Source organism: Streptomyces sp. NBC_00986, assembly GCF_045162565.1.
Taxonomy (GTDB): domain Bacteria; phylum Actinomycetota; class Actinomycetes; order Streptomycetales; family Streptomycetaceae; genus Streptomyces.
This window is the reverse complement of the sequence record NZ_CP108733.1, coordinates 10,457,417-10,569,736: the sequence shown is the minus strand read 5'-3', so window position 1 is coordinate 10,569,736 and position 112,320 is coordinate 10,457,417. Positions and strand designations below refer to the sequence as shown.

Sequence of the window (112,320 nt, the reverse complement as noted above, 5' to 3'; positions counted from 1 at the left end):
ACTTCACCCGCTTCTACACGGTGCTGTCCTTCCTCTCGCACCTCCCGGACATCGCCGAACAGCACGCGGTACTGCGTCGACGCCTGGCGTTCCTGGAGGAGCCGGCAAGCTTCTTCTACGACGGTGACCGGCCCCTGCGCGCCGAGGAGGTCGCCGACCCCTACCGGCGTGGCCTGCTCCTCACCGCCCGCGCGACCAGCCGCGCCGAACGCGCCTGGCTCCGCGAGGTCCTGGGCGAACAACCGCCTGAGAACCCCTGAAAGACCCCGGAGGTACATCCATGCTCGCGTCCTGGTACGACCAGCAGGGCTCCGCCGCCGATGTCCTGCACGTCGGTGAACTGCCCGACCCCCACCCCGGCCCCGGCGAGGTGCGGATCCGTGTGACCGTTTCGGGCGTCAATCCCGGCGACACCAAGAAGCGCCGTGGCTGGCTGGGCTCCTCGATGCCGTATCCGAGGGTCGTCCCGCACAGCGATGCCGCCGGCGTCATCGACGCGGTGGGCGACGGCATCGACGCCCACCGCGTGGGAGAGCGGGTGTGGGTGTACGGCGCCCAGTCCTACCGGCCCTTCGGCACCGCCGCCCAGTACACCGTCGTACCGGATCAGCAGGCTGTACGTCTCCCCGACCACCTCGCCGACGAGCTCGGCGCAAGTCTGGGCATCCCGGGAATCACCGCCCACCGCGCCGTTTTCGCGGACGGCCCGGTCGACGGCCGTATCGTCCTCGTCCACGGTGTGCTCGGCGGCGTCGGTTCCCTGGCCGCCCAGCTCGCCCGCTGGGGCGGCGCCACCGTCATCGGCACCGTCCGCCGCGGCGACGACCTCGCCCACGTCGACGCGACCGCCGTCTCCCACGCCGTCGCCCTGGATTCGGCCGACCCGGCGGCAGCGATCCGCTCGTACGCGCCGGGCGGTGTCCAGCGCGTCGTCGAGGTGTCCCTGTCGGCCAACGCCGACCTCGACAACGCGGTCACCGCGCTCGACGCCGTCATCGCCGCCTACGGCACCCACGCCGACCGTACTGAACTCCCTTTCTGGCCCCTGCTGTTCAACAACGTCACCCTGCGGTTGCTCGGCAGTGACGACTTCCCCGCCATGGCGAAGCGGCAGGCCGCCCGTGATCTGACCGCGGCCGCCGCGGTCGGCGCCCTCACCGTCGACGTCGCGGACCGCTACCCGCTGGAGGACATCGCCAAGGCCCACGAACGGGTCGACGCGGGCGGGCGGGGCAGGGTGGTGGTCACCGTTCCCGGGTGACGGGAGCACGGCCGGTCGCCGCGTTGTCAGGAGAAGGGCATTAGTCCTGCGGTACTAATCGGGGCCTGTCGATTCGATGCCACAGGGGGCAGGAAGCGTGGAAACCCGCACCTAGCTTGAGATCAAGGGTCGATCGGGCCCTGCTCACGTAATGATCTCTTCTCCTGGTGGGAGTACCCCGTGGCCACCTTCCTCTATCGACTGGGACGGCTCGCCTTCCGGCGACGACGCCTGTTCCTGATGTTGTGGATCGCCGTCCTGGCCGCCGTAGGCATCGGCGCCATGAGTTCCACCGGCTCCACCTCGGACAGCTTCACGCTGCCCGGCACGCAGTCCCAGAAGGCCATCGACCTGCTGCAGAAGGAGTTCCCGCAGGCCTCCGCCTCCGGCGCCACCGCCCGGGTCGTCTTCGAGGCCCCTTCCGGCAAGAAGCTCACCTCCGCCGCCAACAAGGCGGAAATCACCTCGCTGGTGGCCGAGTTGAAGGCGTCGCCCCAGGTGGCGAGCGTCTCCGACCCGTTCACCAGTGGTCTGGTCAGCAAGTCGGGCTCCATCGCCTACACCCAGGTGTCCTACAAGGTCGCCAAGTCCGACGTCAGCAGCGCCGCGCACGAGGTCCTGAACAAGGTCGCCGCGGAGGGTGAGAAGGCCGGGCTGACGGTCAGCATGGGTGGTGACGCGGTCGAGGACAAGGCGGCCAGCAAGGCTGCCGAACTGATCGGTCTCGCGGTCGCCGCGGTCGTTCTGGTGATCACCTTCGGCTCGCTGATCGCGGCCGGACTCCCGCTGCTGACCGCGATCCTCGGCGTGGGCGTGGCCGTCATGTGCATCACCATCGCCACCTCGTTCGTGGACATGGCCTCGGCCGCCTCGACGCTTGCTCTGATGCTGGGTCTGGCAGTCGCCATCGACTACGCCCTGTTCATCGTCTCCCGCTACCGCAACGAGATCCGCGACGGCCATGATCCCGAGGAAGCCGCCGGGCGGGCCCTGGGCACCGCCGGATCCGCCGTCGTCTTCGCCGGCCTCACCGTGATCATCGCGCTGGCGGGTCTGAGTGTCATCGGCATCAAGATGCTCACCTCGATGGGCCTGGCCTCCGCCTTCGCGGTCGCTGTCGCCGTGGTCATCGCGCTGACCCTGCTGCCCGCGATGCTGGGCTTCGCCGGGACCCGGATCATGAAGGGCAAGCTCCTCAGCCGCCGCATGCACGCCCTGGAAGAACGCGGCGAGGGCGAGGCCATGGGCGTGCGCTGGGCCAAGTTCGTCACCCGCAACCCGGTCAAGGTCCTGGCCGTCGCGGTGATCGGCCTGGGCCTGCTGACCATCCCTGCCATGTCCCTGCGGCTGGCACTGCCCGACGACTCCATGAAGTCCCCCGACAGCACCCAGCGCGTCGCCTACGACACCCTCAGCAAGGGCTTCGGTCCCGGCTTCAACGGTCCTCTGACCGTGGTGGTCGACGCCCGTGACAGCAAGGACCCGAAGGCAGCCGCCGCGGACGCGGTGGCGCGGATCAAGAAGCTGCCCGACGTGGCCGCGGTGCGCGACGCCGCGTTCAACGAGGCCGGCGACGTGGCCCTGATCGGGGCCATCCCGAAGAGCGCGCCGAGCAGCCAGGCCACCAAGGACCTGGTCAAGGACATCCGCGCCCAGAGCAGCACCTTGCACAAGGACACGGGTGCCGACCTGATGGTGACTGGCACCACCGCCGTCAACATCGACGTCTCCAGCAAGCTCGGCCAGGCCCTCATCCCCTACCTGGCGATCGTGGTCGGCCTCGCGCTGATCCTGCTCCTGCTGGTCTTCCGCTCGATCCTGGTCCCCCTCAAGGCAGCCCTCGGCTTCCTCCTCAGCGTGGGCGCCACGCTCGGTGTCGTGGTCGCCGTCTTCCAGTGGGGCTGGCTGAAGGGCCTCTTCGGCATCCAGGAAACCGCGCCGATCGTGAGCGTCCTGCCCATTCTGCTGATCGGCGTGGTCTTCGGACTCGCCATGGACTACGAGGTCTTCCTCGTCACCCGGATGCGAGAGGAGTACGTCCACGGAGCCGAACCCACGCAGGCGATCGTCCAGGGCTTCAAGCACAGTGCCCGCGTGGTCACCGCGGCGGCGATCATCATGATCTCGGTGTTCTCCGGCTTCCTCCTGGACGACGTGGCACTCATCAAGTCCATCGGCCTCGGCCTCGGCTCCGCAGTGTTCTTCGATGCCTTCGTGGTCCGTATGACCATCGTCCCGGCGGTCATGACCCTGCTCGGACGCCGCGCCTGGGCCCTGCCCAAGTGGCTGGACCGGGTCATGCCCGACGTGGACGTCGAGGGTGAGAAGCTCCGCCGGGCCCTGGCCGCCGAGGAGACGAGCACCGCGCCCGAACCCGTATTCGCCGGCGTACCCGCGGGGGGCCGCCAAGGCTCGGACAACCACACCGCCCAGTCGGTCCTCAGTAACGGCTCCGGCTCCGACGCCTCGGACACGACGGGCTACGCGTCTCCGCTTCCCCGGCACCACCGTGGAAGGATCCCGGGACTGCCCGAGCTCGGACAGCACCGCGCGAACGAAGGCGACGCCGCCCCGTCTGCCGACACGGCCGAGCCAAAAGCAACGCCGACGAGGGGGCTGCGGAACAAACTGTTCCGTAAGAGCTAAGAGCTAAGAGCTGACGGAGACGCGTCGCAGCAGCGACCAATACCGACCGCTGTTCGACCACTGACCGGATCGGCCACCTCCCACCGGCCGATTCCCCAGCCCCGCCCGCCGGTCCAATCCCCCGGGACCGGCGGGCGGCCTCCCGACCCGTGAAGGACCCCCGTGACCACACCGAGCGCCCCCGCGGCCCCCGGCCCGGACAACCGCCGGCTCCTGGAGACCCTGACCAGCGATTCCGAACAACGCGTGATCGCCTCGGTCATCTTCCGGCTGGCCGCGCTGCGCCGGGCCGACCGGGCCCATCCCAAGGTCCGGCACTGGGGGGTACCGGCCTTCTGCGCGGCGCTCGGCGTCAACTCCTACCTCAACCCGTACAACACCGGCGACGTCCCGGCGCAGCTGGCGCTCATCGTCGCGTTCACCGTCCCCCTCCTGTGGCGGGAACGCCGGCCCATGCTGGTCTTCGCCCTGACCACGGCCGCCTCCATGGTCGCCCTGCCCCTGGGGGTACTGACCGGGGCCGAGTCCGCACGGGTCGTGGCCCTGTTCAACGTCGGCCGCTACAGCACCCCCCGGCAACTCGCTCTCGCCGTCGGCATCACCACCGTGCAACTCGGAGTGTGGGCCGCCGTCTTCTGGCGGGGCGGCCAGCTGGAACACGCCACACGCCCCGAGGTCGTGACCCTGTTGGCGATGACCGCGATGGCGGCGTTCGCCGCGCTGGGCCTGCTCAGCCGGCTGGCCAGTGCTTATATCGACGCCCTGAGGAAGGAACGCGACCAGCAGGCCCGCCTGGCCACAGCGCAGGAACGTGCCCGGGTCTCCCGGGAGATGCACGACATCCTCGGCCACACCCTCGCCGTGATCGTCGGTCTCGCCGACGGCGCCGCCGCCCTCGCCGAGAAGAAGCCGGAACGCGGGGCCCAGACTCTCCGCATCATCAGCACCAGCGGCCGTGACGCACTGGCCGAACTGCGACGCCTGCTCTCGGTCATCGGCGAGGAGGACGACCGGCCGGGCGACATCCCGCTCGCCCCGCAGCCAGGCCTGACCGACCTCGACTCGCTGCTGGACCGCGTCCGCGCGGCCGGTCCCACCGTCACTCTGGACGCCCGCGGCAGCCTCACCGACCTGCCTCCCGGGATCCAGCTCTCCGTCTACCGCATCATCCAGGAGGCCCTGACCAACACCGTCAAGTACGCCGCCCCCGACACCTCGGTCCAGGTGTCCCTCACCGCCGACCCGGACGCCGTACGGGTCACCGTCGAGGACACCGGCCCGTCCCGCACACCCTCGGCGAACCGCCCCCGCGCGGGCGGCGGCCGTGGCCTGGTCGGCATGCGCGAACGCGCCGCCCTCTACCAGGGCACCGTCACCGCAGGCCCCAACGCTCACGGCGGCTGGTCCGTCCGCGCCCTCCTCGTCCCCAGCCCGCAGCCCAACTCCCCGGAGAAGCACCCCTCATGACCACCGTCCTCATCGTCGACGACCAGGCCCTGCAACGCATGGGCTTCAACATGCTCCTGGAGGCCCAGTCCGACATGAACGTCGTCGGTGAGGCCACCAACGGCGGTGAAGCGGTCCGCATGACCGCCGAACTCCAGCCCGACGTCGTCCTCATGGACGTCCGGATGCCCGGCATGGACGGCATCGAGGCCACCCGCCGCATCGTGGAGTCCGGCGGCCGTTCACGCATCCTGGTGCTGACGACCTTCGACCTCGACGAGTACGCCTACGACGCCCTGCGTGCCGGAGCCAGCGGCTTCCTGCTCAAGGACGCCCAGCCCGACGAACTCGTCGCCGGGGTCCGGGCCGTGGCGGCCGGCGACGCCGTCATCTCCCCGGGCCTCACCCGCAAACTGATCGACGCCTTCAGCGACCGCCTCCCCGGGCACAGTCCGCAGCAGCAGCGCCGACTCGCCGACCTGACCCAACGCGAGTGCGAGGTCCTCACCGCCATCGCCACCGGCTGGACCAACCAGGAGATCGCCGAGCGTCTCCACCTCGCCGAATCCACGGTCAAGTCCCACATCGGCCGCATCCTCACGAAGATCGACGCCCGCGACCGCGTGCAGGCCGTCATCTTCGCCTACGACACCGGACTCGTCCGCCCGTCGTAAACCACCCCGCCCCGCTCGCCCGACCCCCAAGGGCCACACCGACACCGCTCCATGTGTACCGCCACGTCCCCGCAGCCCAGCATCCGCAACGAAGAACAGGACACAGCAATGGGACCGTTGGCACGAACCGGCATGGGCGTGGCCCTTGCCTGCGGGGTACTGGTCACCGCCGTCAGCATCGGGCAGAGCTCCGACAGCAGCGCCAAGACCAACGTGAAGGAGATGTCCAAGGGGCCGTACGTCGCACTCGGCGATTCGTACACCTCGGGCCCCAGGATCCCTCCTCAGACCAGCACTCCGGCCGGCTGTGACCGCTCCGGCCGCAACTACCCGGCCCTGGCCGCCAAGGAACTCGGCCTGAAGGCTGCCGACTTCCGTGACGTGAGTTGCAGTGGCGCCACCATCTCCGACCTCACCACCCCCCAGTCCACGGGCAACGGCACCAACCCCGCACAGCTCTCCGCGCTGAACACCGACACGCGGCTGGTCACGCTCGGCATCGGCGGCAACGACATCGGCTTCAGCTCGATGATCACCAAGTGCGTAGGCACCGGAACGCTCTTCAAACTGGCCGAGCGCGTCACGGACATCACCGACAAGGCACCCTGCGAGGAGAAGTACACCTCCGGCGGCACCGACAAGGTGGCCCAGAAGATCCGGACCGCGGGTGACCGCCTCACCCGCGCACTGAACGAGATCCAGCGCCGTGCGCCCGAGGCCCGGGTCTACGTCGTCGGCTACCCGTCGATCCTGCCCGCCAAGGGCACACGCTGCGGTCGCGAGCTGCCCATCGCTCCCGGCGACGTCACGTTCCTGCGCGAGAAGCAACAGGAACTCAACACCATGCTCGGCGAACGCGCGCGAGCCGCGGGAGCCACGTACGTCGACACCTTCACCCCGTCCGCCGGCCACGACGCCTGCTCCACGGCGGCCACCCGATGGATCGAACCCCTCAAGCCCAGCAGCCCCGCCGCCATGGTCCACCCCAACGAACGGGGCGAACAGGGCATGGCCACCGCGGTCCTGACCACCGTGAAGAGCTGAGGACACCGCAGTCCGAGACCAGCGAGGCCATGGGGCAGGCCACTCCGGCCCGCCTCCCGCGCCCGCGACTCCGGTCGCGCGTACTCAAGCGGAGCGCGCGTCCGGTCCGCATCGGCCGTCCGTGGGGACAGGCGCCCGGTGCGGGTGAAGGGCCCGGCCACGATCCGGAACATCCCAGGATCCGTGGCCGGGTCCGCGCCCCCACGCACCGTCCCCGCCCCGACCATCGCCGGCCGAACGCCTCCAGGGCCCCGGTCCGCCGGGAGAGCACCCGCATGACCACCGTACTCATCGTCAACGACCAGACTCTGCAACGCCTCGGCCTGCGAACGTTCCTGGAAACCCAGCCCGACCTCACGATCGTGGGCGAGGCGACCGCCCACGCCCAGGCAGTCCGACTCGCCGACACACTCCGACCTGACGTCGTCCTCATGGATATGGGCCGGCCTGACGAGAAGCACATTCAGGCGATACATCGCATCACCCGGCCCGACGAGGATCCGATGGCACCTGACGCTGACGGGGCAGGCAGGCTCCCCCCGCGGGTGCTGGTACTCACCCCCTTCGACACCGACGAGTCCGCCTGCGCCGCCCTGCGCGCCGGTGCCGACGGACTCCTCCTCAAGGACGCCCTCCCCCACTAACTGACAGCGGCCCTCCGCACCATCGCGCTCGGGTGTGCCGTCCTGTCTCCCCACCTCACCCGCGCACTCGTCGACGCAGTCCGTGAGCAGAGCCGGGCCGAGCTCACCGAACGCAGACACAGGCTGTCCCATCTCAGCGAGCGCGAATGCGAGGTGCTTGCCGCTCTCGCCTCCGGCTGGAGCAGCAGGGAGATCGCCGAACGGCTCTCGATAGCCCCGACCACGGTCAAGAGCCACATCAGCAGCATCCTCACCAAGATCGGCGCCCGAGCCCGTGTCCAGGCCTCGTGTTCGCCTACGAGACTGGCTTGGACAGGGCGACAAGGCAGCGGCTCCACCCGGCCGACACGGACTTCTCGGATCGGTCGAGATGAGGGATCCGGTGCGCCCCGCATGACGGTAGCGGTCCGGTTCCTCCGAGCCCGAGGACCCGCGTCACGTCGTGATGCAACCGCTCTTCCTCGGCTCGCTCCGGCAGGCGGCGACTCGGCGGCCTCCTCCTGGACCAAGGCTCCCGCGTCGCACACGGCCGACCTGCCGTCAGCGCCGACCACTGCGGCTGCAAGTGGGTTTGCCAGCCGCTGCAGCCTGCATGGTGTGACCCATCAGTGGATGTTCCAAGACTGCGCACACTCAAGGCCGGCGTCGCCCCGGATCCAGGTCGTCAGCAGGTTCTGCCTTCATCTGCGCGTCTCGGACGACTCCCTGTGCAAGCGCCTCTTACGAACGGCATCGCCGTTGCGGAGGACCGGTGCCCGAGGTGACAATGCGTGGAGGTGCCGGGCGGTCATCCCGGCGAAGTGTTGGAGGCGCTGCTTGTGAACACCGCATCGCGGTGCGCCTCGCTGTGCGCGCCAGACGCCGACCACTTCGCTTCGCCCACCGGCTGACTGCTTCGTTCGCGGTGGGCGCTTTCCCTCATGGGAGACCACCGCAGTGCCCGAAGACTTCCTGACGGGTGATCGCCGTCCTCTGACAGCGGTTCTTGCCGCCAACCTCGTTTCGATCACCGGGAATTGCCTCACGTACATGGGTGTGCCGTGGTTCGTGCTGCAGAGCACGGGCAGTGCCGCCAAGGTGGGGACCGTCGCGTTCTGCACACTGCTGCCCGTGGTGCTCGCCGCGCTCGTCGGTGGTCCGGTCATCGACCGGATCGGGAGACGGCGGGTGAGTGTCGCCTCGGATCTCGCCTGCGGGATCGCGGTCGCGGCGATCCCGCTGCTGCACTTCGCCGGCATCCTGCATTTCTGGATGCTGTGCGTGCTGATGGCGATGACAGGGCTGTTCCGTTCGCCGGGTGAAACCGCCCGCGGCGTGCTGTTGCCCACGCTCGCCGAACGCGCCGGAATGCTACTGACCAGGGCTGCCGGGTTGTACGACGGTGCGGCCCGCTGCGCGGCGCTGAGCGGATCCGCCCTCGGAGGCGTGCTGATCGCCGGACTCGGAGCCGCGAACGTCCTGTTGGTGGATGCCGCGACCTTCGCCGTGGCCGCGCCGCTGTTCGCGTTCGGGGTGCGCGGCCTGCCTGAGGCACAGGCCCAACGGCGGGGCGAGCCCGCGTCGCTGCTCGCCTACCGTCGTGAACTCGCGGAAGGCTATCGCTTCGTAGCGGCCACGCCGTTGCTGCTGGGCCTGTGCCTGATGACGCTGGTCACCAGGGGGCTCGACCAGGGATGGAGTGCCGTGCTCCTCCCCGTGGATGCCCGTGAGGAGCTTGGTGGTTCCATGGATCTCGGTCTGCTGAACGCGGCGTTCGGCATCTGCGCGCTCGCGGGGGCGCTCGTCTACGGGGCGGTGGGCAGCCGCTTTCGGCGGTGGCCCGTGTTCACGATCGCGTTTCTCATCGTGGGTCTGCCGCGTTTCGTGGTGGCCGCCTTCACCGACACCTTCGCGCCGCTGGCGGCGATTATGGCGGTCGAGGGTCTCGCCTGCGGCGTGCTCAACCCCATCATGGCCACAGTGACGTACGAGACGGTGCCGGAGGAACTGCGCAGCCGCGTGCTGAGCGCGACAACAGCCTCGGTCCAACTGGTCACTCCGCTGGGCGGACCGGCCGCAGGCTTCCTCGTGGATTCGGCCGGACTGTCCTCCACGCTGCTCACGGTCGGCGGTGTGTACCTGCTCGCCACACTGTGCCCGGTGGTCTTCCCGGCCTGGAGACAGATGGACAGCACCCACTCTCCCCACGACAGGACAGAGGACGCACTGCCGCAGGGTTCGAAGGCGAAACGGATGTAGGGACGCGCGCCGCTTGTGCCTGGGTTGTCTTCCGCCTGCGGACCACCGCCCGGAGCTGTCCAGCCGCCGCGCCGATTGACAACACGGAACGGGTGGCACCGCGATCACGATGCCACCCGTTCCGTCGATGCGTAAGCAGCACCAAGCTCCGGGCGGTGCAGGCGACTTGAGCGGTCACCGGCATCAATCGGAGCTTCGTTGCGTACGGACCAGGACGACCGCCCGTCGCCATACTGCCGCGACCCGCACACTCCTGTGATCACCGAGACTTTGAAACCTCCCTGGACGGCGAGGGGAACGCCGACACGTCAATACACAGCGAACCCCTCCTCTGCGAAACACTTTCGAAACACACTGGTGACACGGCTGCCCCATGCCCGAATAATTGGCCCATCCCCGCTCCCCGCCGGGGAGTTCAAAGGAGGTGAAGGGTTGCCTTGTTCGCGATGGCATGAAGGCATCCGAACCGCGTTACAACCGCCGCCGGAATGGCACGCTACCGGCCTCTTTTGAACGGACCGCCACCAATCCGGTCCACGCCATCTGCGAAGTACCGACTGCGACGGGACATCAGCGATTCCCCTGTCACCGTCAACGCTTGAGGCAACCGCAACGCTGCCTTTCTCTGCGAACAGCCGCCGCAGACAGATCGTTCGACTCCCCTCGGTTTTCATGCAATACAACAGAGCAGCGGACGCGCTCGTACGTCATAAGCGGTGAATGCGCCCCCTCGCCAATCAGGAAAACCCCAGGGCTCGGCTCCACTGCACCGATTCGCCGGCTCAGTCCGCGACTCGAACGATGGCACCCCCTTGCCACAGCGTGGACAGGACGCTCCACATCACCGGGGGAAGACAAACCCGCCTCCGCTTCGGCGCCCCCAAGTCGGAGAGAAACCACGGACCGCCGGCATACGGATCCCGGCCCGCTCTGGGCTCCAAGATCCGCTCTTGTCTATCTTTTCGGGAGGAAAGATGAAAGGCACAAGACATCCGCGTAGAGCTTTGACCCTCGTTCTGGCCATAGCCGCGACGCTGTGGACCTTCGCGATGCCTGCGCAGGCGTCCACACCGACACCCGCCACCCTCTACCAGCTCCCGAGCAACTCATCCTGCACGAAGGCCACCAACAACTGCGCGCTGTACCCGAAAACGGCCGTGCTGCCGAGCGGCCGACTTGTCGCGGCATTCGAAAAGTCGACGGTAGCCGCCTCGGGTTCGGCCGACGGCCAGACAATGCCGTTGTACAAGAGCGACGACAACGGCACGACCTGGCAACACCTGTCGGACGTCAAGGCGCCGGCGTACGCGTCGTCGAACCCCGCGTACTCCTCGTACGTCAGTAACTGGACCAATCCGTATCTGTACGTGCTGCCCCAGGCAGTCGGAAATCTCGCATCCGGCACACTGCTGATGGCCACAGTCGTATCGGGCGACGACTACAACTACCTCGACCAGAAGGCAGCCAACTCCAGCTACACGCCGACGCACGACGGCGACCGCAGCAACACGGCGATCGCGCTCTACTCGAGCACGGACTCGGGCTCGACGTGGAATGTCGTCAACGTCATCACGACGGGCAGCTGGTCCAACGGCGCGAACTACCCGGCCACCGAGAACACCAACCATCAGAACGACCCCGTTTGGGAGCCGTATCTGATGGTCTACAACAACCAGCTCGTCGCCTACTACTCCGACGAGAACGACTACACCGGTTACAACTCGTCGACGGGCGTTCCGACGCTCGATCCGAACAACAGCACAACTCCGGATCCCGCCACACAGATCCTTGCGCACCGGACATGGGACGGCGTCAGCTCGTCGTGGAGCAGCGCGGTTGTCGATGTCTCCGGAACGACGGTCACCAATTCGTCCGGTTACAGCGAGATCGGCGGTGGCCGCCCCGGCATGACCAATGTCGTCCAGACCAGTGACGGCAAGTGGATGATGACCTACGAATACTGGGGTGGCGGTGACAACGTCCGCTACAAGATCGCCAGCGATCCACTGCACTTCTATTCGGTGGGTGGCACCGCGGGCACCGGCGTCACCTCGCTGTCGGTGACATCGGGCTCCAGCGCCTTGTCCCGTGGGGGGAGCCCGGTGCTCATGCGCATGCCGAACGGGCGGATCCTCTTCAACGCCGCAGGCAGCGGGGACGTCTGGACGAACGCCGGCGGAAGCAGCACCGGTGCGTGGACGCAGCAGCACACGACGATGCCGTCCTCCTACAGCCGCAGCCTCACCTACATCCCCAACACGGGCCGAGTCGAGATCGTCGGCGGGACAACCACGATCTCCTACGCGGACATCGACTTCGGAAACTCCACCGGCGCGTACTACAAGCTCGTCAACGTCAACAGCGGTAAGGCCCTCGGGGTGTTGGGCGCGGACCTCCTCGACGGGCAGAACGTGGTCCAGTGGACCGACAACGGGTCGGCCGACCAGTTGTGGCACGTCACCGATGTCGGCAGCGGATACAGCACGCTGCTCGACAAGAACAGCGGCCGAGCTCTCGGCATCCTGGCCGCCAGCACATCGAGCGGCGCGAACGCCGTGCAGTGGGTGCAGAACAGCGGCAACGACCAGCAGTGGCAGGTGGTCGCCGTCGGCTCCGACTACAAGCTGGTGAACCGCAATTCGGGCCTCGCCCTCGGCGTTTCCGGAGCAGCCACCACCGACGGCGCACAGATCGTCCAGCAGGCGTACACCGGCGCCTCCTCTCAGCTGTGGTCCCTGGTGCTGGTGTCGTCCTAGACACGGCACGCCGCAACGGGCAGCACACAAAGCGGGAGCGCGACCGGCCGCCGGGCTCCCGCCAGGGTGGTCACCTGAGCGTGTCCATGGGCCGGCGCACGGTGTGGCGCCGGCCCTTCGGTGTCAGTCGAGCGGGACGGTCCGTGCCGAGCAGGGCATCGTCCTGGTCCCCGCCGGGCACGCTCACGCCGAGCCCGCTCATCAACTGCCGGCGCACCGTCATCGGAACGCCCCGCCCTTCGGCCTGGCGCAGCCCGCATCGGCCGTGACCATGGGGGCTGGGGCCAGAACCTGGCATCCCTCACCACGGTCATCAAGACCTTCGGCGGCCGCTGGTTCGACGAGAAGTGGCGACCGTAGGTCACCTCGCCCCAGACCGAGAAGGCCGTGAGTTCCACGTCGGCCTCCTGTGTGCGTACAGCCAGCAGGACCCGGCCAAGGACGGCTGGGAGGGCTCGGAGAGCTGCCTGTACCAGAGCGCCCAGCAAGGAGTCCATGAAGCTCGCCGGCACCAAGACCGTGCGGCAGGCGCTGGAGAAGTAGCAGTCCTACACCGAGTCCGTTGCCGGCACTCGTCATCGTGCTCGTGCTGACACGGATCCCGTTCGCCCTGACCATCTGGTACTCGCTGCAACGCCGGAACCTGCTCGGTCCCGGTCAGAAGGACTTCGCGGGCCTTGACAACCTCCGGGCCGCCTTCGGCGACGACATGTCCTGGGGGGCCATCAAAAACGTCGGGCTGCTGCGCGTGAACCGGCTGAGCGAACAGCCGGTGCTCTCCATCATCATGATCACGTCGTGGCGCTGGACACCGTTCGCGATGCTCACGCTGCTCGTCGGACTGCAGGCACTGCCGGATGACCAGTTGAAGGCCGCAACGTCGTCCTGCCGCACCTGCGGCCCTTCCTCGAACTGACCGCGCTGCTGCTGAGCATGAACATCAGCCAGGCGTTCGGCGAGATCGCCCTGCTCACAGCCTGTGGTCCCACGTTCGGGACGACAAACACCACCTACTACGGGTACCTGCGTGCGTTCAACTCGTCCGACTTCGTCACCGCTTCGGCATACGGGCTGGTCACGCTGGTGTTGTCCGCCGAACACGCTCCAGGCAGGCTCCTGCGCCCATGCGGGCACCTCGATCGTCGTCGCGGTGGTCTCGACGGTTCTTGTACTGCAACGGGCCACGCCTGCCGCGTATGCCCTGTCGGTACGGCCGGTCCGTAAGACGCAGGACGTGCTGTTCTTCTTCATCAGCACCAAGATGATGCCTGTCGCCGCAGGCATCATCTTGGTCTACGTGGTCGTCCAGCACCCACACCTGGGCATGAATCTCCCGCCTGCCGTATGGATGATCCGCTCGTTCCTCCAGGAGATGCCGGGCGAGCATCGCGCTTCCACTGGTCCGGCCCGGCCTGTGGTCAACAGCCCTGCTGTGCTGCGTGTTCTCCTGGAACGAGTACTTCTACACGGTCACCCTCACGACGACCCCTTCCACGCTGCCCCTGTTCACGCAGAGGTTCCTGTCCTTCGGTGAGGTCTGCACAACCCAAGTAGCCACCGCCGTGCGCATCCCCGTCGTCATTCTCGGCTGGATCAGCGCAGCCTGGTGCGGTGTGCCGGACAGCCGCGTTCAGGCGCGCGGGCGGATCCGCAGTCCGTGCATGCCGCCGTCGACGGCGAGATCGGTGCCGGTGGTGGAGCCGGAGAGCGGACTCGCCAGGTAGGCGACGGCCGCGGCGACCTCTTCCGCGCTGACCAGGCGGCCCATGGGCTGGCGGGCGTTCAGGGCGGCGCGTTCGGCCTCGGGGTCGGCGGCGCTGTCCAGCAGGCGCCCGACCCAGGGGGTGTCGGCGGTACCGGGATTGACGCAGTTGACGCGGATTCCGGAGTGCACGAGGTCGGCGGCGGTCGCCCGTGTCAGGGAGAGGACGGCGCCCTTCGTGGCCGAGTACAGGGCCCGGTCGGGCAGCCCCGCCGTGGCCGCGATGGAGCAGGTGTTGACGATGGCCGCGCTGTGCGAGCGCCGCAGGTGCGGCAGCGCGGCACGGGTCACCCGCACCATGCCGAAGACGTTGACCTCGAAGACGCGGCGCCACTCGTCGTCGGTGTTGTCCTCGATCGTGCCCTGGGCGCCGATCCCCGCGTTGTTGACGAGGATGTCGATGCCCCCGAGCCTGCGGGCGGCCTCCTCGACGGCCGTCCGTACGCCGGTATCGTCCGCCACGTCGGCCTGTATGCCGATGAGGGGTTCGGGCACGTCGTCCGGCTTGAGATCGAGGCAGGCCACGCGCGCCCCACGCGCGGCGAGCAACTGAGCGGTGGCCAGGCCGATGCCGGAGGCACCACCGGTGACCAGCGCGGTCAGCCCGGCGAACTCGTTCGCGCTCATGTACTGGCCTTCGCTTCCCACACCGGGCCCTCGGGGTAGCGGTGGGCGGCCACGGAGTCCGGGTGGAGTTCGGCGCTGATACCGGGGGCGGTCGGCGCGAGGTAGTGGCCTTCCCGGATCCGTACGGGATCGGTGAAGTGCTCGTGCAGATGGTCGACGTACTCGATCACGCGGTTCTCGGTGGTGCCGCTGACGGCGACGTAGTCGAACATCGCCAGGTGCTGCACCATCTCGCACAGGCCGACCCCGCCGGCGTGGGGGCAGACCGGGACGCCGAACTTGGCGGCCAGCAGCAGGATGGCGACGTTCTCGGTGACGCCCGCGGTGCGGCTCGCGTCCATCTGGAGGATGTCGAGCGAGCCGGCCTGGAGCAACTGCTTGAACATCACCTGGTTGTGGGTGTGCTCGCCGGTGGCCACCTTCACCGGCGACAGCGCCTTGCGGATGGCGGCGTGGCCGAGGATGTCGTCGGGCGAGGTGGGTTCCTCGATCCAGTACAGGTCGTAGGGCACGAGCGCGCGCATCCAGTCGATGGCCTGCTGGACGCCCCACGCCTGGTTGGCGTCGACGGCGATCCTGATGTCCGGGCCGACCGCCTCGCGGGCCAGTCGCATCCGGCGCTCGTCGTCCGCGCGGTCGGCGCCGACCTTCAGCTTGATCTGGGAGAACCCGTCGGCGACCGCCTCCTTCGACAGCCGCACCAGCTTCTCGTCGTCGTAGCCGAGCCAGCCGGGTGTCGTCGTGTACGCCGGATAACCGTGCTCCAGCAGGTGCGCGGCGCGTTCGGCGCGGCCCGATTCGGCGCGGCGCAGGATGTCCAGTGCCTCGTCGCGGGTCAACGCGTCCTGCAGATAGCGGAAGTCGACCAGGTCGACCAGCTGCTCCGGGGACAGTTCGGCCAGCAGTCGCCAGACCGGCTTCCCCGTACGGCGGCCGTACAGGTCCCACACGGCGTTCACGATCGCCGCGGCGGCCATGTGGATGGCCCCCTTCTCCGGGCCCAGCCAGCGCAGTTGGCTGTCGCCGGTCAGCCGCCGGGAGAACCCGCCGAGGTCGTTCAGGACCTCTTCCACCGGCAGGCCGACCACCAGCGGGGCCAGCGCGCGTACGGCGGCGACCTCCACCTCGTTGCCGCGCCCCACGGTGAAGGCGAGCCCGTGGCCCTCGTCACCGCCGCTCGTGCGGATCGTCACATAGGTGGCCGAGTAGTCGGGTTCGGGGTTCATCGCGTCGGAGCCGTCGAGTTCCAGAGAGGTCGGGAACCGTACGTCGACCGCGTCGACGGCGCTGATCAGTTCACTCATGGTGCCCGGCCTTCGCGGCCGGGAGGCCGAGGTGTCGTTTCGGGGTCATGGCAACCACCCATCGTCATGTGTACATGGCATGTCTGTTCTGCAGCAGCGCAAGACATGGGATGGATTTTTAGTCTCCGTTCGCCGCCGTGTCCATAGCCGGAACGAAAGAAGTCGGACACTTTTGCCTCTGACCTGCGGAGTAGGCGAGATTTTCATGGTTGCGGTAACGGATTCAGTCATCCCATGTCTTCCTCCGTCATGGGATGTATTGCTACGGTGCCGCTGCGCACGCAATGACGAGGGGCAGCCACACATGTCACTGACCGACAAGGCCATCGACCGCATCAGGGACCTCATCCAGTCGGGCGAGCTGCTCCCCGGGGCCAAACTTCCGCCCGAGCAACAGCTCGCCGCGGAGTTGGGTCTGTCCCGCAACCTGATGCGGGAAGCGGTGAAGGCGCTGGTCGTCGCACGGGTGCTGGAGATCCGGCGCGGGGACGGCACCTACGTGACCAGCCTGGAACCGGAGTTGCTGCTGAGCAGCATCGGGTCCGCGGTGGAGTTGCTGCGCGGCGACACGTTGCTGGAACTCACCGAGGTGCGCCGACTGTTCGAGCCGGTCGCCACGGCGCTGGCCGCCACCCGGATCTCGGCCACCGAGCTCGGCGAGGTGCAACGGCACCTGGACGCGATGCGGGCGGCCCGCGACGACGTGGAGCGCCTCAACGAGCACGACGCCGCCTTCCACCGGGCCGTGGTCGCGGCCACCGGCAACGCCACGCTGACCACCCTCCTGGAAGGCATCGCCGGCCGGACGCTGGGCGCCCGTGTCTGGCGGGGACTGGTCGACGACAACGCCGCCGGCCGCACCCTCGCCGAACACGAGGCGATCTACCAGGCGCTGGCCGACGGTGACGCCGTGCTCGCCCAGGCGGCGGCGCTGATGCACGTCAGCACCACCGAGCGGTGGCTGCGCGAGCACCTGGACCGGGGCAGCCGACTCCCCGGGGACGGCTCAGCCGTGTAGGGGCTTCCTCTCCGACTACTGGTGCGCCCGTTATCCCTTTCCCTTCCTCATGTCCCGCTCCCGGGGGCCGAGTTGCCGGTCACCGGGCGGACATGTTGACCTCACCGAGGAGTACCGATGAGATTTCTGCGCGTGGGCCCGGCGGGTTCCGAGCGGCCCGTGGTCCTTGACTCCGACGGCACCGCGAGAGATCTGAGTCCGCTGACCGTCGACATCGACGGTGGGTTCCTGGCGCAGGGCGGTGTGGAACACGCCCGTGCCGCCCTGGCCGAGAACGTGCTGCCGCGCACGGACATCGCCGGCCTGCGGGTCGGCGCACCGGTCGCACGCCCCGGCAAGGTGGTGTGCATCGGGCTCAACTACGTCGATCACGCTGCGGAGACGGACACACCGCCCCCTGCCGAACCGGTCGTCTTCATGAAGGCCGCCAACACGGTCGTCGGCCCCGACGACACCGTGCTCGTACCGCGCACCAGTGAGAAGACGGACCACGAGATCGAACTCGCCGTGGTCATCGGCCGCACCGCGCGCTACCTGGACTCGCCGGAGGCGGCCGACGACGTCGTCGCGGGATACGCGATCGCCGACGACGTCAGCGAGCGGGCCTTCCAGCACGAGCGGGGCGGGCAGTGGGACAAGGGCAAATCCTGCGAGACGTTCAATCCGCTCGGCCCCTGGCTGGTCACCCCCGAGGAGACCGGCGACCCGCAGGGGCTGGCCATGCGGCTGTGGGTCAACGGCGAACTGCGCCAGGACGGCCACACCAAGAACATGATCTTCGGGGTGCGCCACATCGTCTGGTACCTGAGCCAGTTCATGGTGCTGGACCCCGGAGACGTGATCAGCACCGGCACCCCGGCCGGCGTGGCCTTCGGCGCCAACGACTTCCCCTATCTGGTCGCCGGCGACGTGGTCGAGGTGGAGATCGACCGGCTCGGCCGCCAGCGGCACGTCCTCGGACAGGCCTGATGACCTCCGCGAGCCCGCCCTGGTTCGCCGAGCGCGTCCCGCTCGGCCGCTCCGGGGCCACCGTCAGCCGTATCGGCCTGGGCACCGCACCGCTGGCCGGGCTGTTCTCGGCGGTCGGCGACGAGCAGGCCACCGCCACGCTCGACGCCGCCTGGGCGGCCGGTGTCCGGTACTTCGACACCGCCCCGCACTACGGTGCCGGGCTCGCGGAACGGCGGCTGGGATCCTTCCTCGCCGACACCGGCCGACCGCGCGACGGCTTCACCGTGTCCACGAAGGTGGGACGGCTGCTCGTGCCGGGCGACGCCGCCCCCGGGGACGAGGCGTTCCACGGCGAACGGGGGCTGGTCCGGGTGCGCGACTACAGCGCCGAGGGCGTCTACCGTTCGCTCGCCGAGAGCCTTGAGCGGTCCGGTCTCGAAGCCTTCGACACGGTCCTGATCCACGACCCGGACGACCACTGGGAGGAGGCGGTCACGGGGGCGTACCCGGCACTGGCCCGGCTGCGCGACCAAGGAGCGGTGCGGGCGATCGGCGCGGGCATGAACCAGACGGCGATGCTCACCCGCTTCGTCACCGAGACCGACCTCGACTGCGTACTTGTCGCCGGCCGCTACTCCCTGCTGGACCGCGGCGCGGCCGACGTGCTGCTGCCGCTGTGCGCCGAGCGCGAGGTGGGCGTCCTGGTCGGCGGCGTCTTCAACAGCGGCATCCTCGCCGACCCGTCCCCGGGCGCCACCTACGACTACGCCCCGGCCTCCGACGAAGTGCTGCTCCGCGCCCGGTCCCTGGCCGAGCGGTGCGCGGCCCACGGGGTGCCGCTGGCCGCCGCCGCGCTGCGGTTCCCGCTGCGCCACCCGGCGGTCACCGGCGTGGTCCTCGGCGCGCGCAGCCCGCTGGAGGTCACGGAGAACATCGCGCACGCCACGACGGAGATCCCAGCGGAGCTGTGGGCGGAACTCGACGCCCTGGCGGGGGCCCGGCCATGACACGGATCGACGCACACCACCACGTCTGGCGGCCCCAGCCCTCGACTCCTGTGGCACAGACGGCTCCGAGAGCGCCCGGGACCGCTTCCGGCCCGAGCCGTCGCCCGCACGACTGGCTGGACGCCCCCGGCATGGCAGCCCTACGCCGTGACTTCACCCTCGACGACCTCGCACCGGAGGCCGCGGCGGCGGGCATCGACCGGACGATCCTGGTCCAGGTCCTCCCCGACGCCGACGAGACGGCGGAGTTCCTGTCCCTGGCGGGGGCAGCGGACCTGGTCGCCGGTGTCGTCGGCTGGGCGGACCTCACCTCGGACCACCTCACGGACACACTGACCGCCCTGCGGACGGGCACCGGAGGTGAACTCCTGGTAGGGATCCGGCACTTGGTGCAGGGGGAGACGGACCGCCAGGACGCCCTCTGCCGCTGGTGTACACCCGGAGGCAATCTCGGCCGCGGCGCCAACGGAGAACTCGCGGCCCGGCGGACGGCAACCACTCGATCTTGAATTCAAAGCGGTTAAGGGTGTGCCGTGACACGGTAGTCGGAATTGAAAAGGCTCGGCGGCCCCCGGCTGCCCTCGCCACGGAGTCGAGTGCGATTCCTGTCGTACCGGCGGAGCACCGACTGTCTCGTCACGACCCAGCGGCTATCTCGATCACGCAGAATCCTGGTGTCAACTGTCCGCGGTATGTGACAACTGGCGTCTGTGGTCGCAGAAGGCTAACGCCGCACCCTCGGCATCCCCAGCCCGATCCACGAGATGATCTCCCGCTGGATCTCGTTGTTGCCGCCGCCGAAGGTGAAGATGACGGCGGAGCGGTAGCCGCGCTCCAGCTCTCCGTGCAGGACGACGCCCGCCGACCCCTCCTTCAGCGCGCCGGCCGCGGCGACGATCTCCATGAGCCAGGCGTAAGCGTCGCGGCGGGCCTCGGAGCCGTAGACCTTGACGGCGGAGGCGTCCTGGGGGGTGAGGGTGCCTTCCTGGACGGCGTTCACCATCTGCCAGTTGAGGAGTTTCATCGCGTCGAGCCGCGCGTAGGTGCGGGCGAGGAGGCGGCGGACCCAGGGGAGGTCGACGACGCGGCGGCCGTCGGCGAGTTTGGTCTCCATGGCCCAGTGCTGGACGTCGCGCAGGGCGCGGATCGCCATGGTGCCGTGGGCGGCGAGGGTGACGCGTTCGTGGTTGAGCTGGTTGGTGATCAGCCGCCAGCCCTGGTTCTCCTTGCCGACGCGGCGGGTTACAGGGACGCGGATGTTCTCGTAGTAGCTGGCGGTGGTGTCGTGCGAGGCGAGGGTGTTGATCACCGTGCACGAGTAGCCGGGGTCGGCGGTCGGGACCAGGAGCATGGTGATGCCCTTGTGCGGCGGGGCGTCCGGGTCGGTGCGGACGGCGAGCCAGACCCAGTCGGCGGTGTCGCCGTTGGTCGTCCAGATCTTCTGCCCGTCGACGACGTACTCGTCGCCGTCGCGGACCGCACGCGTCTTGAGGGCCGCCAGGTCCGTGCCGGCCTCGGGCTCGCTGTAGCCGATCGCGAAGTCGATCTCGCCGGCGAGGACCTTCGGAAGGAAGTACGCCTTCTGCTCGTCGGTGCCGAACTGCATGATCGTCGGGCCGACCGTGTTCAGCGCCATCAACGGCAGCGGTACGCCCGCCTGCGCGGCCTCGTCGAAGAAGATGAACTGCTCCATCGGCGTCAGCCCGCGCCCGCCGTACTCCTCGGGCCAGCCGACGCCGAGCCAGCCGTCCGTGCCGAGCCGGCGGATCGTCTCGCGGTAGAAGCGCTTCTGGGCGGCCGGGTCGTCGTAACGCGAGTAGGCGTGGTCCGGCACCAACTCGGCGAAGTAGGCGCGCAGTTCGGTACGCAGCCGCTGCTGCTCGGGCGTGTATTCGAGATGCACGGCGCCTCCAGGCTCCCCAAGGCCGGTCCTGACGGCGCACACCGTAGAACGTGTTCCAGAAATAGGGAATGGCGAGGCGGCAATGCCCCTGAAGAGGCCGTAGGCGCAAGTCAGTTCAGCGCGGCCATGGACTTCACCTCAGCGTGGCCATGAACTCCGTGCACGCCCGCGCGCAGTCCCGGCACGCCTCCGCGTCCGCCTCGGCGCCCGGCTGCGCGTCGAAGACCTGCGCGCACTCCAGGCAGACGAGCAGGCACCACTTGACCTGGAGGCGCAGGGCGGACTCGTCCTGGAGGTTCTGCTCGGCCAGCATCCGGCAGGTGGCGTCGCACACCTCCGCGCACAGCAGCGCCTTGCGTCGTACGAGTGCCTCGTGGTCGGTGGCGTCCGGATCCGAGCGGCTGACGCGCAGCACACAGGCCCGCGCGCACTCGGTGCAGGCCTGGGCGCAGGCGAAGCGGTCCTCCAGGAAACGGACGAGTTCCTGTTGTGTGGTCATCGCTGTCACACAGTCCGGGTTGCCGTCAGCTCCCTCCGCAAACCCGGCGGAGCAGGCATCCGGGGTGCGTATCGCCCCGTCGATCAGTACGGTGCTGTCCAGGTGTTCGACCTTGAACACGAGGAACCGTGCACGTGACCGAGGGGTTGAGGCAGCATGGCCGGCAAGAAGGCGACGAAGCTGCCGCGCGAGAAGTACGAGACCGAACTGCTGCGCCTGCAGACCGAGTTGGTCAAGCTCCAGGAGTGGGTACGGGCCGAGGGCACCCGAGTGGTCATCGTCTTCGAGGGGCGGGACGCCGCCGGCAAGGGCGGCACCATCAAGCGGGTCGCCGAGCACCTCAACCCGCGTGTCGCCCGGATCGCCGCGCTGCCGAAACCGACCGACCGCCAGCGCACCCAGTGGTACTTCCAGCGGTACGTCGAGCATCTGCCGGCCGCCGGGGAGATCGTCCTCTTCGACCGCAGCTGGTACAACCGGGCCGGCGTCGAGCGGGTGATGGGCTTCTGCACCCAGGAGGAGTACCAGCTGTTCCTGCGCCAGTGCCCCATCTTCGAGCGGATGCTCGTCGAGGACGGGATCGTGCTGCGCAAGTACTGGTTCTCCGTGAGCGACTCCGTGCAGCAGGACCGGTTCCGGCGCCGCCTGGAGGACCCGCTGCGCCGCTGGAAGCTGTCGCCGATGGACCTGGAGTCCATCACCCACTGGGAGGCCTACTCGCGGGCGAAGGACGAGATGCTGGTGCACACCGACATCTCGGAGGCCCCGTGGTACGTCGTCGAGAGCGACGACAAGCGCCGGGCCCGCCTGAACATGATCGCCCACCTGCTCGACTCCCTCCCCTACCACGAGGTGTCTCCCCCGGTCCTCGAACTCCCGCCCCGCCCGCCGTCCACCGGCTACGAACGCCCGCCGCGCGACCTCCAGACCTTCGTCCCGGACCACGCGGCGAGCCTCTGAGCCGGTCGGGTCGAGGAGCACCATGTCCCCCAGCCCGGGCGGACGCGTCCTGAAGTGGCGGCGCCTGACGCCCGGAATCGCCGCGCTGGCCGGATACCGGCGCGCCTGGCTGCGCGGCGATCTGCTGGCCGGCGTCACGGTCGCCGCGTACCTCGTCCCGCAGGTGATGGCGTACGCCGGGGTGGCCGGCCTCCCGCCGGTCGCCGGCCTGTGGGCGATCCTCCCCGCGCTCGCGCTCTACGCCGTACTCGGCTCGTCCCGGCTGCTCTCGGTCGGCCCCGAGTCGACGACGGCACTGATGACGGCAACGGTGGTGGGCCCGCTCGCGGCCGGCGATCCGAGCCGCTACGCCACCCTCGCCGCCGCCCTCGCGGTCACGGTCGGCCTGCTCTGCCTCGTCGCATGGGCAGTACGCCTCGGCTTCGTGGCCGATCTCCTCTCCCGCCCGGTCCTGATCGGCTACCTGGCGGGCGTGGCCCTGATCATGATCGTGGACCAACTCCCCAAGCTCACCGGGGTGTCGACGACAGGCTCGGCGTTCTTCCCACAACTCTGGTCGTTCCTACGCCACTTGGGCCAACTCCACACGCCCACAATCCTGTTCGCCGCCGTCACGCTCGCGTTCCTGTTCACGGTGGCGCGCCTGTCCCGGATGGTGCCCGGCCCGCTGCTGGCCGTGGTGCTCGGCACGGCGGCCGTGGTCGTCTTCGACCTCGACGACCGCTACGACATCAAGGTGATCGGCAACGTCCCGGCAGGCCTCCCCACGGTCGGTCTGCCGGACCTCACCCAACTCCCCCACCTGGTACTGCCCGCGCTCGGCGTCCTGCTCGTCGCCTACACCGACTTCATCCTCACCGCCCGCGCCTTCACCGGCGGCGACGAGGACGACGGCCCCGGCCTGGACGCCGACCAGGAGTTCCTGGCACTGGGCGCGGCCAACCTCGGCGCAGGCGTGCTCCACGGCTTCCCGGTGAGCAGCAGCGCCAGCCGCACCGCGCTCGCCTCCTCGGCGGGCGCCCGCAGCCAGGCGTACTCACTGATCGCCGGAGCGGTCGTCCTGGCGGTCCTCCTCTTCCTGAGCCCCCTCCTCACCCGCACCCCCTCGGCGGTCCTCGGCGCCCTCGTCGTCTACGCCGCCGTCCGCATGATCGACCTCACCGGCTTCCACCGCCTGGCCACCTTCCGCCGCCGCGAACTCCTGCTCGCACTGGGCTGTTTGGCCGGAGTACTGGCCTTGGACATCCTCTACGGCGTCATCGTCGCCGTAGGCCTGTCGGTGGCCGAACTCCTCACCCGGGTGGCCCGTCCGCACGACGCCGTCGAGGGCCTGGTCCCCGGCGTCGCCGGCATGCACGACGTGGACGACTACCCGCAGGCCCGCACGATCCCCGGCCTGCTCGTCTACCGCTACGACTCCCCGCTCTTCTTCGCCAACGCGGAGAACTTCCGCCGCCGCGCCCTGGCCGCCGTAGCCCAACAGGCCGTCCCCGTCCGCTGGTTCGTCCTCAACGCCGAGGCCAACGTGGAGGTGGACATCACCGCCCTGGACGCGGTCGACGAACTCCGCCGCGAACTCGCCCACCGCGGCGTCGTGTTCGCCCTCGCCCGGGTCAAACAGGACCTCCTGGACGACCTGGAGACATACGGCCTGGTGGACTCGGTCGGCACGGACCACATCTTCCCGACCTTGCCCACGGCTGTGGCCGCGTACCGGGAGTGGAGCAGCCGCTCCTGAACGCGCCACCCGCGCGGCGGACCCCGGCATCTAGGTCACATTGCCGATGCCACCGCAAAAGCGCTCCTCATAGGGTCCATGGCATGCCACACCGATGAAGCCGCCCGTGCGCGGCTGAGCCCGCCGACCGAGCCGAACTCCTGCGGCCACCTGTTCGGTTGACGCCCACCGCTCTCGCGCAGCAGCTGAGCGGCGAGCGCGCCGTCAGACCCATTCCCGATCTCCATCCCCATGCCTGAGGAGTCCCATGAGTTCCGATGTTTCCCGCCGGCGGGTACTGGCCGCCGGAGCGGCGCTGGCCGGGTCGGCGGCGCTGATCGCCGGCGCAGAAGGAACGGCCGGCGCGGCGACGGCCACAACTGGTAGCGGTGAGGAGAAGTCCAAGGTGAAGCCCACGATCGTATTGGTGCATGGCGGGTACGCCGATTCGTCCTGCTGGAACGCCACCATCGGGGAGTTGCAGGACAAGGGCTACACCACGGTCTGCGCCGCGAACCCGCTGCGGGGCATTCCGACCGACGCCCCGTACGTCGCGAGTCTGCTGGACTCCATCAGCGGACCGGTCGTGCTCGTCGCGCACTCCATGGGCGGCACGGTCATCACGAACGCCGCCGCCGGGAAGTCCAACGTCAAGGCGTTGGTCTACATCGCGGCGTTCGTGCCCGACGTGGGCGAGACGCAGGGCGAGCTCATCACCAAGTTCCCCGGCAGCGAGGTCGAGCCGGTGAGCGTGCCGGTCCCGTACACGAAGGCCGACGGTACGACCGGCACCGATCTGTACCTGAGCAAGGACGGCCAGGCGGCCTTCGCCGCCGACATCTCCACCGCCGACTTCCGGGTCCTCCAAGCCACGCAGCGGCCGTTCGACGCCGATTCGTTCGTCTTCCCGACCACGGCCGCTGCCTGGAAGACGATCCCGTCGTGGGGCCTGGTCGCCGGCCAGGACAAGGCGATCCCGCCGGCGTGCGAGCGCTGGATGTACAGCCGCGCGAACGCGCGCAAGGTCGTCGAAGTACCGCGCTCGTCCCACGTCGCGATGATCAGCCACCCGAAGATCGTCGCCAACCTCATCACGGACGCCGCCAAGGCGGTCAGCTGACACCCGCGACCAGCGCCCCGGTCCACCACCACGGACCGGGGCGCGCTTCCGCTCTCCTACGGCCTCGACCCGTCGGCACGCTTCGGACCGACCCGCACGGGCAACGGCCGTTGGACGTACGGCGGTTCGGGGATGCGACCGGAGTCGACATGCCGAGTGAGTGCCCAGATCTTATCGGTGCACAAAATCTACTTGGGAGATCGTTTCCTACGGAGCGGACATTGTCCGGTCAGCTCCGGTCCGCCCATCGTGGTATGTCACCGTCCAATTGCGACCCAGCTCTTGAGCAAGCAGTACAGCCAACTCCTCGCCCACCCGGTAAAAGGACAGCCCGGCTTCTTGTGACGAGAATCCAGACGATGCGGGGTCGTCCTCACAGAGAATTCCGTCATACTCGTCGGCCCACTCGCTCAAACGCTTCGCCAATTTCGACGACAGCCCAAGGCGCGGATCGTCGGGCGCAATGTCACCTGCCTGTGGACCGCTCAGCCAGAGGGGATGGCACTCGTAGTCCGCCATGAGTCGAATGGTCCGCAACTCGGGCCAGTCATTCATGAAAAACCTCGCATGTTCGCCCCCCAATATAGCCGTTGCTGCCCACGGTGACCGCAACCCTGCATGTCTTGCCTTTGTAGACCAGCTTGAGGATCGGCCGCCCCGCGCCCTTGCCCTGATAGCCTACGGCCTTCCCTTCGCATGCGGCCTTGATGACGAATGCGGGAATTCATCCCCGTGATCCATGACATGGCGAAGCCCGGCTTTCGAATTCGCGAGATGCCGCCATTATTCCCTCGACGTCACCCCGAACTTACCGATGACCAACACGTTGCCGAACCATGCCGAGTCGTCGATCACGACCCGCTTGCCCTCGGCGAGGACAGCGTCGTTGGCGGTGTTGCACGCGACTCCGAGCCCTTCGGCGACCCGGGCGACGGTGAGGTGTCCGACCACGATCCCTTCTAGCGCCCACCGCAGCCCGCGGCGCGACAACCTGGTCTGCGGATCGGGACCAGCAACGTCGTGGGCCGGCAGCCGAGCGGCTCGTGGGCCAGGCACCGGGTCACGGTGTCCCGCGGGGTCCCTTCACAGCCGCAGCGGTGACACTAACGGTCGGGTTCGACGCCCCTGCACGCGAGGCGAAGAGCCGCTCCAGCCGCGACTGCACCCCAGTCCCTGGGAGTAGGTCATCGGTCGAGGGAACCGCGATCACGGCCGATGGCGAAAGCCGATGCGCATCAGCCGACTGTCAGCCCAGTCTTCGAGCCGAGTCGGCCGGATGGTGCCGGGGTCGTGGGGCTGATTGAGATCCGCCACGATCTCCGCCAGCACGGCCTGACGTTCAGCCGGGTCGGTGACAGGCGTGGCCCGTGCGGGCAGATCCGCACGGATCCCGTTCTTGAGGTGGAAGGTGAAGTCGGGTTTGGCGAGAAGGTTCGCATGCCAGTCGGTCGCGGCACCGCCGGCTCCGCTGCACAGGTAGGTGGAGCCCGCAGCTCGGTAGAAGAAGATCTCGATGCGGCGTGCCCGGCCGGTGCGGCGCCCCAGCGTCGTGATGTCGATGATCCGTTCTCCGGTGCCCGCGGCTGGGGTGATCTCGATGGCTCGTCGGATGTGGTCGGGCAGGTGGGACAGAGACGCGTCCCGTGCGGAGTCGTTCGACCCGGTCGTGTCCGGAGTGCTCATGCGGCCTCGGCCTGAAGGGCGGGGCCGAGGAGGAGTCCACCGTCGATGACGTACTCCGACCCCGTGATGAACGACGCGTCCGATGACGTGAGGAACAGGAGGAGACGGCTGACGTCGGTCGGCTCCCCGAGCCGGGGGACAGCGAACGGCTCGGGTGAGTAGAAGTCGGCGATCGCCGCGACTGCGCCGGCTGCTGGTTCGTGGATGAAGGGGGTCGAGATCACGCCGGGGTGGATGGTGTTGACCCGGATGTGGTCGCGGCCGAGCTCGAGTGCTGCCGTTTGGGTAAGGCCTCGAACGGCCCACCTGCTGGCGACGTACGGCGCGTAGTGAGCCGTTCCGCCCAGGCCCATGGTCGAGGCGACGTTGACGATGGCTCCCCCTGCTGCGCGGCGCAGAGCGGGGGCTGCGGCCTTGATGCCGAGGAAGGTCCCTGTGAGGTTGACGTCGAGGATGCGCGACCACGTGGCCTGCTCCGTGTTCTCGATTGTTGCAGGCGGATTCTGCACGCCCGCGTTGTTGACGAGCACGTTCAGGGCGCCGAAGGCGCTCTCGGCGGCCAGCACAGCGGCGGACCACGAGCTCTCGTCGGTGACGTCAAGGCGGGCGAAGCGAGCGCGGGTCCCGAGCTCGTCGGCGAGAGCGGCGCCGCGTTCCGCGTCGATGCCGCCGATCACCACGTTCGCCCCCTCCGCGTGAAAGGCGCGCACGTGGCTCGAGCCCTGGCCGCCGGCCCCACCGGTCACGAGCACGGTCTGGTTGTCGAAGCGGGGCATCAGATGTTCCTTCGGTACGTGGGTGAATGACCGGGTTCATCAGTGATGAACGGCGGCCAGTGGTGAGCCGATCGACTCACCATCGCCCTGACGCTAAGTCCGCGGCAGTGGCGAGTCAAGCCACTCACCTCGTATGCTCGGCCCATGAACAGGGTCGTGACGACGTATCACCAGCGCGTTGCCCAGGAGAAGCGCACGCTGATCGTGGCGGCCGCGACCGCACTGTTTCTCGAGTTGGGCTACGACCGGACGTCGCTGGCGCGGATCGCAGAGCGCTCGGGCGTTTCGCGGGCCACCTTGTTCAAGCAGTTCCCGAGCAAAGCTGCCCTGTTCGACGCCATCGTGACCGAGTCCTGGTCGACCGCTGACGAGGAGGATCCTCCGCCGGCAGGCAACGTCGTCGACGGGCTCAGCATCATCGGTCGCCGTTACGCCGAGCTGTTGGGCCGCGCCCGGATGACCGACCTGTTCAGGATCGTCATCGCCGAGCTGCCGCGGTTCCCTGAGCTGGCCCATGCACAGTTCTCGCACGGGAAGATGCCCTACTTCGAGTCCGTACGCAGCTACCTCCTGGCTGAGCACGAGGCGGGAACGGTGCGGATCGAGGACGTGGACCTCGCGGCCACCCAGTTCCTGGGCATGATCTCCAACTACGTCTTCTGGCCGACACTCCTGGTGCCGGGCTGGGAGGTGAGCGCCGAACGCGTCGCTCAGGTGGTCGACGAGGCCGTCCGCACCGTCGCCGCCCGGTACGCCACGGCTGGACCAGGGGCGTCCACCAACGACTGAGTCCCGCCGCCACCAAGGCGCTGATGCCTACGCAATCGAGGCCGTCGGCGCCAAGGGCGTTCGCAGGACATCCCGGGGAATCCGGGGGCGGCCTGTGTGGGCGAAAGACCTGGAACTTCTTCCCGTCGATCCGCAAGATGCCGTCCTCGGCCGCGGCATGGGCGAACCCCTCCGCCAGGGTCCGCCGCCGGATGCCGGGCCGGTCGGCAATGACGACTCCGCGGTCCGCCGGCAGCGGGCGGGACATCCCGGATCACCCGGCCATGTCCTGAAGGGACCCTCGCAGAACTCGCCCGACGCCTCACGGGTCAGCCCGCTCCGCAGGTGGACCAGGGTCACCCGGAGCTGACCGGTTGAGGACGGTTTGCATTTCGGCCCGGCCTCCGCCTCCCACCCGCGGTTACCCTCACGTCGCTCATGGCGCCCGGACTCGACAGTGCCGCCTCCCAACGCGGGGCGAGCACCGCGACAGACTCGCCCCAGCTCACCCAACTACTGATGGGACAGCTCGCGTAGCCGTCCGCATGTCCCCGCGCTCACCGACCATGGGGCAATCGCAGGTCGGCTCGCTAGGCTCGGAGGCATGACCTCACCCCTTGTCGGCAGTGCATTCGACTCGCTCCGCCTCGACGCCTTGCGCGACCAGGAGGCGCTGCGCCAGGTCTACGGACTCCCGCGCGACCCGGCCGCACGGAAGCAGATGACCGAACTCACCGAACAGACCCGGCGGTTGATCGGCTGCTCATCGCTGGTTCTGGTCGCCAGTGTGGACGCCGACGGCAACTGTGACGTCTCCCCGCGCGGCGGCCCCGCCGGGTTCGTCGCCGTCCTGGACGCACGGACGGTGGCGATACCGGACGCGACCGGCAACAAGCGTCTGGACACCCTGCAGAACGTCGTCGCCACCGGACGGGCCGGGCTGCTGTTCGTCATCCCGGGACGCACCACGACACTCAGGATGAACGGCCGCGCCTGCATCTCCACCGACCCGGAGCTGCTGTCGCAGCTGACCGCCGTGGGCAAGCCGCCGGCCAGCGCGCTGGTCCTGGGCATCGAGGAGGTCTACCCGCACTGCCCCAAGGCCTTCCTGCGCAGCGCGGCCTGGAAGCCCGAGCAATGGCTGCCTGCGGACGCCCAGCCGACCTCCGCCGAAGTGACACTGGCCCAACTCCGCATGCCCGAGCTGACGATCGCCGACATCGAGCAGGCGGAGGCGGACTCGCTGAAGTACCGGTACGAGTAACGGGCCGTCCTGCGCTTGCTGAACCATCAGCCCCCGAAATCCAGACCGGTCCGCCCCAAGATCAATCGCGGGACGGCCGGTCAGTCCGCGTCCCGTCACAACAGCGCGCTGATCACGGCCCCGGACAGTCCCTAGTTTTTCTGCAGGACGCGGGTGACACCCGCGATGACGGCGGTCGTCAGCACCCAGCCGAAGGCGATCAGCAGGTAGGCCAGCCACTGGAGACCGCCGTTCGACCAGTACCAGGCCGTGCGCTGGCCCAGGCCGCCGATGGGGATCAACAGGTCGAGCGTGTAGACGAGGGGCTGGAACGGGGCGCCTTCGCCTCATTGGACCGGGGTGGGGGCGTGTGTGCTGAAGGACAGCGTGCCCAGCAAGGTCAGCGCGAGGAGCCAGACGCCTGCCAGCCAGGGGCGGTAGCCGTAACCGACGGTCACGTCGAGCAGGTGCCCCCACACACGGGCGGCCGCGGACAGAGTCTGACGCCGATGGCGCTGTTTGGCCAGGAGTACGCGGCGGGCGTCGTCGTCGTGACCGGCCTTGCGATACCAGCTCGCCAACTGCTCATAGGGCTGAGGGCTGCAGCCCGGGCTGCGTCGTATCCACGCCACACGGTGGGCCGCAGAGTCCCGCCGCCCCACGGCCTCCCGCCGCTCGCCTGCCTCATCCACCTTGATGGAGCCGTAGACGAAACCGTCCGGCTCTACCGCCTCCGGCCAGCTGCGCTCGCTGTCGTGGAGGTAGGACACCTGCGCCCCCCGCAGGTCCACGGTGCCGGACGGTGGCCGGGCGAGGGTGAAGTCGAAGTCGACGGCCTGCATCAGCAGGGCGACCAATGATGAGCCGTGGCCGTCGGGCGGCCCGTTGAGGACGGCTCCTTCAAAGGTCAGGAGATCCGAGATCCGGGCACCCCGCAGCCGTACAGTCCCGTTCGCGATGAACCCGTCGGAGAGGTCGAGCGTCGAGGCCACGGCGTTGTCCAGGGCGAGTGCCACCCCGCGCCGGCCTGGGCGTTCCGGTAGTGCGCCCCGCATGTGCAGTCCGCCTGGCAACTGTGCCCCATGAGGCGGACTTCACCGTGATGAGCGACAAGGCGGTGACCCTGCGGTGAAAGGGCGAGGCGGAGCCGCTTTCCAGGCGAGAGCGCCGCAGGTCGAGGCGTCCCTCGACTCGGATCAAGCCGGCGTCCACGCCCGGCAGCCGGCTGCCCACGATCGCGATCGACTGGGTCGACGCTCCGGAGAGGTCCACGCCCTCCTCGAACCAGCAGTCCTCAAGCCAGAGGGCATGAGCGACCTGCGCGCCGGCCAGGGTGAGGTGCCCGGATATCCGCGCCCCGGCGAGCCTCAGACACGCGACGGCGCCCGACTGCGTGGTGTTCGCGCCCTGAAGGAGCGCCACGGTCACGGCGGCCCGAACCGTCCGCCCGGGACCCCGCTGCCCGCCCCCGGCGACACGGTCCTCCTCGGGCACACCCGCGCGCAGGTCCGCCCGGGGTCCCTCGGGAAACGCGTCCCACAGCTCACGCTCCGGTGGGGTCAACTCGCCGTACGAGAGCACCAGTTCAGAGTAGTGATCTTCCTCCGCGCCCGCCTCACCGCATGGGGCACAGGCCGACGAGTACTCACGGCGCCGACGACCGAGCGCCGCCCCGGTCGTGGTGATACCGCACTGTCCAGTACCCCCACGACCGGGGCGATCGCACATCTACGTCCGCCGCCGCCCCGTCGGCCCGCCCCTACTTCAAGTGCCGCCCGAAGAACCGATCCCCGTCCTCCCGCTCGAACCACGGTGTACCGGTGTGCCCGCCCAGATTCGCGTGCAGCGTCTTCTCCTTGGTGCCGAAGGCGTCGAACAGGTCCAGGGCCCGCTGCCGGGGGTTCCCCTCGTCGTCCCACTGCAGCAGGAACAGCAGCGGAACGGTGACCTGCCGGGCCTCCTCGCGCTGGGCGCGGGGCACGTAACCCCCGGCGAAGAAACCGGCGGCGGCGATGCGCGGCTCGAGAACCGCCAGCCGAATGCCGAGGGCGGTCCACCCCGAGTATCCGACCGGGCCGCCGATCTCGGGCAGCGCGAGGAGAGCGTCCAGGGTGGTCCGCCATTCCGGGACCGCCTTCTCGACCAGCGGGCCGACGAAGGACTCGAAGATCTCGTCGACCGGCTCGCCGGCCTTCATCGCCCGGCGAAGTTCGGCGCGGGCCTGTTCGTCGGCGGCGGAGCGGGGCCGGTCACCGCACCCGGCGGCGTCGATCGAGGCCACCGCGTAGCCGTACGCCGCGGACAGCCGGGCCCGGGTCACCAGCCGGGGTTCCGCCTTGGGCAGGCCGTTGTTGTGGGCCATCAGGATCAGCGGGGCCGGTGCGACGGATTCAGGGGTCCACAGGGTGCCGGGGATCTCGCCGAGGGTGAATTCGCGTTCGAGGACGCCGTCGTCGAGGCGTCGCTCAGAAGTGAAGTGCATGGTCGTGCCTTTCGGGAGGGCAGCTTTACGGCGCTCCCGGACGACCTATCGCCCGACCGTGACCACGGAGGAGAGCACCCACGTCGATACTTCGTTCACGGGTACCACCTCCTCGTTCTCTCGCACGGCCTCCGGGAAAGTAGCAGTGGTCCCCGTGGTCCGCCAACGGATTTTCGCGAAGGCGCCCTCGCCGGACACCGCTTCACAGCACACCGGACACCGCCCCACCCCGCACGAACCGGCCCTACTCCTCGTCACCGGCCGCCGTCAGTTCGACCTCCGTCACACCGTCGTTCTGGAACAGCTCGGACGTCAACCGACCCGCGTCGGCCGCCCCTTCCAGCCGCAACAGCACCCGCGCGGCCGGATCAGCCCGCTCGGGCAACCGGTCGACCTTGACCTCCTGGATGCGGAAACCCCTCCGCGTGCACGTCTCCATCAACTGCGGCAGCAGCGCCGTTCCGGTCCGGTAGGTCAGCCGCACCTCGAACGACCCCGCCTCCGCGCCGGGCATCATGCGCGCGAACAGCAACGGATATCCGCGTACGACGAGGAAGTGCACGGCGGTCGTGGCCAGCGCGAGGATCGGCAGGCCGCCGCCGCAGGCCATGCCGACCGCGCAGGTGAGCCAGATCGTGGCGGCGGTCGTGAGACCCCGTACCGCGTCCCGTCGTACGAAGATCAGGCCCCCGCCGATGAAACCGATCCCGGAGACGATCTGGGCCGCCACGCGGGACGGGTCGAAGGAGACGTTGTCCAGACCGAGGACATTCGTGAAGCCGTGCTGGGAGACCTCCATCATCAGCGCGCTGGCGATGCCGACCAGCGTGTGCGTGCGCAGTCCGGCGCTCTTCTGCTGGGCCGCCCGCTCCCAGCCGATCAGGGTCGACAGCAGCAACGCCAGCCCCAGTTCGGCGAGTTGGCGCAACCCCTGCCCATTGCTCACGTCCCACAACGGGACCGCCAGTCCAGCCACCCCGCACCTCCCTTCCCTTCCGGCTCCCCGCCCTCCGACAGAGAGCCCCTACCCGGATGGACGGGACCATGCCCACCCGACAACTCCACCTCCGACAACTCACTCCTCCTTGACAATTTTTTTTGTCGGTTGGATCCTGGAGTGGCTCGCACACAGACCCTCACACCGACCCGCACGCACACCGACCACCCGAGGAACCACCATGCGCACCCTGATCAGCACCGCCTTCATCTCCCTCGACGGCGTCATGGAGGCCCCGGGCGGCGAACCCGGCTACCGCAACACCGGCTGGACCTTCAAGGAGGTCGAGTTCCTGCCCGAGTCGTTCGACATCAAGGGGCGGGAGCAGCTGGAGTCCGCCGCGATGCTGATGGGCCGGGCCAGCTACGAGGCGTTCAGCCCGGTGTGGCCCGACATGGACGAGTTCGCGCACTACAAGACGCTGCCGAAGTACATCGTCTCCACCACCCTCACCGACGACCGACTCGTGTCGAACTGGGGCGAGACCACGATCCTGCGCTCCCTCGACGAGGTCGCCGCCCTGAAGGAGACCGAGGGCGGCCCGATCATCGTGCACGGCAGCGCCGCCCTCAACCACGGCCTCGCGGACGCGGGCCTGGTCGACCGCTACCACCTGCTCGTCTTCCCGCTGCTGCTCGGCGCCGGAAAGCGCCTGTTCCCCGCCACCGACAAGGACACCCAGAAGCTGAAGCTGGTCGAGCACGCCGTGTACGCCAACGGACTGCAGCTGAACGTCCTCGACGTCGTGCGCTGACCACGCCTCGACCGGAACACATCCCAACAACCGCACCTCAACAGGTGTAGACCCTTGACTCTGATTCAACACAACTCCACACTGTCGCCCAAACCTCCACGGACAGTCAGAACGGCGCCCGCCCACTCCTGAGAGCGCTCTCCGGAACTGTCCTCACCCCCCGCTGGAGAAGGACGACACTGTGCGAAGAACTCTGAGATGCCTTCTGCCCTTATGGGTCATGGCCCTGGTCGCCGCCCTCTGCTCGGTCGGCGCGCAACCGGCCCAGGCGGCAGCCACGGCCACCTCGATCACCGTGGACGGTGGTCAGAGCGGCCGGACGTTCGACGGGATCGGCGCGATCAGCGGCGGCGGGGGCAACTCCCGTCTGCTGCGCGACTATCCGGCCGCCCAGCAGGCGCAGATCCTGGACTACCTGTTCAAGCCGGGCTACGGAGCGAACCTCCAGTTGCTGAAACTGGAGATCGGCGGGGACGCCAACTCCACCGACGGCTCGGAACCGTCCATCGAGCACACCAAGGGACAGATCAACTGCGACGCCGGCTACGAGTTCTGGCTCGCCGAGCAGGCCAGGGCCCGTAACCCGGACATCAAGTTGTACGGTCTGGCCTGGACCGCCCCCGGCTGGATCAGCGGCGGGTTCTGGTCCACCGACACCATCAACTACCTGATCTCCTGGCTGGGTTGTGCCAAGCAGCACGGTCTGCCGATCAGTTACCTCGGCGGCTGGAACGAGCGGAGCCACGACGTCGACTGGTACATCCAGTTGCGGTCGGCGCTCGACAGCGCCGGATACGGCAGCGTGCAGATCGTCGGCGACGACTCGGGCTGGAGCGTCGCGGACGACATGGCGAGCAACTCGGCATTCAACAACGCCGTGTCGGTCATCGGCGCCCACTACCCCTGCGCGGGCGGCGACGGCGGCAGCGCGGACACCTGCTCCAGCACCACCACGGCGAAGAACAACGGCAAACCGCTGTGGGCGTCGGAGAACGGTTCGCTGGACATGGACGCCGGAGCACCGGCGCTGATCCGCTCCATCGTGCGCGGCTACGTCGACGCACGCATGACCGCGTACCTCAACTGGCCGCTGGTCGCGGCCATTTACCCCAACCTTCCCTACGGCACGGTCGGCCTGGCCACCGCGAACTCGCCGTGGTCCGGGAACTACTCGATCGGCGAGAACACCTGGGCGACCGCGCAGGTCACCCAATTCGCCCAGCCGGGCTGGAAGTTCATCGACTCCGCGTCGGGCTACCTCGGCGGTGCCGAGTCCAACGGCACCTACGCGACGCTGAAGTCGCCGAACGGCTCCGACTACTCCACGGTGCTGGAGACCACCACCGCCACGGTGGCGCAGACGGTCGACGTCCAGGTGCAGGGCGGTCTTTCGACCGGTGCGGTGCACGTGTGGGCGACCCGGGTCAACAGCCCCAGCCCGGCCACCGACTTCACGCACACGCAGGACATCACCCCGGCAGCCGGCTCGTACTCGCTGACGCTCCAGCCGGGTTGGATCTACACGGTCACCACGACCACCGGCCAGGGCAAGGGCACCGCCACCGCGCCGGCCGCCCACGCCCTCGCGCTGCCGTACGGCGACACGTTCGACAACGATGCCACCCGCACCGAGGCGACGTATCTGTCCGACATGCAGGGCTCGTTCGAGGCACGCCCGTGCGCGGACGGCCGTAGCGGACAGTGCGTGCAGCAGGTGACGCCGGTCAAGCCGATCGAGTGGCAGGACGACTCCGACGCCTTCTCGCTGCTCGGCGATCCGACGTGGACCGACTACACCGTCAAGGCCGACGTGAACCTCCAACAGGCCGGTACGGTCGAGCTGTTGGGCCGGGCCAACACCCAGAACCGCCCGCAGAGTCACCAGGCCGCCTATCTGCTGCGGGTGAGCGACACGGGTAGCTGGTCCATCGTCAGGAGTTCGGCGGCGGGCACCCTGACCACACTGGCCTCCGGAACCCGGGCGGCGCTCGGCACGCACGCGTGGCACACGCTGGCCCTCGGCTTCTCCGGCGACCAGATCACCGCCACCGCCGACGGCGTCAACCTCGGTACCACCAGCGACAGTTCGTACTCCGCGGGCCAGATCGGCATCGGCGTGGTGGGCTACCAGACCGACCAGTTCGACAACCTCTCCGTCACCGCCAACCCGCCGGGCAACCACGGCGGCATCCTCAAGGGCCGCCAGTCCGGCCTGTGCGCGGACGTCCCCGGAGCGAGCCGGACCAACGGCACCCAACTCGCCCTATGGGACTGCAACGGAGCTGCCAACCAGTCCTGGACCCTGACACCCGCCGGCCAACTCACCGTCTACAGCGGGGCGAAGTGCCTGGACGCCAAGGCCAGCGGCACGACGGACGGCACCCCGGTGCAGATCTACGACTGCAACAACTCCGCGGCGCAGAAGTGGACGGTGGGCAGCGACGGCACGGTGGTCAACCCCAACTCGGGCAAGTGCCTGGACGCCACGGCCGGTGGCACCACGCCTGGCACCCTGCTGGAGCTCTGGACCTGCACCCGTGGCACCAACCAGAGCTGGCTGCGCGGTGCGGTCGCGGCGCCCCTCAAGGGCCAGGAGTCCGGCCGCTGTGTCGACGTCCCCGGCGCCAACCAGACCAACGGCACCCGGCCCGCCCTCTGGGACTGCAACGGCGGCACGAACCAGACCGGGACGTCCACGAACACCAACCAGCTGACCGTCTACGACTCCAAGTGCCTTGAGGTCACGGGCGGCGCCACCGCCGACGGCAGCCCGGTGGAGATCTGGGACTGCGGCGGTTCCGCGGCCCAGCAGTGGCGGGTGCGTTCCGACGGCAGTGTCGTCAACGTGGGCTCCGGCAAGTGCCTGGACGCGGTCGGCCACGGCACGGCCGACAGCACGGCACTGGAGATCTGGACCTGCACGGCCGGCGCCAACCAGGTCTGGCGCCGGTCCTAGCCGTCATCGGCTCCCACCGGGTCGTGGACGGCACGGGCTCAACTGCCCACGACCCGGCGGGAGTCGCTCGACAGGCCCACTCCGAACTGGCACCGGACCGATCCGCTGAGTAGCCTCCGGGGCATGCGGATCTCTGTTTCCTCGGACATGGACGAACCCGTGGCGCGTTCCCTCGTCGCGGAGTTGCGCGGCCGGGGCCACGAGGTGGTGACGCACGGGGCGTTGCGTCCCGGGGACGACCCGCAGTGGGCGGTCTGCTCGGAGGCGGCGGCCCGCGAGGTCGCCACCGGGACGTCGGACCAGGCGGTCGTGTGCTGCTGGACCGGCACGGGCGCGTCGATCGCCGCGAACAAGGTGCCGGGCGTACGGGCGGCCCTGTGCGCGGACGCGTACACGGCGGACGGCGCCCGCCGCTGGAACGACGCCAACGTCCTGGCCCTCAGCCTGCGACTGACGTCCGAGCCGCTGCTCAAGGAGATCCTCGACGCCTGGTTCACCGCGGCGGCGAGCGAGGACGCCGACGACCGGGAGAACGTGTCCCGCATCGGGCAGCTCGACCTGAACAGGCCTGCCCTGTAGGCAAGTTCGAGCGGGCGGGGCTCATGTCCCGCTGCGCAAAAATCTCATGCGTGGACCTGTGTCGCCCCCATACGATCCCCTCGCCGCCCGTACACCAGTGCGCATCCAGGCGCCGTGACACGGGCATCCAAACGGGAGGGATCACTTGACCATGTCCTTCGGCGCGCGCTCGCGTGCCGTCCTCGCCTCTGTCGGAACCATCGGCCTGGCGCTGGCCGCAGCCGTGTCGCCCGCCAGCGCGGCCGACGCGACCCCCGTCACACCGGCCCAGCTGTTCAACGGCTACCAGAGCTGCTCGACCGATTCGGACCGGCCCACCTACCTCTGGGCCGGCAACGGCCTCACCGTCGAGGGCATTCCGGAGACCACCGACACGACCAGCAACTCCCCGGTGACCGTGCAGTACCAGGTCTGGCCGGTCGCCGACCCGACGCACACCACGACGGTCTCCCGCCCCTACGCCCTCCCCGGATCCGAGGCCGCCGCCAACCTGCCCGCCGACGCGCTCCCCGACGGGCAGTCCTACGCGTGGCGGGCACAGACCGTGGCCGGGGGCGTGGCATCGGACTGGTCCGCTCCCTGTTACATCGCGATCGACAACACGCGTCCGGTGAGCACTCCCGGCATCACCTCGTCCAACTACCCTCAGGGCGCGCGGAGTCCAGGCGGAAGTCCGGTCGAGTTCACGCTGAACGCCAACGGCGACGAGGATGTCACCGGGTTCGAGTACTCCTGGCAGCAGGACCTCCCGATCGCCGGTTACGCGAACATCGGCGAGCACGGAGTCCCGCAGTTCGTCGACCCGTACGCCGACCCGAGATACTTCACCCGCGCCGACGCCCCGGGCGGCTCGGCCACGATCAGCCTGCTCCCGCCGAGCGGCTCCTCAGGTCCGATGACCCTGTGGGTGCGCGGCCTCGACCGGGCGTACAACGGATCGGCGATCACCGGCTACTCCTTCTTCCTCAACTCCACGGCGCCCACCGTCACTCCGGCCGTCGCGTCGCCCGCGTTCGACAGGCCGACCACCTTCACGTTCCAGCCCGACGCAGGCCTCCAGTCGACGAGTCCGGTCGTCAGCTACTCCGTGGAGTTCATCGGCGGGCAGGGCGCCGACAGGACCGTCGACGTCGCGGCGAGGCCGGACGGCACAGCGAGCACCGAGCTCACACTGGACGGCATCTACGGCGAGTCCCTCCGGGTGAGCAGCAGGAGCGCCAACGGCTGGGTCGGCGACGCCACTTTCTGGGGCATCACCTACGACACCACGCCCACCGTCGCCTCGGACGTCTACCCCGAGAACGCGTCCGGCGGCGGCGCCGGCGTCCCCGGCACCTTCACGCTCAGCCCGAAGGTGAAGGGCGTCGCGAGCTACACGTACTCCGTCAACGGGGACCCGGAGGTCACGGTCGCCGCGGGCGCGCACCACACCGCGAGCGTCGACTGGACCCCGGCCACGGCCGGTGACTACAACCTCACGGTCTACGCGACGACCCGCTCCGGCATCCAACTGGCGCCGTACTACTACTCCTTCACCGTGAGCTGAACCGCGTCACGGTCACACCCGATCCCCGGTGTGGTTTTTCGTTTCCTCCGGCGCATGATTCATTTCCGGCAGGGCACTCGGACGCCTGGAGGTCGATACATATGTTTCCCCTGATCCTTGTTCTTCTCCTGGCACTGCTGCTTTTCGGTGCGGGATTCGCCATCAAAATTCTTTGGTGGGTCGCAATCGTCGTTCTCGTCCTGTGGCTGCTGGGATTCGTCGCCCGCTCGACGGGTTCCGGCGGTACTCGAGGACGTTGGTACCGCTGGTAGGAGATAAATCACCGATCTCGAAATTCACCCACCATAAAGCGAGGTTTACATGGCGGACGACATGTGGGACTACCAGGCCGAGTCGGGCCACCAGACCGGTACGGATCTGACCGGATTCAAGGTCGAGGCGAGCGACGGCTCGATCGGCAAGGTGGACAAGCACTCCGAGGACGTCGGGGCCATGTACATCGTCGTCGACACCGGCGTGTGGATCTTCGGCAAGCACGTGCTGCTGCCCGTCGGGACGATCGCGTCCATCGACGTCGCGGGGCGGACGATCCACGTCGGCCGAACGAAGGAAGAGATCAAGAACTCCCCGGAGTTCGACAAGGACAAGCACCCCGGCGACGCCGGGTACCACGAGCAGGTCGGCGGCTACTACGGGCACCCCCGCGCCTGATCGGCATTCGCGGCTCGACAGGGTGGTGGGCACCGGCAGTTCCGCCGGTGCCCACCACCCTGTCGTGCTACCCCCGTAGACTGCCGGGGCGGTGACCGCCGTCCTCCTTGTCACCGCGCTCCGTGGACATGTCCTGGCCCGGCCCGACAAGGATCGAGGTGGCGGCGCGATGAGTACGGCCACCGACGGTGCACCGTTCGCGCATCCCGCGCTGTTCTACCGGGGTGAGGAGCAGTACACGGCCGGTACGGTGCCGTTCGTACGGGCGGGGCTGGCCGCCGGAGAGGCCGTCGCGGTCGCCGTTCCCGGCCCCCACCTCGAACTCATCAGGACCGGACTCGGATCGGGCGCCGACGGTGTTCGGTTCCTCGACATGACCGAGGTCGGGCGCAACCCGGGGCGGATCATCCCGGGAGTGCTGAGGGCCTTCGCCGACGCCCATGCCGACGGCGGCCGGGTGCGGATCATCGGCGAGCCGATCTGGCCCGGCCGCACGGCCCTCGAGTACCCGGCGTGCGTGCAGCACGAGGCGCTGATCAACTCCGCGTTCCGGGACCGTGAGGTGACGATCCTCTGTCCGTACGACGCGGACCGGCTGGAGCCCGACGTGCTCGCCGACGCCCGCGCCACACACCCGGTCGTCATCGACGAAGGCGCCCAACTGCCCAGCGCCGCCTACGATCCACAGCGCGCCATCGCCCGCTACAACGAGCCGCTCCCCCACCCACCGGGCGCCGCGTCCATCGTGTTCGAAGCGGGAGAGCTCCCCAAGTCCCGCTATTTCGCGGTACAGGAGGCCGAGCGGCTGGGCCTGGCCGGCGTACGGCTGCAGGATCTGACGCTGGCCGTCGCGGAGTTGACCACCAACAGCGTGCTGCACGGCGGCGGTTCGGGGACGCTGCGGATCTGGGCCGAGGACGAGCGGATCGTCTGCGAGGTGCACGACCACGGCCGGCTGACGGATCCGCTGGCCGGTCGGCGCCCGCCGTCACGTGACCAACCCGGCGGGCGGGGGCTGCTGTTGGTGCACTACGTCGCCGATCTCGTCCGCGTCCATACGGCGTCGGACGGCACAACCATCCGTTTCTACCTGGCCCGTTGACGCCTCAGCGGCGGTTCGCCGGAGGGGTCCAGGCCGCCTCGGCGTCCTGTGCGGTGGGGTGGGTCCGGAAGACCTGGTCGAGCCCGACCATGTGGAAGATCCGGCTGATGTGACCCGGGACCGCCGCCAGCGCGATGCCCGCCCGGGCGGCGAGGGCGTGGTTGCGGGCCGCGAGCAGGGCGGTGATGCCACTGGAGTCGCAGAAGGTGACGCCGGTCAGGTCGACGACGAGCTGCTGGCCGTCCTGGAGCGCCAACTCGGGCAGGAGTTCACGCACCTGGGTGTAGCTGTCGTAGTCGAGTTCTCCGGAGAGTTCGACGACGGGCCCTGCGGGTGTGGTCCGGGTGCGGATCGCTAGTTGGGTCACGGCTGCTCTTCGCTGGTGGGTCGGGGCACGTTGATGGCGAGGACGGCGGTGTCGTCGTCGACGCCGGTACCGAAGGTGTCGAGCAGGTCGCGGATCGCGGCGACGGCGCCGGACGCGGTGGTGGGCGCCAGGGCGCGGGCGAAGTCGAGGAGGGCCTCGTCCCCGTAGCGGTCGGCGTCCCTGGTGTGGGCCGGGCGTGCTTCGGTGAGCCCGTCCGTGTGGAGCAGCAGGGTGTCGCCGGCCGCCAGGCGGACGGTGGCGGTGGCGATATGGGCGTCGGGCAGCACGCCGATGAGCTGTCCGCCGGGGGTGTCCAGATGGTCGGCGCTGCCGTCCGCGCGCAGGAGCAGGGCGGGCGGGTGGCCGCCGCTGGCCAGGGTGATGCGGAAGCCGCCGTGGTCGCCCTCGGGGGTGAGCAGCCCGAACACGACGGTGCAGAAGCGCGGGTCGTGGCCGTTGTACTCGTGGTTGAGGACGGTGTTGAGGTTGCCCAGGACGGCGACCGGGTCGGGGTCGTAGACGGCGGCGGCGCGCAGTGTGTAGCGGGCCAGCGAGGTGACGGCCGCCGCCGCGGCGCCCTTGCCGCACACGTCCCCGAGGAACAGCCCCCAGGTCCCTGCGGAGAGGGGGAAGAGGTCGTAGAAGTCGCCGCCGACCATGTCGGTGGAGGCCACGTGGTAGTGCGCGGCCACGTCAAGTCCCGGCACGTTCACCAGAGTTGGGGGCAGCAAGGTCTGCTGGAGGGTGGCGTTGAGGCGCTTGAGTTCCTCGCGTTCGAGCTCTGCCTCCTTGCGGGCGCGCAGCAGTTCCGTCTCGTAGGCGCGGCGGTCGCGGGCGTCGAAGACGGTGGTCCGGATCAGCAGCGGCTGGCCGTCGCCACCGGTCTTGACGGTGGAGGTCACCAGCACGGGCAGCCGGCTGCCGTCGGTCGCCTTGAGTTCGAGGGCGATCCCGCTGACCTCGCCCTGCATGCGCAGCAGCGGGCCGAAGTGGGTCTCGTGGTAGAGCCGGCCGCCCACGGTCAACAGGTCGGAGAAGGTCCTGCGGCCCACCAGGTCGCCGTGGTCGTAGCCGAGCCAGTCGAGCAGCGTCGTGTTGATCTTCGCGATGGTGCCGTCCAGCAGCGTGGAGAGGTAGCCGCACGGCGCGTGTTCGTACAGGTCCTCGGCGCTGTCCTCCAGGAGCGCGGAAAACGCCGCGTGGTCGTCACCGGGCTGTTTGCCGGGAGACTGCTCGTGACATCTCTCGGACGGCCGGTGATCGCCGTTCTCGCCGTCGCCGCTCGCGCCCATCAGCGCAGGGCCTCGACGAAGTCGGTGATCGCGGCGGCCGTTTCCTCCGGGGCGGCGAGCTGCGGGCAGTGCCCGGTCGCGTCCAGGGTGACCAGCCGGCTGCCCGGGATCCGGTCCTGGACGAAGGCTCCGACCTCCAGGGGCGCGATCGCGTCGACGGAGCACTGCGCGACCAGCGTGGGCACGGTCACCTTGGCGAGGTCCTCGCGGTTGTCGGAGAGGAACGTGACGCGGGCGAAGACACGGGCGATGCCGGGATCGGCGCGGCAGAAGCTGTTGGTCAACTCCTCGCCCAGTTCCGGGCGTTCGGGATTGCCCATGATCACCGGCGCCATGGCGCCCGACCAGCCCAGGTAGTTCGCGTCCAGCGACTCCAGCAGCTCGTCGATGTCCTCGGCGCTGAACCCGCCGCGGTAGCCGGTGGCCGGGTCGTCGATGAAGCACGGCGAGGGAGCCAGGAGCACCAGTCCGGCGAACGCCTCCGGCTCGCGTGCCGCGGCCAGGACGCCCATCATCGCGCTCACCGAGTGCCCCACGAACGTCACGGGGCCCAGCGCCAACTCACGGCAGATGTCCAGCACGTCATCGGTGTAGCCGTCCAGAGTGGAGTAGCGCTCCGGGCTCCAGGCGGACAGGTCGGAGCGGCCGGCGCCCACGTGGTCGAAGAGCACCACGGTGAAGTCGCGCTCCAGGAGCGGTACCACCAGCCGCCACATGTGCTGGTCGCACCCGAAGCCGTGCGCCAGCATCACGACCGGCCCGCCGGGCCGACCCGACACCGTCACATGGTTCCTGCTCCGCATACCCATGCGGCACATCCTCACAGACCGCTTCCTTCTCCACCTGCCGTGCCCACCCCGTACCGGCGCCTCAGAGCTGCTTCGGCTTGCCCAGGGACCAGCCGGACACGTCCGTGAGCCGGCCGCGCCACAGGGGCATGACCGCGGTCCCGCCCCCGCCGGCGACACCGGTGGCGTCGCGCAGATGGATCCACTGCGGCAGCCGTTGCGGACCGGGTCCCTGCCTGTCCGCGACCACCTCGTCCACCTGCTGCGGGAACCGCTCCAGCAGCTGCGCGCCGGAGCCGTCCATGCCGTGCAGGCTGCGTGCCCAGTCGGTGGTCCAGGCCTCGTGGGAGATCAGGTCGCCGTAGAGGAAGGCGCCTCCGACGGTGAGCGTGATGGGCAGGGCGGCCTCGGCGTCCTGGCCGATCAGGCGTACCAGCAACTGGAGTTGGAGGTCGGGCACGGGCTCCGTCACGATCGGTGCGGCGGGCTGGTGCAGGGGATCGTGGTCCGTGCTCGTGGTGCTCATGCGGGGTGATCCTTTCGGTGCCGCGCGAGGGAACAACTGTCGGGCGGGCGGATCACGTGGGCAGGAGGCCGGTGCGCAGCTTGGCGAGGGTGCGGTTGAGCAGGCGGGAGATGTGCATCTGCGAGAGGTTCAGCTCGCGGCCGATCTCCGCCTGGGTCAGCTCCTGGCCGAAGCGCATCTCGATGATGACCCGCTCCCGCTCGTCGAGCTGTTGCAGCAGCGGGCCGAGCGTGTGGAGGTCCTCGAACAGCTCCAGCGCCGGGTCGGCGTCACCCATCGTGTCCGCGTACTTCGGCGCGCTGTCGGACTCGTCGTCACCGCTCGGGGTGTCGATGGACCCGGCGACATAGCCGTTCGCGGCGACCAGGCCCTCGATGATCTCGTCCTCGGACAGCTCCAGGTGCGCGGCGAGTTCCTTCACCGTGGGGGTGCGGCCCAGCTCGGTGCCGAGGGTCTCCTTGCTCTTCGCGAGGTCGACCCGGAGTTCCTGGAGTCGACGCGGGACGTGCACGGCCCAGGTGGTGTCACGGAAGAACCGCTTGATCTCACCGAGGATGTAGGGGATCGCGAAGGAGGTGAACTCGACCTCGCGGGTCAGGTCGAAGCGGTCGATGGCCTTGATCAGACCGATCGTGCCGACCTGGATGACGTCCTCCATGTCACCGCTGCCCCGGTTGCGGAACCGGCGTGCCGCGAAGGCCACCAGCGACAGGTTCATCTCGATCAGCGTGTTCCGCGCGTACTGGTACTCCTGGGTGCCCTCCTCCAGCTCCTGCAGCCGGTCGAGGAACATCCGGGACATCGCCCGCGCGTCCTTGGGAGCGACCTTGGCCCCGTCCTCGATCCACGGGAGGTCGTCCACGACATCCGGTGCTCCCGCGCGGACAGGAGCAGTTGCCTCGGGAGCCTTCACGGAGGAAGCCACGATGCCGCCTTAACTGGAGAACAGGACGAACGTCGCGTGCCCCCTTCCGGCACAACCATGTCTCCCGGGACCTCACAATTCCGCAGTCGGCCGAAAAGTCTGCCCCGCGAGGCTCCGCCGACACGGGGAACGCACCTGGTTTCACACCATTTCGCGGTTTCTTCACACCACTTCATGGGTTCTACGACGATGCCGTGCACCGGGTCGTGGTGCGGGGGTCCCGGGGTTCACAGCCGGCGCCAGCGTGCCGAGGCGAACGAGAAACCGCCGAACAGCACCAGTCCGACGGCGACGGCGACCAGCAGCCACGGCCCCGCCGGAGTGTGCGCGAAGGTGCGCAGGGTGGCGTCCATGCCCTTGGCCTGGTGCGGGTCGAAGCGGATGGCGGCCACCAGCACGAACACACCCACCCCGGCGAACACGGCACCGCGCGCGGCACCGCCGCCCACGCCCAGGCCGGTGACGACCTGCCGTACCCGGCGCCTCATCTTCCCGGTCTCCAGCCGCCGCAGGAAACGCCGCATCACCGCGCGCACCGCGAGGGTCACGCCGACGCCGATCAGGACGCAGCCGGCGAGACCCACCAGCACCTGGCCGCCCGGCAGTTTCAACGCCGAGGCGGTCCAGTCCTGCGACTTGGCGTCGCTGCCGGACGACCCGCCGGTCCCGGCGGCGAAGGACGCCGTACCCCAGCAGACGAAGCCGTAGAACACGGCCCGGCCGCCGTCCAGCAGGCGCGAACCGACCTTGTTCTTCGGCCCGTTCGCCAGCAGCGCCTGGGACGCCCGCCAGATCGCCATGCAGCCGAAGCCGACGACGAGCATCCACAGCATCCACTTCCCGAAGGGCTGCGCCGCGACCTGTTGCAACGCGCCCTGCCGGTCCGCCTCCCGGCCCCCGCCGCCGAACGCGATCTGCAGGGCGAGCGCGCCGACGAGGACGTACACGACACCGCGTGCGACGAATCCGGCGCGCCCGGTGACCGCGAGCGCCTGCTTGCCCTCGGCCTCTCCCGGTGCATGGCTCCGGGCGGTCGAACTCGCCCTCCGGAAGCCCCACTTGTGCGTCTGCGACGAGGTCATGATGCCTTTCCTGGAGACACTGGACGAGCCGAAACGCGGACGCACCGGACGCGTCCCGCACTGTCGCGTGCCCCCGGAGGGCGCTTCGATGTGCGACGCGGGGACGGCATCGGCCGATCACCCGGCGGCGGGCCACTCGGAGCTGTTAGTTTCCTTTGCGTGATCCACTGGATCCTGTCCCCCACTCACACACCCCGCGGCGAGGCCTTCATGCCCAACTCCCCCTCCGTAGACGGCATCAGCGGACGCCACCGCAGGAGCAGACACCTCAGTCCGGCACTCCGCCGCGCCGCCGTCATCACGGTGGCCGCTCCTGTCGCCGGCACGATCCTGTTCGGCGGCTCCGCCTTCGCCGCCGGGCAGACCGTCGGCAAGACCACCGCCGCGACGCTCGACCCGGCGGAGCAGAAGATCGCGGACAACCTCAACACCCGTGTCCAGGACACCCGGTTGGGCAGCACGTTCAGCGGTGTCGTCATCGACTCCACGTCCGACACCCCTATCTGGGGCCACGACGCGACGACGGCACTGATGCCCGCGTCCAACACCAAACTCGGCACGTCCACGGCCGCGTTGACGATCCTCGGCCCCGATCACCGCTTCACCACGAAGGTCGTCTACGACAAGGGCACCCTCACCCTGGTCGGAGGCGGGGACCGCACCCTGACCACCGCCGACCTGACCGCGATGGCCACAACTGCCGTGGCGGGCCTGAAGAACGCGGGCCTGACCACGGTGAAGGTGACGGTGGACGACAGCCTCTTCCCCGCGCCCACGCTCGCGACGGGCTGGAACGACGGGTACTACCCCGACTCCATAGCTCCCGTACGGGCGTTGGTGGTCGACGGCCGCCACGTCACGGACACGTCGCTGGACGCCGGCCAGATCTTCGCGAAGCTCCTCGCCCGGCAGGGCGTCACCGTCACCGGAAGTGTCACCCACGCCGCCGCCGGCTCCACAGCTGTCCCGGTGGCCCAGCACGAGTCCGGCACACTGTCGTCCATCGTGGAGCACATGCTCAAGGTGAGTGACAACGATATCGCCGAGACCCTGCTCCGGATGACCGCGCTGGCCGCCGGCCGCCCGGCCACCTTCGAGGACGGCACGGCCGTCGTACGCCAAGTCCTCACCCAGTACGGCATATCGCTGGCCAACTTCGAGATCCACGACGGCAGCGGCCTCTCCCGCTCCAACCGCATTCCGGCCCAGACGATCGCCGACATCCTCGACCTGGCCGACGACCCCGCCAACGCCCCGACCCTGAAGTACATCGTGGACGGCCTCCCCGTCGCGGGCGAGGCGGGCTCGACCCTGGGCCCCGAGTGGGGCCGCTTCGACACGGCGGACTCCCAGTGCGCGGTCGGCAAGGTCAGCGCCAAGACGGGCACGCTCACGGGCGCGATCGCCCTGAGCGGCCTCACGAAGGCCGATGACGGCCGCTGGAAGGTCTTCTCCTTCATCGAGAACAACTCCACGGCCGCACCGGACGCCACGAAGGACGCCCTCGACGGGCTCGCGGCCACGGTCAACGGCTGCTGGGCGTAACCGCCAGGCACAGCCCACGCTCGGTTCCGGTCATCGGCGGCCCATGCGCTCCCGGTGCCGGAACCATCCGATCGACGGAGCGACAAATCGATTCGCCGGGTGAACGCGGCGGCATACGACCGGCCGCGCAGGTCAGTGCGGCAATCCTGGAACGGCTGTCGGCCCGCTCGACAGCGACAGCCCTTCCAGGACTGCCCCTTCGCTGACCAAGGAGTTCCTTTGCGTTTTCGTCGTACGGTGCTCAGCGCCCTCGGTTCCGCCGCCCTCGTGCTGAGCTCGCTCGGTGCGGTGGCCGCCGCGAGTCCCGCGGCGGCCACCCCTTGCGGTTTCTACGAGACCGGGTCCGACGCCTTCTACCGCCACTGCACGACCGACGGTTCGCGGGTCGTCATCAAGGTCGAGGTCGCCCGGGCGCGCGACTACGAGCGGTGCGTCGCGCGCGGTACGACCTGGCTGGGCTCCGCCCGCAAGATCCAGGGCGCCCACTACGCCGGGCGCACCTGCTGACACCGGCCGTCGTACTGCCCGGCGGTGTCACCGCGGCGCGTCACAGCGCCGCGGTCGTCCCCTCGCCGGAGCCGCTGCCCGCGAGCCACTGGTCCCAGCCGAGGTTGAAGTCGGCGTAGCCGTTGTCGGCCGGGGCCTTCCCGCGGGGCGATCCGGTGATGGTGATGGGGTCGCCCTGCTTGACCTGACCGTAGAACCACTTGGCGTCCGACAGGGACAGGTGGACGCAGCCGTGCGAGCCGCGGGCGCTGCCGCTGCCCGGGTTCGGGTCGCCGGTCGAGTAGTGCACGTAGGTGCCGGACTGGGTGAGGTGGATGTCCCAGGGCAGGGTCAGGTCGTAGTAGTTGGGGCTGCCCTTGTCGCAGCTGATGCCGACGCTGCAGGAGGTCATGTGGACCTTCTCCTGCTTGTCGATGACGGCCATCGTGCCGTCCCAGGTCGGGTACTCGGCGCTGCCCGCGTTGATCGACAGAGTGCGCACCGTCGAGCCGTTCTTGGTCACCTTCATGGTGTGGTTGGTGACGGAGACGTCCGCGCGGACGTCGTCGCCGACCTTGAAGGTGTGCGTGTAACTGTGCACGCCGTAGCGGCCGTTGCCGTTGCTGACGCCCTTCATGTCGGCGTCGATCTTCACCGTCGTGCCGGAGGGCCAGTACGTCTTCGGGCGCCAGTCGACGCGCTTGTCGCCCATCCAGTGCCAGGCACCGACGACCGACTGCGAAGCGCTGACCTTCATGTGCTTCTCGACCGTGGCCCGCGCCTTGGACGCCACCGGGTTCGTGAAGATCACCGAGATCGGCATGGCCACGCCGACCGTGGTTCCCGTCTGCGGGGTGATCGTGTCCAGCAGCATCGGCGGGCCCAGAGGCTTCGTCGGCGACGGAGAGGCGCTCGTGCTCGCCTTGCCCGACGCCTTCGCGTCGTCGCCGCTCGCCTTGTCGCTGCCACCCCCGCCACAGGCACTCGCGCCCACCAGCACCGCACCCGTGACGAGTGCGATCCCTATGCTGCCCTTGCGCCGTCCCACGACTTGCCCCACTCTCTAGCTCCTCGACCTCGGCCCCGACGGGCCCGACTCATTGTCAGACAGCGACAGAGGGGGCCTCAGTTGCGTGCGTCGTGCAAAGCGTGTCTCAAGATTCGGTACGCACCGAGTGATCGATGACGACGAGTGCCCGGAGTCCCCGGCTGCCGCACCCCGCCCTGGCGCCTACCACGAAAAGGCCGAGGTATGCCGAACCCGAGCACCGGTTCGAGTTCGGCGGAGCCGCTACGGTGACAGAGGGGATGAAACCGGGGGCATGCAGGACTTCGACGAACCGTTCGACAACACCACGGTGTTCCACCTGCCGGGCTGAACGGTCGGGAGCGCGGTGTTCCCCTTCTGGCCCGGAAGACCGAGCAGGGTACGGGCCGACGCGACGAGCGCACGACCACTGGCGCCCGGGACGGTACTGCCCGCCGCGAGCGCGTCCTCGGCGCGCGGCACGGAGTGGGGCTTCTTGACAGACCCGACGGTCTCCTCCCTGTTGTTCGGCTTCATCGCCGGCGTGTGGTGGACCCTCTGGCTCGCCCGCGCGATGGCCCCCGAATCGCTCGTCACCGCCCTGTACTTGATCGTCCGTGAGCGCCGAGCGGCCAAGGTGTTCTGGTACGACGCCCCGACGCCCGAGAGAGAGCCCGCAGGCGACGATCGCCGCGACGCGTCACGTCGACACCGGGTGCACACGGGCTCTCACCGAGGGAACCGCTCCGGCCGGAAGTCCGCGAGCAACTCCTCCCTCTCCCCGTCGAGGATCTCGGCAGCGAGCAGGCGGCCGATCACCGGCCCGAGCGTGATGCCGCTGTGGGAGACGGCCTCGTAGTAGCCCGGCACGGAGGGCACCGCTCCCACCGAGGGGAAACCGTCGGCCGGGATCGGCCGGTGCGCCACCTGTCCTTGGGCGATGCGGGAGTCGGCGAGGTCGGGAACGACACTGCGCGCCAACTCGTGGAGCAGCCGAGCGAGTTCCGCCGGTTCTTCACCCGTGTCGATGAGCGCGTCGGTCTCACGGCTGTGGAGGACCATCGACGCGTCTCCGTCCGGACGCATCTCGATGTGCGGCGCGTGCATGGCCCGGTGGATCGGGACCCGCGCACAGTCGATCCGGGTGACGACGCCGGGTTCCCTGCGCATGGGCAGCTGCCGTGCGACGAGCCCGGCGACATGGGAGGCGCCCGGGCCCGCCGCGTTCACGACGATGTCCACGTCGAGACGGCTGCCGTCGGAGAGCGCGACGGTCCGGACGCTCCCGTCGGGACCGGTCCCGATGTCACGGACCGTGGTGCCGGACCGTAACTCACCGCCCCCTGCGACGACTTGGCCGACCAGGCGGTCGACGAGGTGACGTCCGTGCACCCAGGCCTCGCCGGGGTAGAGCACCACGGGAACCTCGTCGGGCAGCGCGAGAGCTGGTTCGAGGCGGCGGCGCACCTCGGCCCCCGTGGACACCTCGACCCGGTAGCCCCAACTCCCCAGCAGCTCAGCGGTTTTCAGAAACTGCGCCTCCGCCGCGGGATCGTCCGCCCAGCGCAGATGCCCGCTGGGATACCACCAGGTGTCCGCCCCGATCGTCCGCGCGAGCTCACGGTGCGCCGCCATGCCCGCGACGTTCAGGTCGAAGTAGGACCTGGTCACTGTCTTGTTGCTGGCGTTGACCCACGAGAAGGACCAGTTGGTGACGCCTTCGCCCGGCCGGCCCGCGTCGATGAGGACCACCTCGGCGCCGCGCCGGGCCAGGTTCCAGCCCACGCAGGCTCCGAGGACGCCCGTGCCGACGACGGCGACGCGTCGAGACCGCTTCCCGGACTCGCTCCTCACGAGCGCCCCCTTTTCGGATCACGATCGAACTCAACTCCCTTTCCCAGCATGCAAGACGGGGAACGGTGAGCACTATGAGCGGGCCCGGAAAAGGCTCCGGAATCGACGGCCGAAGTGGTAGATACGGCGGAAGCGGCAGCAGCGGTGCCGCGTACGTGCCGGTATCGATACCTTCCGTACCTACTGGCGATCACCCGGGCCCGGCACAATCCCCCGTGTGACGATCACCCAGGGCGCACCGCCGCCCACGCGCAACACTCCCGTCGCTCTCGCCCGAGGGATTCTGACGGGCGGTGTGATCGGCGCGTCGTTGGCCGCCTTCGTCGTCGGCTGTGTCATCGAGAGCGTGCCGCTGTGCGTGACGGGCGTGGTCCTGCCCGCGGTCTACGGTCTGCTCTTCTTCATCGCCGGTGTGCCGAGGCGCGCCCGGGAGGCGGCGATCCCGCCCCGCACCGCTCTCGCGCGGATCGAGACCCTGAAGGCCGTCGGGGGCGAGGCGACGAGCGACGTGGCGGTCCGCTTCGACGTCACGGTCGCCCCGGACGACGACATACCGGCGTACCGCGTCGAGTTCACGCAGCACATCAACCTCGCGGACCTGCCCGACTACCGCCCGGGCGGCGTCGTGGTGGTCCAGTATCCGCCGGACCGGCTGTGGAAGGTCCGGATCGTGAAACGGCCGACACCGGAGTGGGAGAAGCGGGCGGCCGGCGCCCGCCTCGATTCAGCACCTGGTCCGGCCGTGGTGAAAGAGCCCTCCGAAGGGTGTGCCGCCGGTTTCGTCACGTTGCTCGCGCTGCTGCTCGCCGCGGCCGGTGTGATCCTGCTGTTCCGCGCCGACCTGTTCGACAAGGACACCTCCGCGCAGCCGCACTCCTCCGCCGAGCCCTCCGTCTCCTCCACGTCGTCGACCACGGTCGTGTCGTCGGCGTCCGGCACGGTCACCCTCGGCCCCGGCCAGTCGTTCCTCGACAAGGGCGAACTGCCCCGGGCCGTCGGCTCGTTGACCAAGGGCAAGAACACCGGCCAGGCGCTCACCGTCGTCGTACAAGAACGCCTGCTGTCGGTCGTGTTCGCCCCCTCCGGCTCGCAGGCCCCGCACTTCGACCCGGGTTCCGTCCCCTACGAACGCTTCCCCGCCCTGGTCGAGGAGGCCAGGTCCACCCTCGGCATCCGTTCCCCGCAGACCTGGCGGATCACCTCCGACCGCCTCACCGGTTCCCTCACCGTCCGAGTCGGCGTGACCGGCTCCGACGGCACGGCCTCACTGGAGGCGAACGGCAAGGGCGAGGTCGTAAGGCGTACTCCGGCCCGCTGACAGCGCGGCGGAGTACGCGGCAGGGGCCCCTCCCGACCGCCGCCCGCTATACAGCTCTCCGGCCGCCGCCGAACCGCAGCAGCGAACGCCCCAGGTCCTGCTTCCGTCGCGTGACCGCCGCCGACCGCAGACCATCGCCGTCCTCACTCAACTCCCGTTCCAGGGAACGTGTTTCGTCCACACGCCCCAGCCGCAGGAGTACGTCCGCCAGGCGCAGCCGGGTCAGTGCGGTGCCCCGGCGATCAGCCAAGGCGCGGGCTGCCAGCGCGTGTTCGAAGGCGGGCAGCGCCTCCGCGGGCTCGCACAACGCCAACAGGGCCTCGCCGCGCTGGAATTCGAAGTCGGCGCGCGCGTAGGTCTCGAACGGGTGCCGCCCGGCCTCGTCCAGGCCCACGCCAGCCTCGGCCTCGGAGAGTGCGCGCAACGCGTCCCCGCGCTCGCCGCGGCTCGCGGCTGTCACCGCCAACTGGGCCTGGGCGAAGGCCCGTACGGCGCGAGGGGTGTCGTGCGCGATCCGGACGGCGGCGCGGGCGACCTCGTCGGCGATCCGCAGCTGGCCCAGGCCGTACGCCTGCACGCTCAGGGTCCGCAGGGCGATCACGGTCAACTCCCGGTTCCCGGCCGTGAGCGCCAGTTCCCGTGCCGCCAGGTAGCAGTGCTGGGCCTCACCGTTGCGCAGGTCGTCCGCGTACATACGGCCCAGGACGAGGGCGAGCTGTGACGCCTCGGCGTACCGCTCCCGCCGTAACTCGCCCCGCACTCCGCGCAGTTGACCGGCCACCGCCTCGGTCAAGTACGTACGCAGGGTGCCGCGCGCGAATCCGCCGCCCCGCGCCTGAAGGGTCTGGGTAAAGAACAAGGATGCCGGGCTCCTCATGTACGGCGTCCGCACCATCCTGGCCACCGTGCCCGTGCCCGGGGCCCGGCTCACCGGACGGGTCCGTGCGGGACGGTAGGGAACCCGGCCGGACAACTCGTGGAGCAGACCGACGAGGTCGTTGGCGTCCGCGGGTGCCAACTGCGGGAAGATGACCGGGTCTTGGTCGGCGAAGCCCGCCTCCTCGGCCGTGACGACTCGGCCGCAGCGCCGGCCGAGTGCCTCGCAGGCGAACGGCTGCACGCGTGGCATCGGATGACTTCCCGTCAGCCAGTGGGCCACCGTGGTCCGGTCGTACCGCAGGACCAGCCCCGACTCGGCCGCCACCGCGTTCACCGCCCGCGCCAGGCCGCCCTGGGTCCAGTCCGTCTCCTCTATCAGCGCGCGCAGCCGGGTATTGGGAATGCGCGTTCGCGCCATCCGCGTCTCCTGTCGCGAGCCGGGTCGTACGGACGTATCGGCCGGAGAACGGGATAGCCCGTTCGGCGGCTCCACGTCGCGCCTCGACCCAGCCGAAAGATATTGATCATTACCCTTCGCTCAATTCCCGACCCACCGTTTCCAGATCATCGACCAGCTCATTGAGGGGCGCGATCACTGTGATTGATCCGTTCGACATGCACTACGCCGAACCCGCCCACCACTCAGGCCGGCCGGAGGGCCAGCACCGCGTTCTGCCCGCCGAAGCCGAACGAGTTGCTGAGCGCCAGGGAGACCTTGCCGGTTCTGGCCGTGCCGCTCACCAGGTCCAACTCGGCTTCGTCGAGCGGGTGGTGGAGGTTGGCCGTGGGCGGGGTGGTCGCGTGGAAGACCGTCAGGGCGGCGAGCGCGGCCTCGATCGCCCCGGCGGCGCCCATGGTGTGGCCGGTGACGCCCTTCGTCGCGGTCACGGACGGGCAGCCGCTCAACAGCCGTTCGATCAGCGCTCCTTCGGCCCGGTCGTTCAACTGGGTGCTGGTTCCATGGGCGTTGACATGGTCGACGTCCGCGGGTGAGGCGTTGGCGTCCAACAGCGCGCGGTGCAGGGCGAGTTCGGCGCCCGCTCCCCGCGGGTGGGGCGCCGTCTGGTGGTGGGCGTCGGCGGACGCGCCGTGACCCGCGAGTGTGGCGTAGCGCCGGACGCGGCGGGCGGTGGCGTCGGGGGCGCGTTCGAGGACGAGGACGCCCGCGCCCTCGGCCAGGACGAATCCGTCGCGGTCCGTGTCGAAGGGGCGGGAGGCCGTCGCCGGGTCCTCGGCGCGTCGGGAGAGGGCTCCCATCCGGGCGAAGGCCGCCGAACAGAGCCGGGTCACCATGGCGTCGGCGCCGCCCGCCAGCGCGATGTCGCAGGCGTCCGAGCGGAGCAGGTCCACGGCGGTGCCGATCGCCGTGGCACCCGAGGCGCAGGCCGTGCTGGTGTGCATGTTCGGCCCGCGGGTGCGCAGGTCGACGGCTATGTGGCCGGCCGCCATGTTGGGCAGGAACATGGGCAGCGTGAGCGGGGAGACCAGGCCCGGCCCCCGTTCTCGCAACCGGTCCTGCTGGGCTTCGAGGGTGGCGATACCGCCGGCGGCCGAGCCCATGACCACGGCGACCCGGTCGCCGTCCCAGGTCTCCGGCGCCAGCCCGGCGTCGACGACCGCCTCCCGGGCCGCCGCGAGGGCGAGGAGCGTGTAGCGGTCGACGCGCCAGTGCGGCACTCCCGGCACCAGGGCGGCCGGGTCGAAGGCGGGAACCCGGCAGGAGAAGCCAACTGGCAGCCCTTCGAGTTCCGGGTCGTCCGTGGCCGTGGGGCGGCCCGAGCAGACGCGTTCCCAGGTCCGCTCGCGCCCGATGCCCGCCGGGGTGACCAGACCGATCCCGGTCACCACAACTTCCGGCCGGCCGCCGGAAGTTGTCACGACTCCGCCTTGAGCTTCTCGACCAGGTCGACGGTCTCCTGCACGGTGAGGGTGCCCACCGCCTCGGAGTCCTCCAGCGGTATCGCCCACTCCTCCTGGAGGGTCAGGAACAGTTCCATCACGGCGAGGGAGTCGAGGCCGAGTTCGTCGTAGGAGATGTCAGGTCGGACGATGCCGGCGGGTACCTCGAACTTGCCGCTCAGGGTGGTCACGAGGTGGTCGTAGACGGCAGACATGAGTCGAACTCCTTGTGGGTGGGGCGGGATTGGGGTGTGTGCCGTACGGGTTTCGCCTCGGGCCACGTCATGGCGACGGAGCCCCAGGTAAGGCCGCCGCCGAAGGCGGTGAGCAGGGTGCGGGCGCCTGGCCGTACGGCGCCGCGGGCGGCGGTGTCGGCGAGGGCGAGGGGAAGCGAGGCCGCCGCGGTGTTGCCGACCTCGCGGAGGTTTCCGTGACAGCGGTCCGGCGGGATGCCCAGCCGGTCGGCCACGGAGTCGAGGATGCGCTGGTTGGCCTGGTGCGCGACGAAGGCGGCGACGGAGTCGGCGGTCCAGCCGGCCCGGTCGAGGACCGTGCGCGAGGAGGCCGCCATCTGTCGTACGGCCCGGGCGTACACTTCCCGGCCGCGCATACGGAAGTAGCGTTCCTCGCGCGGCAGTTGGTCGGTGTACGGCAAACGGGAGCCGCCCGCGGGGATCGTGATGAGGTCGCTGCCCGTGCCGTCGCTGCCGAGGTCGAAGTGGACCAGGGCTCCGGGGTCACGTCGTTGTCCTCGCGTCAGGTACGCGGCGCCCGCGCCGTCGCCGAAGATGACGGCGGTCTCGCGGTCGCGCGGGTCCACGATCGTCGAGTACGTCTCGGCCGCGACGAGCAGCACGCTGTCGTACGCGCCCGCCATGAGCAGCGCCGAGGCGACTGCGGCCGCGTAGACGAAGCCCGAGCAGACGGCCGCGAGGTCGAACGCCGGTGTGCCGGTCATGCCGAGCCGGGCGGCCAACTCCGGTGCGGTGGCCGGGCATCGGCGGTCGGGGGTGGTGGTCGCCAGGATCAGCAGACCGGCGTCGTGCGCGCCGGCCGACTCCAGTGCGCCACGGGCGGCGGCCACCGCCAGATCCCCGGTCGAGGTGCCCGGGCGGACGCGATGGCGGCTCTCGATTCCGGTACGGCCGCGGATCCACGCGTCCGATGTGTCCAGGCCTTCGCGCACCAGTTGTTCGTTGGTGATCCGGTCGGGTGGCAGGGCCGCCCCCAGCCCGGTGATCACCGCGGCCATGACGCTCATGTCGTCGGCCCGCCGCTCGCGAACAGGGCCGCCACGACGTCCTGTTCGGCCATCGGAGCCCTCAACCGCGCATCCGGCGGCGCGCATCCGTCCAGGAGAACGGCGAGATGAGGATGTACGGCGTCCAGGGCACGGTCGCGGGCCCGGTGCACGCGGAGGGCGTCCGAGGAGGTGAGCGATCCGCTCTCCAGGTGCCAACTCAGGGTCTGTTCCAGCGACTTCATGGCGTACAGGGCGTGGAGGGCGTGCAGCGCCGGGAGGTGGGGTGCCTGATCGGTGTCGGTGGGGGTGGACTCGGCCTCGATGACCGCCGCCGCGAACGCCTCCAGCAGCAGGCGCTGTTGGTGTGCGTCGGCGAGCGTGACGAGGTCGGGGAGCAGGGGGTTCCAGGTCTCGAAGGCGGTCTTCTCCTCCACGGGGACGCCTTCGACACGGCCGCGCAGTTCGGTGAGGAGGCCGCGCTCACGGAGGAGTGCCAACGCCAACACCCCACCAGGGGAGATCAGTTCACCCACCTCTGCCGGAGCCGGGACGGTGTGTGTGAGGTCCTCCACGAGCTGCTTCCCCGCGTCCAGCCGGATGAGGAGGTTGTCGCCTGCGGCGGCCTGGTACACCTGCGCCAGGCCCTCGTACCCAAGGAGCCGGTTGACGGTCAACAGGCCCTGGGCGCCCGCCCGTTCGCGGCAGACTCCGGCCGCGTTCTGCAGGATGCGGGTCGCTGCCACCTTGGTCAGGGCCTGTTCGCGGCTGACCGAGGCCCAGGGTGCCCATACCGGGCGATGCGCCGCGGAGAGGTCCGTGGGCGCGCTGCGCTGTCGTACGTACTGTGCCTTGATCCGTGCGACGAGGAAGCTGCACGCGTACACCTCGGCGAGGACGGTGTAGAGGGCGTCCTGCTGGGTGCGGTAGTCCAGGACGGGGAGGTCGGTGCGCAACCGGCCCATGGTCAGGCGGTGTTGGCTGTGGCGGATGCCGATGGTGACGGCTGCGCGGGCGGCCGCGGTGAGGGCGGCCGCGGCGCCGGTTGAGGCGTTGGAGGAGACCGAGAGGGAGCGCACCAGGCGTCGGTCCGGGTCGCCGAGGGGGTCGGAGAACTCGCCGTCGGGCGCGATGGAGGCGTCGTCGCGGAGCCAACCGTCGTAGGGGACACGGGTGTTGTCGAAGGTGACGAGGGCGTAGTTCAGCGGGACCGAGGTGGTCTCGGGGAGTTCGGTGATGTGGATGCCGTCCGTGATGCGGTCGGCGTCGCGGACGCGGACCGCGAAGGGGAACACCCCGCGCTCCTGGCCGGCGAGGAGAAGGCGGGCGTAGACGATGGCCATGTGGGCACGGCCCATGCCGGCGACGTGGGACATGAACTTGGCCGCGGTGGGGTCGGGGGTCCGTAGGGTGAACTCCCTTGTGGCGGGGTCGAATCGGGCCTCGGTGCGGGTGGCGAGGTGACTGTTGCCGCGGCCGACCTCGGTGATCATGATGGAGCCGAAGGTCTCGTGCCGGTCGACCTCATCTATCAGCGGGTCCAAGTAGGGTCCTGGCCTGCCGAGTTCGGTCATGGCCGCGACGCACACCGCGTACTGCACGGTGCCCGCGAGGAAGAGGGGCGGGTCGACGGTGGCAGACCATTCCAGTACGGCGAGGAGTCGGGCCGGGTCGTGCTGCAGCGCGTTCGCTCCGCCCACCCACTCCCCCAGGGCGCGCAGCCGGTCGTAGGTCCGGCTGTGGCGTTCGGGGCCGCAGGGTGGTGCGGACCGTTTGAACGGCGGGGTGTCGAGCAGGCCGTCCAGGGCGTCGGCGTCCGGCCGGGTGTCGCCGTGGAGGAGTCGCCGGAGCGGGTGGGCGGTGGCGGTGGCCGCCTGGTCGGTGGTCATGCGGCGGGGGCGGCGCGCAGCAGGGTGCGCCGGGCCTGGCCGTCCTCGATGGCGAAGACGAGGGCGGGGCGGAAGGCGTGCAGGTCGATGCGGACCCGGCTGCAGTCCTGGCCGGCCTGTCGGACCCGTACCTCGGCGCTGAGGGGGATCTTGTCGTCCTCGGCCGGGCCGGTGCGGGTGAACGTGCCGGTGAGGAGGGTGGGCAACGGGAACACGAACCGGCTGAACTCGAAGGCGCTGGCGTGCATCACGGCGTAGTAGGGGGGATGCCCGGCGGGTGGGAGCCAGATCTCCGACACCGCCCAGGTGACGAGTTGGATCGACGCCTCGATGAGGAGCATGCCGGGTACGTGCTGCTGGTCGGCGGTGTGGTCCCTGAGCATCTCGGTGTCGTTGACGACGGCCAACTGCGCCTGGAACGCGTCGCCTTCGACGTGTGCGTCGCCGATGAGGACGTTGTCGCGGCTGTGCTTGAGGACGCTGTGCCGGGGCACGGCGGCCGGCGGCCGGCCCTCGGGGAGTACGGCCGCGCCGTAGGCCTTGAGGAGTTCGGAGGTGAGGTCGCTCCACTCGGTGTCGTCGACCCCGAGTCCGGGGCGGATGCGCAACGGACTGTCCTGATCCGGGGGTTGATGGCGCAGTCGGTCGCGGAGTTGGGCCGCCGTGGTGAAGTCCGGCTGGACACTGGCGTGTTGGAAGGACTCCCCCACCACCCACTGGTGAAGGGACTCGTCGTCGTTCATCTCTGACGTGGGCGTCTGATCGTCCGTCATCTGTCGCTCCTGCTCTTGCAGTTGGGGTCCCGGACGGGGCGCGTAGGGGGTCAGGCGGCGAAGGGCGAGGCGGGCTTGGGGATGCCGGCGAGGCCGCCGTCGGGGACCGACACCCCGCCGTCGCAGACCAGGGCGTGTCCGGTGACGGACGAGGCGGCGGGCGCGGCCAGGAAGAGCGCGGCGGCGGCGACCTCCGTGGGAGTGAGCCAACGGCCTTGCGGCACATGGCTCATGAGCCAGTCCGAGAGTGGCGCGTGCTGCTGCATCGGCTCGGTCATGTCGGTGCGCACCCAGCCGGGGCACAACGCGTTGACCCGGATGCCCTGCCGGGCCCAGCCGACGGACAGCGAGCGCATCAGGGAGAGTTGGGCGGCCTTGGTGACGGCGTACGCCTCCATCGCGGGCGTGGCGATGAGCCCGGCCACGGACGACACCAGGACGACGGCCGCGTTCGGGGAGGCGGCGAGATGGGGGTGGGCGGCACGGCACAGGTCGACGGTCGCCCCGATGTTGACGGCGAGCAGGGGGTCCCACTCGGCGGAGCTGCTCTCCGCGAAGGGCACCAGGTACGAGGTGCCGGTGTCGTCGGCCGGGAACGCGCTCGCGTTGTGGATGAGGATGTCGAGTCCGCCCAGCCCCGCGACCGCCTCGTCGACGAGACGTGCGGCCGTCCCGGAGTCGGCGAGGTCACCGCACGTGAGCACGGCCTGCCGCCCGAGCTTGCGCACCTCCTGCTCGGCGTCGTGCAGCGCGTCGTCGCTACGGGCCGCGAGCGCGACATCCGCCCCGGCCTCCGCACAGGCGACCGCGACGGCACGGCCGATACCCCGGGACGCGCCCGTCACCAGGACGCGGGCGCCGTCGAGACGGAAGAGGGAGGCGAGGGGGCCGAGGGCGGCGGGGTCGACTGAGTTGGCGGACTCGACGTCGGCGGAGTCGGCGACGGTGGACGAGAAGGTCTCGGTCACAACTGGGCTCCTTCGGTGCGGGGGATCGCGGTGCGAGGGGCTTGGGCACGGGGGAGTTCCGTGCCAGGGACTTCGGTACGAGGCGCTTCGGCGCGGGGTACTTCGGCGCGGGGCAATTCCGCCCAGGGCGCTTCCGTGCGAGGCGCTTCGGCACTGGGCACTTCGGTGCGAGGCGCTTCCCTGCGTGGCACTTCAACGCCGGGCGCTTCCGTGCGAGGCACTTCAACGCCGGGGACCCCAACTCCAGGCAGTTCCGCGCGAGGCACTTCGCCTCTCGGCGCTTCCGCGCGAAGCGCTTCGGTTCGGGGTGCGGGGACGGTGCCGAGCTGCTGGGCCCTGGTCCAGGTGAGGACCGTGCTCCCCCAGGTCAGGCCCGCGCCGAAGGCGGTGACGAGCACCCGGCTGCCGGTCCGCAGCCGTCCGTCGTGGTCGGCGGTGGCCAGGGCGTACGGGATGGAGGCCGCGCCGATGTTGCCGACCTCGTGCCCGACGATCACCACCCGGTCCTCGGGCACGCCGGCGTCGACCGCGGCACGCCGTAGGAGAAGGGGGTTGGGCTGGTGGGAGATCAGCAGGTCGACGTCCGTCAGGCGCAGGCCGTTGCGGTGCAGGGCGTCGCCGAGGATCTCCGGGAAGATCCGCAGAATGAAGTCCCGTACGGCCTTGCCGTCCATGTGGACCTTGTGGCGTCGGTCGGCGAGGGTCTGCGGGGAGGCGGGCAGCCGGCTGCCTCCAGCCGGGATGAGGACGTCGCCCGCCGCGGTACCGTCCGACCCCAGCCGGATCGAGGCGAACCCCTTGCCGCCCTGGACGGGCCCGAGGATCGTCGCCGCCGCTCCGTCGGCGAACAGCACCGCCGTGGCCCGGTCGGCCGGGTCGACGAAACGGGAGTAGACCTCGACGCCGACCACGGCGGCATACCGTTCGCCGGTGCCGGAACGGAGCCAGTCGTGGGCGACCCGGGCGGCGAACAGCCAGCCGGAACAGGCCGCCGCCACATCGAAGGCGACGGCCCGGTCCGCGCCCACCAGTGCCTGGACCCGGCACGCTGTCGACGGCCCCAACTCGTCGGGGGTGGAGGTGGCGAGGACGAGCAGACCGAGCGCGGAGGCCGGGAGACCGGCCGCGGTGAGGGCCTTCCGCACGGCTTCGGCGGCGAGATCGGAGGCGGCCTGAGCGGGCTCCGCGATGTGCCTACGCAGTACGCCGGTCCGCTGGACGATCCAGTCGGGGTCGACGCCGGCCGCCTCGGCGACCTCGTCGTTGGTCAGGACACGCTCCGGTAAGCACGTGCCGGTGGCGAGGACGCCGATGCTCGGCGCTGGGGACACCGTGTACCTCCACATGGCGGGCGGTGATGGCGAGTTGGCCGGTTTCCGTACGAACGGTCGGCTTCCGCCAGATTGCCCGCCGGGCACGTTGTCCATCAGGGCGCGAAGGAAGGCGTCGAAGCACTCGCGGAATTCGGTTTACACCCCCCGCGATTCCGAACACCCCAATTCACTCTGATCCACGCCGATTCACCACGGGATACCGGCCAACACCCAGGAATGTTGAGCGTGTTGAATCCTGCTTGCGCTGACTCCGGAAACCTCCAGCGTCAATTTCGGTGCCGAACTCGCATCCAGGTGTGGGCTGTTGGCCATCAGTGAGCGCCCGTCACTGAAGTTGCCAGGGTGATGTGCGCCGACTCTCCGCCTACGGACACGGCATTCAGCGAATTTCTTCTCGGGTCCCGGAATGCAGAAATTCCTGGGACACCCAGCCCATACGACGACAGCTCGACCACGCCCAACAGTTCATGCCCGGAGACGCACCACCCCCATGGGCCGCTCCGCCAGGGCTACGATCACCCGTGCGGGTCCGGCCGGTGTTCCGCACCGCCGCCGACCAGCACGCTGTACGGCAGGATCGTCACCACGACGGACGGCAGTTCCTCCAGGGCGCGGGCGATCCGTTCGGCGGTGCCGCCGTGCAGGAGGCGGCCGAGCACGGTGGTGTACGTGCGGCGGGCGATGAGCAGGGTCAGGGCGGTGCGGCCGTCGGCGGTCTCGCGGGCGGCGAGTTCGGCCAGGGCCCGTTCGAGCCGGCGGTCGGGGCAGTCGACGAGTTCCAGTGGGACATCGGTGGTGCCTACGGCCTCCCAGCGCGCCACCAGATGCCGGGCGCGGACCGCGTCGACCGCGATGTGGACGGCCCGCACCTCATCGGGCCTCAACTCGTGGGCGTAGCGCAGCGCGTGGAAGACGGCCGGGTCCACGGCGTCGACGAGGACGCACACGACATGGCGCCGACTACGTGGCCGGTCGCTCTGTCCGGCGGGCGGGAGTGACTCCACCTCGGCGGCCTCCGCGCGGTATTCACGGTTGATGCGGATCAGGGCCCACACCCCGAGCGGGAAGACCACGACGACCAGCCAGGCGCCCTCGGTGAACTTGGTGACCGCGAAGATGAGCACGACGAGCGCGGAGACGACCGCCGCCGTCGCGTTCACCGCGATCTTCCAGCGCCGGCCGGGCTCGCGACGGCGTGCGTGGTGGACGGTCAGGCCTGCGCCCGCCATGGTGAACGCGGTGAACACGCCGATGGCGTACAGCGCGACGAGCCGGTCCACGTTGGCGTCGGTCACGAGGAGCAGCGCGAGGGCGACCACGGCGAGTGTGATGATGCCGTTGGAGAAGGCCAGTCGGTGTCCGCGCCGGGTCAACTGCCGTGGCAGGAAACGGTCTTCGGCGACGAAACTGGCCAGGTAGGGAAAGCCCGTGAAGGGTGTGTTCGCACCGGTGTAGAGGATCAGCGCGGTGGCGAGCTGCACGAAGACCAGCCCCGCCGTGCCGAACATCCCGCTGCCGAAGACGAGTCGGGCCTCCTGCGCGATCACGGTCGGCGTGCCGTCGGTGTACGGGACGGCGTGGGTGAGGTGGGCGAGACCGGACACACCGAGCACGAGGACGCCCAGGACACAGCTCATGGTGACGAGCGTGCGGCGGGCGTTGCGGCCCTGCGGTTCGCGGAAGACGGAGATGCCGTTGGAGATCGCCTCCAGGCCGGTGAGCGAGGAACCGCCGTTCGCGAACGCGCGCAGCACCATGAACAGCGACGCCCCGTACAGCCACCCGTCCCCCGCCGTACCGAGCGGCACGGCACCGCGCGCGTGGACGTCGGCGTGCGGCAGATCCCCGAACGCCCAGCGGACCAGGCCCACGGCGAGCATCAGCCCGACCGCGGCCATGAACAGGTACGCGGGTACGGCGAACACCCGCCCCGCCTCCCGCAGGCCGCGCAGATTCCCGTACACCAGAATCACCACCACCCCTACGCTGACCGGGAGTTGGAGGTGGTCGAGGCCGGTCCAGCCGTCGCCTACGAGGTGGGCGAGCGAGATGAGCGCGTTCGTGCCCGCCGAGACCTGGACGGCGACCGTGACGACGTAGTCGACGAGCAGCGCCACGGCGGCGACCTGGGCGATGTCGGGGCCGAAGTTCTCGCGTGCGACGACGTAGGAGCCGCCGGCCCGCGTGTAGATCGTGACGACGTCGCTGTAGCAGAGCGTCAGCAGCACCAGGATCAGCAGGATCGCGCCCGTCACCGGCATGAGCAGTGTGAAGGCGGCGACCCCGACCACGGGCACGAGGACCCGCAGCATCTCCTCACTGCCGTAGGCCGACGAACTGATGCAGTCCGAGGCGAGCACGCCGAGCGCCGTCCGGTTGTCGAGCTTCTCGCGCTGGATGCGGCCGGTGACCAACGGCGGCCCGAGCAGCCGGCGCTTGAGGCGGTAGGCGAGCGGCTCGGGGAGGTACTCGGAGGGTGGCTGAGGCAAGGGGGAGTTGTCGAACGTGTCCGGTGCGGGTGTGGCGGGGTCGGTCATGGGGCCATCACACCCGGAGTCGTGACGGCACCTGCTGAGGATCACCCGTCAGGCTCGTGAACTGCACCCGGCCGGGCGGACGGTGGCCTCACAACAGCGGACCCTCGGTCAGAAGAACGCGGGCCGGCGCGTGACGTACGGCTCCTCGATGGAGTCGATCTCCTCGGCCGTGAGCTCGATGTCGAGCGCGGCGGCGGCGTCCGCGAGGTGGTGGGGCTCGGTCGCGCCCGGGTTCCGCGACTTCCTCACCTCCCGCCGAGCCGGGATCACCCCCGGGCAGGCCGGTCTGCCCGTCCACGGCGGAACCCGTCGGGTGACCGGTCTGCGTCGCGAGAAGGTCGCGCTGCTGGCCGGTGTCAGCGCCGACCACTACATCAAGCTGGAGCGCGGCAACGCGCGCGGTGTCTCCGACAGCGTCCTGGAGGCCCTCTCCCGCGCCCTCCGCCTCGACGAGGCCGAGCGCGCCCACCTGTTCGCCCTGGCCCACGCCGCCGGCACCGGCACGCGGGCGGCCGCGCGCACCCCCGGACCCCACGTGCGCCCCAGCATCCAGCGCGTCCTGGACTCCATGTCCACGACCCCGGCCTACGTCCGCGACCGCCGCCTGGACATCCTGGCCACCAACCGCCTCGGCGGAGCCCTCATCGGCCCGGTCCTCGCGACCCCGGACAGGCCGCCGAACGTGGCCCGCTTCATGTTCCTGGACCCCGCGGCGGGCGACTACTACCCCGACTGGGAACGCATGGCCGCCGGCACCGTCGCGATCCTGTGCGCCGAAGCCGGACGCGACCCGTCCTTGCCGAGGTCGTACTGCCGATTCTGCGGGAGTCCGATGCCGAGCCGGGTGGTCATGCCGGTGTGCTCCTCTGCGGTTGGTCGTGCCGTCAAGTCGACGTTGCTCTGGAGGAGTTGGGGTGGGTGAGGCCCGGTGGGTGACGGGCGGCCGGTGGTGCCGGGCATCACCCACCAGGGGACGGCTCAGTGCTGGCCGACCGCCGAGGCCCAGTCGAAGTTCACGCCCATGTCGGAGTACATCTTCGAGTAGCCGACGAAGCAGTTGAACTGCTCGACCTTGCCGTTGTGCAGGTACCAGAAGTCGGCGGTCGGCGCGTCGACCTTGTGGCCGTTGCCCTTGACGACACCGCCCGTCGGGGACTGGAGCTGTCCGTCGAACGTGCCCTGGATCGACAGTTCGATGCTGATCACGTCGCCGTTCACGGTGATGCGCTTGAGGTCACGGTGAACGTCGGAGAAGAGGCTCTTCATGTAGGGCAGGACGTTGCCGAGCGCCGTCCCCCGGTAGGCCTGGCCGGCGACCATGTCGTTGAAGACGCCGTCCTCGGCGAAGCTGCCGACGAACGTCGGGACGTCGATGTGACTGCCCTCCGCCACGTAGTAGTCGCGCAGGACGATGGCGAGGTTGTGCCGCTCGTGCTCGGTCAAGTGGCGGTCGGTGAGCGGCAGTTCGGCCAGCTGGCGGGGGGTCAGGTCCGGGACCGCCGAACCGCCTTGTGCGGCCGCCTTGTTGTGGGCGTCGCCTGCGGCCTGTGACGGCACGGCGGCGATGGAGAGACCACCCAGGATCGCTATCGCGGTCGCGGCGGTGATCGACTTCCGGCTGAGCAGCTTCATGTCGTGTTCCTCCAGTTTTGCCGTCAGGGTGCGAGACCCGTCGCAACGGCTCGACCCCTCGCGGGCTCTTAGTAAATCAAACGCTCGCTTGACTTTATGAACGGCGGCGAAGGCTGTCAAGCCACTGTTTGAATTGTGTGGCTGCGCGACCCCAGGGGCCGATCCGCCGAAGGCGACTGATTGACAATGCACTCAAGCAACCGCTTGAATACATGCCATGACCAGGGTGGAAAAGACAGATCTGCGCCGAGAGGCCGGCCAGCGCACGCGGGACGGTCTGCAGGCGGCCGCCCTGGAGCTGCTCGCGCGACGAGGCCAGGACGGCTTGACGCTCCGCGAGATCACCGAGCGCGCCGGAGCCAACGTCGCCGCGGTGAGCTATCACTTCGGGTCGCTGAAGGCGCTGTGCGACTCGGCGATCGAGCACGCGCTGGAACGGTATCTGGACGCACAGATACAGGCCATCGACTCCCTCGGCCCCGCTCCGACCCTCCAGGAGGTGGCGGCGGCGTTCGCCGGACCGATGGTGCGCGCGCTCGCGGCCGGTGGACAGGACCTGGCCGTGATGCGGACCGTGGCGCGGGTCGGCATCGATCCGCCCGAGGGGTGGGAACGGCTGACCGGCAAGTTCGTCCGGAGCCGCCAGGATGTCCTCCGGGTGCTGACGCCTCACGTTCCCGGGGTCGACGAGCAGGAACTGAACTTCCGTACGCGCTGCGCGGCCGGCCTGCTGAACTGGCTCGCCCTCGCACCCATCGGCGCCGAGCTGGCCGCGATGCCCGCCGAGCAGATCGAGCGGCAGCTGGTCCCGGTGGTGGCCGGGGCGTTCCGCGGCGACGCCGGCACGCGGGGCGACGGGTGAGGGGTTCGAGCGCCACGCGCCGGAACCGGCCCGACCCGTCATCCCCCTCGACCTCGTAGTCGGGTACTCGGCGGGGCTGTTGCGGAGCAGCCGTGCGGCTCAGCCCGTCGTCGGGCGCCGGGCCGGGCAGACCGTGGTCCGGATGCCGGGGAGCGTGGGGACGGACGCGCCCGGCGGAACCGGGCGCAGGACGAGTCGGCACCGGTCCGGCAGGGCGGCGGTCATGGCCGACAGGTCCGCTTCCGGCGGCAGGTCGGACTCGAACCGCACCTGCACGGATACGGCGTCCTCCAGCACGTGCGCGGCGGTCAGCACCGCGTCCACGGTGACCCGATAACCCGAGCCGCGCCGCCGCCCGCCCGCATGGGTCACCAGCAACTCGGCGACCCGGGCCCGGTCGAGGCTCTCGGAACTCGTACGCCCGCGCTCATCGCTCGCCGTCGACTTCCTCGCCGGAGATCAGCGGCCTGCGGTCCGGCGCGCCGGCCTGCCGGGGATCCAGCACCAGCTTGATCCGCTGGGTGGAGGTGTGGGACACCTTGCCGTCGGTGCCGAGTTCCGCGACCCCGAACCCGACCTTGCCCCGGATCCGCCCTCCTTGCCCACGGAGAGGGCCAACTCCAGCTCCATCGGGCCGAGTTCGAACCGCAGCCCGGCGTCCTCGCCGGCCCGCACGGCCTCGGTGAGTTCCGCAACTGCGTGATCAGTTCGGCCAGTTCCACGCCCGCCATCTCAACCATCCCCGTTCCCAGCAGCGTTGAGCTGTAAGTCCGCTCAGCGCTCCGTCTCCTGCCACGGTGTGACGTCGAGCTTTCCGGTGGTTCCGAGGTCGAGGTTCGGGGTCACGATCACCGGGTCGGCACCGGCCTTCGCCCGGACCCGTACATAGGGCACGTTCACCGGCGTGCCGAACTCGGTGGTGTTGTGCCAGACCAGGCTGGCGGTCGCCGACTCGCCGGGCCCGAGTGTGACGGGACCTGCCTGCTGGTTGTCGTCCCCGCTGCCGGGGGTGACCGCGCCGGTACTGTCCAGGATCTTGACGCCGTCGACGTGCTTGAGGTCGTCGTCCAGGAGTTCCAGCAGCGGGTAGCCGTCGACGGTGTAGTCGCGCGTGCCGCAGTTGTCGAGGTGCAGGCCCACGACGCGCAGCCCCATGGCCGCGTCGCCCTGGTCGGCGCTGACCCGGATCCCGGACGCGGGACACGTGCCCGATGCGGCCGGCGCCTCGCTCGCGGGGACCTTGCGCACCTCGAGCACCTTGGCCTGCGTCACCTGCGGTGTGGTGGGCGGCAGTTCACCGGCCCGGACCGTGCCTCGTACGGTCTTTCCGGGGCCGACGTCGCGGACGGTCACGGACTGGTTGCCCATGGCCCCGCCGTCGGCACTCATGAAGCCGATGATGACCGAGTAGGTCAGGGTCTCCGTGCCCTTGTTGGTGACTTCGTAGCCGGCAACGATCCCCGAGTCCGTCGCGAGGCCGTCGGCGGAGACGGCGTGGCTGCGGGTCGGCGAGGGCGAGGGCGACGGCAGGGTCAGCGAGATGACCCGTACGCCGTCCTTCCCCGGATCGGCGACCTTCGTCGGGGACGGCGACTCGGTCGCGCCGACACCGGTGTTCCCTGCGTCGGCGCGCTCCGTCCCGCAGGCCGTGAGCAGCAGAGCGGTCGCTGCGAGGGCCGACAGGAGGGGGGCGGTGCGGGCGAGAGCCGGGTGGAGTGGGGCGGGTCTGGGCATCCGGTCATCTGATCAGCGCGTGAACCCCGCGCATGTGATGGAGGCCATAATTCCAGTCACAGGGCTGTCACAAGTTCACCGGCCACGGCGGAGACGGACCAACGCCTGAAGCGGCGTCACTCTCGGTCGGCAGACGGTGAGACATGCGCGGTCTTACGCGAGCCCACCGACCCGCCCCGCTCCGCCGTGACCACTCGCGCGCCGAACCCGCACGGGGTCGGCGCGTGTTCGTCTGCGGAGAACCCGGTCCAAGAACCCAAGCCGGCCCGCAGACGCGTCGGAACGCCGACGCGTGGAAGGCCGGGCGGCCGGGCCGGGAACAGGCGGTACGGCGGACGCGGTTGCATCGACCGAGGGACCGGTGCCGCAGGGGCGGGGAACACGGTGACCACACGGTCGTCCGCCCCACCAGGATCCGGGCCCCGGGATCGCGGTACAGCTGCCGCGCCCTTAGATGGACCTCGACGTATTTCTGCAGGAGGAATGTTTCATGACTGACCGGCCCTTGACTCTCATGGCAGTGCACGCCCACCCCGACGACGAGGCCACCAGCACCGGAGGGGTCCTCGCGCGATATGCGGCGGAAGGCATCCGTACGGTGCTCGTGACGTGTACCGACGGCGCTTGCGGTGACGGACCGGGGGGTGTCAAGCCGGGTGATCCCGGGCACGATCCGGCGGCCGTGGCCGCGATGCGTCGTCAGGAACTCGAGGCGAGCTGTGACGTCCTGAAGATCAGCGATCTGGAGATGCTGGACTACGCCGACTCCGGAATGATGGGCTGGCCGAGCAACGACGCCCCCGGGGCCTTCTGGCAGACCCCGGTGGAGGAAGGCGCGGCCCGGCTCGCCGACCTCATGCGGCACTACCGGCCCGATGTGGTCGTCACGTACGACGAGAACGGTTTCTACGGCCACCCCGATCACATCCAGGCCCACCGCATCACCATGGCGGCGCTGGAGCTCACCGATCTGACGCCGAAGGTGTACTGGACGACCATGCCCCGCTCGACGATGCGGCAGTTCGGCGAGATCATGCGCGAGTTCCATCCGGAGATGCCGGAGCCGGACCCCGCCGAGCTCGCCGAGATGGCCAAGATGGGCCTCCCCGACGACGAGATCACCACCTGGGTGGACGCCACCGCGTTCAGCGGCCAGAAGTTCGACTCGCTGGCCGCGCACGCCAGTCAGGGCGACAACATCTTCTTCCTCAAGATGGGCAAGGAGCGGTTCGGCGAGCTGATGGGCGTGGAGACCTTCGTACGCGTCCAGGACACCACCGGCGCGGCCGTACCCGAGACCGATCTCTTCGCCGGACTGCGCTGATCCACTCGCCCCAAGAGGGTGCCGCGCTCTGGTGCGGCACCCTGTGCTGATCGCGTTGTCGATCGCGCCATTGCTCGCGAGCAGACCAGGACATCCACCAAGTGCGTTGGTACAGAAGGAAGTTCGACGCCGCGTCCGCAAAGGCCGGCCCCTTCGTTCCTTGAACGCCGACACCAGGTCGACATAGGCTCCCCGCATGACGAACGGCGCACTGGTTCTGGCCGGCGGAGGTCTCGCGGGGATCGCGTGGGAGACGGGGGTGCTGCTCGGCATCCAGGATGTCGAGCCCGAGGCGGCCGCTCGCATCATCGGGGAGCCGACGACCCTGATCGGCACGTCGGCCGGGTCGACCGTCTCCGCTCAGCTCTCCACGGCCACACCGCTCGAGGACCTGTTTGAACGCCAGGTCCTCGAGACGACCAAGGAGATGTACGTCGAAGCCGACTTCGACGCTTTCATGGCGACGATGGCCGCGGCACACAGCGAAGCGACCTCGGCGGACGACGCACGACGCCGGATCGGCACCATCGCCAAGAACACGACGACACCCGACCGCGCGGTTCGCCGCAGCACGATCGAGGGCCGGCTCTCCGGAATGTCCTGGAGCGACCGCGACCTCCGTATCACCGCGGTGGACGCCGACACCGGGGTCCCGATCGTGTTCGACCGGACGTCAGGAGTCTCGCTCGTCGACGCTGTCGAGGCGAGTTCGGCCGTTCCGGCGATCTGGCCCGTCGTTCCGCTGGCGGGACACCTCTACATCGACGGAGGCGTGCGCACGATGGCGAATGCAGACCTCGCAGCCGGCTTCGACCCTGTTCTGGTGCTCATCCCGCAGCCCGAGCGCACGGCTGCCGGATACTCGATCGACCCCGCGGAACTCGCGTCGCTCGCGCCGTCACGCGTGCACGTCATCTACGCGGATGAAGCCGCGGTCGCCGCTTTCGGCACCAACCCGCTCGACCCGGGCGTACGCAAGCCGTCCGCCCTCGCAGGTCGCGACCTCGGACGGGACATCGCGGCGCAGGTCGCCGCGTTCTGGAGGGGCTGAACCGCTCCACGCTCCGTCCGTTCCGAACCGGCCGCAGTGGCGCCCGGGTTCGCCCTCACGACGACTGCACCAACCCCCGTGACCAGCAGCTCGTCGCTCGGTCAGACGGCCTTGACGACGGTGCCGGTGTCTTCGAGCGCGGCGACCTCGTCGGCGGGTGCCGCGGTGTCGGTGACGAGGGTGTGCAGGAGGGTGGAGGGGCCGACGTAGGCGTAGGCGGTGTGGCCGAGTTTGCTGCCGTCGGCGGCGACGATGACGCGGCGCGTGGCGGCGATGCCGGCCTTCTTCACGGCCGCGTCGTCGAGGTCGTAGGCGGTCAGGCCCTGAGCCGCGCTGAGACCGCAGCAGCCCATGACTGCCGTGTCGAAGCGGAGGGCCGCCAGGGACGCGAGGGTGAGGGGGCCGGTGAGGGCTCCCTCGGCGGCCCGGGGCTGCCCGCCGGGCACCATCAGCGTGGCCGGGCCCGGGGCCTCGCCGAACACGTGGATGGCCTGCAAGGACAGGGGCATCACCGTGACCGGCCGTCTGCGCAGCAGGTGGGCGATCTCCAGGCAGGTGGTGCCGCTGTCGAGGAGGACGGTCTCGCCGTCGGCGATGAGCGAGGACACCTCAGCGGCGATGCGGCGCTTGGCGTCGACGGACTCGTGGGCACGCAGCGCGAAGGGCGGCTCCTCGCCCCTGAGCAGCAGGGTGCGCGCGCCGCCGCGGACACGTTCCAGGACGCCTTGCGCGGACAGCGCGTCGAGGTCGCGCCGGATGGTCATCTCGGAGGCGCCGGTCAGTTCGACGAGTTCCTGGACCGTGACCCTGCCCGACTCCCTGACGGCCTGCGCGATCGTCCCGTGCCGGTCGGCGTTGCTGCTCATACCGGGATTGAACACCAACCAAAACGAACACACAATATGTGCGAAGCGACAGTATTCAATCGCAGTCAATGTTCGTTACCGTGGTCTGCATGAATGATTCGCTCCGAGGCGCCCGCATAGCGACCTTTGTCTACTTCAGCCTGTGCGGCACCCTGATGGGCACCTGGGTGGTGAACATCCCGGCCATCGAGGAACGCGTGGGCATCACTCACGCGACGCTCGGGGGGCTGCTGGTGCTGCTGGGCCTCGGCGCCTTCATCGGCATGCAGGTGGCCGGACGTCTGACCGACCGTCTCGGGGCGCGCGTCGTCGTCCCCACCACCGCAGTATTGTGCAGCGCGGCTCTGGTGCTGCCCGGTCTCCCCCGGGACCCGTGGACGCTGGGCGGTGCCCTGCTGCTCTTCGGATTCTGCAACGGCTGCCTGGACGTGAGCATGAACGCCCATGCCGTACACGTGGAGAAGGCCTACGGCCGTCCCGTCATGTCGGCCTTCCACGCCACGTTCTCGGTCGGCGGCGTCCTCGCCGCGCTGGTCGGGGCGGCCACGGCGAGCGCCGGTCTGAGCCCGGCCGCGGGCATGGCCGCCATGGGAGTCCTGGGCATCGTGATCGCCCTGGTGTCGGCCCGCGCCCTGCTGCCGTCCACCCCCACCGCCGACACCGGCACCGGCCCCGTGGAGGAGGTCAATCACGCACCGGCGGCCGACAGCCGCAGCACCCGCAGGCGCATCTGGATCCTCGCCGCTCTCGCCCTGATGGTCATGCTGTGCGAGGGAGCCGCCAACGACTGGAGCGCGCTGCACGTGAAGGACGTCCTCGGCGCACCCGCGAGCGTCGCCGCCTTCGCCTACGGCACCTTCGCGGCGACCATGACCATCGGCCGCCTGCTCGCCGACCGCCTCGTCACCCGGTTCGGGTCCATGGCGATCCTGCGCCACGGCGCGGCGACGGCCGCGGTCGGCATCACGATCGTGACCGTCTCCCCATGGATATGGACCGCGTTCGCGGGGTGGGCGCTGTTCGGTCTGGGGCTGTCCGGCTGTGTCCCGCAGTTGTTCAGCGCGGCCGGGCACGCCGATCCCTCCGCCGCGGGGGCCAACGTGTCCCGCGTCGCCGGGCTCGGCTACGTCGGCATGCTCGCCGGCCCCGCCGTCATCGGCTGGCTGACCCACCTCGTCGCCCTGAACCACGCCTTCGTCCTGCTGATCCTGCTGTGTGCGACCACCGCCGTGGCCGCCGGGATCCTGCGCACCGGATCCGACCGCGCGCCCGAGATGGCACACGGCACCCGCTGACCGCCTGTGCGGCACGGCTCACTCCGTGCCGCACAGGCTCCTCCTCCCACCCCGGCCACCAGAACCCGGAGGAACGCTCACCATGTCGACCGCCCGCAGCATCGTGCTGTTCGACCTCTTCGGAGTCATCGCCCGCCACCAACTCCCGGGCGCCCTGGGCAAGATGGCCGCCCGCTGTCACACACCCGTCGAGGCCTTCACCATGGCCTACTGGGACTGCCGCCCGCCCTACGACGCCGGCCGGCACTCCGCGTCCGAGTACTGGACCGCCGTACTGCGACGGCTCTCCGTGTCCCCCGACGCCGACACGATCGAGGAGCTGCGTCTCACCGACATCGACAGCTGGTCGCGCGTCGACGACCGGATGGTCGCCTACGTCCTGTCCCTCCGCGAGGTCGCCGAGGTCGCCCTGCTGTCCAACATCCCCTCGGACCACGCGGACGCCTTCCTCGCCGCGCAGCCCTGGCTGCACGGTCTGGACCACGTCGCCTTCTCCGGAAAGATCAAGGCGGCGAAGCCGGACCCGGCGGCCTTCCAGCACTGCGTCGACGCCGTGCGGGCCGCCCCGGGCGACTTCCTCTTCGTCGACGACCGCGAGGAGAACGTCGGCGCCGCGCGGGCCCTGGGCATGGACGGACACGTCTTCACCGGTCGCGACGAGCTGGCAGCGTTCATCGACACCTGGTTGCCGGCCCGACGACCCACGCGGCATGCGCGAGGGCTGTGAGTCGGAGAGGACTGATGGGGATGCAGTCGCGCTTCCCGCGGCGGAGTGGACCGACAGACCCGACCCGGTCCGACTGTCCACGTGAGCTGGGAAGCGGCTCGCCCGGTCCGGTCAGCCGAGCAGGGTGTCGCCCTTCACCGTGCGCGTCGAGCCGTCGGCCAGGTGCAGGGTGAGGGTGCCGGTGATCGCGCCGTCGGGGTCGCCGTCTGGCCACCAGGCGGTGAAGCGGCCGTCCTGGATCGTGGCCTCGATGGTGTGCCCGTGGTCCCGTACGGTGATGCCCTCGACGTCCGAACCCGCCCAGCCGACCACGTAGTTGAGCTCCTCGTCGCCGCTGCCCCGGGAACCCAGCGTGTCCACCTTGATGTGTCCGTCGGGCTGTCGGCGCACCGGCGAGATGCCCATCGACGCGCCGCCGTCCGAACCGGCCAGGCAGTAGGCCGACACGTCGCCCCGCCTGACGACCATCGAGGCGACCTTCCCGCGCAGGTCCGCGTTGCTGATCACCGGCTCGGCGCCGCTGCCGTTCAGGTCCGTCGCGTCCAGGCACCACTTTCCGGCGTCGGAGGCGCGCGCGGTGGCGACGTCCATCGTCTTGGGGGCGCCGGTCCAACTGGCCAGTTCTGTCGAGGACAGCGGGCCCGAACCGCCCATGCCGGGCACACCGCCGTTCACCGCGACCAGCGCGAGGCCGGCCGCGAGTGCCCCGGCCGCCGTGAAGGAGAGGCGTCGTACCAGCGGGCGGCGGAACGTGGCGCCGACCGAGCGGCCGGGGCGCTCGTTGTCGTCGAGGATGCTCCGCAGCAGCGTCTCCTCACGGTCGGTCTCCTGCGCGGACGGAGTGCGGCGCGGCGCGGCGTCGAGGTCGGCGAGGCGGGCGAGCAGGTCATTGGTCATGAGAATTCCTGGCTTCCTGGTCAGTGCGTGAGGAGTGCATGAGGGCGCGTGGGGTCAGCGCGTGGAGAGGGAGAGCGCCGACGACTCGGGGACGGCGTGGCCCAGTTGGCCGGCCAGGCGTCGTTTCGCGCGGGTCAGGCGCATGGAGTACGAGGCCCGGGTGCAGCCCAGTACCCGTGCCGCCTCCTTGGCGGTGAGGTCCTCCCAGACGTGGAGCGCGAGGACCTCCTGGTCGGCCGCTGCGAGCGCCTGCCAGGCCTCGACCAGCTCCAGCCGGCTGTCCACCCCGTCCGTCGGGTCGTGGGCGTCGACAGTGGCGGTGCGGCCGATGTGCACGACCAGCGCGGACTGCCGGCGCATCCCCCGGTTCGCGTTCAGCATCAGATTGCGGGCGGTGCCGAACAGCCACGGCCGCGCGTCCTCGGGCAGTTCGCGCCGTCGGCGCCACGCGGCGAGGAACGTCTCACCGACGACGTCATCGACGTTCATCGGATGCGCGCGACGGCGGACGAACCGCAGCACGTCCTCGTAGTGCGCCCGGTACACCTCGGTGAACTGGGCTTCGGTGGCAATGGGCATGTGCTTCCTTCCCTGGCGTCTGCCCCTACGTGTCCGGCGCGCGGACGAGTGCAACAGGCGTTCGGGAAAACCGCGTTGGGAAGGGGCGGCGTCGGGTCGACGTAAGCACGATGTCCGGCCGGGTCACACGCCGGGGGCGTCTCCCGGCTCCGGCCGAAACGGGCACTCGCCGGTGTGGGTCGTGTCGTCGAGGGCGCTCGGGGAACCGTCGGTCGGCAGGGCGCGTATCCCGCCGGCCTCGTCCGACGGCGGGGTGAAAGCGACGTCCAGGCGGGTCAGACCACGGAAGTTGAGGCTGCGCTGCCACTTCGGGGGCTCGGCGCCGTCGAGGCGCAGGTCGGGGAGGCGGGTGAGGAGGGCTTCGAGGACGATGGTGCCCTCCAGCCGGGCCAGCGCCGCGCCGAGGCAGAAGTGCGGGCCGTGTCCGAACGCCATGTGCCGTCCGCCGCCGGGCCGTTCGAAGTCCAGCACGTGGGGATCGGGGAACACGGCGGGATCCCGGTTGGCGGCGCCGCACACCAGCAGCACCGTCTGCCCTCCGGCGATGGTGCGGCCCGCGAGGTCCAGGTCGTGCCGGGCCCGGCGGAGCATGAGCTGGACGGGGGCGTCGTAGCGCAGGAGTTCCTCGACCGCGGCGGGCAACAGGTCGGGGCGCTTGCGCAACTGCTCGGCCGCGTGCGGGTGGTGGAGGAGAGCGAGGGTGGCGTTGCCGATGAAGTGCGTGGTGGTCTCGTGGCCGGCGATCAGCAACAGGGCGCAGTTGGCGAGGAGTTCGTCGGTGTCCTGGCCGGTGCTCTCCGCTTGCGCGGTCACCAGGGCGCGCAGGCTGTCCGGGGCGGGCGGGGTGTCCGGGCCGGTGAGGAGGGTGCGGAAGTAGGCGAGCATGTCCGTCATGCTCTGCGAGGCCTCGCGGTTGCGGTCGGCGTCGAGGCGGGAGTTGCCGATGGCCTCGGCGACCGGCTCGGACCAGGCCGTGAGGGCGGCGCGGTCCTCCTGCGGTACGTCGAGGAGGTCGCAGATGATGGTCAGCGGCAGCGGACGGGCGAGGTCCGCGACGATGTCCATCCGCCCGGTCGGCGCCGCCTCGTCGATGATCCGGTCGACGGCCTCGCTGATCCTGGCGCGGAGTGTCTCAACTGCCCGCGGGGAGAAGGCTTTGCTGATCAGGCCCCGCAGCCGGGAGTGGTCCGGGGCGTCGTTGTAGAGCATCTGACGGCTCAACACCCGCGCCAGCGGCCGCAGTTCCTCGGACACGGCGTCGATGTCGGGATAACGCACCGACGACAGCGCCGGGTTGCCCGTCGCGCTGCTGACCACTCCGTGCCCCACCGCGATCCAGGCGCTGAGGTTACGGTCCCAGAAGAGCTCGTCGGTGTTCCGCAACTCCTCGTAGAAGTCGTAGAGGCGCTCTTGGACCTGGGGTCGGAAGGCCGGCAGCAACGAAGTAGTGGTGCGCATCGCGCCAGGCTAGATCATGTACGGACATGGCGGAGTTGCCGTCCCGGAAACAGGCTGTGTCGGTTCGATTCGCCTGCCACCGGCACCGTCACGGGCCGCGTTTCTCGTCGGCTCCCCCGAAGCGCGTCTCGACGGTCGCGGCGACGACAGCCGCGGAGACGGCCAAAAGACCGACGACGAGCGGCAGTTGGACGGTCACGCCCGTCAGGGAACCGGCCAACGCCGTTCCCGCGGAACCGGACGTGATCTTCAGGGCCGCGACCCAGACGAAGACCTGGCCGCGCGCTCCGCTCGGCGCGTACTCCGTGCGGGCCGCGAGGGTGGAGGCGAAGAAGAAGGCGTTGAGGATCCCGGTGAGGGCATAGGCCGAGACGGTCACCGGGAAGGCGGGGCTCGCGGTGACGGCGAGGAGGCCGGCGACGACGCCCAGGGCGAGGCGGCGCATCAGCCGGTCCGGGTCGCCGGTGAGCGGGAAGACCATGACGGCTGTGGACCCGGCGAGATTGCCGAGGCCGTAGGCGGCGGTCAGTACGGCCGCGGTGGCCGGTTCGACGCCGAGGATCCTCGTCATGTGGACCGCGGTGATCGGCAGGGCGGCGACGCTCAGGGCGACGGTCATCGTCAGGTAGACGGTGCGCCGCAGCGGGCCGGTGCGGGCCATCAGCGCGAGGGTCGCCCCCGGCCTCAGGATCGCCGTCCTGTCGCCGCCGTGGGGCGGCGCGGTGAACGGCAGGAGCAGGACTCCCCCGGCCGCCGCGGCCGCCCCCACCGCGAGGGCGAGAGCCGCCGCGGTCGGCGAGACCCACCCCGACAGCGCGGCCACCAGGGACGGGCCGACCGTGCCGCCGATGCCGTAGGTCGCCACGTCCCAGCCCTGGGCCCGCCGCTGCGTGCGCAGGCGTGGTCGCGGTCCGACGATGGCGGGCAGCCGGCTGCTGATACCGCCGGTCAGCAACGGCCCGCAGGTGCCGGCCGCGGCCAGCAACAGTCCGGTCGCTACGGCGGGCGCGTGGCCGTACGTCAGTACTCCCGCGGCCAGCGCGGTGGCGTACAGCAGGCAGGCGGCCGCGATGACCTTCCGGCCGTCGCGGGCGAGGTCCAACGGCCGTGCGACGAAGGGGCCGAGCAGGTGCGGGACGGTGATGCAGGCGCCGAGCACTCCGGCGAGCGTCCCGGAGCCACCGGACGAGGTGACGAGCAGAACGACGGCTACTACGGCTCCGCCGTCGGCGGTACGGGCGAGGGCAGCGGCGACGACGTAGCGCGCCAGGCCGTTGCCGCCCTCCCTTCCGGGCGAGGGGGCGACTTCCCACCCCCTGGGCGTACTTGCTGTGTGCTGCTGTCGCATGGTGGTTCGTGCTCAGGAGGTGAGGCCGAGGGTGTCCAGTGCGGCGGCGACCTCCTGGCGGGCGGTCTCGTCCAGCCCTCGCAGGGGGCGCGGCAGGTTCGGTTCGTCCGTCAGGCCGAGGTGGGAGGCGGCGGCGGAAATCACGCGCAGGCTGCCGTGGCGACGGAACAGAACCCACAACGGTTCGAGCCGGTCCGACAGTTCGACCGCCTGGACCGCGTGGCCGGCCTGGGCGGCGCGGGCGAGAGCGAGGGCGGTCCGCGGGAAGGTGCCGCCGAGGACCGAATACCAGGCGTCGCAACCGGAGTTGAGGCCTCGGGCGGCCGTCCAGTCGCCGCTCACCCCGATGGTGGCGGTGTCGGGGATCAGCGCACGCAGCGCGTCGACCCGGAGTCCGGCCTCGCGCGGGTCCTCGGGCACACCGGGGATCTTGATCGAGCCGACGTTCGGCAACTGCGCGATACGGCCGTGCAGTTCGTCGGTGAACCGGACGTGCGTGGTGCCCGGGTTGTCGTAGACGCACAGCGGCACGGAGAGTTCGCGCGTGACGTCTTCGTACAGGCCGAACACCTCGTCCTCGGTGAGGAGTTGATACGTCATCGGGGCGAGCAGCACTCCGGAGGCGCCCACCTTCTGCGCGTCCTCGGCGAGCTCCAGCACCTGCGAGGTACGCAGCGCGCCGATACCGACGATGACGGGAGTCCCGTCGGCGGCATCGACCGCGATCTTCGCGGCGTGGGCGCGCTGTTCGCGGGTGAGGTAGGCGTAGTTGCCGGTGGAACCGAGTGCGCCGATGGAGTCCACGCCGGCCGAGGCGAGGCGGGCGACGAGCGCCGTGTACGCCGGTTCGTCGATGCCCTGCTCGTCGGTGGGAGTGAGGGGGAAGGCGCTCAGGCCGCGGAACATGATGGCTCCTTGAGTCGAGTGGGTGGGTGGTCGGGTTCGGTCAGTTGCCCGTCGAGCGCAACTCCGTGACGACCGCGGCGAGTTCGGCGGCGAACGCCTCGGCCTGCGGCTCGGCGACGGTCGAGGAGGTGACCCGGATCGCGCCGTGGTGGGCGGCCGGATCCGGCGCGAAGAGATGACCTGGCCGCACCGCCCAGCCCCGCTGCGCCAGGGCGGCGACCACGGCCCGTGCGTCGACGTCGAGTTCGACCCATACGTTCAACCCGTCGGGCCGGTACGGGACTTCGATGCCCTGGTCGCGCAGCCGCTCGACGAGCAGACCGCTGCGCCGGGCGTAGAACTCCCGGGCCCGTTCGTGGAGTTCATGGACCCGGGGATCCAACAGGAGCTCGCGGGCGGTGTGTTGCAGCAGGCGGCTGACCCAGGTGGTGCCGGCGCTCAACCGCGCCTCCAGGCGTGCGGTGGTCTCGGCGTCGGCTGCGACGAGGGCGAGGCGCAGATCCGGTCCGAGGAACTTGGACAGGGACCGCACCAACGCCCAGCGCGTACTGCCCGGTGGGGTGACCCGGTGGTAGGGCCGCGCGGAGACCGCCGAGAAGTGGTCGTCCTCGATCACGAGGACCTGGGGGTGCCCGGCGAGGATCGCCCGCAGGTCTGCCGCCCGCTCCTCGGTGAGGCTCGCTCCGGTCGGGTTGTGGGCGCGGGGCGTGCAGACGACCGCGCGGGCACCGGCTTCCAGGGCGGCTCGCAGCGCGTCGGGGCGCATACCGGCGCCGTCGACCGCGACGGACGCGGAGCGGTAGCCACTCAGCCGCAAGGTCCCGATGCTCGCCAGGAAGCAGGGGTCCTCGATCGCCACCAGATCCCCGCGGGTGAGGTGAGCGTTCAGCAACCGTTCGGTGGCGTCCACCGCTCCGTGCGTCACCAGCGTGCGGAACGACTGGTCGATGTCCTCGGCGAAGTCGGCGCGGGCCCATGCGTCCAGCCCCGGGTCGATGGCGGGCGCGCCGTACAGCGGCGGGCTGTAGTCCCCGCGCCGGGCGGCGCCCAGGAGGTCGGGCAACAGCATCGCGTCGGGATTTCCACTGGCCAGGTCGACGCAGTCACCGCCGACACCGACCCCGACACCTTCCCGCGCGAGCTGCGGCACCGCCGCGACCACCGTGCCGCCACGCCCTCGCGTCTCGGCGACGCCCGCCTCGACCAGCCGCCGGTACGCGAGGGCGACCGTGTTCCGGTTGACCCCCAGCTCGGCCGCGAGCACCCGCACCGGGGGCAGACTCGCCCGCGGCGCCAACTCACCCGAAGCGACCTGGTCCCGCACGCTGCCCGCGATCTCGGCCGCGGTGGTGCCCTTGATGCCCACGTGATCAGCTCCGCCCGAACAGAAGATTTCGTCCTATGCCAAAGTTTGTCCTAGGCCAAAGATACGTCATAGGTGGGCTGGGAGGGTTCATGCGTCGCGGGTTCGTGGTGAGTGGGCGGATGAGCGGGTGAATGGAGGGATGGGCGGGCGACTACGGGCCGTGTCGGTCACCGTCCGTGACCTGCTTGGCGGTGATGGCCGACGACCCGGTGGAGCCCAGGGGCTGTCTACAGAGAGACCTTCCGCTCGTCGGCGTTGAGGCCGCGGAGTGTCCACAGTCCGTACAGAGCCAGCAACGGTTTCACGACCACCCACTCGCCAGGCCGGTAGTCATCCGCGCGCACCAGCCTCTCCGCCAGATCCGGGCGCTGCCGCCGCAAGTACGCGCGGGCCTTGAGCGCATGAGCCGGCTGGGAGGCGATCTTGATACGGTCCACGCCTTCGAGCAGCGGGATCACGTTCGTGATGTTCTCCCACGTCGTCGCGCTCTGGTCCTCCAGAAGCACCGTGCCGTCGAACCCAAGCACCGACTTCGCGTAGTCGGCCATCAGTTGGGCCTCCGCGGCGCCGCTGCCGGGCGCACCGCCGCTGAAGATCACGCGCGTCCGTTGCCCACCGTCAGCGGTGATGGAACGAATGCCGGCACGGACTCGCCATCGGTTGATCAAGTTCGCCGTCACTTGGGGATTCCGGTACCCCAACACCACGACGGCCTCCGAGGCGCCCTCGCTCTTCCCCACCAGAGCCCGGGACCAGCGCCAGTTCAACCACTCACCCCAGGCCAGGGCCGCCGCCCCGGCCATCGCCAGTCCTGTCCTTCGCCGCATGCGGCGACTGTAGGACACGTCAGGAATTCTCAGCGGTCGGCTTACGCGATATGGCGGTTGATGAAACCGTGCCACATGGCAGTGGCGTGTTCCGGGGTGTCCCGGTGCCCTCCCGCGAAGCCAAGAAGTTCTTTGTCGGAGCTCAAAAAAGCGTCGAACAGCTGGAGTTGGCCCGGGCGCGGGAAGACCTCGTCGTCCCACTGGAGGTGGAAGAGGACCGGTGCGGTGATGGCGGCGGCGTCGTCCAGGACGCGCTGCGGGGCGTGAAGTCCTGGATTGATTCCGGGAGTTGACTGCGTGCCGAACTTTCCGAACACCGCGCACCTCAGCCCCGGCCCGAGGGCACGTACGGCAGCGAGGCCGAAGCGCGTGCCCATGGACAACCCGAAGTACGCCTGACGTGTCGGGTCGGCCGTCCCGACATCCACCAGGAGGTCACGCGCGGCGACCCAGTCGTCAGCCATGCGGTCCAGCACCCGGCCGATCCCCTCGGCGGCCATCCGGCTCTGGTACTCCACCGTCGTGAGAGGTGATGCCACCCGCTCTCCGTGGAACGGACCATCGATCGCTACGGCCGCACAGCCGGACAAGGTGATCAGGTCGGCCATCGACAAGACCCGGTCGCTGTGCCGATGCCCACTGCCACCGTGCCCCAGCAGCACCAAAGGCACTGCCCCCGACCGACTGTTCGGCGTCCACACGGTGGCGGGAATCGTGGAGAGTCGCCGGCTGATCACGAACGAACGCTGTGTGGAGTGATCAGAATCCGGCCGACACTCGGACCAGACCACTCGCTCGCGCACATCGCCATCAAAGCACGAGAAAATCCAAGCCCGCCACGCTTGTTCATGGCTTCGGCCGTTCATGGTTTCGACACTGGAAGGGCCGTCCCCATGTCAGATCTCGCTGCCGAGCTCACGGCGTTCATGACGCGCTATGAGCAGGCCACCAACACTCACGACATCGATCGTGAAGCGCCGTTGATCGATGCGGATGCCGTCTATTGGTTCTCCGACGGTTCCCATCGAGGCCTGGACGAGATCACGGGAGCAATTGAACGAACCTTCGCGGCCATCCAGGACGAGGCGTACGAGATCCAGGATCTTGAGTGGGTCGTCCTGGCCGCCGACCATGCCGTGTGCCGGTACCGCTTCTTCTGGACGGGGGTGGTCGACGGCCGGCCCCGGTCCGGACAGGGACGGGGCACGAACGTGCTCGTGAAGCGGGAGGGCGGGTGGCGGATGCAGCACGAGCACTTGAGCGCCTGACCTGCGGATCCGCCCACCGCGATCGCGCACCGGGTCAGGTGCGCCGGGGTTGTTGAGCGATCGCACCTCGGGAGAGACTTCTACAGCGCTGTAGATTGAAGCGTGTGGCCGGTACGCCGTAGCGGCCTTGCTCCCCGGGAGAAAGCAGACCTGATGTTCGGCTTGAGCGAACTGGCCGTGATCCTTCTTGTCGTCGTGGTCGTCCTCGGGATCAAGAAGCTGCCGGAGCTGACGCGTTCGGCGGGCAAGGCGACCCGGATCTTCAAGAGCGAGGCCAGGGCACTCAAGGAGGACGACTCCCGGCGCCCCTGACAGCGTGGGGCACGACTGAGGACGGGACACGTCGGCCCGGAGGGCGTGGACTGTTGGCGATCTCACTCGCCCACCGCTCGACTAGCCCGGCTGGGCGGCGAACAGTTCCAGGTGTGCGCAGTTGGGGCAACGATAGGCGTCGATCTGCCAGCGCGGGCGGCCCATCCTCTTGGCATTGCCGAGTGGACCTCGCTGAAGGGGGCCCGCGATCCACCGGACGAACCCACGGGAGTTCTGTCCGGAGTCCTCGGCGAAGCCCGGCTCCAGCCCCACCGCACCGCATTGGGTGCACCGTATGTTGTTCATTGAGGGAGTCTAGTGAGCGACCGCGGCAGTCGATGAGCAGGCCCCCGGGGCGCGATCCTGCTCATCGACTGCCGCGTACCGTGCGCCAACTCCCGTGACTGGAGCTGCAGTTCGGCAGCGCTGTCACAGCTGGGCGGCGACAGAAGGCGTTCTGCACTTCGCCGAAGGTCCGACCGGCGAAGAGCGGCACCGAGACTTCCAGTTCGGCCTCGCGGGGATCGGCTGGCCTAGCAGGGCGGCGACCTTGGGGGCCCGCGGCCTGTCGGCCGAAGCCATCCGTACCGAACTCAGGGCGCCGCCAACCGACTTGATCAGGCCGATCCGTCGCCCTTGCCCAGGCCGACCGACCTACGCGGCCTCTCCCGCTACCGGTTCTCAGACACCTACACCGAAGTCGGCCGCGATCCCCGCCAGTCCGGACGCGTACCCCTGGCCGACCGCGCGGAACTTCCACTCCGCGCCGTTGCGGTACAGCTCGCCGAAGACCATCGCGGTCTCGGTCGACGCGTCCTCGGACAGGTCGTAGCGGGCGAGTTCGGCACCGCCGGCCTGGTTGACGACGCGGATGAACGCGTTGCGGACCTGACCGAAGGACTGCTGGCGGTTCTCACCGTCGTGGATCGAGACCGGGAAGACGATCTTGTCGACCTCGGCCGGTACGGCGGCGAGGTCCACCTTGATGGACTCGTCGTCGCCCTCGCCCTCACCGGTGGTGTTGTCGCCGGTGTGCTCCACCGAACCCTCGGGGCTCTTGAGGTTGTTGTAGAAGACGAAGTGCTGGTCGGAGATGACCTTGCCCGAGGCGTCGAGCAGCAGCGCCGAGGCGTCCAGGTCGAAGTCGGTGCCGGTCGTGGTGCGCACGTCCCAGCCCAGGCCGACCAGCACCGCCGTAAGCCCCGGCGCCTCCTTGCTCAGCGAAACGTTGCCACCCTTGGACAGGGAAACACCCATGACTCAATCCTCCACGCGTACCGACGGTTCGGGTCCGCGGCACGGACCCCCGAACCAGAATCTACAACACTGTAGAAATAATCGACGGGGACGGGACGGTGCGGCCGAGCACGGTGCCGCCGAGCCGTACCCCGTCGATACGATGGGACGATCGCGACCCCGCGGCGGCGTAGTGGCAAACAGGAGGGAGACGGAGCGTGGCGAGACCGGATCCGCGCCCTCAGCGGCGGGCGCAGGGCGAGTTGGAGACACAGGTGCTCACCGTGCTGCGCACGGCCGACGCGCCGGTGACCGCGGCCTGGGTGCAGGAGCGCCTGGACGCCGAACTCGCGTACACGACCGTGATGACCGTGCTGAGCCGGTTGCTGGAGAAGCAGGCCGTGACCCGGGTGCGGGAGGGCCGCTCGTTCGCCTGGTCCCCGGCCGCGGACGAGGCGGGACTCGCCGCGCTGAAGATGCGCAAGGTGCTCGATCGCGAGCAGGACCGCCGGGCTGTGCTCGCCAGCTTCATCACCGCCCTCCCGGAGGACGACGAACAGCTGCTGCGCGACCTGCTGGACCAGGCCACCGACGAGTCGGCGGGCTGACGTCCCGTGGGCGTCTTCGTCTTCCTGCCGCTCGTCCTGCCGTTGACGGCCTGGCCGATCGCCCGCCTCGCCACCCAGCACCTCCATCCCCGCACCGCCACAGGCCTGTTGAGCGCGATGGCCGCTGTCCTGGCGCTGTGCAGCACGCTGTGTCTGGGCCTGCTGATGGTGGTCGGCACCGCCCAACTGCCGGGCAACCCGCTGCCGGACGGCTGGTCGGACCCCGAGGTGCGCGAGAGCGTGCCGCACGACGAGATCGTGGGGAAGGCCGCGATTCCCGTCCTTCTCGCCGTGGTCATGGGCTGCGGCCGAACTCTCTTGCGCCACCGCCGAGTTCGGCGCCGGGCCCACGCGGCACTCTTCGGACTGCGCGACACACCGGTCGCGGTCCTCCCCGACGACGAGCCGTACGCCTACGCCCTTCCCGCCGGCCCACGCGATCGGATCGTGGTGACCACCGCCCTGCTCGCCTGCCTCGACTCCCGGGAACGCCGGGCCCTGTTCGCCCACGAGCGGGCCCACCTCACCGCCCGGCACCACCGCCACCTCCTGATCGCCCAACTGGCCGCCCGCGCCAACCCGTTCCTGCTGCCGCTGCGCACGGCGGTCTCCTACGTCACGGAGCGCTGGGCGGACGAAGAGGCCGCCCGGTCCGTCGGCAGCCGTAGAGCCGTCGCCCGCGCGATCGGCAAGGCGGCCCTCGTCTCCCGCGGTACGCCGGCACCGACGCTCGCGGCCCTCGCGGCGCCGGGCCCGCTCCCCCGCCGGGTCGCCGCCCTGCTGGCACCGCCGCCCCCGGCACGCACCTGGCCACCGCTCTTCACCGCCGTGGGTCTCGCGCTCTGGAGCGCGGCGGCGGGTGCCGCCCTGTCCGCGACGTTCTCGGCGAACTCGGCCGTGACACTCCTGCTGCTCCTGCACGCGGCGACCCCGCTCTAGGCAGCGGGTCCGCAGCGCCGACAAGCGGTAGCGAGGCGGGGCACGGGCCGGGGAGTCCGGCACTTCCCACCCGTGGCCGACAGGACACGACAACTCCCGTTGGCTACAGGGCTGTTGCGCTCACAGAGACCGGATCACTGGCCAACCTCGTGCGGCTCCTCGGTCACGCTCTCCAGTCCGCCCGCCGTGTCGGGCGCGGGTGCGGGCTTGCGTCGCCGTCCGGTCAGGCGGGTGGCCAGGGGCTCGGTGTAGCGGGCGGTGAGCGGGCCGACGATGACCAGGATCAGCACGTACGCGGTGGCCAGCGGGCCGAGGGAGGGTTCGATGCCGGCGGTGACGGCGAGTCCGGCGATGACGATGGAGAACTCGCCCCGGGCGACCAGCGTGCCGCCCGCCCGCCAGCGGCCCTTCGCCGAGATCCCCGCGCGCCGGGCCGCCCAGTACCCCGTGGCGATCTTCGTGCCGGCGGTGACGACCGCCAGGGCCAGGGCGGGCAGCAGGACCGGCGGGATGCTCGCCGGGTCGGTGTGCAGGCCGAAGAAGACGAAGAACACGGCGGCGAACAGGTCCCGCAGCGGCGAGAGCAGGTTGTGCGCGCCTTCCGCCGCCTCTCCGGACAGGGCGATGCCGACCAGGAACGCGCCCACGGCGGCCGAGACCTGGAGCTGCTGGGCGAGGCCGGCGACCAGCAGGGTCAGGCCCAGGACGACCAGCAGCAGCTTCTCCGGGTCGTCGCTGGAGACGAAGCGGGAGATGTGGCGGCCGTAGCGGACCGCGACGAGCAGGACGAGTGCCGCGGCGCCGAGCGCGACGGCCAGGGTGAGGCTGCCCGCCGCTAGGCCCGTGCCGGCCAGCAGTGCGGTGATGATCGGGAGATAGACGGCCATGGAGAGGTCTTCCAGGACCAGGACGCTGAGGATGACGGGGGTCTCGCGGTTGCCCAGGCGGCCCAGGTCGCCGAGGACCTTCGCGATGACACCGGAGGAGGAGATCCAGGTGACCCCGGCCAGCACCACCGCGGCGACCGGTCCCCAGCCGAGCAGCAGTGCCATGGCGGCACCGGGCAACGCGTTGAGGGCGGCGTCGACGAGACCGGCGGTGTACTGGGTCTTGAGGTTGGAGACGAGATCGCTGGCCGAGTACTCCAGGCCGAGCATCAGCAGCAGCAGGACGACACCGATCTCGGCGCCGATGGCGACGAACTCCTCGCTCGTGCCCAGCGGCAGCAGCCCACCCTCGCCGAAGGCCAGCCCGGCCAGCAGGTAGAGCGGTATCGGGGAGAACTGGAAGCGCGCGGCGAACCGGCCCAGCAGTCCCAGGGCCAGGATGATCGCGCCGAACTCGATCAGGAACCTCGCGGAGGAATGCACCGGTTCACTCCCGCCCGAGTATCGCCGCGGCCGCCTCGACGCCCTCGCGCGTGCCGATCACGATCAGGGTGTCCCCGCCGGCCAGCCGGAAGTCCGGCGTGGGAGACGGGACGGCCTCGGCCCGGCGCAGTACGGCCACGATCGAGACGCCGGTCTCGGTGCGCATCCGGGTCTCGCCCAGCACCCGGCCGTTCCAGTACGAGAGCGCCGACAGCGCGACGCGCTCCGCGACCAGCCCCAGTTCGGTGGTGGACAGCAGATTCGGGCTGTGGTGCGAGGGCAGCAGGGCGTCGATGAGCGCCGTCGCCTCCCCCGCGGTGAGCCGTACCGACAGGGCGCAGGCGTCCGGATCGTCCGTGCGGTACGCGTTCAGCGTGCGCTCGCCGTCCCGGTGCGCGACCACCGACACACGGCGCTGCTCACGTGTCGTCAGGTCGTAACGGACACCGATCCCCGGCAACGGCGTGCTGCTCACGCGTGGAGTACCCATGTGTGTCTTCCTGTCCTCTCTGTCGTGATCGATGCGCCACGGCCCCTGCCTGTGAGCAACTCCCCAGCGGAATACGGCCGTTCCCCGGCCGGAGAAGCGATCGTGGTGAGTGACGCCTCAGCCGCCGGCGCCGGCGTGATCAGGAGGGGTACTCCGCACGCCCGCACGACCGATGTCACACCAGGCGCCGGATCTCCCCGCGCACGCGGTAGAAGCCGGCCGAGGAGGAGTGCAACGCGTCCACCACATAGCGCACTCCGGGCTCGCGTATCGCACGCGGGAACTGGACGTTCCAACCCGGCTCATAGCCCTCGGAGACCACATGCACCCGCACACGGCCGCCTTGCTCGAAGCACTCCACGACGACTCCGCTCCCGGCCGCGGGGACGGTGCTGACCGTGGCGACGGAGGCGGCGGTGGTCAGCGGTGCGTACGTCGGCATGGCGGCCGCCAGCTTGATGTCCGCGGCGACCGGCACGGTGCCCGACTCGGCGGCGGTGATCGCGGCCTCGCTCGCGTCGATGCAGGCGAGCGAGCCGTCCGTGGAGACGATGTACAGCCGTTCGTCGTGGTACTGCATCGAGAGCGCCGAGCCGCCGCCCGTGCCGAGCTTCCACAGCCGGGTGCCGTCGGCGGTGAAGCAGTACACGGAGGAAGCCGAGTCGCCCGCGAAGACGTAGCGACCGCCGGCGGACGTGGCGCACGAGTACACCGCGGCGTCGCACTGGTAGGAGGCCTCGACGGCCCCGGAGGACTTCGCGAGGCGCTGGACGACCCGCCGTCCCGTCCCGGCGTAGACCGCGTGCTCCTCCTGCCAGCCGAAGAGCACGTTGCCGTTGGTCGCGGTGTGCCAGAGCTGCCTGGCGCCGTCCGCCGCGTAGGCCGTCACCCCCTGGCTGTGCCCGTGGTAGACGGCGTGGTCGTCGGCGCGCACCATCCACGCGTTGTCCCCGGACGAGTTGCGGGACCACTGGAGTTCGTCCTCGTGGTCGATGACCGTCAGCCCGCCGTTGCGGTCGGAGACGTTCAGCACGCCCGCGTGGATGTCCAGCCAGAAGATGTCCACCTCGGCCGCGATGTCGTAGGCCGCGAACGGCACCTTCGAGGAGAGGTCGTAGACCCGGCCGTCGTCGCAGCCCGCGTAGATCCAGAAGTCGTCGGCCACCAGGCACTTCACGCCGTCGGGCAGGGAGTAGTGCGCGAGCACCTCGCCGTCGTGGCTCAGGTTGTAGACGCTGCCGTGCTGGTTGCCGACCCAGCAGCGGTCCTCGTCCACATGGATGCCGAACGCCGAGGCGCCGGTACGGAACCGCCAGAGCACCGGTGCGGTCGCCCGCGCCGTCGACGGGGCGGACGTCACCTGACGGCGCGTCACGGGGCGGGCCGCGCGCTGGCCTTGGACAGCGGGCGCGTACCCCTTCCGTACCTTCTCGGCTATCTTCTTCGCGGCCGCCGCCTGCGCCTTCTCGACGGTCGGAAAGGCGGAGGTCTGGTGCTGCCCGTCCACGCCGATCCGGCCGTACCGCACGGAGACGGTGGTGCCCTCGACAGTCACCTCGTAGAACTTGTGGGCACCACCACTCTCCTGGGACAGCTCCAGATACGTGGTGTTCCCCGACTGTCGTGTCTGCGCAGCGGACACAGCGCACCCCTCCCCAAGGCCCGTCGGCCGGTACGGCCGATCTTCAGTGATTCCAAACTAGTGGTGACCACTGACATCGCCGTCCCCGGGCGGCACACGGTGCCCCTAGGGGCAGGAGGCGGATCACGCCTCTAGGGCGCGGGGAACCCGCCGACCGCCCGTTCATAGGTGTGCGCGACCCGCAGCACGGTGGCGTCGTCGAAGCGCCTGCCGGTGATCATCAGGCCGGCCGGGAGGCCGTCGACCGGGTCGGTCGGCACGCTGCACGACGGATGGCCGGTCGCGTCGAAGGGTGCGGTGTTGCCGACCATCGACAGCGCGAGGTGCAGGTAGTCGGCCAGGGAGACGTCGGCCGGCGGGATCTCCTTGGCCGTGTACGGGACCGTGGGCATGACCAGCACGTCGTACCGGTCCAGTGCCGCGTCGTAGGCCGCGCGGACCTGCGGCAGGAGTCGGCGGGCCATGCCGTAGTACTTCCCGCCGCCCGCCTCGAAGGTGTAACGGCCGGACAGGCCGACGAGTTTGACGGTCTGGGAGAGCGTGGCGCCGCGCTCGACGCGCCCCTGCGCGTAGTGGGCGATCAGCTCCGGGTCGTAGAAGTCGTCGGCGTTCATGCCGTAGGCGTTGCCGTCGAGCATCTGATACGCGGCGCCCTCAGTCGCGATCACGTTCCACACGTGGAGGGCGTCCAGGTGCCAGGGGATCGACACCTTCTCCACGGTGAGTCCGGCCGAGGACAGGACGTCGATCGCGGCGTGGACCGCCTCGTCGACGCCGGGATCCGAGACGGGCGTACCAAAGCCCTCCGTGACGACTCCGACGCGCAGGCCCGAGGCGGGTTCGGCGAGTACGGCCAGGTAGTCCACCGGGGCGATCGTGTCCGGTTGGCGCGGGTCGAAGCCGTCGGCGCCTGCCAGCACGCCGAGCATCGTGGCCGCGTCGGTGACGGTGCGGGTCATCGGGCCCACGTGGTCGAGGGTCCGCTCGATGGGGAAGGCGCCGGTGTAGGGCACCAGGCCGTGGGTGGGCTTGTGTCCCACGATGCCGCAGAACGCGGCCGGCATACGGATCGAGCCTCCCTGGTCGCCGCCGAGAGCGAGGTCGACCTCGCCGGTCGCCACGAGCGCGGCACTGCCACTGGACGAACCGCCCGTGTTCCGGCTCTCGTCCCACGGGTTGCGCACCGGTGCCGGGTGCGAGGTGAAACTTGCGCCGGAGAAACACAGGTCCTCACACACGGACTTGCCCGCGATCGTCGCGCCGGCGTCGAGCAACCGCCGTACGACGGTGGCGTCTTGGCGCGGGACGAAGCCCTCGACGGTGCGCGAACCGTTCATCATCGGTACGCCCGCGACGGCGATGTTGTCCTTCACCGCGACCGTACGGCCCGCCATTTGGCCTTCGGCGGACTCGCTGACCGAGGTCTTCACGTACCAGGCGCCGAGCCGGTTCTCGTCCGGAGTGGGTGGTGTCCAGGAGCGGTCCGGGGCGGTGGGGGCCGTGCGCTCGTAGAGCCGCTCGACCACCTCCGAGGCGGCGAGCGAGCCCGCCACCGCGGGCGCGAACTCCGCCAACTCCTCGGCGGACAGGCCGAAGTGGAAGTGCTTGGCGATCTCCGCGAGGCGGGCGGCGTCGGGTGCGGGGAGTGATGACAAGGGACGACTCCTTTTCGGCTGGACAGCCATCAACCTAGAACATCGCGCCAATAGGTCAATACTTATTGACGTAACTTCGCGGTTAACCGGGCCCAGCTGAGTAAGGCTGGGCCGACCGGATCGACGGGGCTACAGCGAGACCGGCCGTAGTCCGCCGGCGGTCGCCTCGGTGACGAAGAGGTCCTGGGCGACCCGGCCGCTGTCGTCCAACGTGACGGTTCCGCGCGGGAGTTGGAACCTGCCGGGACGCATCGCCTCGGCGATCAGCCGCGGTTCGTCCGCGCCGACCCGGCGCGCGGCGGACCACCAGATGTGCGCCGCCTCGAAGACCGACTCGCTCAGGGTCGACAGGGGCGGGGCCCAGCGGCCGTACGCCTCCCGGTAACGGCGCAGCAGTACGGCGTTGCCGGGCGACGCCAGTTGCTCGACGTAACCGGAGACGGCGTACAGGCCGGGTGCCGCGGCGGCTCCGACGTGTTCGAGGGTGGACTCGTCCATGGCCGGCGCGAGGGTGACGCACTGCTCGCGCAGGCCCGTCGCATGGCACTGCCGCTCGAAGGCGGCGGCGTCCGCACCCACGAACGTGGAGAGCACGATGTCCGCGCCCGAGGCCGTCACCGCGTCGATGACCTGGGTGAAGTCCCGGGTGCCCAGGGCGGCGTACCGCTCCCCCACCACCCGTGCGCCCGATCGCGGCAGGATCCGGCGGGCGGCCGCGTGCGTGCTGCGCGGCCAGCAGTAGTCGTTGCCGGCCAGGAACCAGCGCCTTCCGCCGGCCGCCCGCATCAACGGCCTTACCGCCGCCGCCAGTTGGTCTTCGTGGTGCTCGCCGAGCTGGACGCGCAGCGGACCGGCGCCGCCGCCCTCGTTCATGTGGGGCTGGATCAGGAGCACTTCGGTTCCGGCGAGGGCCCGCGAGACCGCGAAGTAGGTGGCCGAGGTCGTGGCGACGAGGATCGTCCGGCAGCCGGCCCGGACCAGTCGGCGGGCCTCGGCGACGCCGACCGCCGGGTCCGAGGCGTCGTCCCCGACCAGCAGTTCCACGGGGCGGCCGAGCACCCCGCCCTCCGCGTTGATCTCCTCGACGGCGAGCGTGGCCATGTGGTCCGTCGCGGCGCCGAACATGCTCCCCAGGCCCGACTTGCTGTTCAGCAGGCCGAGCCGCGCGTTCGGATTCGGCGCGGACCCGCGACCGGCCGGCAGACCGCGGCGGCGCATCAGCCACTCCAGCCCGGCCTCGTCGAGCTCGGCGAACAGCCGGACCCGCGTCCCGCCCCTGTCGGCGTCGAAGCGCAGCTTGATGCGGCCCCGCCAGGGCTGGTCGTGCACGATCTCGATACGGCCGCCCTGTCCCGCGTGGCCGTGTGCGCTCCCGCGTGCGGGCGACGGCGGCCGGACTTCGCTGATCCGGCCGATGATCTCCACCATGTCGGAGACCGGGCCGCCGAGCGGAGCGCCCATCCGCACCACCGCGCCCGCCGCGACCCGGTCGCACACGGCGTCGAAGACCCAGCCCGCACCCGCGCCCGCGCCGAACAGGCCGAACGTCGCGCTCGGCGATGCGTCGGTCCATTCCTCGGCGGGCAGCAGGAGTGCGGCCATCACGTCACCTCATGCGGTCATCCGGCGGACCGGCTGTCCTGGACGTCGGAGTCGGTGGCCGCGGCCTCCGTCGCGGTGGCGGCGCGCCCGGCGTCGGCGAGCGCTCCCTGGAACAGCGCCTGCAACGTCGCGATGACGTCACGCGCGGGACCGGCCGGGTCGATCGAGTAGTGCCGGAACCGGCCCGCCTTCCGCTCGGTGACCAGGCCGGCGGCGCGCAGGACACGCAGATGGCTGGAGACTCCGGTACGGCCGATGCTGGTGATCCGCTCCGCCAGCTCACCCACGGTGCACTCCTCGCGCTCGGCCAGCACGCCCAGGATCTGGCGGCGTACGGGGTCGGCGAGCGCGTCGAACGCCAGGTCTGCGGGCACCCGGGATCGCCCCCTCCATAGGTCAGCGACGGTTGACATGTCCCAGCGTAGTCCAGGGTGCCGGACCGCCGTGCGGAACCGCCCGCGTGGTCGTGACGCGCAGGTCGACCCGGCGGATCTCCAGGACCTCCCGGTACGGCAGCACCGTCCAGCGGTCGTCGGGCTGCGGAATACCGCTGGAGGCTACGACCACCCGGTCCTCGTCGACGCGGTAGCGCAGCCGGAAGAAGTCGGGGCCGCGCCGTCTGCTGACCTCGGACTCCGGGTCCTCGTCGGCGTACGCGTACAGGGCGTCCTCGGTGAGCAGCAGGCAGTTGAGGCTGGCGTAGGCGGCGGCCCGCTCCCGGACGTCCGCCGCGGCGCGGGCGAGCGCGTCGACGGGACCCGTCTCCCGCAGCAGGGTGAGCACGCGCAGGAAGTACCGCTCGGAGTCGGTGCTCCCGGCCGCACCGGCCAGCAGTTCGGGCGCGATCAGTTCGTCGAGGGCGTCGTACGGCGTGAAGTACCCGTTGTGCGCGAAGGCCGCGGTGCCGGCCGTGAACGGGTGGGTGTTACCGGGGACGACCGGCAGCCCCGGGCTCGCCAGCCGCAGGTGCAGCAGGGCGGCGTCGGTGACCGTGCCGGCGAGGGCCTGCCCCCAGGATTCGGTCGCGGCGGCTGGCTCAATTCCCTTGACGACCAAGGGACTTGCCCCGTTCCCCTGCCCGGCGGCGATGCCCCAGCCGTCACGGTGCTCAAGGCTCAGCTCGGTGAACGGCGCGGCCAGACCGTCCAGTGCGGTGTCGAGCGGCAGGGGGGCGCGGGTGACCACGCCGAGCAGGCGGCACATGCCGGTTCGCTCCTTCTTACGTTGCTTACGTCTTGCGCTGCTTACGCCTTGCGTTGCTTACGGTTCTTCTCGCACGCCGGTGTCAGGCACGACGCGCTTCCAGCCATGAAGCTGCCCCGGACAGCGCGGCGTTGACGGCGATGAAGCAGGCCGCCGCGACCAGGTAGGTGGACAGCACGGCGTGGTAGTACTCGCCCAACACCTTTGCCTGGTGGAGCAGTTCGAGGTAGCTGACCACATAGCCGAGCGTCGAGTCCTTGAGCAGCCGGACCAACTGGCTGACCAGGGCCGGGCTCACGGCCCGCAGCGCCTGCGGGACGACCACGCACGCCATGGCCTGACGGTGTGTCATACCGAGGCTGTAGGCGGCTTCCGTCTGTCCGCGCGGCAGGCTCAGCACCCCCGCCCGGAAGATCTCGGCGACGACGGCCGCGTTGCCGAGCACGATGGGGATCACCAGCTGCCAGAAGACGGGGAACGTCAGGCCGACACCGGGCAGCCCGAACAGGAACACGTACAGCAGGAGCAGCAGCGGAACGGACCGGAACAGTTCGACGTACGTCCGGGCGAGCGCACGCGTCGGCCGGTTGTGGGCCAGCCGGCCGAGCGCCACGAGGCCGCCCAGCGGGAAGGCGAGCGCGGCGGCGACCGCGGTGACCAGCAGGGTCTGGCCCAGTCCGGAGAGCAGGAAGCGGATGATGGGCCACTCGCCGAACATCCGCCACTGGTCGGCGTCGAACTGTCCATGCGCGGCGAACTGCCGTACGGCGAAGGCGAGTAGCCCCGCGAACACGGCCAGGGAGACGGCCGTCGCGATCCTGATCCGGCGCCGGGCGCGCGGTCCGGGCGGATCGAAGAGGAGGTGGATGTCGTCGCGCCGCGCTCGCGTGACCGGCTTCATCGGACCACCGCCAGCTTCCGTTCCACGCGCCCGGCGACAAGGCCGCACGTGAGGGTGAGGGCGACGTAGACGACCGTGGTGAGGGCGAAGCTCGTCAGCGGCTGGTCGTAACGAAGTGTCAGGAACTCTGCCTGGCCGGTGAGTTCGGCGACACCGACCGCCGCCGCCAGGGAGGTGCTCAGCGCGCAGCCGATGAAGATGCTGCCCAGCGGCTGCACCATCGGGCGCACCGCCTGCGGCAGGATCACATGGCGCAGGCACTGCGCGAAGCCGAGTCCGAGCGCCCGGGCGGCCTCGGCCTGGCCGCGCGGTACGGCGCGCACCCCGGAGCGGACGACCTCGCACACGAACGCGGCCCAGTACAGGGCCATCGCTGTGCTCACGGTGGCGAACAGCGGGTACAGCAGCCCGAGATCGGGCAGCCCGAACACGAAGAGCACGAGCAGGACGAGGAGCGGGATGTTGCGGAAGACCGTGACGTAGCCGGCGCCGAACGCCCGCAGGGGTGCCACCGGGCAGATCCGCAGCACGGCGACCACGAGTCCGCCGGCGACCGCGCCCGTGAAGGTGAGCGCGGTCATGGCGAGCGTCAGCAGCAGCCCTCGCCCCAACTGCCCGGCGATGGCGTCGACATGGGTGAACATGGGCTCGGTCAGCTGCCCTCGACCGAGCCGATCACCGGCGGCTTGGGCGCGGCACCGGTGACGGCGGTGCCCAGCGTCGCCTTCCACAGCTTCGCCCACTCGCCGCCGGCCTCGATCTTCTTCAGCCAGGCGTCGACGAACTTCTTCATCTCCGGGTCGGCCTTCGGCGTACCGATGCCGTAGGGGTCGGTGGTGAAGGGCTGTCCGACCACCTTGACCGACGGGTCGCGGTACTGCGTGCCGACGAGGATCGCCTGGTCGATCACGTAGGCGTCGGCCCGGCCCTGCTTGACGGCCTGTACGCACTGGCTGTTGCCGTCGAAGAGGATCACCTTCGACTTCGGAGCGAAGTCCTTGATGTCGTTGGCCGCCGTCGAACCGCTCTGCGTGCACACGGTCTTGCCATTGAGGTCGCCGACGGACGTGATGGCGGTGTTGGCCTTCTTGACGAGGATCGCGTCGCCGGAGGAGTAGTACGGCCCGGCGAAGTCGACCTTCTTGGCCCGCTCCGGGGTGATCGAGTACGTGGCGAACACCGTGTCGACGGTGCCGTTGCGCAGCAGCTGCTCACGGGTGGCCACGCTGACCTGGACCAGCTTGGTGGAGGTCTTCCCGGTGATGTACTTCGCGAGCATCGCGGCCAACCCCGCGTCGAATCCGGTGAGTTTGCCGGTGACGGGGTCCTTGAGCGAGAAGAGTGCGGAGGTGTCGGTGCCGCCGACGATCAGCGTCCCGCGCTTCTTGATCTTCGCCATGAGGCTGCCGGCCGGTATCTGACCGGCGGACGCGACCGGGGCGGCGGCGAGGATCTCGTCGTACGTCTTCGAGGCGTCCGCGGCGGCGGAACCGGACGAACCGGAGGCGGCAGGCAGGGTCGTTGACCCGCCGCAGGCTGTGAGGGTCAGGGCGAGCGCGGCCGTGGCGGAGGCGGCACCGAGGGCACGGCGGGGCCGGGACAGTCTCATCGGGCGGAATCCCTTTCGTCGTTGCGCGAAATACGGGCGGGGCGGCGAATACGAGGTGCAGCGAATACGGGGGGCGGCGGTTGCCGGACTCAGTGGCCTCGGCGGCTTCAGTGACTTCAGTGGCTGAGGACCTTCGACAGGAATTCACGGGCCCGTTCGGTGCGGGGCGCGTCGAAGAATGCGTCGGGGGTCGCCGTCTCGTGGACGCGGCCCTCGTCGAGGAAGACCACCCGGTCGGCGACCCGTCGCGCGAACCCCATCTCGTGGGTGACGACGAGCATGGTCATCCCGTCGGCCGCCAGCGCGGCCATGACGTCGAGCACCTCGCCGACCGTTTCCGGGTCCAGTGCGGAGGTGGGTTCGTCGAAGAGCAGCACCTGCGGGTCCATCGCCAACGCCCTTGCGATGGCGACCCGTTGCTGCTGCCCGCCGGACAACTGCGCGGGCCGGGCGTCCGCCTTGTCGCCCAGGCCGACCCGGTCGAGGAGTTGCCGGGCCCGCTCAGCGGCCTGCTGACGGGAGAGTCCGCGCACGCGGATCGGGGCGAGGGTGATGTTGTCGAGCACGCTGAGATGCCCGAAGAGGTTGAACGACTGGAAGACCATCCCCACCCGGGCCCGCAGCCGCGCGAGTTCGCCTCCTTCTTCGGGCAGGGGAACGCCCGCCAGGCTGATCAGTCCGGAGTCGACGGTCTCCAGTCGGTTGACGCACCGGCACAGCGTCGACTTCCCGGAACCGGACGCGCCGAGCAGGACGACGACCTCGCCGGTGTGGATATCGAGGTCGATGTCACGCAGCACATGGTTTTCCCCGAAGTGCTTGTTCACTTTTTCTATACGTACGAGAACCTCAGGCACGCGATCAGCATCGTCGGCGCCGCTCGCGGGCGTCCAATTCGAATGTCATCCGGAATTAATAAAGGCTCTTTATGCTTGCCCGATGTACGACCCCCGACAGTTGCAGGTCCTGGCCGAGGTCGCCCGTACCGGCACCTACACGGCCGCGGCCGACGCCCTCGGCTACACGCAGCCCGCGATCAGCTATCAGATGCGGATGCTGGAGCGGTCGGTCGGTGCCCCCTTGGTCACCCGTCGCGGCAGGGGCGTTCAACTCACCCCGGAGGGACGGGCGTTGGCCCGCCACGCGGGCACGGTGCTGGCCGCGCTGCGCACCGCCGAGGACGAACTGGCCGCGCTCACCGCCCCCGAGGCCGGCCGGATCCGCCTGTCCGCGATGCAGAGCAGCTGCGTCAGCCTGGTCCCCCGCGCCCTCGGCACCCTCCGCCGGACCCGCCCGGAACTGGAGGTCACGGTCACCCAGGCCGAGTGCCGCGTGTCGCACGGGCTGTTGCTGGAGGGCGCGGTCGAACTCGCGGTGATGTGCGACCTGGACTTCAGGGAGCTCGACTTCAAGGAGAAGGAAAAGGAGGCGGGTGAAGAGGGTGAGGACAGGGAGACGGAGGCGGACCGGTCCGACAGCACAGGCGGCGCCCCCGACAACTCGGGCGACCCGTCCGTCGTCGTGGACCCCCGCCTGCGCCGCGTCCCGCTGCTGACCGACCGCCGTTGCGTCCTGCTCCCGGCCGACCACCCGGCCGCCGCCTCGCCCACGGTGTCGTTGGCCGATCTCGCGGGCGAACGCTGGGTGCTGGAGTCCGGCCGTACCCGCTTCCTGGCCGCGTGCCGTGACGCCGGGTTCGCACCCCGGATCGCCGCCACCGCCGACGACCAACTGACCCTGCACAGCCTGGTCGCCAACCGCATCGGCCTCGCGGTCATGAACGAACTCGGCGTGACAGCACACTTCGACCCCCGGGTCGTCGCCCGCCCCCTCACCGACTGGCCGGTCCGCCGCGTCTTCGCCCTGCTCTGGCCGGACACCCTGCGCATCCCGGCGGCCGCCGCCCTGCTCCACGCACTGCGCGACACGGCCCGGCCGACGGACGGCGCGCCCCTGCGGGCGTGACCGCGAGTCGCCCAACACCCCTGACAGTGCGGGCCGTTGCCGGGCAGTACCGCAGGAGCCGACAGAGCGGCTGACCTAAGAGCCGGCCCTCACTCCGGCCGACGCGGGGCCGCGGTCGAGTCGCGTATCACCAGCCGGGAGCCGACCCGGATCAGCCGGCCGGCGCGCTCCGGGCCGGGGTCGCCGTTGTCGGGGCGGCTGTCGATGCGGCGCAGCAGTTGCTCCGCCGCGAGTTCGCCGAGGTCCCGGGCTCCGTTGTCGACGACGGTGATCGGCGGGTGCCAGTACGGAAACCAGGGAGCCTCCTCGTGGCACACGAGCGAGAGCTGTTCCGGCACCCGGACACCGAGCTGCACCAGGCCGCCGAGCACCCCGAACGTCGCTTCGTGGTTGGCGCTGTACAGCGCGGTGGGCGTGTTGCCCGCGGCCATCAGCCGCATGACCGCCTCCGCGCCGAACGGCACGGTGTACGGGCCGCGTGCGCACAGCGCGGGATCGGGTTCGAGCCCGGCGGTGGCCAGGGCCGCGGCGAACCCCGCGTAGCGGTCGCGTCCGGAGTCGACGTGGGGCGGGCCACCGATGAAGGCGATGTTCCGGTGCCCGAGGTCGAGCAGATGACGGACGGCCAGTTCGGCGCCGTCGCGGTCGCTGGCCATCACGGAGTCGCCGGGGGCGCTGTCGGGTGTGCGCATCAGGTTGACCACGGGGATGCCGGCCGCGCTCACCTCCCGGACCGTCGCGGTGTTGTCGCCGGTGCCCACGATGATCAGGCCGTCGACGCGGTGGTCCAACAGCATGTCCAGGTACCGGCGTTCGCGTGCCGGGTCGGAGTCGGTGACGCACAGCAGCACCTGGTAGCCGCGTTCGTCCAGCCGTTGCTGGAGCACCTCGGTGATGCGGTGGAACGAGGCGTTCACCAGGTTCGTTATCACCAGCCCGACGAGGTTGCTGCGCCTGGTGCGCAGTCCGCTGGCGATCCGGTTGGGGCGGTAGCCGAGCCGTTCCGCCGCGGACTGCACCGCGCGCTTCGTCTGCGCACTGACCCGACTTGAGCCGCTGAGCACCCGCGAGGCCGTGCTCTTGGAGACCCCTGCCGCCTCGGCCACCTGGTCCAAGGTGACGGCCACCGGCCCACCCCCGATCATGAAATCGATCCCATACGGCTCTTCTCAAGCGCCGAGCCGTGATCGCCATCATGTCAGACACGGTCGAGTCGGTGGCGTAAACAGTGCGTTTCGTCAGCAGTTTCCGGCCAGAACGAGGTTGACCCCCGCCTCGGGCCGGTGTCACGGTGCTGTGCAATCGATCCCACAGAGTGGTCCCACAAGGTGGCGTCCTGACGGGACGGACACTCGATCGGAGCTCACCATGAACACTTCCACCGCCGTCCCGTGGCGCGGCTACTGGCCGGCCGCACCCACCCCCTTCGCCGCCGACGGCTCCCTCGACGAGGACGCCTGGCGCGCACTGCTCGGGCTGTACGCGGAGCACGGCGTGCACGGGGTTCTGGTGAACGGGACGACCGGCGAGTGGTTCTCCCAGACCCCCGAGGAGCGCCGCCGGGTGGCCGAGATCGCGGTGGCCGAACTCTCCGGACAGATACCGGTGGTGATCGGCTGCGGCGCCTACACCGCCGCCGAGTCCGCCCGCTACGGCGAACACGCCCGCTCGATCGGCGCGGACGGCATCCTCACCACCCCGCCGCCGTACGTCCATCCGAGTCAGGACGAGATCCACGCCTTCTACGCCGCTCTCGCCGGGGCGGTCGACCTGCCGCTCATGGTCTACAACTGGCCGCGCGGCACCGCCGTCGACATCAGCGTCAACACCCTTGTCCAACTGGCCGAGTTGGACACCGTGGTGGCCGTCAAGGACAGTTCCGGCGACGAGCTGAAGGTCGCGGACACCTGCGCCGCCCTGGCCGGCAAGGTCCAGGTCTTCGGCCGCTTCATCCACCGCCGGGGCATGGCCGTCATGGCCGAGTTCGGCGGCGCCGGGAACATCGACGGCGGCGGCCTCGGCGCTCCCTTCGCCGTCCCCTTCTACGAGGCCTACTGGGCCGGTGACCTCGACCGGGCCCGGGACTGGTCCGCACGCTACGAACGTCTTGTGAACCTGCTCGTCAACGACGACTACAGCTCACGGTTCGCCTCACCCACCTCGCAGCTCAAAGCCGCCATGCGGCTGCTCGGGCAGCCCGGAGGGCATGTACGCCCCCCGCTGCTCCCCCTGGAGGACCCGTCCGCGCTGCTCGGCCTGTCCGAGGCGCTCGACGAGGCCGGGCTGCAGCCCTGTACCACCAGCACCGGAAAAAGGTGAATCGACCGTGCGCAGACTTCTCATCGCGGCCTCCTCCGCAGCCGCCCTCCTTCTGACCTTGACGGCCTGCGGCAGCAGTGACTCGTCCTCGTCGTCCGCCGCCGCGGCCCCGACCGGCTGCACGCCCAAGGTGGGCAAGGCCGACCTGGTCAAGGCGGGCACGCTGACCATCTCGACCAACGCGACCCTGCCGCCCATGCAGTACCTGGACGCCTCCAACAAGATCGTCGGCATGCGGGTGGACCTCGGCGACGAGATAGCCAAACTCCTGTGCCTCACCCCGAAGTTCGTCAACATCCCCTTCGACGCGCAGATCCCCGGTGTGCAGTCGGGGCGCTGGGACATGATCGACACCGGCATGTTCTACACACCGGAGCGCGCCAAGACCGTCAAGCTCGTCCCCTACGAGGTCCAGGGCGTCTCGATCTCCGTCGCCAAGGGCAACCCGAAGAAGATCACCTCCGAGGACGACCTGTCCGGCAAGACCATCGCCGTGGAAGCGCCCGGCTACGAGTTCGACACCCTCACCGCGCTCAACAAGGAACTGAAGACCGCCGGCAAGAAGCAGGTCACGGTCCGCACGTTCACCACCACCGCCGACGCCTATCAGGCGCTGTCCGCGGGCCAGGTCGAGGGCGTGGCCATCGTCGAGGCGGTCACCAGCTACTACCAGAAGGACGGCCGCTTCGAGACGGCGGTCAAGGGCATGAACCCCGCCCCGCTCGCCCTCGGCTTCGGCAAGCAGAAGGCCGCCGCCGCGGTCGCGGACGCGCTCAACACCCTTCGTAGCAACGGCTACTTGGCCACGTTGTTCAAGAAGTACGGCGTCACGGCCTACACCGGCGACCTCAAGGTGACCACCGGCGCGATCAGCGCGAAGTAACCCGATCCGCGCGAAGTAACCCGACCAGCGCCAAGTAACCAGCGAAGGGCGAGAGCCATGTGGTCCTGGGATGCCTTCTTCGACTTCCTCACCGATCCCCAGCTCGTCCAGGGAGCCTGGACGACGATCTGGCTGACCGCGGTCAGCATGGCGCTCGCCCTGCCGCTCGCCGTGCTCGTGGCGCTGGGCAGAGCCTCCCGCATCGCATCGGTCCGGGCGGTCACGGGCTTCTACGTGTGGCTGATGCGCGGCACCCCGCTGCTGGTCCAACTGGTCATCATCTACACGGGGTTGCCCCAGCTGGGCCTGCGCCTCGGCGTGATCAGCGCGGCCCTGACCGGTCTGGTCCTCAACGAAGCGGCGTACCTCTCGGAGATCGTCCGCGCCGGTGTGATGTCGGTCCCGCGCGGCCAGTCCGAAGCCGCCCGCGCGCTGGGCATGCCGCCATGGAAGGTGTTCCGGGTGGTGGTCATGCCGCAGGCGCTGCGGGTGATGGTCCCACCGCTCGGCAACAGCTTCAACGGACTGCTCAAGACGACCACGCTCGTCTCGGTGATCTCCGTCGAAGAGCTGCTGCGCCGCACGCAGTTCGCCGTCCAGACCAACTTCCGGGTCCTGGAGGGCCTCACCGCGGCGGCCCTGTACTACCTGGCGATGACCACCCTGTGGGGACTGGTCCAGCGGTGGCTGGAGATCCGGGTCGGCCGCGGCCACCAGACCGGGCCGAACCGAGGCCGCCGTATCAAGAGCGCCGCCGTACCGGCACTCGAAATGGAGACCCGATGACCATCGAGACGGTCGTGGAAGCGCGCCAAGTACGCAAGTCCTACGGCGGAGTTGAAGTCCTCAAAGGCATCGACCTGACCGTCCGGCAGGGCGAGGTCGTCCTCGTCCTGGGCCCTTCGGGCGGCGGCAAGAGCACCTTCCTGCGCACCCTCAACCACCTGGAGACCCCCGACTCGGGCACCGTCAGCATCTGCGGCGAACGGATCGGCTACGGCGAGCGGGGCGCCCTGCGGGAGAGCCGGATCGCCGTCCAGCGGCGGCGTACCGGCATGGTGTTCCAGCAGTTCAACCTGTTCCCGAACATGACCGCACTGGACAACGTGGCGTCCGGTCCGGTGCACGTGAACGGTGTCTCCAAGTCCGAAGCACGCGGCGCGGCAGGCGAGTTGCTGGCCATGGTCGGACTCGCCGACAAGACCGCCTCCTACCCCTCCCAGCTCTCCGGCGGCCAGCAGCAGCGGGTGGCGATCGCCCGCGCTCTGGCGATGCGCCCGGAACTTCTGCTCTTCGACGAACCCACCTCGGCGCTCGACCCGGAGATGGTCGGCGAGGTCCTCGACGTCATGGTCCGGCTCCGCGAGGAGGGCATGACCATGATCGTCGTCAGCCACGAGATGGGCTTCGCCCGGGCGGCGGCCGACCGGGTGGCGTTCATCGCCGACGGCCTGGTCGTGGAGGACAAGTCCCCCGACGTCTTCTTCTCCGCGCCGGAACACGAACGCACCCGCCAGTTCCTGGACCGCGTCCTGTGAGCCCCTCGATCCCTGTGAGCACAGCCATGAGCACCAACTCCCAGCCGGAGACGGTCACCGTGACCATCGACGGCACTCCCGGCCAGGCCTGGTCGGGCCAGTCCGTCAGCGCCGTCCTGGTCGCGGCCGGCATCTGGCCGCTGCGCCGCAACCCGGTCAACGGCCAGCTACGCGGCCCCTATTGTGGAATGGGCATCTGCCTGGAGTGCGAGGTGACCATCAACGGCCGTCCCAGCAGCCGGAGTTGCACCGCGCACGTCACCGACGGCATGGACATCCGCACCCGCACCGAGCCCCTGCCGACGGCCGCCCATGGCTGACGTCATGGCGGAGTCGGAGGCGGATGTCGCGGTGATCGGCGGCGGACCGGCCGGACTGCACGCGGCGCTGGTCCTGGCCCGGGGCGGGCTGAACGTCTTCCTGCTCGACGAGTCCGACACCCTGGGCGGCCAGTACTACAAGCGCCGGGCCGAGCAACTCACCGCCGCCTTCGGCGACTTCCGCCCACGCGGCACCGAACTGATCGGCCAGGTGCGGAACGCCGGGGTCGCCATCCGCACCGGCACCCTGGTCTGGGGCGCCGAGGACGCGGGCCGCACCCTCTTCACCTCCGACGTCCGAACGGGCGCACTCGGTCGCATCACCACCCGGGCCACACTCTCCGCCACCGGCGCCTACGAACGCTCCCTGCCCTTCCCGGGCTGGACCCTGCCGGGTGTGGTCACCCCTGGGTTCGCCCTGCACCTGGCCACCATGGACCGGGTTCCCGTGGGCCAGCGGGTCGTGCTGGCCGGGACCGGCCCGTTCCTGCTGCCGGTCGCCTGCGCGCTGCTGGAAGTGGGTGCGCGGATCGAGGCACTGGTCGAGCTGAACCACCCGTACCGGCCGGGGGTTTCCTCGATCGGCGGCGCGCTGCGACAGCCCGCCCGGCTCGCGGAGGCGGCCCGCTATCTGCTCACCCTCGTCCGGCACGGCGTGCGCGTCGAACAGGGCGCCCGCGTCCTGGCCGCGCACGGCCACACCCAGGTCACCGCCGTGGACATCGGCCAAGAGGACGGCAGCGTACGGCGGTTGGAGACCGACGCGCTGTGCGTGGGCTTCGGCTTCCGACCGAGCACCGAACTCCCCCGACTGCTGGGATGCGACACCCGGGCGGACCCCACCGGCACGGAACAACTCCCGGTCGTGGACGCGGACGGCGCGACCTCGGTGGACGGACTGTACGTCGCCGGGGACTGTGCCGGAATCGCGGGCGTGCACGCGGCGGGCGTACGAGGACAGCTCGCCGCCCACGCGATCCTGCGCCGCCTGGCACCCGAACGCGCACCCGTGCGGCTGTCCGGTCTCCGCCGTCGGGCCCGCGCCCTGGACCGTTTCGCCGAACTCGCCGACCGCCTCTACCCGTTGCCGGCCACGGCCGACATCCCCGACGCCACCCAGGTCTGCCGCTGCGAGGGTGTCAGCGCGGGCGAGATCCGGCAGGCCGCCGCGACCGGCTGGAACGACCTGCACGGCGCCAAGGCCGCCACCCGCGCCGGCATGGGCCCCTGCCAGGGGCGCGAATGCGGCCACATCGTCGCGGCGTTGACCGGGCGGGGCGACGGCACTGCGGAGTGCTTCGCGGCCCGGATGCCGATACGGCCGCTGCCCATGGCCGCGACGGTCGAAGGGCAGGAGGTCCAGTGACCCAGCCCGATGTCGTCGTCGTCGGCGCCGGCATCCTCGGCGCCAGTGCCGCCTTCCACCTCGCCGAACGCGGTTACCGGGTCGTGGTGTTGGAGCGCGGCGCCCCCAACCGCGAGGGCTCCGGCACCACCGCGGGCAACCTCCACATCCAGGCGATCCACACCCGCCGCCCGGGCCAGGAGGTCCCGGTCGACAGCGCTCGTCTGCTGCCGCTGCAACGCCGGGCGTCCGACCACTGGGCGCAGATCGAGGAACGGCTCGGCGCGGACGTGGAGTTGCGGCGCGGCGGGGGCTTCATGGTCGCCGAAACCGCCGTACAGGAAGAGGAGTTGAGGGAGAAGCACGAGTGGGAGCGGCGGGCGGGTATCCCCACCGAGGTGCTCACCGGCGACGAGGCCCGCAAGCAGTTGCCGTTGCTCTCCGACCGGGTACGCGCGGCCAGTTGGTGCTCGCTCGACGGATACGCCAACCCGCTCCTGATCACCCCCGCCTATCTGGCCGCGGCCCGTCGCCTCGGCGCCGAACTGCACGCCTTCACCCCGGTGACCGGCATCGAGCGGGTCGGCGACGACTACAAGGTGTTTTCAGGCGACCGGAGTTGGACCGCACCCGTGGTCGTCAACGTGGCCGGGCCGTGGATCACCGGGATCTCCGCACTCGCCGGGGTGGGGATCCAGATGTCGCCGGTCGCGATCCAGATGCACGTGACCGTCCGGGTCCCGCCGGTCATGCACCACCTGGTCCAGCACATCGGCGAGGGCATGTCGGTCAAGCAGGTCAGCGCCGGCAACCTGCTGATCGGCGGCGGCTGGCCCGCGGCGAGGCTCGACATGGAAGGGCGCAGCACCGTCAGCGTGCCCAGCATGGCCGGCAACCTCGCCCAGGCCGGGCGCATCCTGCCGTTCCTCGGCGACCTGCGACTGCTGCGCATGTGGGCCGGACCGCTGGCCGCGACTCCGGACGAGATGCCGGTGATCGGCGAAGTCCCGGGCCACCCAGGGTTCTTCGTCGCGGGCGGCACCTACGCCTTCACCCTCGCCCCGGTGTGGGGCGACACGCTGGCCCGCCAGATCGGCGGGGAACCCCCGGCCGACCCGGTCGACGACCTGGGTCCCGGCCGCCTGCTGTACGACGACGCCACCACTCCCGTATCGCCCTGAAAGGCACTCCCTCATGACCCTGAGAATGTTCGTCAACGGCCAGGCCATGTCCGGCGGCACCCTCAACCACGCACTCAGCGAGGCCCGCCTGCTCGGCCCCGCCCGTACGGCGCCCACGTACCAATTCTTCTCCGTACGCGACGAGTTCCCCGGCCTGCACCCCGTCACGGAGGGCGGCGCCTCGATCAACGGCGAGGTGTACGAGGTCAGTTACGAGGTGCTGCGCCAGCAACTGTTGCCCGAGGAGCCCGCGGAACTCGAGCTGGGCGTGATCGCGCTGGCGGACGGCTCGGGGTCCTTCTCGATGCGTATGCGCGCCTCCGCGCTGACGGCCCCCGGCGTCGTCGACATCACCGCCCACGGCGGCTGGCACGCCTACCTCTCCTCTCTCTGATCTCTCTGACACTTCGCCCTCGCTGGAGGTCTGCCATGTCCCACCCCTCATCGATCGAACCCGCCCGACCCGTCGACCTCGTCGTGCGAGGTGGCACCGTGGTCAACGCCGACTGGCAGGGTGCCGCGGACGTCCTGGTCGGCGGCGGCAAGGTGCTCGGGGTGGTGGAGCCGGGCGCGTACCGCGCCCAACAGGCGCCCGGCACAGCCGAGTTGGACGCCTCCGGACGCCTCGTGCTGCCCGGCGGCGTGGACCCGCACTGCCATGTCGGCTTCACCTCGGGGGACTTCACCTCCCTCGACGACTACCGCCAGGCCACCACGGCGGCGGTCTTCGGCGGTACGACCACGATCGTGGACTTCGCCATCCCGCGCCCCGGCGAGAACCCGGCCGACGTCGCCGCGGTCCAACGCGCCAAGGCGGCACAGGGGTTGTGCGACAGCGCGCTGCACGGGTGTGTGGTCGAGTGGGACGACAGCGTGCCGGAACAGCTGCGGTCGCTGGCCTCCGACGGCATCGTCACGGTGAAGATGTTCACCACGTACCGCGGCGAGACGATGGCCGACGAGAAGACCATCCTGAACGTGATGACGACGCTGCGGGATCTCGGCGGCATGGTGGTCATCCACTGCGAGGCCGACCACATCATCGCGGACACGCAGGAGCGCGGCGAGGCGGCCGGGTCGATCAGCGCGTCCCATCACGCGGGTACGCGGCCGGAGTTGGCCGAGAACGCGTCGGTCGCCGAGATCCTCGCCATCGCGGAGTCGGTGTCTGCCCCGGTGTACTTCGTCCACCAGTCGACACCCGAGGCGGTCGACCTGGTGGCCCGCGCACGCGGCCGGGGAGTGCGGGCGTTCACGGAGACGGTCGCCCATCACCTGGTGCTGGACGACACGGCGTACGCGAGCCCGCATCCCGAACGCTTCGTGTGCTGCCCGCCGTTGCGGGACGCCGGCACGGTCGCCGGACTGCGCTCACGACTGCTGATGGGCCAGGTGGCGACGATCGGCAGCGACCACTGCTGCTACGACACGGCCCAGAAGGAGTCGGTGAGCCACGACGTACGGTCAATGCCCAACGGTCTGCCGGGAGTTGAGACGCGCATGCCGGTGATCTTCAGCGAGTTGGTGGTCAAGGGCGGCCTGCCGGTGGGCCGCTTCGTCGAGTTGATGTGTGCCAATCCGGCCCGGCTCAACGGCCTCTACCCCCGCAAGGGAGTCATCGCGCCGGGCTCGGACGCGGACCTGGCGATCTGGAATCCGACGGCCACCCGTACCGTCCGCAGCACCGGCCTGCACATGGCCACGGACTACACCCCGTACGAGGGCATGTCCGTCACCGGCTGGCCGGAGACCGTCGTGGTGGGTGGCCGTCCCGTCGTGGAGTCCGGCCGTCTGACGGACACCGAACCCCGGGGCCGCCACCTGCGCTCCGGCCCACTGAGCCGGTCCCTGGTCTGCTGACCCCGCGATCCCGCCGACGCGACAAGCAACACTCCGGTCGGCGGGGTGCTGGAGCCTTACGGGCTGACGGTCTGCCACGCCCGACAGCGGCCGTCCGCGTGCCCGGACGCGTCGTCGGCGTCGTTGTGCCAGTTGCCGGAGGGATCACAGTGCCAGTCGTTGCCGGAGGGGTCGCTGGGATCGGTACTGCCGGGGTGGCTGTACCCGTACCACGCGGATCCGGTCGACGACGAAGGTGCCGGCGGATCCGACGGAGTGAGCACCTGGGCGTCCGCCGTCCCTGCGAGCGAGGCCGTCATCAATGCGCCCAAGACCGCCCCGGCCCACCAGCCGCCGATCGTCCTGCTGTTCATCATGCTTCCTTCCGGTCGTCCGAGACACAACACGCAATATACGGACAAAACTGGAGATCACCTTCACCCCCGCTGTCTCGACATGCTCCACTCTTCGTCGATGACAGCGGTGGCGCGATCCGCGAGGTCGTAGCGGGTCCAACCCGGGTCGCCGTCACGGATGAACGCGGTCCACGCCGCGTGCGTGCGGTCCGCCAGGCCGGCCGGTGGACGGTGCGGGCCGAGCAGGGCGGTGTCGCCGTACAGGGCGGGCAGGTCGGTGCGGTGGAAGACGAACGGCAGTTCCACGCAGTGGCAGGCGCCGAGCGTGCCGCCGAACGCGGGTGAGCGCCAGGCGAACTCGTAGGCGAAGGTGCGGGCGCGCCGGTGGCGGGCGTGGGCGTCGGCGAGGAGTCGGCTGCCCTGGGTGAAGGTGTCCGTGATGAGTCGGCTCGCCAACTCGGGGGGCCGGTCGGTCGGTTGGGCGGTTCGGTACGCCGTGAGCCGTTCCCGGGGGTTGGTCAGGCGCCGTTCGGCGAGGGCGAGGAGTTGGGTCTCGGTCATGGGGGTGCCCGAGGGCACGGTGTAGAGGTTGGCCTCCTCACGGTTGGTGCCGATGAGCAGGTCCACGTCGGCGCCGTGACCGTCGTACACCGCGTCGGCGGGCTGTCGGTCCAGGGACCGGCCGTCGATGATGCATTTCACCGGGCTCTCGCCGAGTGACGTGTCGAGTGGACCGTCCGGTATGACGACGACCGGGCCGATCGCGCCGAGTGCCTCCGTCAGCCGCCGGTCGTCAACGGCGCCCAGGTCGGCGGGGGTTGCCCGGACGTTCAGCGCCTCGGCCACCGCCCGGGTGGTCAGCGCTGCCTGTTCCGCGCTGATCGCCGCCGTACCGCTGCCGCTCTGGCTGATGGCCCGGCTGAAGAGCCGTTCGCGCCGGGCGTGGGGGTTGGCGAGCAGTGCGGCGACGATCATCGCCCCGGCGGACTGGCCCGCGACGGTCACCTTGCCCGGGTCGCCGCCGAAGGCCGCCGCGTTCTCGGCCACCCAGCGGAGCGCGGCGACGACGTCGAGCAGTCCGCGGTTGGCCGGTGCTCCGGGAACGTCGAGCCAACCGGCGATCCCCAGACGGTAGTTGAGGGTGACGGTGATGATGCCGTCGCGGGCGAAGGACGACCCGTCGTAGAGCGGTGCCTGTCCCGTTCCCGAGATGAGGCCTCCGCCGTGCACGAAGACCAGCACCGGTAGCCCGCCCGAGGGGTCGGCGGGGGCGGTGACCGTCACGGTGAGGTAGCCGGGGTCCGGGATCCAGCCGGGGCCCAGCACCGGGGACAGGTCCAGGCCGCCGAAGCCGGAACGGGCTCGGGCAGGGGCGGTTCCACCGGGTACGGTCGCGTCCCGTACGCCGTCCCACCGTGCGACCGGGGCAGGCGCGGCGAACCGGGCGGGACCGGTGGGCGGGGCGGCGTAGGGGATCGACGCGAAGGTGCGTACGCCGGCGTGGAGTGTGCCGCGGACCGGTCCGCCCGTCGTACGGACGACCGGCGCGCCGCTCACACCCGCTCCCCGAACGGTGCCCACGACTGGACGGCGTACGACGAGCCGGTCCGCCGCAACCGTGCCCCCGAACCGCCCCGGAGATGCGCGGGAAAGACCAACGCGCCCTGATCGGCGGCCCGTTCCAGCACGCGCCGCCGGGACGCGCGGGCCGCGACCGGGTCCTCACAGAAGCAGCTGTTGGCGTCCGGCTCGACGAACTGCACCGGGTTGTGCAGCACATCGCCGACGAACACCGCCAGTTCACCGCCCGACCGCAGCGTGAGCACCGAGGAGCCCGGGGTGTGTCCCGGCGCGTACTCCAGACGCAGGGCGGCGTCGATGTCGTGCACGTCCTCCCACAGCAGGGCCTGGCCGGACTCCACGACCGGTGCCACGCTGTCGTCGAAGACGTTCGCGTTGGCCGCGGCCGTCCGGGCGGGACGGGAGCGTCGGGCGCTGTCCGGGTGCCAGAAGTCGTGGTCGGCGCGCGGGATCAGGTAGCGGGCGTTGGGGAACGTCGGTACCCAATTCCCGTCCACCAGGCGGGTGTTCCAGCCGACGTGGTCGGCGTGCAGATGGGTGTTGACCACCAGGTCGACGTCCTCCGGCTCGACGTCTGCGGCGGCCAGCCCGGTCAGGAAGTCGGTGCTGCGATGGTCGAACGCCGGTGTGGCCGGGCGGGACTTGTCGTTCCCGACGCCGGTGTCCACGAGGATCGTCGCGCCGCCGCTGCGCAGGACGAACGTCTGCATCCGGGTCATCAGGAGCCCCGCCTCCGGGTCCCAGTGGTCGGGGGCGAGCCAGGAGCGGTTGTCGTGCCACACGTGGGGGCTGATGTCCGTGAACATGACCGCCGGCGGGCGGGTGGGGGTCTCGAACTCCACCACGCGCGTCACCTCGACGTCCCCGAGGCCGAAGGAATCCACAGGATGTCCCCTCTCAAGTCTCAAGCCTCGACTCGCGGGACCTTCAGCGGAGTTCACGCAGACCGGCGACCAGGACATTGGGATCCTCGGCCGTGACGTAGGCGGCGTTCAGCACGTGGACAGTGGTGCCGCGCACTTCGATCGCGGTGGGGTTCTGCAGGCCGTCCGCCGCGGTCAGGACGGTGGCCCGGTGCCCGTCGGAACGGATACGGACGACGGTGTTGGTGTGGTTGAGGGCGGCGAGTATCTCGTCCCCGGCGCCGGTGAACGTGAAGTCGTCGACGGTGGTCAAACCGGTTGCCCTGACCTGGAGTTGACCCGGGCGGCCGCCCGGCAGGAAGGGGATGCGCAGGATGGTGCCGTCGTCCGTGTCGGACACCCACAGCGCGCCGTTGTGGATCTTCACGCCGTTGGCACCGGCGATGGCGGAGTAGGCGAGTTCGGGGGCGCTGAGCCAGGCGGTCGGGGTCCCGCCGGTGACGGGGACGGTCCAGATGGTGCCCCGTACGGAGTCGGCGATGTAGAGCCTGCCGGTGCGCCGGTCCAGGGCCATGCCGTTGGGCAGGCCGTCGGCGGGCAGGGCGGCGATGCGTTCCGGGGTCCCGTGCGGTCGCAGCCGCCATACGCCGGTCAGGTCCGAAGTGCCGGTCGCGTAAAGGAAGTAGAGGGTTCCGTCGTCGGCCCGGACGATGCCCATGGTGGGCGCGAAGTGCAGGACCGGCGTATTGACCCCGCCGTCGCCGGGCAGCGGCATGGTGGCCAGGATGTGCGTCCTGCCGTCGGTACCGACCCGGGCGACCTGCCGGGCCACCGAGAAGGTCACGTCGAGGCTGCCGTCGGGTTCCAGCACGCCGTTCTCCGGTGTCTGTCCCTCGGCCAGGTTGAAGTGCGCGGCGACATGGGCGACTTGGGCTGCCGTCCCGCCGGCTTGGGTCGCGGCGGCCGGCACCGAAGCGAACCCGAAGGTTCCGATCACGACGACCGCGACCGTCAGGGCACCCCCTGAGAGCTTCTTGTTCATGGTGTTCTCGTCCGTTCCGGCGCGCGGACATGGCGCGCCCAGGAGGTAGGTGCGGTGAGGTCGGTAACGGGGTGGGGTGCGGCGGGAGTTGGGGCGCGCGGGCGCGATGGCGGGACTCGTGTGGGCGCGTGCAGAGTCCACCGGCCGCGCGGCGGCTCCAGGAGCCCCGAGGGTCGCCGGTCACCGATCGCCGGTCACCGATCGCCGGTCACCGATCGCCGATCGCCGATCGCCGATCGCCGGTCAGGATGCTCCCAAAGCCAGGCTTCAGCGAGGGCTGTTGACGTCCGTCGGCCTGCGTTCCGCGGTTTCGGTGACTTCGGCGAGGTCGGTGCTCGGTGCCGTCGGGGTGTCAAGTCGAGCGAGAAGGGAGAGCGCCACAGCGGACGCGCTGTCGGCACCCGCCGTGGCCACGACGATGCGTTGGCCCTCTTCCTGGGGGACGTTCAGGGACTGCAGGTTGAGTTCCATGCGGCCGACGACCGGGTGGTGCATGCGGTACTCCGCGAGGGCCCACTTCCTGACCCCGTGCTCGGCCCACATCGTGGCGAACTCCGGGCTCTTCATGGTCAGTTCACCGATGAGCGAGGCCAGCCGGGGATCGTCGGGGTGCCGGCCGGCGGCGAGCCGGAGCTTGCCGACGACGTTCCTGGCTTTCTTCGGCCAGTCCACGAACAGGTCCCGGGTGTGCGCGTCCAGGAACACCAGCCGTGCCATGTTCGGGCGCAGATCGGGCTGTTCGGAGATCCGCGGGTCCAAGTGCCCGGCGAACAGGGCGTGTCCGGTGCGGTTCCAGGCCAGTACGTCGCTACGACGGCCGAGCACGAGCGCGGGTGTGTCGCCGAGCGCGTCGACCAACTGCCGTGTCGCGTCGCCGATCCGCTCCGGCGCGGGCCTGCGCCGGGTGGTGGTACGGCGTGGTGCGCCGGCCAGATCGTGCAGATGGGCGCGCTCGACCTCGTCGAGACCGAGGGCCCGGGCCAGCGCCTCCAGTACCTCGGGGGACGCGTTGAGCGAACTGCCCTGTTCCAGCCGCGTGTAGTAGGAGAGACCCACCCCGGCGAGCTGGGCCAGTTCGTCGCGGCGCAGACCGGGCACCCGACGGCGCTCCCCGAAATCCGGGAGCCCCACGTCCGCCGGCTGCAACTGGGCTCGGCGTGTCCTGAGGAACTCCCCCAACCGCGGCTTCTTGTTCATGCCCCGAGTATCCGCCAACGGGACGCCGGACAGCCTGCCCCTGACAAGGGCAGGCTACGAGCGGCCAACGCCGGAACACCCGCACCCGCCGACAGGACGCGATGTCGGCCCTTACCCGGATCAACCCACCTCTGAGGAAAGGGAGTTCGAGGAGAGCGGCGCAAGCCGGGACAGCGGGTACCGAGGGGTGATTCACCCTGCCGCGGGCAGCAAGGCTCGTTCGTCCAGCAGCCCCTCGCCCCGCAGGTCGGTCCAGAGTTCCGGTGGGACGGGTGCGGCGAACGCGGCGATGTCGCGCCGTACCTCCTGCACGGTGCGCA

Annotated in this window: 113 protein-coding genes and 2 pseudogenes (2 of these 115 only partly in view); 51 read left to right on the top strand and 64 right to left on the bottom strand. The window is 70.0% G+C overall.

Translation table 11 applies throughout. The features are described 5' to 3' along the window. The 10 genes from OG504_RS47660 to OG504_RS47615 form a co-directional block, all read left to right on the top strand. Nucleotides 1-260, top strand: partial view of a PadR family transcriptional regulator gene (locus OG504_RS47660; protein ID WP_405995411.1) — the 3' end only. Its footprint begins 271 nt before the window's first position; only the last 260 of its 531 coding nucleotides appear in the window; its start codon lies beyond the left edge, outside the window; the stop codon is at nt 258-260. Between the two features lie 20 nt (nt 261-280). Further along, the gene (locus tag OG504_RS47655) at nt 281-1,261 is read left to right on the top strand and encodes an NADPH:quinone reductase (protein ID WP_405995410.1); all 981 of its coding nucleotides are present in this window, start codon (nt 281-283) and stop codon (nt 1,259-1,261) included. 180 nt (nt 1,262-1,441) lie between these two features. Further along, nucleotides 1,442-3,907, top strand: coding sequence for an MMPL family transporter (locus OG504_RS47650; protein WP_405995409.1), 2,466 nt, complete (start codon nt 1,442-1,444; stop codon nt 3,905-3,907). A gap of 162 nt (nt 3,908-4,069) precedes the next feature. After that, complete coding sequence (locus tag OG504_RS47645; protein WP_405995408.1) at nt 4,070-5,374, top strand: sensor histidine kinase; 1,305 nt, start codon at nt 4,070-4,072, stop codon at nt 5,372-5,374. Continuing rightward, nucleotides 5,371-6,027: a response regulator gene (locus OG504_RS47640; RefSeq protein WP_405995407.1), complete on the top strand. Its 657-nt coding sequence runs from the start codon at nt 5,371-5,373 to the stop codon at nt 6,025-6,027. The genes OG504_RS47645 and OG504_RS47640 overlap by 4 nt, the downstream gene beginning before the upstream one ends. A 108-nt stretch (nt 6,028-6,135) precedes the next feature. Then, a complete protein-coding gene (locus tag OG504_RS47635; protein WP_405995406.1) occupies nt 6,136-7,071 on the top strand; it encodes an SGNH/GDSL hydrolase family protein in 936 nt (311 codons plus the stop codon). A gap of 275 nt (nt 7,072-7,346) precedes the next feature. Beyond that, the gene (locus OG504_RS47630; protein ID WP_405995405.1) at nt 7,347-7,715 is read left to right on the top strand and encodes a response regulator transcription factor; all 369 of its coding nucleotides are present in this window, start codon (nt 7,347-7,349) and stop codon (nt 7,713-7,715) included. Between the two features lie 153 nt (nt 7,716-7,868). Further along, nucleotides 7,869-8,537, top strand: coding sequence for a LuxR C-terminal-related transcriptional regulator (locus OG504_RS47625; RefSeq protein ID WP_405995404.1), 669 nt, complete (start codon nt 7,869-7,871; stop codon nt 8,535-8,537). A gap of 114 nt (nt 8,538-8,651) precedes the next feature. Next, nucleotides 8,652-9,953 (top strand): MFS transporter, encoded by a 1,302-nt coding sequence (locus tag OG504_RS47620; protein ID WP_405995403.1) that lies wholly within the window; start codon nt 8,652-8,654, stop codon nt 9,951-9,953. Between the two features lie 1,004 nt (nt 9,954-10,957). Further along, a complete protein-coding gene (locus OG504_RS47615; protein WP_405995402.1) occupies nt 10,958-12,709 on the top strand; it encodes an RICIN domain-containing protein in 1,752 nt (583 codons plus the stop codon). Between the two features lie 70 nt (nt 12,710-12,779). Here the strand turns inward: OG504_RS47615 and OG504_RS47610 are convergent, their stop codons facing one another. Beyond that, entirely contained in the window at nt 12,780-12,932 is a 153-nt protein-coding gene (locus OG504_RS47610; RefSeq protein WP_405995401.1) for a hypothetical protein, read from the bottom strand. Between the two features lie 339 nt (nt 12,933-13,271). Between OG504_RS47610 and OG504_RS47605 the strand changes: the two genes are divergently transcribed. Together OG504_RS47605 and OG504_RS47600 are read left to right on the top strand one after the other, a co-directional pair. Beyond that, nucleotides 13,272-13,625, top strand: a complete 354-nt coding sequence (locus tag OG504_RS47605) for a hypothetical protein (protein WP_405995400.1) — start codon at nt 13,272-13,274, stop codon at nt 13,623-13,625. 234 nt (nt 13,626-13,859) lie between these two features. Beyond that, nucleotides 13,860-14,243, top strand: coding sequence for a hypothetical protein (locus OG504_RS47600; protein WP_405995399.1), 384 nt, complete (start codon nt 13,860-13,862; stop codon nt 14,241-14,243). A 96-nt stretch (nt 14,244-14,339) separates the two neighbouring features. Here the strand turns inward: OG504_RS47600 and OG504_RS47595 are convergent, their stop codons facing one another. Beyond that, complete coding sequence (locus OG504_RS47595) at nt 14,340-15,098, bottom strand: SDR family NAD(P)-dependent oxidoreductase (protein ID WP_405995398.1); 759 nt, start codon at nt 15,096-15,098, stop codon at nt 14,340-14,342. After that, nucleotides 15,095-16,402 (bottom strand): enolase C-terminal domain-like protein, encoded by a 1,308-nt coding sequence (locus tag OG504_RS47590; protein WP_405995397.1) that lies wholly within the window; start codon nt 16,400-16,402, stop codon nt 15,095-15,097. Before OG504_RS47590 ends, OG504_RS47595 begins: the two co-directional genes overlap by 4 nt. A gap of 304 nt (nt 16,403-16,706) precedes the next feature. On the opposite strand from OG504_RS47590, the gene OG504_RS47585 reads away from it, so the two are divergent. From OG504_RS47585 to OG504_RS47570, 4 genes are all read left to right on the top strand, one after another. Then, complete coding sequence (locus tag OG504_RS47585) at nt 16,707-17,420, top strand: FadR/GntR family transcriptional regulator (RefSeq protein ID WP_405995396.1); 714 nt, start codon at nt 16,707-16,709, stop codon at nt 17,418-17,420. 117 nt (nt 17,421-17,537) lie between these two features. After that, nucleotides 17,538-18,389: a fumarylacetoacetate hydrolase family protein gene (locus tag OG504_RS47580; RefSeq protein WP_405995395.1), complete on the top strand. Its 852-nt coding sequence runs from the start codon at nt 17,538-17,540 to the stop codon at nt 18,387-18,389. Then, nucleotides 18,389-19,378: an aldo/keto reductase gene (locus tag OG504_RS47575; RefSeq protein WP_405995394.1), complete on the top strand. Its 990-nt coding sequence runs from the start codon at nt 18,389-18,391 to the stop codon at nt 19,376-19,378. The genes OG504_RS47580 and OG504_RS47575 overlap by 1 nt, the downstream gene beginning before the upstream one ends. A 131-nt stretch (nt 19,379-19,509) precedes the next feature. Then, the gene (locus tag OG504_RS47570) at nt 19,510-19,887 is read left to right on the top strand and encodes an amidohydrolase family protein (protein WP_405995393.1); all 378 of its coding nucleotides are present in this window, start codon (nt 19,510-19,512) and stop codon (nt 19,885-19,887) included. A 215-nt stretch (nt 19,888-20,102) separates the two neighbouring features. On the opposite strand, the gene OG504_RS47565 is transcribed toward OG504_RS47570, so the two are convergent. Further along, nucleotides 20,103-21,281, bottom strand: a complete 1,179-nt coding sequence (locus OG504_RS47565) for an acyl-CoA dehydrogenase family protein (protein WP_405995392.1) — start codon at nt 21,279-21,281, stop codon at nt 20,103-20,105. 133 nt (nt 21,282-21,414) lie between these two features. Continuing rightward, a complete protein-coding gene (locus tag OG504_RS47560; protein WP_405995391.1) occupies nt 21,415-21,780 on the bottom strand; it encodes a ferredoxin in 366 nt (121 codons plus the stop codon). Nucleotides 21,781-21,936: 156 nt separating this feature from the next. On the opposite strand from OG504_RS47560, the gene ppk2 reads away from it, so the two are divergent. The 3 genes from ppk2 to OG504_RS47545 all read left to right on the top strand — a co-directional run bounded on the left by ppk2 (nt 21,937) and on the right by OG504_RS47545 (nt 25,577). Continuing rightward, nucleotides 21,937-22,740, top strand: coding sequence for a polyphosphate kinase 2 (gene ppk2, locus OG504_RS47555; protein WP_318022962.1), 804 nt, complete (start codon nt 21,937-21,939; stop codon nt 22,738-22,740). A 22-nt stretch (nt 22,741-22,762) separates the two neighbouring features. Continuing rightward, nucleotides 22,763-24,478, top strand: a complete 1,716-nt coding sequence (locus OG504_RS47550) for a SulP family inorganic anion transporter (RefSeq protein WP_405995390.1) — start codon at nt 22,763-22,765, stop codon at nt 24,476-24,478. 247 nt (nt 24,479-24,725) lie between these two features. Next, on the top strand, nt 24,726-25,577 hold the full coding sequence (locus OG504_RS47545; protein ID WP_405995389.1) for an alpha/beta hydrolase: 852 nt from the start codon (nt 24,726-24,728) through the stop codon (nt 25,575-25,577). Between the two features lie 207 nt (nt 25,578-25,784). Here OG504_RS47545 and OG504_RS47540 read toward each other — a convergent pair whose 3' ends face one another. From OG504_RS47540 to OG504_RS47525, 4 genes and pseudogenes are all read right to left on the bottom strand, one after another. Next, the gene (locus tag OG504_RS47540) at nt 25,785-26,096 is read right to left on the bottom strand and encodes a hypothetical protein (protein ID WP_405995388.1); all 312 of its coding nucleotides are present in this window, start codon (nt 26,094-26,096) and stop codon (nt 25,785-25,787) included. A gap of 291 nt (nt 26,097-26,387) precedes the next feature. Further along, nucleotides 26,388-26,713: pseudogene (locus OG504_RS47535) on the bottom strand (ISL3 family transposase); the annotation flags it as partial. Nucleotides 26,714-26,783: 70 nt separating this feature from the next. Beyond that, nucleotides 26,784-27,260: a nitroreductase/quinone reductase family protein gene (locus OG504_RS47530; protein WP_405995387.1), complete on the bottom strand. Its 477-nt coding sequence runs from the start codon at nt 27,258-27,260 to the stop codon at nt 26,784-26,786. Continuing rightward, nucleotides 27,257-28,036, bottom strand: a complete 780-nt coding sequence (locus tag OG504_RS47525) for an SDR family oxidoreductase (RefSeq protein WP_405995386.1) — start codon at nt 28,034-28,036, stop codon at nt 27,257-27,259. Before OG504_RS47525 ends, OG504_RS47530 begins: the two co-directional genes overlap by 4 nt. Nucleotides 28,037-28,180: 144 nt before the next feature. Between OG504_RS47525 and OG504_RS47520 the strand changes: the two genes are divergently transcribed. After that, complete coding sequence (locus OG504_RS47520) at nt 28,181-28,825, top strand: TetR/AcrR family transcriptional regulator (RefSeq protein ID WP_405995385.1); 645 nt, start codon at nt 28,181-28,183, stop codon at nt 28,823-28,825. Nucleotides 28,826-29,408: 583 nt separating this feature from the next. After that, nucleotides 29,409-30,068, top strand: a complete 660-nt coding sequence (locus OG504_RS47515) for an MSMEG_1061 family FMN-dependent PPOX-type flavoprotein (RefSeq protein WP_405995384.1) — start codon at nt 29,409-29,411, stop codon at nt 30,066-30,068. A gap of 131 nt (nt 30,069-30,199) precedes the next feature. Here OG504_RS47515 and OG504_RS47510 read toward each other — a convergent pair whose 3' ends face one another. From OG504_RS47510 to OG504_RS47495, 4 genes are all read right to left on the bottom strand, one after another. Then, complete coding sequence (locus tag OG504_RS47510; RefSeq protein WP_405995383.1) at nt 30,200-30,349, bottom strand: hypothetical protein; 150 nt, start codon at nt 30,347-30,349, stop codon at nt 30,200-30,202. 45 nt (nt 30,350-30,394) lie between these two features. Beyond that, the gene (locus OG504_RS47505) at nt 30,395-31,102 is read right to left on the bottom strand and encodes a hypothetical protein (RefSeq protein WP_405995382.1); all 708 of its coding nucleotides are present in this window, start codon (nt 31,100-31,102) and stop codon (nt 30,395-30,397) included. Between the two features lie 704 nt (nt 31,103-31,806). Further along, the gene (locus OG504_RS47500; protein ID WP_405995381.1) at nt 31,807-32,529 is read right to left on the bottom strand and encodes a dienelactone hydrolase family protein; all 723 of its coding nucleotides are present in this window, start codon (nt 32,527-32,529) and stop codon (nt 31,807-31,809) included. 244 nt (nt 32,530-32,773) lie between these two features. Then, entirely contained in the window at nt 32,774-33,505 is a 732-nt protein-coding gene (locus tag OG504_RS47495; protein ID WP_405995380.1) for an MgtC/SapB family protein, read from the bottom strand. A 202-nt stretch (nt 33,506-33,707) separates the two neighbouring features. On the opposite strand from OG504_RS47495, the gene OG504_RS47490 reads away from it, so the two are divergent. The 7 genes from OG504_RS47490 (at nt 33,708) to OG504_RS47460 (ending at nt 41,135) form a co-directional block, all read left to right on the top strand. Continuing rightward, on the top strand, nt 33,708-34,280 hold the full coding sequence (locus tag OG504_RS47490) for a dihydrofolate reductase family protein (RefSeq protein WP_405995379.1): 573 nt from the start codon (nt 33,708-33,710) through the stop codon (nt 34,278-34,280). 220 nt (nt 34,281-34,500) lie between these two features. Next, nucleotides 34,501-37,236 carry a ricin-type beta-trefoil lectin domain protein gene (locus tag OG504_RS47485; protein WP_405995378.1) on the top strand — a complete coding sequence of 912 codons (2,736 nt, stop codon included), beginning with the start codon at nt 34,501-34,503 and terminating at the stop codon, nt 37,234-37,236. A 123-nt stretch (nt 37,237-37,359) separates the two neighbouring features. Further along, a complete protein-coding gene (locus tag OG504_RS47480) occupies nt 37,360-37,815 on the top strand; it encodes an RpiB/LacA/LacB family sugar-phosphate isomerase (RefSeq protein WP_405995377.1) in 456 nt (151 codons plus the stop codon). A gap of 151 nt (nt 37,816-37,966) precedes the next feature. After that, entirely contained in the window at nt 37,967-39,361 is a 1,395-nt protein-coding gene (locus OG504_RS47475) for a hypothetical protein (RefSeq protein WP_405995376.1), read from the top strand. A gap of 101 nt (nt 39,362-39,462) precedes the next feature. Next, nucleotides 39,463-39,633, top strand: a complete 171-nt coding sequence (locus OG504_RS47470) for a hydrophobic protein (RefSeq protein ID WP_078652406.1) — start codon at nt 39,463-39,465, stop codon at nt 39,631-39,633. A 49-nt stretch (nt 39,634-39,682) separates the two neighbouring features. After that, nucleotides 39,683-40,033: a PRC-barrel domain containing protein gene (locus OG504_RS47465; RefSeq protein ID WP_405995375.1), complete on the top strand. Its 351-nt coding sequence runs from the start codon at nt 39,683-39,685 to the stop codon at nt 40,031-40,033. Nucleotides 40,034-40,202: 169 nt separating this feature from the next. Further along, nucleotides 40,203-41,135 carry an anti-sigma factor RsbA family regulatory protein gene (locus OG504_RS47460; RefSeq protein WP_405996605.1) on the top strand — a complete coding sequence of 311 codons (933 nt, stop codon included), beginning with the start codon at nt 40,203-40,205 and terminating at the stop codon, nt 41,133-41,135. Nucleotides 41,136-41,139: 4 nt separating this feature from the next. Here OG504_RS47460 and OG504_RS47455 read toward each other — a convergent pair whose 3' ends face one another. From OG504_RS47455 to OG504_RS47430, 6 genes are all read right to left on the bottom strand, one after another. After that, on the bottom strand, nt 41,140-41,502 hold the full coding sequence (locus OG504_RS47455; protein WP_405995374.1) for an STAS domain-containing protein: 363 nt from the start codon (nt 41,500-41,502) through the stop codon (nt 41,140-41,142). Next, nucleotides 41,499-42,794 (bottom strand): PP2C family protein-serine/threonine phosphatase, encoded by a 1,296-nt coding sequence (locus OG504_RS47450; protein ID WP_405995373.1) that lies wholly within the window; start codon nt 42,792-42,794, stop codon nt 41,499-41,501. Before OG504_RS47450 ends, OG504_RS47455 begins: the two co-directional genes overlap by 4 nt. Further along, nucleotides 42,794-43,603: an alpha/beta fold hydrolase gene (locus tag OG504_RS47445; RefSeq protein WP_405995372.1), complete on the bottom strand. Its 810-nt coding sequence runs from the start codon at nt 43,601-43,603 to the stop codon at nt 42,794-42,796. Before OG504_RS47445 ends, OG504_RS47450 begins: the two co-directional genes overlap by 1 nt. A 61-nt stretch (nt 43,604-43,664) precedes the next feature. Continuing rightward, nucleotides 43,665-44,108: a hypothetical protein gene (locus OG504_RS47440; RefSeq protein WP_405995371.1), complete on the bottom strand. Its 444-nt coding sequence runs from the start codon at nt 44,106-44,108 to the stop codon at nt 43,665-43,667. Between the two features lie 52 nt (nt 44,109-44,160). Next, nucleotides 44,161-45,036 (bottom strand): RNA polymerase sigma factor SigF, encoded by an 876-nt coding sequence (locus tag OG504_RS47435; RefSeq protein WP_405996604.1) that lies wholly within the window; start codon nt 45,034-45,036, stop codon nt 44,161-44,163. Nucleotides 45,037-45,260: 224 nt separating this feature from the next. Beyond that, nucleotides 45,261-46,115 (bottom strand): DUF1206 domain-containing protein, encoded by an 855-nt coding sequence (locus OG504_RS47430; protein ID WP_405995370.1) that lies wholly within the window; start codon nt 46,113-46,115, stop codon nt 45,261-45,263. A 210-nt stretch (nt 46,116-46,325) separates the two neighbouring features. Here OG504_RS47430 and dacB point away from each other — a divergent pair, with 210 nt between their 5' ends. Together dacB and OG504_RS47420 are read left to right on the top strand one after the other, a co-directional pair. Then, nucleotides 46,326-47,660: a D-alanyl-D-alanine carboxypeptidase/D-alanyl-D-alanine-endopeptidase gene (gene dacB / locus OG504_RS47425; protein WP_405996603.1), complete on the top strand. Its 1,335-nt coding sequence runs from the start codon at nt 46,326-46,328 to the stop codon at nt 47,658-47,660. A 219-nt stretch (nt 47,661-47,879) separates the two neighbouring features. Further along, a complete protein-coding gene (locus OG504_RS47420) occupies nt 47,880-48,167 on the top strand; it encodes a DUF6355 family natural product biosynthesis protein (protein WP_405995369.1) in 288 nt (95 codons plus the stop codon). A gap of 40 nt (nt 48,168-48,207) precedes the next feature. On the opposite strand, the gene OG504_RS47415 is transcribed toward OG504_RS47420, so the two are convergent. Further along, nucleotides 48,208-49,206, bottom strand: a complete 999-nt coding sequence (locus OG504_RS47415; protein ID WP_405995368.1) for an Ig-like domain-containing protein — start codon at nt 49,204-49,206, stop codon at nt 48,208-48,210. Between the two features lie 696 nt (nt 49,207-49,902). Continuing rightward, nucleotides 49,903-51,027: an NAD(P)/FAD-dependent oxidoreductase gene (locus OG504_RS47410; RefSeq protein ID WP_405995367.1), complete on the bottom strand. Its 1,125-nt coding sequence runs from the start codon at nt 51,025-51,027 to the stop codon at nt 49,903-49,905. A gap of 217 nt (nt 51,028-51,244) precedes the next feature. On the opposite strand from OG504_RS47410, the gene OG504_RS47405 reads away from it, so the two are divergent. Beyond that, nucleotides 51,245-52,345 carry a hypothetical protein gene (locus OG504_RS47405; protein WP_405995366.1) on the top strand — a complete coding sequence of 367 codons (1,101 nt, stop codon included), beginning with the start codon at nt 51,245-51,247 and terminating at the stop codon, nt 52,343-52,345. Nucleotides 52,346-52,391: 46 nt separating this feature from the next. On the opposite strand, the gene OG504_RS47400 is transcribed toward OG504_RS47405, so the two are convergent. The 10 genes from OG504_RS47400 to OG504_RS47355 form a co-directional block, all read right to left on the bottom strand. Further along, nucleotides 52,392-53,642 carry a hypothetical protein gene (locus OG504_RS47400; protein WP_405995365.1) on the bottom strand — a complete coding sequence of 417 codons (1,251 nt, stop codon included), beginning with the start codon at nt 53,640-53,642 and terminating at the stop codon, nt 52,392-52,394. 224 nt (nt 53,643-53,866) lie between these two features. Beyond that, nucleotides 53,867-55,102 (bottom strand): beta-ketoacyl-[acyl-carrier-protein] synthase family protein, encoded by a 1,236-nt coding sequence (locus OG504_RS47395; RefSeq protein ID WP_405995364.1) that lies wholly within the window; start codon nt 55,100-55,102, stop codon nt 53,867-53,869. Then, nucleotides 55,099-55,338: an acyl carrier protein gene (locus OG504_RS47390; RefSeq protein ID WP_405995363.1), complete on the bottom strand. Its 240-nt coding sequence runs from the start codon at nt 55,336-55,338 to the stop codon at nt 55,099-55,101. Before OG504_RS47390 ends, OG504_RS47395 begins: the two co-directional genes overlap by 4 nt. Continuing rightward, entirely contained in the window at nt 55,311-56,384 is a 1,074-nt protein-coding gene (locus OG504_RS47385; RefSeq protein ID WP_405995362.1) for a beta-ketoacyl-ACP synthase III, read from the bottom strand. The genes OG504_RS47390 and OG504_RS47385 overlap by 28 nt, the downstream gene beginning before the upstream one ends. Beyond that, complete coding sequence (locus tag OG504_RS47380; RefSeq protein ID WP_405995361.1) at nt 56,381-58,252, bottom strand: acyl-CoA dehydrogenase; 1,872 nt, start codon at nt 58,250-58,252, stop codon at nt 56,381-56,383. Before OG504_RS47380 ends, OG504_RS47385 begins: the two co-directional genes overlap by 4 nt. Then, nucleotides 58,249-59,025 carry an AfsA-related hotdog domain-containing protein gene (locus OG504_RS47375; RefSeq protein WP_405995360.1) on the bottom strand — a complete coding sequence of 259 codons (777 nt, stop codon included), beginning with the start codon at nt 59,023-59,025 and terminating at the stop codon, nt 58,249-58,251. Before OG504_RS47375 ends, OG504_RS47380 begins: the two co-directional genes overlap by 4 nt. A 50-nt stretch (nt 59,026-59,075) precedes the next feature. Next, nucleotides 59,076-59,873, bottom strand: coding sequence for an SDR family NAD(P)-dependent oxidoreductase (locus OG504_RS47370; RefSeq protein WP_405996602.1), 798 nt, complete (start codon nt 59,871-59,873; stop codon nt 59,076-59,078). Between the two features lie 116 nt (nt 59,874-59,989). Beyond that, the gene (locus tag OG504_RS47365; RefSeq protein ID WP_405995359.1) at nt 59,990-61,324 is read right to left on the bottom strand and encodes a beta-ketoacyl-ACP synthase 3; all 1,335 of its coding nucleotides are present in this window, start codon (nt 61,322-61,324) and stop codon (nt 59,990-59,992) included. A 518-nt stretch (nt 61,325-61,842) separates the two neighbouring features. Beyond that, entirely contained in the window at nt 61,843-63,864 is a 2,022-nt protein-coding gene (locus OG504_RS47360) for an APC family permease (RefSeq protein WP_405995358.1), read from the bottom strand. A gap of 108 nt (nt 63,865-63,972) precedes the next feature. Next, the gene (locus OG504_RS47355; protein WP_405995357.1) at nt 63,973-64,113 is read right to left on the bottom strand and encodes a hypothetical protein; all 141 of its coding nucleotides are present in this window, start codon (nt 64,111-64,113) and stop codon (nt 63,973-63,975) included. 64 nt (nt 64,114-64,177) lie between these two features. On the opposite strand from OG504_RS47355, the gene OG504_RS47350 reads away from it, so the two are divergent. Further along, on the top strand, nt 64,178-64,786 hold the full coding sequence (locus tag OG504_RS47350; RefSeq protein ID WP_405995356.1) for a helix-turn-helix domain-containing protein: 609 nt from the start codon (nt 64,178-64,180) through the stop codon (nt 64,784-64,786). 56 nt (nt 64,787-64,842) lie between these two features. Here the strand turns inward: OG504_RS47350 and OG504_RS47345 are convergent, their stop codons facing one another. Next, complete coding sequence (locus OG504_RS47345) at nt 64,843-65,496, bottom strand: nuclear transport factor 2 family protein (RefSeq protein WP_405995355.1); 654 nt, start codon at nt 65,494-65,496, stop codon at nt 64,843-64,845. A 217-nt stretch (nt 65,497-65,713) separates the two neighbouring features. Here OG504_RS47345 and OG504_RS47340 point away from each other — a divergent pair, with 217 nt between their 5' ends. Next, the gene (locus tag OG504_RS47340) at nt 65,714-66,358 is read left to right on the top strand and encodes a TetR/AcrR family transcriptional regulator (protein ID WP_405995354.1); all 645 of its coding nucleotides are present in this window, start codon (nt 65,714-65,716) and stop codon (nt 66,356-66,358) included. Between the two features lie 99 nt (nt 66,359-66,457). Here the strand turns inward: OG504_RS47340 and OG504_RS47335 are convergent, their stop codons facing one another. The 3 genes and pseudogenes from OG504_RS47335 to OG504_RS47325 all read right to left on the bottom strand — a co-directional run bounded on the left by OG504_RS47335 (nt 66,458) and on the right by OG504_RS47325 (nt 68,092). Continuing rightward, nucleotides 66,458-66,736, bottom strand: a complete 279-nt coding sequence (locus OG504_RS47335; RefSeq protein WP_405995353.1) for a hypothetical protein — start codon at nt 66,734-66,736, stop codon at nt 66,458-66,460. Between the two features lie 175 nt (nt 66,737-66,911). After that, nucleotides 66,912-67,033: pseudogene (locus OG504_RS47330) on the bottom strand (trypco2 family protein); the annotation flags it as partial. 99 nt (nt 67,034-67,132) lie between these two features. After that, complete coding sequence (locus tag OG504_RS47325) at nt 67,133-68,092, bottom strand: DUF4232 domain-containing protein (RefSeq protein ID WP_405995352.1); 960 nt, start codon at nt 68,090-68,092, stop codon at nt 67,133-67,135. Nucleotides 68,093-68,582: 490 nt separating this feature from the next. Here OG504_RS47325 and OG504_RS47320 point away from each other — a divergent pair, with 490 nt between their 5' ends. Further along, nucleotides 68,583-69,416, top strand: coding sequence for a PIG-L family deacetylase (locus OG504_RS47320; protein ID WP_405995351.1), 834 nt, complete (start codon nt 68,583-68,585; stop codon nt 69,414-69,416). 196 nt (nt 69,417-69,612) lie between these two features. Next, nucleotides 69,613-70,467, top strand: coding sequence for a patatin-like phospholipase family protein (locus OG504_RS47315; RefSeq protein WP_405995350.1), 855 nt, complete (start codon nt 69,613-69,615; stop codon nt 70,465-70,467). A gap of 101 nt (nt 70,468-70,568) precedes the next feature. Here OG504_RS47315 and OG504_RS47310 read toward each other — a convergent pair whose 3' ends face one another. Further along, complete coding sequence (locus OG504_RS47310) at nt 70,569-71,333, bottom strand: DeoR/GlpR family DNA-binding transcription regulator (RefSeq protein WP_405995349.1); 765 nt, start codon at nt 71,331-71,333, stop codon at nt 70,569-70,571. 89 nt (nt 71,334-71,422) lie between these two features. Between OG504_RS47310 and OG504_RS47305 the strand changes: the two genes are divergently transcribed. Both OG504_RS47305 and OG504_RS47300 read left to right on the top strand, forming a co-directional pair. Further along, entirely contained in the window at nt 71,423-72,628 is a 1,206-nt protein-coding gene (locus tag OG504_RS47305; protein ID WP_405995348.1) for an MFS transporter, read from the top strand. An 82-nt stretch (nt 72,629-72,710) separates the two neighbouring features. Continuing rightward, on the top strand, nt 72,711-73,355 hold the full coding sequence (locus tag OG504_RS47300) for an HAD family hydrolase (protein ID WP_405995347.1): 645 nt from the start codon (nt 72,711-72,713) through the stop codon (nt 73,353-73,355). 111 nt (nt 73,356-73,466) lie between these two features. Here the strand turns inward: OG504_RS47300 and OG504_RS47295 are convergent, their stop codons facing one another. The 8 genes from OG504_RS47295 to OG504_RS47260 form a co-directional block, all read right to left on the bottom strand. After that, nucleotides 73,467-74,252, bottom strand: a complete 786-nt coding sequence (locus OG504_RS47295; protein ID WP_405995346.1) for a hypothetical protein — start codon at nt 74,250-74,252, stop codon at nt 73,467-73,469. Between the two features lie 54 nt (nt 74,253-74,306). After that, nucleotides 74,307-74,831: an RNA polymerase sigma factor gene (locus tag OG504_RS47290; RefSeq protein ID WP_405995345.1), complete on the bottom strand. Its 525-nt coding sequence runs from the start codon at nt 74,829-74,831 to the stop codon at nt 74,307-74,309. A 123-nt stretch (nt 74,832-74,954) separates the two neighbouring features. Beyond that, nucleotides 74,955-76,289 carry a cytochrome P450 gene (locus OG504_RS47285; RefSeq protein ID WP_405995344.1) on the bottom strand — a complete coding sequence of 445 codons (1,335 nt, stop codon included), beginning with the start codon at nt 76,287-76,289 and terminating at the stop codon, nt 74,955-74,957. Nucleotides 76,290-76,377: 88 nt separating this feature from the next. After that, the gene (locus OG504_RS47280) at nt 76,378-77,637 is read right to left on the bottom strand and encodes an MFS transporter (RefSeq protein WP_405995343.1); all 1,260 of its coding nucleotides are present in this window, start codon (nt 77,635-77,637) and stop codon (nt 76,378-76,380) included. 12 nt (nt 77,638-77,649) lie between these two features. After that, nucleotides 77,650-78,543 (bottom strand): dihydrodipicolinate synthase family protein, encoded by an 894-nt coding sequence (locus tag OG504_RS47275; RefSeq protein WP_405995342.1) that lies wholly within the window; start codon nt 78,541-78,543, stop codon nt 77,650-77,652. 40 nt (nt 78,544-78,583) lie between these two features. Beyond that, nucleotides 78,584-79,909 carry an aminotransferase class I/II-fold pyridoxal phosphate-dependent enzyme gene (locus OG504_RS47270; protein WP_405995341.1) on the bottom strand — a complete coding sequence of 442 codons (1,326 nt, stop codon included), beginning with the start codon at nt 79,907-79,909 and terminating at the stop codon, nt 78,584-78,586. Between the two features lie 227 nt (nt 79,910-80,136). After that, nucleotides 80,137-80,736, bottom strand: a complete 600-nt coding sequence (locus tag OG504_RS47265; RefSeq protein ID WP_405995340.1) for a YdcF family protein — start codon at nt 80,734-80,736, stop codon at nt 80,137-80,139. Between the two features lie 41 nt (nt 80,737-80,777). After that, nucleotides 80,778-81,275 carry a hypothetical protein gene (locus tag OG504_RS47260; protein WP_405995339.1) on the bottom strand — a complete coding sequence of 166 codons (498 nt, stop codon included), beginning with the start codon at nt 81,273-81,275 and terminating at the stop codon, nt 80,778-80,780. A gap of 354 nt (nt 81,276-81,629) precedes the next feature. Between OG504_RS47260 and OG504_RS47255 the strand changes: the two genes are divergently transcribed. Both OG504_RS47255 and OG504_RS47250 read left to right on the top strand, forming a co-directional pair. Further along, on the top strand, nt 81,630-82,004 hold the full coding sequence (locus tag OG504_RS47255) for a YybH family protein (RefSeq protein ID WP_405995338.1): 375 nt from the start codon (nt 81,630-81,632) through the stop codon (nt 82,002-82,004). Between the two features lie 153 nt (nt 82,005-82,157). Then, entirely contained in the window at nt 82,158-82,316 is a 159-nt protein-coding gene (locus OG504_RS47250) for a twin-arginine translocase TatA/TatE family subunit (RefSeq protein WP_019059608.1), read from the top strand. A gap of 81 nt (nt 82,317-82,397) precedes the next feature. Here OG504_RS47250 and OG504_RS47245 read toward each other — a convergent pair whose 3' ends face one another. Then, nucleotides 82,398-82,589, bottom strand: coding sequence for a hypothetical protein (locus tag OG504_RS47245; protein WP_405996601.1), 192 nt, complete (start codon nt 82,587-82,589; stop codon nt 82,398-82,400). 408 nt (nt 82,590-82,997) lie between these two features. Further along, nucleotides 82,998-83,573, bottom strand: a complete 576-nt coding sequence (locus OG504_RS47240) for a TerD family protein (protein ID WP_405995337.1) — start codon at nt 83,571-83,573, stop codon at nt 82,998-83,000. A 197-nt stretch (nt 83,574-83,770) separates the two neighbouring features. On the opposite strand from OG504_RS47240, the gene OG504_RS47235 reads away from it, so the two are divergent. Both OG504_RS47235 and OG504_RS47230 read left to right on the top strand, forming a co-directional pair. Continuing rightward, nucleotides 83,771-84,160 (top strand): BlaI/MecI/CopY family transcriptional regulator, encoded by a 390-nt coding sequence (locus OG504_RS47235; protein WP_405995336.1) that lies wholly within the window; start codon nt 83,771-83,773, stop codon nt 84,158-84,160. Between the two features lie 6 nt (nt 84,161-84,166). Beyond that, entirely contained in the window at nt 84,167-85,099 is a 933-nt protein-coding gene (locus tag OG504_RS47230) for a M56 family metallopeptidase (protein ID WP_405995335.1), read from the top strand. Between the two features lie 134 nt (nt 85,100-85,233). Here OG504_RS47230 and OG504_RS47225 read toward each other — a convergent pair whose 3' ends face one another. The 11 genes from OG504_RS47225 to OG504_RS47175 form a co-directional block, all read right to left on the bottom strand. After that, complete coding sequence (locus tag OG504_RS47225; protein WP_405995334.1) at nt 85,234-86,469, bottom strand: cation:proton antiporter; 1,236 nt, start codon at nt 86,467-86,469, stop codon at nt 85,234-85,236. Between the two features lie 4 nt (nt 86,470-86,473). Then, complete coding sequence (locus OG504_RS47220) at nt 86,474-86,959, bottom strand: cation:proton antiporter regulatory subunit (RefSeq protein ID WP_405995333.1); 486 nt, start codon at nt 86,957-86,959, stop codon at nt 86,474-86,476. Between the two features lie 175 nt (nt 86,960-87,134). After that, nucleotides 87,135-88,601: a WGR domain-containing protein gene (locus tag OG504_RS47215; protein ID WP_405995332.1), complete on the bottom strand. Its 1,467-nt coding sequence runs from the start codon at nt 88,599-88,601 to the stop codon at nt 87,135-87,137. A gap of 131 nt (nt 88,602-88,732) precedes the next feature. Next, nucleotides 88,733-90,256, bottom strand: coding sequence for an amidase (locus OG504_RS47210; RefSeq protein ID WP_405995331.1), 1,524 nt, complete (start codon nt 90,254-90,256; stop codon nt 88,733-88,735). 129 nt (nt 90,257-90,385) lie between these two features. Next, nucleotides 90,386-91,858, bottom strand: coding sequence for a substrate-binding protein (locus OG504_RS47205; RefSeq protein ID WP_405995330.1), 1,473 nt, complete (start codon nt 91,856-91,858; stop codon nt 90,386-90,388). Between the two features lie 17 nt (nt 91,859-91,875). Continuing rightward, nucleotides 91,876-92,232 (bottom strand): ArsR/SmtB family transcription factor, encoded by a 357-nt coding sequence (locus tag OG504_RS47200; RefSeq protein ID WP_405995329.1) that lies wholly within the window; start codon nt 92,230-92,232, stop codon nt 91,876-91,878. Nucleotides 92,233-92,254: 22 nt separating this feature from the next. Next, on the bottom strand, nt 92,255-93,061 hold the full coding sequence (locus OG504_RS47195; RefSeq protein ID WP_405995328.1) for a class II glutamine amidotransferase: 807 nt from the start codon (nt 93,059-93,061) through the stop codon (nt 92,255-92,257). A gap of 82 nt (nt 93,062-93,143) precedes the next feature. After that, nucleotides 93,144-93,962 (bottom strand): amino acid ABC transporter permease, encoded by an 819-nt coding sequence (locus tag OG504_RS47190; RefSeq protein ID WP_405995327.1) that lies wholly within the window; start codon nt 93,960-93,962, stop codon nt 93,144-93,146. Next, nucleotides 93,959-94,606, bottom strand: a complete 648-nt coding sequence (locus OG504_RS47185; RefSeq protein WP_405995326.1) for an amino acid ABC transporter permease — start codon at nt 94,604-94,606, stop codon at nt 93,959-93,961. Before OG504_RS47185 ends, OG504_RS47190 begins: the two co-directional genes overlap by 4 nt. Nucleotides 94,607-94,614: 8 nt before the next feature. Further along, nucleotides 94,615-95,571, bottom strand: a complete 957-nt coding sequence (locus tag OG504_RS47180; protein ID WP_405995325.1) for a glutamate ABC transporter substrate-binding protein — start codon at nt 95,569-95,571, stop codon at nt 94,615-94,617. A gap of 116 nt (nt 95,572-95,687) precedes the next feature. Next, on the bottom strand, nt 95,688-96,428 hold the full coding sequence (locus OG504_RS47175; protein WP_405995324.1) for an amino acid ABC transporter ATP-binding protein: 741 nt from the start codon (nt 96,426-96,428) through the stop codon (nt 95,688-95,690). 82 nt (nt 96,429-96,510) lie between these two features. Between OG504_RS47175 and OG504_RS47170 the strand changes: the two genes are divergently transcribed. Beyond that, nucleotides 96,511-97,536, top strand: coding sequence for a LysR family transcriptional regulator (locus OG504_RS47170; RefSeq protein WP_405995323.1), 1,026 nt, complete (start codon nt 96,511-96,513; stop codon nt 97,534-97,536). An 89-nt stretch (nt 97,537-97,625) separates the two neighbouring features. Here OG504_RS47170 and OG504_RS47165 read toward each other — a convergent pair whose 3' ends face one another. Next, nucleotides 97,626-98,663 carry a LacI family DNA-binding transcriptional regulator gene (locus OG504_RS47165; RefSeq protein WP_405995322.1) on the bottom strand — a complete coding sequence of 346 codons (1,038 nt, stop codon included), beginning with the start codon at nt 98,661-98,663 and terminating at the stop codon, nt 97,626-97,628. Between the two features lie 241 nt (nt 98,664-98,904). On the opposite strand from OG504_RS47165, the gene OG504_RS47160 reads away from it, so the two are divergent. From OG504_RS47160 to hydA, 9 genes are read left to right on the top strand one after another with little or no spacing between them, the layout of a single operon-like run. Then, the gene (locus tag OG504_RS47160) at nt 98,905-99,855 is read left to right on the top strand and encodes a dihydrodipicolinate synthase family protein (RefSeq protein ID WP_405995321.1); all 951 of its coding nucleotides are present in this window, start codon (nt 98,905-98,907) and stop codon (nt 99,853-99,855) included. A 7-nt stretch (nt 99,856-99,862) separates the two neighbouring features. Further along, nucleotides 99,863-100,738 carry an ABC transporter substrate-binding protein gene (locus OG504_RS47155; protein ID WP_405995320.1) on the top strand — a complete coding sequence of 292 codons (876 nt, stop codon included), beginning with the start codon at nt 99,863-99,865 and terminating at the stop codon, nt 100,736-100,738. A 57-nt stretch (nt 100,739-100,795) separates the two neighbouring features. After that, nucleotides 100,796-101,524, top strand: coding sequence for an amino acid ABC transporter permease (locus OG504_RS47150; protein WP_405995319.1), 729 nt, complete (start codon nt 100,796-100,798; stop codon nt 101,522-101,524). Continuing rightward, complete coding sequence (locus OG504_RS47145) at nt 101,521-102,276, top strand: amino acid ABC transporter ATP-binding protein (protein WP_405995318.1); 756 nt, start codon at nt 101,521-101,523, stop codon at nt 102,274-102,276. The genes OG504_RS47150 and OG504_RS47145 overlap by 4 nt, the downstream gene beginning before the upstream one ends. A gap of 26 nt (nt 102,277-102,302) precedes the next feature. Then, complete coding sequence (locus tag OG504_RS47140) at nt 102,303-102,596, top strand: (2Fe-2S)-binding protein (protein ID WP_405995317.1); 294 nt, start codon at nt 102,303-102,305, stop codon at nt 102,594-102,596. Between the two features lie 4 nt (nt 102,597-102,600). Beyond that, nucleotides 102,601-103,962 carry an FAD-dependent oxidoreductase gene (locus tag OG504_RS47135; RefSeq protein ID WP_405995316.1) on the top strand — a complete coding sequence of 454 codons (1,362 nt, stop codon included), beginning with the start codon at nt 102,601-102,603 and terminating at the stop codon, nt 103,960-103,962. Then, on the top strand, nt 103,959-105,122 hold the full coding sequence (locus tag OG504_RS47130) for an NAD(P)/FAD-dependent oxidoreductase (protein WP_405995315.1): 1,164 nt from the start codon (nt 103,959-103,961) through the stop codon (nt 105,120-105,122). The genes OG504_RS47135 and OG504_RS47130 overlap by 4 nt, the downstream gene beginning before the upstream one ends. A gap of 13 nt (nt 105,123-105,135) precedes the next feature. After that, nucleotides 105,136-105,516 carry a gamma-glutamylcyclotransferase gene (locus OG504_RS47125; protein ID WP_405995314.1) on the top strand — a complete coding sequence of 127 codons (381 nt, stop codon included), beginning with the start codon at nt 105,136-105,138 and terminating at the stop codon, nt 105,514-105,516. 35 nt (nt 105,517-105,551) lie between these two features. After that, entirely contained in the window at nt 105,552-106,982 is a 1,431-nt protein-coding gene (gene hydA, locus OG504_RS47120) for a dihydropyrimidinase (RefSeq protein WP_405995313.1), read from the top strand. 56 nt (nt 106,983-107,038) lie between these two features. Here hydA and OG504_RS47115 read toward each other — a convergent pair whose 3' ends face one another. The 6 genes from OG504_RS47115 to OG504_RS47090 all read right to left on the bottom strand — a co-directional run. Continuing rightward, entirely contained in the window at nt 107,039-107,335 is a 297-nt protein-coding gene (locus tag OG504_RS47115) for a hypothetical protein (protein ID WP_405995312.1), read from the bottom strand. A 63-nt stretch (nt 107,336-107,398) separates the two neighbouring features. Further along, the gene (locus tag OG504_RS47110; protein WP_405995311.1) at nt 107,399-108,874 is read right to left on the bottom strand and encodes a carboxylesterase/lipase family protein; all 1,476 of its coding nucleotides are present in this window, start codon (nt 108,872-108,874) and stop codon (nt 107,399-107,401) included. Further along, nucleotides 108,871-109,782 carry an MBL fold metallo-hydrolase gene (locus OG504_RS47105; protein WP_405995310.1) on the bottom strand — a complete coding sequence of 304 codons (912 nt, stop codon included), beginning with the start codon at nt 109,780-109,782 and terminating at the stop codon, nt 108,871-108,873. The genes OG504_RS47110 and OG504_RS47105 overlap by 4 nt, the downstream gene beginning before the upstream one ends. 43 nt (nt 109,783-109,825) lie before the next feature. After that, nucleotides 109,826-110,803 carry a hypothetical protein gene (locus OG504_RS47100; RefSeq protein WP_405995309.1) on the bottom strand — a complete coding sequence of 326 codons (978 nt, stop codon included), beginning with the start codon at nt 110,801-110,803 and terminating at the stop codon, nt 109,826-109,828. 267 nt (nt 110,804-111,070) lie between these two features. Then, nucleotides 111,071-112,000: a helix-turn-helix transcriptional regulator gene (locus OG504_RS47095; RefSeq protein WP_405995308.1), complete on the bottom strand. Its 930-nt coding sequence runs from the start codon at nt 111,998-112,000 to the stop codon at nt 111,071-111,073. A gap of 192 nt (nt 112,001-112,192) precedes the next feature. Further along, nucleotides 112,193-112,320 carry the final stretch of an aldo/keto reductase gene (locus OG504_RS47090; RefSeq protein WP_405995307.1) on the bottom strand. Its footprint extends 862 nt past the window's final position, so the window shows 128 of its 990 coding nt (coding positions 863-990); its start codon lies beyond the right edge, outside the window; it ends in the stop codon at nt 112,193-112,195.

What these genes read in the sequence shown, in the direction of transcription:
- OG504_RS47125 (WP_405995314.1), top strand. Translation starts at nt 105,136, where the DNA reads ATGACCCTGAGAATGTTCGTCAACGGCCAGGCCATGTCCGGCGGCACC.
- OG504_RS47345 (WP_405995355.1), bottom strand. Translation starts at nt 65,496, where the DNA reads ATGAAGCTGCTCAGCCGGAAGTCGATCACCGCCGCGACCGCGATAGCG.
- OG504_RS47380 (WP_405995361.1), bottom strand. Translation starts at nt 58,252, where the DNA reads ATGACCACCGACCAGGCGGCCACCGCCACCGCCCACCCGCTCCGGCGA.
- OG504_RS47470 (WP_078652406.1), top strand. Translation starts at nt 39,463, where the DNA reads ATGTTTCCCCTGATCCTTGTTCTTCTCCTGGCACTGCTGCTTTTCGGT.
- OG504_RS47440 (WP_405995371.1), bottom strand. Translation starts at nt 44,108, where the DNA reads ATGAGCACCACGAGCACGGACCACGATCCCCTGCACCAGCCCGCCGCA.
- OG504_RS47150 (WP_405995319.1), top strand. Translation starts at nt 100,796, where the DNA reads ATGTGGTCCTGGGATGCCTTCTTCGACTTCCTCACCGATCCCCAGCTC.
- OG504_RS47170 (WP_405995323.1), top strand. Translation starts at nt 96,511, where the DNA reads ATGTACGACCCCCGACAGTTGCAGGTCCTGGCCGAGGTCGCCCGTACC.
- OG504_RS47465 (WP_405995375.1), top strand. Translation starts at nt 39,683, where the DNA reads ATGGCGGACGACATGTGGGACTACCAGGCCGAGTCGGGCCACCAGACC.
- OG504_RS47430 (WP_405995370.1), bottom strand. Translation starts at nt 46,115, where the DNA reads ATGACCTCGTCGCAGACGCACAAGTGGGGCTTCCGGAGGGCGAGTTCG.
- dacB (WP_405996603.1), top strand. Translation starts at nt 46,326, where the DNA reads ATGCCCAACTCCCCCTCCGTAGACGGCATCAGCGGACGCCACCGCAGG.
- OG504_RS47580 (WP_405995395.1), top strand. Translation starts at nt 17,538, where the DNA reads ATGAGATTTCTGCGCGTGGGCCCGGCGGGTTCCGAGCGGCCCGTGGTC.
- OG504_RS47550 (WP_405995390.1), top strand. Translation starts at nt 22,763, where the DNA reads ATGTCCCCCAGCCCGGGCGGACGCGTCCTGAAGTGGCGGCGCCTGACG.
- OG504_RS47320 (WP_405995351.1), top strand. Translation starts at nt 68,583, where the DNA reads ATGACTGACCGGCCCTTGACTCTCATGGCAGTGCACGCCCACCCCGAC.
- OG504_RS47530 (WP_405995387.1), bottom strand. Translation starts at nt 27,260, where the DNA reads ATGAGCACTCCGGACACGACCGGGTCGAACGACTCCGCACGGGACGCG.
- OG504_RS47290 (WP_405995345.1), bottom strand. Translation starts at nt 74,831, where the DNA reads ATGCCCATTGCCACCGAAGCCCAGTTCACCGAGGTGTACCGGGCGCAC.
- OG504_RS47315 (WP_405995350.1), top strand. Translation starts at nt 69,613, where the DNA reads ATGACGAACGGCGCACTGGTTCTGGCCGGCGGAGGTCTCGCGGGGATC.
- OG504_RS47140 (WP_405995317.1), top strand. Translation starts at nt 102,303, where the DNA reads ATGAGCACCAACTCCCAGCCGGAGACGGTCACCGTGACCATCGACGGC.
- OG504_RS47505 (WP_405995382.1), bottom strand. Translation starts at nt 31,102, where the DNA reads ATGCGGGGCGCACTACCGGAACGCCCAGGCCGGCGCGGGGTGGCACTC.
- OG504_RS47285 (WP_405995344.1), bottom strand. Translation starts at nt 76,289, where the DNA reads ATGCGCACCACTACTTCGTTGCTGCCGGCCTTCCGACCCCAGGTCCAA.
- OG504_RS47545 (WP_405995389.1), top strand. Translation starts at nt 24,726, where the DNA reads ATGAGTTCCGATGTTTCCCGCCGGCGGGTACTGGCCGCCGGAGCGGCG.
- OG504_RS47145 (WP_405995318.1), top strand. Translation starts at nt 101,521, where the DNA reads ATGACCATCGAGACGGTCGTGGAAGCGCGCCAAGTACGCAAGTCCTAC.
- OG504_RS47115 (WP_405995312.1), bottom strand. Translation starts at nt 107,335, where the DNA reads ATGAACAGCAGGACGATCGGCGGCTGGTGGGCCGGGGCGGTCTTGGGC.
- OG504_RS47360 (WP_405995358.1), bottom strand. Translation starts at nt 63,864, where the DNA reads ATGACCGACCCCGCCACACCCGCACCGGACACGTTCGACAACTCCCCC.
- OG504_RS47310 (WP_405995349.1), bottom strand. Translation starts at nt 71,333, where the DNA reads ATGAGCAGCAACGCCGACCGGCACGGGACGATCGCGCAGGCCGTCAGG.
- OG504_RS47570 (WP_405995393.1), top strand. Translation starts at nt 19,510, where the DNA reads ATGGCAGCCCTACGCCGTGACTTCACCCTCGACGACCTCGCACCGGAG.
- OG504_RS47630 (WP_405995405.1), top strand. Translation starts at nt 7,347, where the DNA reads ATGACCACCGTACTCATCGTCAACGACCAGACTCTGCAACGCCTCGGC.
- OG504_RS47490 (WP_405995379.1), top strand. Translation starts at nt 33,708, where the DNA reads ATGCGCACCCTGATCAGCACCGCCTTCATCTCCCTCGACGGCGTCATG.
- OG504_RS47220 (WP_405995333.1), bottom strand. Translation starts at nt 86,959, where the DNA reads ATGGGTACTCCACGCGTGAGCAGCACGCCGTTGCCGGGGATCGGTGTC.
- OG504_RS47500 (WP_405995381.1), bottom strand. Translation starts at nt 32,529, where the DNA reads ATGCACTTCACTTCTGAGCGACGCCTCGACGACGGCGTCCTCGAACGC.
- OG504_RS47240 (WP_405995337.1), bottom strand. Translation starts at nt 83,573, where the DNA reads ATGGGTGTTTCCCTGTCCAAGGGTGGCAACGTTTCGCTGAGCAAGGAG.
- OG504_RS47255 (WP_405995338.1), top strand. Translation starts at nt 81,630, where the DNA reads ATGTCAGATCTCGCTGCCGAGCTCACGGCGTTCATGACGCGCTATGAG.
- OG504_RS47340 (WP_405995354.1), top strand. Translation starts at nt 65,714, where the DNA reads ATGACCAGGGTGGAAAAGACAGATCTGCGCCGAGAGGCCGGCCAGCGC.
- OG504_RS47590 (WP_405995397.1), bottom strand. Translation starts at nt 16,402, where the DNA reads ATGAGTGAACTGATCAGCGCCGTCGACGCGGTCGACGTACGGTTCCCG.
- OG504_RS47640 (WP_405995407.1), top strand. Translation starts at nt 5,371, where the DNA reads ATGACCACCGTCCTCATCGTCGACGACCAGGCCCTGCAACGCATGGGC.
- OG504_RS47610 (WP_405995401.1), bottom strand. Translation starts at nt 12,932, where the DNA reads ATGACGGTGCGCCGGCAGTTGATGAGCGGGCTCGGCGTGAGCGTGCCC.
- OG504_RS47300 (WP_405995347.1), top strand. Translation starts at nt 72,711, where the DNA reads ATGTCGACCGCCCGCAGCATCGTGCTGTTCGACCTCTTCGGAGTCATC.
- OG504_RS47325 (WP_405995352.1), bottom strand. Translation starts at nt 68,092, where the DNA reads ATGCCCAGACCCGCCCCACTCCACCCGGCTCTCGCCCGCACCGCCCCC.
- OG504_RS47540 (WP_405995388.1), bottom strand. Translation starts at nt 26,096, where the DNA reads ATGGCGGACTACGAGTGCCATCCCCTCTGGCTGAGCGGTCCACAGGCA.
- OG504_RS47265 (WP_405995340.1), bottom strand. Translation starts at nt 80,736, where the DNA reads ATGCGGCGAAGGACAGGACTGGCGATGGCCGGGGCGGCGGCCCTGGCC.
- OG504_RS47635 (WP_405995406.1), top strand. Translation starts at nt 6,136, where the DNA reads ATGGGACCGTTGGCACGAACCGGCATGGGCGTGGCCCTTGCCTGCGGG.
- OG504_RS47515 (WP_405995384.1), top strand. Translation starts at nt 29,409, where the DNA reads ATGACCTCACCCCTTGTCGGCAGTGCATTCGACTCGCTCCGCCTCGAC.
- OG504_RS47655 (WP_405995410.1), top strand. Translation starts at nt 281, where the DNA reads ATGCTCGCGTCCTGGTACGACCAGCAGGGCTCCGCCGCCGATGTCCTG.
- OG504_RS47595 (WP_405995398.1), bottom strand. Translation starts at nt 15,098, where the DNA reads ATGAGCGCGAACGAGTTCGCCGGGCTGACCGCGCTGGTCACCGGTGGT.
- OG504_RS47190 (WP_405995327.1), bottom strand. Translation starts at nt 93,962, where the DNA reads ATGAAGCCGGTCACGCGAGCGCGGCGCGACGACATCCACCTCCTCTTC.
- OG504_RS47585 (WP_405995396.1), top strand. Translation starts at nt 16,707, where the DNA reads ATGTCACTGACCGACAAGGCCATCGACCGCATCAGGGACCTCATCCAG.
- OG504_RS47390 (WP_405995363.1), bottom strand. Translation starts at nt 55,338, where the DNA reads ATGTCTGCCGTCTACGACCACCTCGTGACCACCCTGAGCGGCAAGTTC.
- OG504_RS47400 (WP_405995365.1), bottom strand. Translation starts at nt 53,642, where the DNA reads ATGGCGCGAACGCGCATTCCCAATACCCGGCTGCGCGCGCTGATAGAG.
- OG504_RS47485 (WP_405995378.1), top strand. Translation starts at nt 34,501, where the DNA reads ATGGCCCTGGTCGCCGCCCTCTGCTCGGTCGGCGCGCAACCGGCCCAG.
- OG504_RS47575 (WP_405995394.1), top strand. Translation starts at nt 18,389, where the DNA reads ATGACCTCCGCGAGCCCGCCCTGGTTCGCCGAGCGCGTCCCGCTCGGC.
- OG504_RS47475 (WP_405995376.1), top strand. Translation starts at nt 37,967, where the DNA reads ATGTCCTTCGGCGCGCGCTCGCGTGCCGTCCTCGCCTCTGTCGGAACC.
- ppk2 (WP_318022962.1), top strand. Translation starts at nt 21,937, where the DNA reads ATGGCCGGCAAGAAGGCGACGAAGCTGCCGCGCGAGAAGTACGAGACC.
- OG504_RS47250 (WP_019059608.1), top strand. Translation starts at nt 82,158, where the DNA reads ATGTTCGGCTTGAGCGAACTGGCCGTGATCCTTCTTGTCGTCGTGGTC.
- OG504_RS47160 (WP_405995321.1), top strand. Translation starts at nt 98,905, where the DNA reads ATGAACACTTCCACCGCCGTCCCGTGGCGCGGCTACTGGCCGGCCGCA.
- OG504_RS47450 (WP_405995373.1), bottom strand. Translation starts at nt 42,794, where the DNA reads ATGGGCGCGAGCGGCGACGGCGAGAACGGCGATCACCGGCCGTCCGAG.
- OG504_RS47375 (WP_405995360.1), bottom strand. Translation starts at nt 59,025, where the DNA reads ATGACGGACGATCAGACGCCCACGTCAGAGATGAACGACGACGAGTCC.
- OG504_RS47185 (WP_405995326.1), bottom strand. Translation starts at nt 94,606, where the DNA reads ATGTTCACCCATGTCGACGCCATCGCCGGGCAGTTGGGGCGAGGGCTG.
- OG504_RS47180 (WP_405995325.1), bottom strand. Translation starts at nt 95,571, where the DNA reads ATGAGACTGTCCCGGCCCCGCCGTGCCCTCGGTGCCGCCTCCGCCACG.
- OG504_RS47280 (WP_405995343.1), bottom strand. Translation starts at nt 77,637, where the DNA reads ATGCGACAGCAGCACACAGCAAGTACGCCCAGGGGGTGGGAAGTCGCC.
- hydA (WP_405995313.1), top strand. Translation starts at nt 105,552, where the DNA reads ATGTCCCACCCCTCATCGATCGAACCCGCCCGACCCGTCGACCTCGTC.
- OG504_RS47295 (WP_405995346.1), bottom strand. Translation starts at nt 74,252, where the DNA reads ATGACCAATGACCTGCTCGCCCGCCTCGCCGACCTCGACGCCGCGCCG.
- OG504_RS47275 (WP_405995342.1), bottom strand. Translation starts at nt 78,543, where the DNA reads ATGTTCCGCGGCCTGAGCGCCTTCCCCCTCACTCCCACCGACGAGCAG.
- OG504_RS47305 (WP_405995348.1), top strand. Translation starts at nt 71,423, where the DNA reads ATGAATGATTCGCTCCGAGGCGCCCGCATAGCGACCTTTGTCTACTTC.
- OG504_RS47195 (WP_405995328.1), bottom strand. Translation starts at nt 93,061, where the DNA reads ATGTGCCGCCTGCTCGGCGTGGTCACCCGCGCCCCCCTGCCGCTCGAC.
- OG504_RS47205 (WP_405995330.1), bottom strand. Translation starts at nt 91,858, where the DNA reads ATGGCCGCACTCCTGCTGCCCGCCGAGGAATGGACCGACGCATCGCCG.
- OG504_RS47445 (WP_405995372.1), bottom strand. Translation starts at nt 43,603, where the DNA reads ATGGGTATGCGGAGCAGGAACCATGTGACGGTGTCGGGTCGGCCCGGC.
- OG504_RS47100 (WP_405995309.1), bottom strand. Translation starts at nt 110,803, where the DNA reads ATGAACAAGAAGCTCTCAGGGGGTGCCCTGACGGTCGCGGTCGTCGTG.
- OG504_RS47460 (WP_405996605.1), top strand. Translation starts at nt 40,203, where the DNA reads ATGAGTACGGCCACCGACGGTGCACCGTTCGCGCATCCCGCGCTGTTC.
- OG504_RS47385 (WP_405995362.1), bottom strand. Translation starts at nt 56,384, where the DNA reads ATGAGCGTCATGGCCGCGGTGATCACCGGGCTGGGGGCGGCCCTGCCA.
- OG504_RS47560 (WP_405995391.1), bottom strand. Translation starts at nt 21,780, where the DNA reads ATGACCACACAACAGGAACTCGTCCGTTTCCTGGAGGACCGCTTCGCC.
- OG504_RS47480 (WP_405995377.1), top strand. Translation starts at nt 37,360, where the DNA reads ATGCGGATCTCTGTTTCCTCGGACATGGACGAACCCGTGGCGCGTTCC.
- OG504_RS47095 (WP_405995308.1), bottom strand. Translation starts at nt 112,000, where the DNA reads ATGAACAAGAAGCCGCGGTTGGGGGAGTTCCTCAGGACACGCCGAGCC.
- OG504_RS47520 (WP_405995385.1), top strand. Translation starts at nt 28,181, where the DNA reads ATGAACAGGGTCGTGACGACGTATCACCAGCGCGTTGCCCAGGAGAAG.
- OG504_RS47135 (WP_405995316.1), top strand. Translation starts at nt 102,601, where the DNA reads ATGGCGGAGTCGGAGGCGGATGTCGCGGTGATCGGCGGCGGACCGGCC.
- OG504_RS47525 (WP_405995386.1), bottom strand. Translation starts at nt 28,036, where the DNA reads ATGCCCCGCTTCGACAACCAGACCGTGCTCGTGACCGGTGGGGCCGGC.